General features: G+C 71.0%; 83 protein-coding genes, 5 pseudogenes and 1 riboswitch (1 of these 89 running past the window's edge). Of the genes and pseudogenes, 31 read left to right on the plus strand and 57 right to left on the minus strand.

The annotated features are described in order from the left end of the window. Positions 1 to 326: 326 nt before the first annotated feature. Positions 327 to 1820 carry an alpha/beta hydrolase gene (locus tag ACFVT1_RS07705; protein ID WP_389793461.1) on the minus strand — a complete coding sequence of 498 codons (1494 nt, stop codon included), beginning with the start codon at positions 1818 to 1820 and terminating at the stop codon, positions 327 to 329. Positions 1821 to 2172: 352 nt separating this feature from the next. Here ACFVT1_RS07705 and ACFVT1_RS07710 point away from each other — a divergent pair, with 352 nt between their 5' ends. The 4 genes from ACFVT1_RS07710 to ACFVT1_RS07725 all read left to right on the plus strand — a co-directional run bounded on the left by ACFVT1_RS07710 (position 2173) and on the right by ACFVT1_RS07725 (position 5942). After that, on the plus strand, positions 2173 to 3438 hold the full coding sequence (locus ACFVT1_RS07710; RefSeq protein ID WP_389793463.1) for a cytochrome P450: 1266 nt from the start codon (positions 2173 to 2175) through the stop codon (positions 3436 to 3438). 396 nt (positions 3439 to 3834) lie between these two features. Then, a complete protein-coding gene (locus ACFVT1_RS07715; RefSeq protein WP_389793464.1) occupies positions 3835 to 4647 on the plus strand; it encodes a hypothetical protein in 813 nt (270 codons plus the stop codon). 32 nt (positions 4648 to 4679) lie between these two features. Beyond that, on the plus strand, positions 4680 to 4982 hold the full coding sequence (locus ACFVT1_RS07720) for a hypothetical protein (RefSeq protein WP_389793465.1): 303 nt from the start codon (positions 4680 to 4682) through the stop codon (positions 4980 to 4982). A gap of 51 nt (positions 4983 to 5033) precedes the next feature. Then, positions 5034 to 5942 carry a S8 family serine peptidase gene (locus ACFVT1_RS07725; protein ID WP_389793466.1) on the plus strand — a complete coding sequence of 303 codons (909 nt, stop codon included), beginning with the start codon at positions 5034 to 5036 and terminating at the stop codon, positions 5940 to 5942. A 167-nt stretch (positions 5943 to 6109) separates the two neighbouring features. On the opposite strand, the gene ACFVT1_RS07730 is transcribed toward ACFVT1_RS07725, so the two are convergent. The 5 genes from ACFVT1_RS07730 to ACFVT1_RS07750 all read right to left on the minus strand — a co-directional run bounded on the left by ACFVT1_RS07730 (position 6110) and on the right by ACFVT1_RS07750 (position 16874). Further along, positions 6110 to 10054 (minus strand): hypothetical protein, encoded by a 3945-nt coding sequence (locus ACFVT1_RS07730; protein WP_389793467.1) that lies wholly within the window; start codon positions 10052 to 10054, stop codon positions 6110 to 6112. 5 nt (positions 10055 to 10059) lie between these two features. Next, positions 10060 to 12816 (minus strand): hypothetical protein, encoded by a 2757-nt coding sequence (locus ACFVT1_RS07735; RefSeq protein ID WP_389793468.1) that lies wholly within the window; start codon positions 12814 to 12816, stop codon positions 10060 to 10062. 397 nt (positions 12817 to 13213) lie between these two features. Further along, a complete protein-coding gene (locus tag ACFVT1_RS07740) occupies positions 13214 to 14230 on the minus strand; it encodes a TolB family protein (RefSeq protein ID WP_389793469.1) in 1017 nt (338 codons plus the stop codon). Then, positions 14227 to 15528 carry an MFS transporter gene (locus ACFVT1_RS07745; RefSeq protein ID WP_389793470.1) on the minus strand — a complete coding sequence of 434 codons (1302 nt, stop codon included), beginning with the start codon at positions 15526 to 15528 and terminating at the stop codon, positions 14227 to 14229. The genes ACFVT1_RS07740 and ACFVT1_RS07745 overlap by 4 nt, the downstream gene beginning before the upstream one ends. Beyond that, entirely contained in the window at positions 15528 to 16874 is a 1347-nt protein-coding gene (locus ACFVT1_RS07750) for a discoidin domain-containing protein (RefSeq protein WP_389793471.1), read from the minus strand. The genes ACFVT1_RS07745 and ACFVT1_RS07750 overlap by 1 nt, the downstream gene beginning before the upstream one ends. A 508-nt stretch (positions 16875 to 17382) precedes the next feature. Here ACFVT1_RS07750 and ACFVT1_RS07755 point away from each other — a divergent pair. Further along, positions 17383 to 19812 carry a glycoside hydrolase family 2 protein gene (locus ACFVT1_RS07755; protein WP_389793472.1) on the plus strand — a complete coding sequence of 810 codons (2430 nt, stop codon included), beginning with the start codon at positions 17383 to 17385 and terminating at the stop codon, positions 19810 to 19812. A 236-nt stretch (positions 19813 to 20048) separates the two neighbouring features. On the opposite strand, the gene ACFVT1_RS07760 is transcribed toward ACFVT1_RS07755, so the two are convergent. Then, on the minus strand, positions 20049 to 20717 hold the full coding sequence (locus tag ACFVT1_RS07760; protein WP_389793473.1) for a transglycosylase SLT domain-containing protein: 669 nt from the start codon (positions 20715 to 20717) through the stop codon (positions 20049 to 20051). A gap of 369 nt (positions 20718 to 21086) precedes the next feature. Here ACFVT1_RS07760 and ACFVT1_RS07765 point away from each other — a divergent pair, with 369 nt between their 5' ends. Both ACFVT1_RS07765 and ACFVT1_RS07770 read left to right on the plus strand, forming a co-directional pair. Continuing rightward, on the plus strand, positions 21087 to 22328 hold the full coding sequence (locus ACFVT1_RS07765; protein ID WP_389793474.1) for a PP2C family protein-serine/threonine phosphatase: 1242 nt from the start codon (positions 21087 to 21089) through the stop codon (positions 22326 to 22328). A gap of 122 nt (positions 22329 to 22450) precedes the next feature. Then, positions 22451 to 23581: a PP2C family protein-serine/threonine phosphatase gene (locus ACFVT1_RS07770; protein ID WP_389793475.1), complete on the plus strand. Its 1131-nt coding sequence runs from the start codon at positions 22451 to 22453 to the stop codon at positions 23579 to 23581. A gap of 87 nt (positions 23582 to 23668) precedes the next feature. Here the strand turns inward: ACFVT1_RS07770 and ACFVT1_RS07775 are convergent, their stop codons facing one another. After that, on the minus strand, positions 23669 to 26374 hold the full coding sequence (locus ACFVT1_RS07775; RefSeq protein WP_389793476.1) for a SpoIIE family protein phosphatase: 2706 nt from the start codon (positions 26372 to 26374) through the stop codon (positions 23669 to 23671). Between the two features lie 689 nt (positions 26375 to 27063). Between ACFVT1_RS07775 and ACFVT1_RS07780 the strand changes: the two genes are divergently transcribed. The 4 genes and pseudogenes from ACFVT1_RS07780 to ACFVT1_RS07795 all read left to right on the plus strand — a co-directional run. Beyond that, positions 27064 to 27507: a hypothetical protein gene (locus ACFVT1_RS07780; RefSeq protein WP_389793477.1), complete on the plus strand. Its 444-nt coding sequence runs from the start codon at positions 27064 to 27066 to the stop codon at positions 27505 to 27507. After that, positions 27507 to 28688, plus strand: a complete 1182-nt coding sequence (locus ACFVT1_RS07785) for an MFS transporter (RefSeq protein ID WP_389793478.1) — start codon at positions 27507 to 27509, stop codon at positions 28686 to 28688. Before ACFVT1_RS07780 ends, ACFVT1_RS07785 begins: the two co-directional genes overlap by 1 nt. Before the next feature lie 167 nt (positions 28689 to 28855). After that, the gene (locus tag ACFVT1_RS07790; protein ID WP_389793479.1) at positions 28856 to 29008 is read left to right on the plus strand and encodes a hypothetical protein; all 153 of its coding nucleotides are present in this window, start codon (positions 28856 to 28858) and stop codon (positions 29006 to 29008) included. A 101-nt stretch (positions 29009 to 29109) separates the two neighbouring features. After that, positions 29110 to 30045: pseudogene (locus tag ACFVT1_RS07795) on the plus strand (ferredoxin-NADP reductase); the annotation flags it as partial. 180 nt (positions 30046 to 30225) lie between these two features. Here the strand turns inward: ACFVT1_RS07795 and ACFVT1_RS07800 are convergent. Further along, on the minus strand, positions 30226 to 30354 hold the full coding sequence (locus tag ACFVT1_RS07800; protein ID WP_389793480.1) for a hypothetical protein: 129 nt from the start codon (positions 30352 to 30354) through the stop codon (positions 30226 to 30228). Positions 30355 to 30721: 367 nt separating this feature from the next. Here ACFVT1_RS07800 and ACFVT1_RS07805 point away from each other — a divergent pair, with 367 nt between their 5' ends. Next, positions 30722 to 32011 (plus strand): cytochrome P450, encoded by a 1290-nt coding sequence (locus tag ACFVT1_RS07805; protein ID WP_389793481.1) that lies wholly within the window; start codon positions 30722 to 30724, stop codon positions 32009 to 32011. A gap of 166 nt (positions 32012 to 32177) precedes the next feature. Here the strand turns inward: ACFVT1_RS07805 and ACFVT1_RS07810 are convergent, their stop codons facing one another. The 10 genes from ACFVT1_RS07810 to bla form a co-directional block, all read right to left on the minus strand. After that, on the minus strand, positions 32178 to 33296 hold the full coding sequence (locus tag ACFVT1_RS07810; protein ID WP_389793482.1) for a WD40 repeat domain-containing protein: 1119 nt from the start codon (positions 33294 to 33296) through the stop codon (positions 32178 to 32180). 119 nt (positions 33297 to 33415) lie between these two features. Next, positions 33416 to 34591, minus strand: a complete 1176-nt coding sequence (locus ACFVT1_RS07815) for a cytochrome P450 (RefSeq protein WP_389794052.1) — start codon at positions 34589 to 34591, stop codon at positions 33416 to 33418. An 83-nt stretch (positions 34592 to 34674) separates the two neighbouring features. Then, positions 34675 to 35730 (minus strand): MDR family NADP-dependent oxidoreductase, encoded by a 1056-nt coding sequence (locus ACFVT1_RS07820; RefSeq protein ID WP_389793483.1) that lies wholly within the window; start codon positions 35728 to 35730, stop codon positions 34675 to 34677. Continuing rightward, positions 35727 to 37451, minus strand: coding sequence for a phytoene desaturase family protein (locus ACFVT1_RS07825; RefSeq protein ID WP_389793484.1), 1725 nt, complete (start codon positions 37449 to 37451; stop codon positions 35727 to 35729). Before ACFVT1_RS07825 ends, ACFVT1_RS07820 begins: the two co-directional genes overlap by 4 nt. 20 nt (positions 37452 to 37471) lie before the next feature. Next, complete coding sequence (locus ACFVT1_RS07830) at positions 37472 to 39154, minus strand: phytoene desaturase family protein (protein WP_389793485.1); 1683 nt, start codon at positions 39152 to 39154, stop codon at positions 37472 to 37474. Further along, entirely contained in the window at positions 39144 to 48584 is a 9441-nt protein-coding gene (locus ACFVT1_RS07835; RefSeq protein ID WP_389793487.1) for an amino acid adenylation domain-containing protein, read from the minus strand. Before ACFVT1_RS07835 ends, ACFVT1_RS07830 begins: the two co-directional genes overlap by 11 nt. Positions 48585 to 48664: 80 nt before the next feature. Then, positions 48665 to 49606: a sterol desaturase family protein gene (locus tag ACFVT1_RS07840; RefSeq protein WP_389793488.1), complete on the minus strand. Its 942-nt coding sequence runs from the start codon at positions 49604 to 49606 to the stop codon at positions 48665 to 48667. A gap of 724 nt (positions 49607 to 50330) precedes the next feature. After that, a complete protein-coding gene (locus ACFVT1_RS07845; RefSeq protein ID WP_389793490.1) occupies positions 50331 to 50474 on the minus strand; it encodes a hypothetical protein in 144 nt (47 codons plus the stop codon). 40 nt (positions 50475 to 50514) lie between these two features. Next, a complete protein-coding gene (locus tag ACFVT1_RS07850; RefSeq protein ID WP_389793491.1) occupies positions 50515 to 51384 on the minus strand; it encodes a Gfo/Idh/MocA family protein in 870 nt (289 codons plus the stop codon). A 125-nt stretch (positions 51385 to 51509) separates the two neighbouring features. Then, the gene (gene bla / locus ACFVT1_RS07855; protein ID WP_389794054.1) at positions 51510 to 52454 is read right to left on the minus strand and encodes a class A beta-lactamase; all 945 of its coding nucleotides are present in this window, start codon (positions 52452 to 52454) and stop codon (positions 51510 to 51512) included. Between the two features lie 220 nt (positions 52455 to 52674). Between bla and aroQ the strand changes: the two genes are divergently transcribed. Further along, positions 52675 to 53307, plus strand: coding sequence for a gamma subclass chorismate mutase AroQ (aroQ, locus tag ACFVT1_RS07860; protein WP_389793492.1), 633 nt, complete (start codon positions 52675 to 52677; stop codon positions 53305 to 53307). Positions 53308 to 53417: 110 nt separating this feature from the next. On the opposite strand, the gene ACFVT1_RS07865 is transcribed toward aroQ, so the two are convergent. After that, positions 53418 to 54617, minus strand: a complete 1200-nt coding sequence (locus tag ACFVT1_RS07865) for a serpin family protein (RefSeq protein WP_389793493.1) — start codon at positions 54615 to 54617, stop codon at positions 53418 to 53420. Between the two features lie 188 nt (positions 54618 to 54805). Between ACFVT1_RS07865 and ACFVT1_RS07870 the strand changes: the two genes are divergently transcribed. From ACFVT1_RS07870 to ACFVT1_RS07885, 4 genes are all read left to right on the plus strand, one after another. Next, on the plus strand, positions 54806 to 55393 hold the full coding sequence (locus tag ACFVT1_RS07870; RefSeq protein WP_362202414.1) for a lytic polysaccharide monooxygenase auxiliary activity family 9 protein: 588 nt from the start codon (positions 54806 to 54808) through the stop codon (positions 55391 to 55393). A gap of 546 nt (positions 55394 to 55939) precedes the next feature. Further along, positions 55940 to 56347 carry a hypothetical protein gene (locus ACFVT1_RS07875; RefSeq protein WP_389793494.1) on the plus strand — a complete coding sequence of 136 codons (408 nt, stop codon included), beginning with the start codon at positions 55940 to 55942 and terminating at the stop codon, positions 56345 to 56347. Positions 56348 to 56349: 2 nt separating this feature from the next. Beyond that, positions 56350 to 57312, plus strand: coding sequence for a hypothetical protein (locus tag ACFVT1_RS07880; protein WP_389793495.1), 963 nt, complete (start codon positions 56350 to 56352; stop codon positions 57310 to 57312). A 21-nt stretch (positions 57313 to 57333) separates the two neighbouring features. Further along, positions 57334 to 57909 (plus strand): DUF4240 domain-containing protein, encoded by a 576-nt coding sequence (locus tag ACFVT1_RS07885; RefSeq protein WP_389793496.1) that lies wholly within the window; start codon positions 57334 to 57336, stop codon positions 57907 to 57909. A 134-nt stretch (positions 57910 to 58043) separates the two neighbouring features. On the opposite strand, the gene ACFVT1_RS07890 is transcribed toward ACFVT1_RS07885, so the two are convergent. The 4 genes from ACFVT1_RS07890 to ACFVT1_RS07905 all read right to left on the minus strand — a co-directional run bounded on the left by ACFVT1_RS07890 (position 58044) and on the right by ACFVT1_RS07905 (position 62638). Then, positions 58044 to 58916 carry an EamA family transporter gene (locus tag ACFVT1_RS07890; RefSeq protein WP_389793497.1) on the minus strand — a complete coding sequence of 291 codons (873 nt, stop codon included), beginning with the start codon at positions 58914 to 58916 and terminating at the stop codon, positions 58044 to 58046. A 249-nt stretch (positions 58917 to 59165) separates the two neighbouring features. Further along, positions 59166 to 59819 carry an HD domain-containing protein gene (locus tag ACFVT1_RS07895; protein ID WP_389793498.1) on the minus strand — a complete coding sequence of 218 codons (654 nt, stop codon included), beginning with the start codon at positions 59817 to 59819 and terminating at the stop codon, positions 59166 to 59168. 71 nt (positions 59820 to 59890) lie between these two features. Further along, positions 59891 to 60970: an NAD(+)/NADH kinase gene (locus ACFVT1_RS07900; protein WP_389793499.1), complete on the minus strand. Its 1080-nt coding sequence runs from the start codon at positions 60968 to 60970 to the stop codon at positions 59891 to 59893. Between the two features lie 270 nt (positions 60971 to 61240). Continuing rightward, positions 61241 to 62638, minus strand: coding sequence for an APC family permease (locus tag ACFVT1_RS07905; protein WP_389793500.1), 1398 nt, complete (start codon positions 62636 to 62638; stop codon positions 61241 to 61243). A 370-nt stretch (positions 62639 to 63008) separates the two neighbouring features. Here ACFVT1_RS07905 and ACFVT1_RS07910 point away from each other — a divergent pair, with 370 nt between their 5' ends. Both ACFVT1_RS07910 and ACFVT1_RS07915 read left to right on the plus strand, forming a co-directional pair. Next, positions 63009 to 63293, plus strand: a complete 285-nt coding sequence (locus tag ACFVT1_RS07910) for a hypothetical protein (RefSeq protein WP_362202450.1) — start codon at positions 63009 to 63011, stop codon at positions 63291 to 63293. 93 nt (positions 63294 to 63386) lie between these two features. After that, positions 63387 to 64034 (plus strand): DUF2461 family protein, encoded by a 648-nt coding sequence (locus ACFVT1_RS07915; protein WP_389793501.1) that lies wholly within the window; start codon positions 63387 to 63389, stop codon positions 64032 to 64034. Between the two features lie 238 nt (positions 64035 to 64272). Here ACFVT1_RS07915 and ACFVT1_RS07920 read toward each other — a convergent pair whose 3' ends face one another. Beyond that, a complete protein-coding gene (locus ACFVT1_RS07920) occupies positions 64273 to 65058 on the minus strand; it encodes a transglycosylase SLT domain-containing protein (protein WP_389793502.1) in 786 nt (261 codons plus the stop codon). Positions 65059 to 65062: 4 nt separating this feature from the next. Next, positions 65063 to 65249: riboswitch (cyclic di-AMP (ydaO/yuaA leader) on the minus strand. A gap of 697 nt (positions 65250 to 65946) precedes the next feature. Between ACFVT1_RS07920 and ACFVT1_RS07925 the strand changes: the two are divergent. Then, positions 65947 to 66561 (plus strand): annotated as a pseudogene (locus ACFVT1_RS07925) (ATP-binding cassette domain-containing protein); the annotation flags it as partial. Positions 66562 to 66681: 120 nt separating this feature from the next. After that, a pseudogene (locus ACFVT1_RS07930) lies at positions 66682 to 67423 on the plus strand (ATP-binding cassette domain-containing protein); the annotation flags it as partial. 265 nt (positions 67424 to 67688) lie between these two features. Here the strand turns inward: ACFVT1_RS07930 and ACFVT1_RS07935 are convergent. The 3 genes from ACFVT1_RS07935 to ACFVT1_RS07945 all read right to left on the minus strand — a co-directional run bounded on the left by ACFVT1_RS07935 (position 67689) and on the right by ACFVT1_RS07945 (position 71284). Further along, positions 67689 to 68381 carry a DUF305 domain-containing protein gene (locus ACFVT1_RS07935; protein ID WP_389793503.1) on the minus strand — a complete coding sequence of 231 codons (693 nt, stop codon included), beginning with the start codon at positions 68379 to 68381 and terminating at the stop codon, positions 67689 to 67691. A 101-nt stretch (positions 68382 to 68482) separates the two neighbouring features. Further along, entirely contained in the window at positions 68483 to 68902 is a 420-nt protein-coding gene (locus ACFVT1_RS07940; protein WP_389793504.1) for a hypothetical protein, read from the minus strand. Positions 68903 to 69310: 408 nt separating this feature from the next. After that, positions 69311 to 71284 (minus strand): heavy metal translocating P-type ATPase, encoded by a 1974-nt coding sequence (locus ACFVT1_RS07945; protein WP_389793505.1) that lies wholly within the window; start codon positions 71282 to 71284, stop codon positions 69311 to 69313. Between the two features lie 102 nt (positions 71285 to 71386). On the opposite strand from ACFVT1_RS07945, the gene ACFVT1_RS07950 reads away from it, so the two are divergent. The 3 genes and pseudogenes from ACFVT1_RS07950 to ACFVT1_RS07960 all read left to right on the plus strand — a co-directional run. Beyond that, positions 71387 to 71842, plus strand: a complete 456-nt coding sequence (locus ACFVT1_RS07950) for an ArsR/SmtB family transcription factor (RefSeq protein WP_389793506.1) — start codon at positions 71387 to 71389, stop codon at positions 71840 to 71842. A 256-nt stretch (positions 71843 to 72098) separates the two neighbouring features. After that, positions 72099 to 72944: an MIP/aquaporin family protein gene (locus ACFVT1_RS07955; protein ID WP_389793508.1), complete on the plus strand. Its 846-nt coding sequence runs from the start codon at positions 72099 to 72101 to the stop codon at positions 72942 to 72944. A gap of 23 nt (positions 72945 to 72967) precedes the next feature. Beyond that, positions 72968 to 73742 (plus strand): annotated as a pseudogene (locus ACFVT1_RS07960) (FGGY-family carbohydrate kinase); the annotation flags it as partial. A gap of 58 nt (positions 73743 to 73800) precedes the next feature. Here ACFVT1_RS07960 and ACFVT1_RS07965 read toward each other — a convergent pair. The 22 genes from ACFVT1_RS07965 to ACFVT1_RS08070 all read right to left on the minus strand — a co-directional run bounded on the left by ACFVT1_RS07965 (position 73801) and on the right by ACFVT1_RS08070 (position 101329). Beyond that, positions 73801 to 76074 carry a M20/M25/M40 family metallo-hydrolase gene (locus tag ACFVT1_RS07965; protein ID WP_389793509.1) on the minus strand — a complete coding sequence of 758 codons (2274 nt, stop codon included), beginning with the start codon at positions 76072 to 76074 and terminating at the stop codon, positions 73801 to 73803. Beyond that, positions 76071 to 77825: an AMP-binding protein gene (locus ACFVT1_RS07970; RefSeq protein WP_389793510.1), complete on the minus strand. Its 1755-nt coding sequence runs from the start codon at positions 77823 to 77825 to the stop codon at positions 76071 to 76073. The genes ACFVT1_RS07965 and ACFVT1_RS07970 overlap by 4 nt, the downstream gene beginning before the upstream one ends. After that, the gene (locus tag ACFVT1_RS07975; protein ID WP_389793511.1) at positions 77822 to 81115 is read right to left on the minus strand and encodes an amino acid adenylation domain-containing protein; all 3294 of its coding nucleotides are present in this window, start codon (positions 81113 to 81115) and stop codon (positions 77822 to 77824) included. Before ACFVT1_RS07975 ends, ACFVT1_RS07970 begins: the two co-directional genes overlap by 4 nt. Then, positions 81112 to 81927 carry a class I SAM-dependent methyltransferase gene (locus ACFVT1_RS07980; RefSeq protein ID WP_389793512.1) on the minus strand — a complete coding sequence of 272 codons (816 nt, stop codon included), beginning with the start codon at positions 81925 to 81927 and terminating at the stop codon, positions 81112 to 81114. Before ACFVT1_RS07980 ends, ACFVT1_RS07975 begins: the two co-directional genes overlap by 4 nt. Positions 81928 to 81939: 12 nt before the next feature. Continuing rightward, positions 81940 to 83013, minus strand: a complete 1074-nt coding sequence (locus tag ACFVT1_RS07985) for an ornithine cyclodeaminase family protein (RefSeq protein WP_389793513.1) — start codon at positions 83011 to 83013, stop codon at positions 81940 to 81942. A 60-nt stretch (positions 83014 to 83073) separates the two neighbouring features. After that, positions 83074 to 84300: an MFS transporter gene (locus tag ACFVT1_RS07990; RefSeq protein WP_389793514.1), complete on the minus strand. Its 1227-nt coding sequence runs from the start codon at positions 84298 to 84300 to the stop codon at positions 83074 to 83076. Positions 84301 to 84302: 2 nt separating this feature from the next. Continuing rightward, complete coding sequence (locus ACFVT1_RS07995; RefSeq protein WP_389793515.1) at positions 84303 to 85337, minus strand: pyridoxal-phosphate dependent enzyme; 1035 nt, start codon at positions 85335 to 85337, stop codon at positions 84303 to 84305. Between the two features lie 627 nt (positions 85338 to 85964). Further along, positions 85965 to 86954, minus strand: coding sequence for a hydrogenase expression/formation protein HypE (hypE, locus tag ACFVT1_RS08000; protein ID WP_389794056.1), 990 nt, complete (start codon positions 86952 to 86954; stop codon positions 85965 to 85967). A gap of 139 nt (positions 86955 to 87093) precedes the next feature. After that, entirely contained in the window at positions 87094 to 88221 is a 1128-nt protein-coding gene (gene hypD / locus ACFVT1_RS08005; protein WP_389793516.1) for a hydrogenase formation protein HypD, read from the minus strand. Continuing rightward, positions 88218 to 88538 carry a HypC/HybG/HupF family hydrogenase formation chaperone gene (locus tag ACFVT1_RS08010; RefSeq protein WP_362202501.1) on the minus strand — a complete coding sequence of 107 codons (321 nt, stop codon included), beginning with the start codon at positions 88536 to 88538 and terminating at the stop codon, positions 88218 to 88220. Before ACFVT1_RS08010 ends, hypD begins: the two co-directional genes overlap by 4 nt. A gap of 53 nt (positions 88539 to 88591) precedes the next feature. Continuing rightward, positions 88592 to 91015 (minus strand): carbamoyltransferase HypF, encoded by a 2424-nt coding sequence (gene hypF / locus ACFVT1_RS08015; protein WP_389793517.1) that lies wholly within the window; start codon positions 91013 to 91015, stop codon positions 88592 to 88594. Further along, a complete protein-coding gene (gene hypB / locus ACFVT1_RS08020) occupies positions 91012 to 91845 on the minus strand; it encodes a hydrogenase nickel incorporation protein HypB (protein WP_389793518.1) in 834 nt (277 codons plus the stop codon). Before hypB ends, hypF begins: the two co-directional genes overlap by 4 nt. Before the next feature lie 3 nt (positions 91846 to 91848). After that, positions 91849 to 92241, minus strand: a complete 393-nt coding sequence (hypA, locus tag ACFVT1_RS08025; RefSeq protein ID WP_389793519.1) for a hydrogenase maturation nickel metallochaperone HypA — start codon at positions 92239 to 92241, stop codon at positions 91849 to 91851. A gap of 123 nt (positions 92242 to 92364) precedes the next feature. Continuing rightward, complete coding sequence (locus ACFVT1_RS08030; RefSeq protein ID WP_389793520.1) at positions 92365 to 92469, minus strand: DUF6893 family small protein; 105 nt, start codon at positions 92467 to 92469, stop codon at positions 92365 to 92367. 16 nt (positions 92470 to 92485) lie between these two features. Further along, positions 92486 to 93034, minus strand: coding sequence for a hydrogenase maturation protease (locus ACFVT1_RS08035; RefSeq protein WP_389793521.1), 549 nt, complete (start codon positions 93032 to 93034; stop codon positions 92486 to 92488). Beyond that, positions 93031 to 94479, minus strand: coding sequence for a hypothetical protein (locus ACFVT1_RS08040; protein WP_389793522.1), 1449 nt, complete (start codon positions 94477 to 94479; stop codon positions 93031 to 93033). The genes ACFVT1_RS08035 and ACFVT1_RS08040 overlap by 4 nt, the downstream gene beginning before the upstream one ends. Next, entirely contained in the window at positions 94476 to 95177 is a 702-nt protein-coding gene (locus ACFVT1_RS08045) for a DUF6084 family protein (protein WP_389793523.1), read from the minus strand. The genes ACFVT1_RS08040 and ACFVT1_RS08045 overlap by 4 nt, the downstream gene beginning before the upstream one ends. After that, positions 95174 to 95842 carry a DUF5947 family protein gene (locus tag ACFVT1_RS08050; protein ID WP_389793524.1) on the minus strand — a complete coding sequence of 223 codons (669 nt, stop codon included), beginning with the start codon at positions 95840 to 95842 and terminating at the stop codon, positions 95174 to 95176. Before ACFVT1_RS08050 ends, ACFVT1_RS08045 begins: the two co-directional genes overlap by 4 nt. Continuing rightward, the gene (locus tag ACFVT1_RS08055) at positions 95839 to 96417 is read right to left on the minus strand and encodes a hypothetical protein (RefSeq protein ID WP_389793525.1); all 579 of its coding nucleotides are present in this window, start codon (positions 96415 to 96417) and stop codon (positions 95839 to 95841) included. Before ACFVT1_RS08055 ends, ACFVT1_RS08050 begins: the two co-directional genes overlap by 4 nt. Next, on the minus strand, positions 96414 to 98198 hold the full coding sequence (locus ACFVT1_RS08060; RefSeq protein ID WP_362202529.1) for a nickel-dependent hydrogenase large subunit: 1785 nt from the start codon (positions 98196 to 98198) through the stop codon (positions 96414 to 96416). The genes ACFVT1_RS08055 and ACFVT1_RS08060 overlap by 4 nt, the downstream gene beginning before the upstream one ends. Positions 98199 to 98281: 83 nt before the next feature. Beyond that, complete coding sequence (locus tag ACFVT1_RS08065; RefSeq protein ID WP_389793526.1) at positions 98282 to 99361, minus strand: hydrogenase expression protein HypE; 1080 nt, start codon at positions 99359 to 99361, stop codon at positions 98282 to 98284. A gap of 48 nt (positions 99362 to 99409) precedes the next feature. Continuing rightward, on the minus strand, positions 99410 to 101329 hold the full coding sequence (locus tag ACFVT1_RS08070; RefSeq protein ID WP_389793527.1) for an enoyl-CoA hydratase-related protein: 1920 nt from the start codon (positions 101327 to 101329) through the stop codon (positions 99410 to 99412). A gap of 411 nt (positions 101330 to 101740) precedes the next feature. Here ACFVT1_RS08070 and ACFVT1_RS08075 point away from each other — a divergent pair, with 411 nt between their 5' ends. Continuing rightward, on the plus strand, positions 101741 to 103774 hold the full coding sequence (locus tag ACFVT1_RS08075; RefSeq protein ID WP_389793528.1) for a transglycosylase domain-containing protein: 2034 nt from the start codon (positions 101741 to 101743) through the stop codon (positions 103772 to 103774). After that, positions 103771 to 105072, plus strand: a complete 1302-nt coding sequence (locus ACFVT1_RS08080; protein WP_389793529.1) for a hypothetical protein — start codon at positions 103771 to 103773, stop codon at positions 105070 to 105072. The genes ACFVT1_RS08075 and ACFVT1_RS08080 overlap by 4 nt, the downstream gene beginning before the upstream one ends. Before the next feature lie 53 nt (positions 105073 to 105125). Here ACFVT1_RS08080 and ACFVT1_RS08085 read toward each other — a convergent pair whose 3' ends face one another. The 3 genes from ACFVT1_RS08085 to ACFVT1_RS08095 are packed head-to-tail and all read right to left on the minus strand — an operon-like array spanning position 105126 to position 107885. Continuing rightward, entirely contained in the window at positions 105126 to 106163 is a 1038-nt protein-coding gene (locus ACFVT1_RS08085) for an ABC transporter substrate-binding protein (RefSeq protein ID WP_389793530.1), read from the minus strand. Between the two features lie 53 nt (positions 106164 to 106216). Continuing rightward, a complete protein-coding gene (locus ACFVT1_RS08090; RefSeq protein ID WP_389793531.1) occupies positions 106217 to 107080 on the minus strand; it encodes an ABC transporter permease in 864 nt (287 codons plus the stop codon). Next, positions 107070 to 107885, minus strand: coding sequence for an ABC transporter ATP-binding protein (locus tag ACFVT1_RS08095; RefSeq protein ID WP_389793532.1), 816 nt, complete (start codon positions 107883 to 107885; stop codon positions 107070 to 107072). The genes ACFVT1_RS08090 and ACFVT1_RS08095 overlap by 11 nt, the downstream gene beginning before the upstream one ends. Positions 107886 to 108104: 219 nt before the next feature. Between ACFVT1_RS08095 and ACFVT1_RS08100 the strand changes: the two genes are divergently transcribed. The 3 genes and pseudogenes from ACFVT1_RS08100 to ACFVT1_RS08110 all read left to right on the plus strand — a co-directional run bounded on the left by ACFVT1_RS08100 (position 108105) and on the right by ACFVT1_RS08110 (position 110909). Further along, a complete protein-coding gene (locus ACFVT1_RS08100; RefSeq protein WP_389793533.1) occupies positions 108105 to 109703 on the plus strand; it encodes an ATP-binding protein in 1599 nt (532 codons plus the stop codon). Then, positions 109700 to 110383 (plus strand): annotated as a pseudogene (locus ACFVT1_RS08105) (response regulator); the annotation flags it as partial. The gene ACFVT1_RS08100 and the pseudogene ACFVT1_RS08105, both read left to right, overlap by 4 nt. Before the next feature lie 163 nt (positions 110384 to 110546). Beyond that, on the plus strand, positions 110547 to 110909 hold the full coding sequence (locus ACFVT1_RS08110; protein ID WP_389793534.1) for a DUF779 domain-containing protein: 363 nt from the start codon (positions 110547 to 110549) through the stop codon (positions 110907 to 110909). Between the two features lie 778 nt (positions 110910 to 111687). Here ACFVT1_RS08110 and ACFVT1_RS08115 read toward each other — a convergent pair. Together ACFVT1_RS08115 and ACFVT1_RS08120 are read right to left on the minus strand one after the other, a co-directional pair. Beyond that, positions 111688 to 111882: a hypothetical protein gene (locus ACFVT1_RS08115; protein ID WP_389793535.1), complete on the minus strand. Its 195-nt coding sequence runs from the start codon at positions 111880 to 111882 to the stop codon at positions 111688 to 111690. A 109-nt stretch (positions 111883 to 111991) separates the two neighbouring features. After that, positions 111992 to 112939: a phosphatidylinositol-specific phospholipase C/glycerophosphodiester phosphodiesterase family protein gene (locus ACFVT1_RS08120; protein ID WP_389793536.1), complete on the minus strand. Its 948-nt coding sequence runs from the start codon at positions 112937 to 112939 to the stop codon at positions 111992 to 111994. Positions 112940 to 113440: 501 nt separating this feature from the next. On the opposite strand from ACFVT1_RS08120, the gene ACFVT1_RS08125 reads away from it, so the two are divergent. Continuing rightward, positions 113441 to 113875, plus strand: coding sequence for a helix-turn-helix domain-containing protein (locus tag ACFVT1_RS08125; RefSeq protein ID WP_389793537.1), 435 nt, complete (start codon positions 113441 to 113443; stop codon positions 113873 to 113875). Continuing rightward, positions 113872 to 114276, plus strand: a complete 405-nt coding sequence (locus ACFVT1_RS08130; RefSeq protein ID WP_389793538.1) for a DUF4180 domain-containing protein — start codon at positions 113872 to 113874, stop codon at positions 114274 to 114276. Before ACFVT1_RS08125 ends, ACFVT1_RS08130 begins: the two co-directional genes overlap by 4 nt. Before the next feature lie 23 nt (positions 114277 to 114299). Here the strand turns inward: ACFVT1_RS08130 and ACFVT1_RS08135 are convergent, their stop codons facing one another. Next, positions 114300 to 114551, minus strand: coding sequence for a GNAT family N-acetyltransferase (locus ACFVT1_RS08135; protein WP_389794058.1), 252 nt, complete (start codon positions 114549 to 114551; stop codon positions 114300 to 114302). 173 nt (positions 114552 to 114724) lie between these two features. Beyond that, positions 114725 to 115343: the 3' portion of an ABC transporter ATP-binding protein gene (locus ACFVT1_RS08140; protein WP_389793539.1), read on the minus strand. The gene runs 74 nt beyond the window's last position; the window shows 619 of its 693 coding nt (coding positions 75-693); the start codon falls outside the window, past its right edge; the stop codon is at positions 114725 to 114727.

Genomic DNA, 115343 nt, shown 5'->3' on the forward strand with positions numbered 1-115343 from the left:
ACCGAGGACGTCGCCGAGCGGTTCCTCCTCCGGCGCGAACTCGCGTGAGTCGGCCGGTTGGCCCGGATGGGCGTGTATACGGCCGTTCTTGTCGCCCGGAAAGATGGCACCGTAGCGTTGCCGTACGCGCCCGGGCCGACCCGGCCGCGATCCGGCGGCTTCCGGTGACGGTCTGTCGCATCCCCGGTTCCTGGGTGGGCAGACGGGCGGCGGCGACGGCGACTTGCCGGAGCTCGCCATCGCCTCCGCCGGCGACACATCGCCGGGATGATCTCCGACCGGGCGTATGGCGTGGCCGCCCCGCCCCGGGCCCCGGTCTTGTCGGCTCAGTCCTTCGGACTGGTCAGGTAGGCGTCGATCACTCGCATCGCTTCCTCCGTCCCGCCTCTGCGGTAGAGCCAGTGGCCCACGACGTCCATCGTGAACAGGGACGCCTTCGGGAAGGCGCTCGCCATACGCCGCGCGCCCGGCAGGGGGGTCGCCATGTCGTGGGTGGCGTTGGCCACGAGGACGGGCGGAAGGCCGCCCTTCACCTGGGCGGGCTGCGACTCGGGCGGCATGGTCCAGCCCTGGCAGCCGAGGACGGTGTCCAGTGCCTGGGCGCTGTAGCGGACGTGTGGGGCGGCCTTGGCGACCCGCTCGCGGATGGCCCGGTACTGGGCGTAGTCCCGGATCCGGAAGTCGTAGTCCCGGCACAGCACGAGCTGTGAGTCGCTGCCTATGCCGGTCGGAACCCAGTTGACCTCACCCTTTCCGGTGCGCAGGGAGGCCAGTTGCCGCGCCGCCTCCTCCGGGTTCCATTTGCCGAGTGCGAAGGTGAGGAAGTCGGACAGCTTGTCGGCATCGACCTTGGTTCTCGTCGGTCCCTCCGGGCCCGGCTCGCGGAGTCTGCCCGCATCGGCTCGGGCGAAGAGCTCGTCGGTGACGGCCGTCAGGTCTTGGCCGTGCAGTGCGCAGGCCGCGTCCTTCTCGCACCAGGTCGCGAGCCGCTTCAGGGCGCTGTCGATGGTGACGCTGCCGTCGGTGAGGTAGCGCTCGGCATTCGGCCGGTCCGGGTCCATGGCGCTGTCGAGGGCCAGCGCGCGGAGGTTGTCCGGGAACAGGCGCGCGTAACGCTCGCCGAGGAATGTGCCGTAGGAGTGGCCGAGGAAGCTGATCTTGTGTTCGCCGAGGGCGGCGCGGATCGCGTCCATGTCGCGCGCCACGCTCTCGCCGTCCATATGGGCGGCGAGGGGGCCTGTCTGCTTCAGACAGCTGTCCGCCAGCCGGCCGTTCAGGGTGCGCAGTTGCTCGAACTCGGCCGCGTTGCGGGGGCGGGCCGGGATGGAGCCGGTGATCGTCTCGTCGCAGTCGGCGTTCTGGCTGCGGCCGATGCCGCGCGGGTCGAAGCCGATCATGTCGAAGCGCTGGAGCATGGCCGGGGAGTAGCCCCCTATGGGGTCGTCCGCGTACAGCGCGTCGTCGGCCCCGGCCGCCCCGGGGCCGCCCGGGTTCGACATCAGGACGCCGATCCGCCGCGCGGGGTCGGTGGCCCGGTAGCGGGCGACGAAGATGCCGACCTTCGGGCCTTTCGGCCTCGCCCAGTCCAGCGGCACCTCGACCGTCGCGCACTGCGCCTTCGGGCTGGGGTCGGGGTAGGGCGGCTCGGCCTTGGGGCAGGTGCCCCAACTGATCGGTGCGGTAGGGGCAATCGCACCGACCGGCTCCTGGGCAGCCGCCGCGCCGGGGACGACCAGGGCGGAGGCCGACAGGGCGAGGAGTACGGAGACGACCCGCCGTCTCGTGTTCGGGTTCGTGTTCACACGCATGCTCGTGTTCATGACCGTCACTGTTTCGACCCCGTATGACGGCGCCTCCATGGGCGCATGGTGAGAACGTAACAAGGCGGGGAGGAGGGGCGTCCCTCGCGCGCCCGGAGCGGGCTCGACTCCCCTCTGTCTGCCGCGACTTGCCCACACCCTCGCCGGGACAAGACACCTCCCGTGGTCGTCCCCTGCGCGTCCGGGGCGGAGACGGCCGCGCCGGGCGCGGGTTCAGCGGCGGGAACTGGTGGTGGCGTCCCCGCGGAGAATGCGCTCGTCCAGGTGGATTGGCATCCGCAGAGGGACGCGCAGTGCGATCCGGGTGCCATGATGCCGCCACCGAACAGCCACCGGTTAGGGGCATCCCGACATGACCGTGGAGAAGCAGGACACCACCGATACCGACGACGGACCACTGGACCTGGCCGATCAGGAGCTGGTCCGCGATCCGTTCACCTCCTACGCGCACGTCCGCGAACGCGAGCAGATGGTGCGCGGGCACGTACAAGGCGTCGACCCCATGTGGGTGGCCACCCGCCACGACGACATCCGCACGATCATGAGCGACTCTCGCTTCACCATGGACGCGGCGACCGTCCCCGGCGCGCCGGTGGCCCACCGCACCGCGCAGACCTGGCAGGCCCGCGGCATGCACCCGGAGCACGAGAAGTACCTGCGCGCCGGAATCTTCGACGCAGAGGGCTCCGACCACCGCCGTCTGCGCGGCCTGGTCACCGCCGCGTTCTCCCCGCGCCGCGTGGCCGCGCTGCGCCCCAGGATCGACGCCATCGCCACCCAACTACTCGACCGCCTGCCGGAGCACGCCGAAGACGGCATCGTCGACCTCGTCGAACACTTCGCCCGGCCGCTGCCCATCACCGTCATCTGCGAACTCATCGCCGTCCCCGAGGCCGACCGCGACCGCTGGGGGGCCAGGAGCGCCACGCTGGCCGCCGGCGTCTGCGGTGGCGAACTCGGCGAAGCACTCGCCGGAATGGTCGACGACGCCCGCACCCTCATCGACCGCCACACCACCCATCCCGGCAGCGATCTCATCTCCGACCTGCTCGACCCCCACCACCGCGACCGGTTGAGCACCGACGAGCTTGTCTCACTCATCGCCAACCTCGTTGTCGCCGGACACATCACCACCGTCAACCTCATCGCCAACGGCACCGAAGCACTCCTCACCCACCCCGGCCAACTCGCTCTGCTGCGGGAAGACCCCACCCTCATGCCGCACGCCGTCGACGAACTCATGCGCTACTGCGGCCCCGTCGTGCGCGCGCTGCCCCGCTACGCCACCTGCGACACCACCGTGGGCAGCACCCCGGTATACGCCGGGGAAGCCGTCCTTCCGATCGTGTCCGCGGCCAACCGCGACCCGGCTGCCTTCACCGACCCCGATCGCTTCGACATCGGCCGCACCCGCCGCGGCCGGGAACCCCACCTCGGATTCGGACACGGCGCCCACCGCTGTCTGGGCGCGCACCTCGCCCAGGAGGAGACCGCCGTCGCCCTGACCGCGTTGCTCAACCGCGTCCCCGACCTGCAACTCGCCACCGACCCGGAGCAGCTGCAACGCGGCACCAACCCCGTCAACTGGCATCTGAAAGCCCTCCCCGTACGCCTGTAACCCCGGAGCGAACGCGCATCACCCGTTCGCCTTCACCACTGCACTCTGAGTGGCCGGATGGCGGCCACACCCGTACCGGCAGTGTGCGCATGCCTCGTGGTCACCGGTGTGCGGAGATTCGTGATGCAGGGTGGGCTGGAGGAGAGGAAAATGGGCGATATGGGCGAGGAGCGCCGGAAGCGATGCAAGACGGAACATCGAGTGCGTCTGCCCGGATTTGTTCGGGAGGACGAGATCGGGCTCGGGGAGCTGGTGACGCGGGCGACGAAGGCCGTGGGGGTCGCGCCGTGCGGGGGGTGCGGGCGGCGGGCGCAGAAGCTGAACCAGTGGGTCACCTTTTCCAAGCGGCACGGGTAGCGCTTGACGGGAATTCAGGAGCCATCCATGAGCTCTTCAATGAGCGAAGACGACGTACTCGTCGACGGCGGTCGGGAACCGTGCGATCACTCCCCCTTCGTGTATGCCATCGGGCAGATCGACTGCCGGTTTCCGAATCGAGGCATCGAGAAGGAGTTCGCGCAGGCGCTCGGCCGGACGGAGACCAGGGGGCTCACGGACAGTCAGGCGATGCGCGAGGCGCTGGAGCTCCCGGAAAACCGTTATCTGGCCCGGCAGTTGACCTACGTACTGTCGATACAAGGGGTGGAGGCATACGTTCTCTCCCCCAGACACTCGGAGGACTTCGACAAACTGATCGAAGCGCTGCGGCCGAATCCGAGTCCCCTCGACCTCGATGTGGTGATCGGAGTGCGTGGACCGATCTTGAAGCCGGACGAATGCAATGGCTTGCCGCTCCCCGAAGCCCGATTCGAGCAATTGTATTCCTTTGATCGCGCATCACTCGTACACGCCATAGAGAAGCCGGAAGGCATGGCGAGCGAGCAGTTCGAGGCAACGACGGAGGAAGTGCTGACGAAAATCCTTCAGATCGCCGAGAACACTGGTGCAACGCACGAGGCCCGTGCCGCGAACTATGTGGCGTGCCGATATGCCGCCATTTACATCAAGACATTTGAGTCATTTATGAATGACTTCACCCTGACGTCGATCGATGTACATCCGTCCCCGGTGGGCGAAACGCGACATGTCATGGAGTTCACGGTTTCGTACACTGATCGCCGTACCGACATGACGGACAAGTTCTCCGTTCTCGTCGACACCCAGGACATGTATCCGTTCCTGCGGAACCGTCTCGCACCCAGCCTCTGATACCGCTGAAACCTCCGGGAGAGGTGAGATCGGTGAGCATCCCCCAATTCACTGCGGAATCCAGTGTCTACGGTGTTTTCCCGGCGCAACCGTCGTATGGAGACTGCGAGCAGGAGGCGCATGTGATCTGCTATCAGCAGTGCAAGAAAACATATGATCCGAATTCTTGTCAACAGCGGTGCACACAGCGCTATATCGCCGAGTGCACCTACGTGCCCGACTGCTACACGGAATACTCATGTGATCCGGACGGAGTCAAGGTTGCTGTCGAGAAGTGCCGTCAGTACGACGGCAGCATCACCTCGTCCAAGCCGACCACCGTCGGCTACTGCTGACGGTCGGCACCGGCGATGCGTCCGCTGGACCAGGTAGGACTCCGGGCGTTGATGGCGAGTGGACCCGGGAAACCGGAGATCGTGGTCGGTCTCGTGGACGGGGGTGTGGCGCTCGATCATCCGGATCTCGTGGGGCAGCCGGTGCGACTTCTCGGACCGGCGGCGGAAATCTCAAGCAGCAGCGGGATACGACAGCACGGGAGCGGGGCATGGCAGCACGGGACATTCGTCGCCGGGATGCTGGCCGCCGGGCGTTCGGCGGCCACGCCGGGGATCTGTCCCGGCTGCACCCTTCTCGTGCGGCCGGTGGCCGGGGTCGACGCACCGCCTGCGGCACTTTCCGAACTCACCGCCGGACTGGACGAGGTCATCGACGCCGGAGCCAGGGTGGTCAATCTGAGCCTCACCCTGCGCGAACTGCATGACCCTCACCTGCATGATCCGCACAGAGCGAACGAAGGGCCGGGCGGGACGGACATCGGAAGTCCCGCCGCGCTCGTCGACGCGCTCGACCGTGCCGGGAGTCTCGGGGTGGTCGTGGTCGTGGCAGCGGGCAACGAAGGACTCGTCGGCGGCGGTTCCGTCATCGTGCGGCACCCGTACGGGATCCCGGTGGTGGCGTACGACCGCCGGGGGCGGCCCCTGCCGTCGTCGAACGTCGGGCCGGGCATCGGGCGGCGCGGCCTGGGCGCACCCGGCGAGAACATAGAGGGCCTGGGAGTGACCGGACCGGGGGCCGATGACGGCGGTACGGCAACCATGAGCGGTACCAGCGCCGCCGCGCCGTTCGTCACCGGGACGGTGGCGCTGCTGTGGTCCCTGTTCCCGCGTGCGTCGGCCGCCGAAGTGCGATACGCGGTCACGCGCCCCCTGGTACGCCGGTCCGTCGTGCCGCCCCTGCTGGATGCCGCAGCCGCCCGGCGCGCGCTGACGGCGCTCAGAACGACCGATTCCCGCTGAGCGCTCAGCGGGAATCGGTTCTGCTCGGACAAACCTCAGGCTCGGACAAACCTCAGGGCAAACCTCAGAGGGGAGTAGTCGGGAAGTAGTTCTGTCAGTCCTTCAGTCGCCCAGCTCGCCACTCCTGTCAGCCCTGTCAGCCCGTCACATGGGGATCCCCTCTGACATCAGAGGGAGATCGTGTCCAGGAACGAGATGCGGCGGCTGGTCTGGCCCGTGACCGGGCTGTCGGGCTGTACGTCGTACTCCTGGATCACCACGCGCATCGCACGGTCTCCCACCGCGGCCGGCAACTGCACGGTCTTGCGCCAGATCCCGATGACGCCGGCGACGGGGTCCCGGTCCATCGTGACGGGTGGGAACGTGTCGAGGGTGATCCACCCGATGTCGTCGGTCAGCGAGGTGCTGCGGATCTGCACGACCACGCTGAACTCCGAGGTGAGGCCGTCCCTGCCGGGCGGTGGAGCCGGGCCGACGACCGTCACCGTGACCGGGGATCCGATCACGGTGCCGCCGACGGTCACCTTGCTGCGGCGGAAGGCGGGAAGCTGTACGTATCCGGCGTCCACGGTCGAGGACGCCCGCAGATCCTCGGGCTCCAGCAGGGAGTCCGGCTGGAGCCGGATCACCTTGAGGTTCACGAAGGGCTGGTAGGTGGTCTGCCCGGCGAACTGGACGTCCGCGTACCACAGCTGCCGGTCGGCGTCGTACTCGACGGGGTACCCCATCGCGTGGCCCTGGGCCAGCGGCACGTCGATCGCCTGGACCAGGTCGGCAGGCCGGGGGAAGTCGAGGACCGGAGCGTCGCCCGGGTCGCGGACCGGGTCGCGGCCCCAGGTCGTGGCCCACTCCCCCGCCGCCGGGTCGGGCTGGGCTGCCGGGTCCAGGACGCGCACGGCGAGGAGTTCGCCCTCCCCCGAGGCGTACCAGGGCCGTCGCAGGTGGACGCGGACGGTACCGGCCTGGCGGATGCTGGTGATGACCCCACCGGTCTGGGTCTGCTGCCAGGCGAACGCGGGCACCGCCGAGTGCACCACGGGCACGGGCGGCCGGACGGTGGAGGGTACATGGAGCGTCGACGTGGTGCCGGAGCGCGTGACGGGCGGGACGGCGAAGGCGACGTCCACGGACGCGCCGTCCGGGATCGCGCCGCCGTCGACGCGTGCGACCTGGCCGGCGCCGTCGTCGACGGTGACGTCCCGTTCGAGACTGTAGGTGGTTCCGGGTGCGGCCGGTGTGCCGTCCGGGGTGAGCGGCGGGACGGCCGCGCGGACGACGACCGTGCCGGGCACAAAGGCGGCGGCGACGTCCGCGGGGGTGGTTCCGCTGAGGGTGACCGTGCTCCGCCGGGTGAAGTAGGGGACGAAGCGCGAAGTGCCGACGGGTGTGTACTGGATGACACGGTGCCGGGTGTCGCCGGGGTCGTGGCGCGCCCGGAAGGCAGTGGTGGTGAGGAGGGGTCCGCCCGGGTCCCCGAGGCCGTCCGCGTCCGGGCGCAGAACGGCTCGGGCCGGGGTGGTGGTCAGTCGGTCGCGTGACAGGTCGTCGGCGATCTCGTTCCACCATGCCTCGGCGTGCACGGAGAGGGTGGAGGCGCCGTGGACGCTCATCGCGGGGTCGTCGACGGCGTACACCGTCTCGCCGGGTTCGCGCAGGATCCGCACGCCGCCGAAGCCGGGCGGGTCGACGGGGCAGCGGACCGCGTGCACCATCGTGAGGTCGGTCGCGGGCGTGAGTTGGGCGACGCTGCCGGACAGGGCGGCGGCGCGGGCGGCCGCGATCTCGTCGGCGGGGCGGCCCGGGGACTCGGCGAACCATCGCCACAGCCCGAGGACTTCTTCGTCGCCCGCGCTCAGCAGGGTGCTGAGGGTGGCCGGGAAGGACGCTGCGGGGCTCAGGGTCACCCGCACGACCCGGGCCGCGAGATCGACGGTGGCGGTGGACTGGGTGGTTCCGGGCGGACCGGGTTCGATGACGAGCCGCATCGGGAGGCGCTGGTACCAGCTGCCGCCCGGGGGCCAGGTGGTGAGCAGTTCGGGGGTGTCGGGCACGCCGTGAAGGGCGATGCCCCGGCACAACGGGTCCGGCAGCCAGGGCAGGCTCATGGCATCGGTGTCGAGGTACGGGCTACCGCCCGCGCCCGGGTCCGGGGTGCCCGTGATCCTGCCGCCGTCGTACTGGGTCAGCAGGCTGTGGACGGCGGGGTCGGGCCGATGGGTGCCGGGTGCGTCGAGCACGCCGTGCCGCTCCAGCAGGAGCACCGCCGCCTTGGGAGCCAGCAGATGGCGTTCGCAGGTGCCTCCCGGGACGACCGCGGCGGGGTCGGCGTTGTCGGTGCGCACGACCAGGTCGGTGGGTGACTCCCCCGCGTCGACGGGGCGGCGGAGTACGGGTACGGGTGCGGGTACCGGCTCGTAGCGGGCGTACGTCAGCGGTACGGTCGCGGGCTCTCCCGAGTCCGGTGCCGGGGTGCCGGTGAAGGGCACGGCGCGTCCCGCCAGGTCGACCAGGCGGGCCCGGAACCGGTAGGAGCGCCCGTAGCGCAGGGTCGGCAGGGAGCCCGCAGGGGTCGTGACGGAGAAGGAGTAGGGCAGGTCGGGGTCCTTCTGCGGGTCGGGATCGGTCAGTTGGCCGTCGATGCCGAGGGTGCGTCCGTAGGGTTCGGTGACCAGGCTCCAGTTGTTCCAGCGGAACAGCGCCTGCGCCAGCCGCATGACGGGGTTGCCCTGGGCGTCGGTGCCCCGGGTGACGGCGTCGGTGAGCGTGCCCTCGTCGTCGATGGGCAGCGAGCCGGTGTAGCCGTCGACGTGATACGCGCCGACGCGGGCGCAGAGCGGATACCAGCGACCGGAGCCCTGGTCGAGGACGTCCACGCGGATGCCCTGCTGCACATTGCCCGCGTGCAGGGTGGTCGCGTCGCCCTCACCGCCGGCCGCGAGGTCCGCGTCGATGTTCGCGGCCTCGACGAGCAGGGCCTGGAAGGCGATCTGACGGTCGGATTCCGCGACGATGATGCCGTCGGAGCGGAGGGCGGGGGGCTGGAGTACGGGCGGCGGCTCCTCGGTGCGCGGCAGGCCGCGCAGAGTGTTCGCGTACGACTGGAGCGCCAGCCCGCCCGCGTCGACGTCGAAGTCGTACGGGGTGTAGACGGTGGTGTCGTCCAGGGGCAGGAACAGCGCGCCCGCTGTGCCGTTCTCCTGGGCGAGGGTCAGCGTCCCTGCGTGGGCGATGCAGCGCGTGCGAGGGCGGTAGTTCTCGATGAAGGCGCTCTCCTGGGGCACGGCCTGGAGGGAGACGGGGCCTTCGAGCCCCGTCGGCAGGGCGATGCCGATCCGGCGGATGAGTCCGACGGGGGCAGTGAGGCCGGGGTGGTCGGCGAGGGCCGCCTGCAGGGTGTGGAACTCGCTCTGGGGCGTTGTCCCGTGCCCGATACGCGTCTGTTCCCCGGCGGTGGGGGTCAGGGGCCGGTGGAAGTCCGCCAGCCGTGTCCATCCGGCCGGGTCTCGTTCGTCGCCGTCGCCGAGTACTCCGCTGCGCATCAGGGCCTCGTACGGGGACGGGCCGCTGCCGGATCCCTCCCGCGCGCCGACGAGACGGGTGAGCCGGTCGATGTCCGCCCACCGGTCCGGTGTCACGGGTCCGCCGCGGGGTGCGACCTGCTGTCCGCCGGCTGTGCCGGAGCGCGGAGCGGGGCCGGTGGTGAACAACTGGGCGTACTCCTCCCGCAGGGAGTGCGCCACCAGGAGGTGGGGGTACGACTGGAGGGGCTGCCCGGCCGGGTTGCTGTCGAAGACGAAGGGGCGGACGAGCATGGAGGCCGGGAACAGCGCGTACCACAGCGCGGTGTCGGGCGGGCCGCCGAGGAGGGTGGCGGGCATCGTGACGGAAGTACCGTCCGGCTTCTTCACGATGACGGAGAGGGTGAAGGCGAAGTTCGGCCAGGCGGCGATGTCCGTGTAGCGGGAGAGGGGGAGGACGGCGGTACCCGGCGGGTCTCCCTCGTCGTTGGACAGCCGGATGCTGAGGACGAGCGACAGCGGTACGGTCCCGACCGCGGTCGGTTCGGCTGCCGGGTCCGGCAGCAGCGTCCACACGATGGTCTGTTTGATCATGCCGATCACACGTCTTCCATGGCCGCGAACGCCGCGCAACGGTCCTGCCACATCGTCGCGGTGGGGAACGCGTCCGGGTACGTCGGGTCTCCGCCGCCGCCGAAGGAGCGCTCCACGGAGAGGGTGACCGACTGGGAGAAGAAGGCGACCCGCACCCGCACCGTCACGGCGGCCATGCCGTGGATCTCCTGGCGGGTGGGCCCGCCCGGCACGGCCGGGTCCTTGGGGACCTCCCTGGTCTCCAGGGCGAGATAGAACTCGACGGAGACGCTGACGATACCGAGGACGTCCAGCGCGCCCACGGCCCGGAAGAAGCCGCGCAGCTTGGACTTGCCGTCCTCGATGCTGATGTAGACACCGGCGGTGACGGCCACCGATCCGCTGGCCACACCCAGATTCAGGGCGGCCGCGGCGCCGAACTCCAACTGGGCTTCCAGGGCGACGACATGCCCGGACTCGACGGTGATGGAGAAGAACCCGCCGCCGCCGAAGAGGGAGACGGTGACGAGGAAGGGCTGGTCACGCGAGGAGACAGCGAAGGTCGCGCGGACCGGGGATCCGTCGAAGGGAAGGACGACGGTGCTCGACAGCGCCAGGTTCTGGAGCAGGAAGACGCCCGCGCCGATGGTGGGAACGGCCAGGCCGTAGCCGACTTCGACGCCGGTGGCGTCCGCTTGCACTCGTGGCCCGGTGGGTGGCGACGGCAGGTATTCGCGCAGGCGGTCCAGGAAGCGCAGGTCTCCGGAGAAGCCGACCTTGCCGACCTTGACGTCGAGGGAGGGGGACGTGCCGGGTTTGCCGGTGAAGGCCATGCGGTCGAAGCCGATGTCCAGGATCCCGGCGAACGACAGGGTGAAGGAGCGCAGTTCGCCCCGGACCTCGGCCTGCGGCGGGGTGCCGTCGAACCGTACGACGGTGGTGCCGTGCAGGTCGAGTGTGGTTGCGCTCGTCGTCTGCAGCGGTCCGAAGGTGCCCACGTTCACCTTGGGCTGCCAGGACAGTTCTGTCTGTACGGCCGTGGGCGGCTGAAGGTCGCCCGGCGGGCGGATCACCGTGGTGACCGTGCGGGGGGCATCCGTGCCGTCGCCGGCGACGACCGTGGTGGGGGGAATCAGCTCGGTCAGGTCCAGGACGCCGAGCAGGCGGGTGGGGACGAGGCTGCCGGCGGTGGGCGGAGAGAAGTAGTCGGCCGGGTTGAACTGCCCGGACTTGAACGTCTGGAGGTTCCCGCCGATCAGGCCCGCCGTGCTGGACAGGCCCGACACCGGCAGTGCCAGCGAGGCGATCCCGCCGGAGGCGGTGGGCGGCGGGGCGAAGTCGACGGGCACCGGGAGGCGGGCGTACACCTGGTGGGTGGCGGCCAGGCCCTGACTGACGTAGTCGGCGTCCAACTCCAGCCGCCGCACCGCTCCCGTGACACCCGCCGGGGCTGCCGACGCGGTGGGGCTGGGGGCGGTGAGGGCGTCCAGGACGGGGATACGGGCTTCGACGGCCAGCAGCCGGGGGTGGGCGGCCAAGCGGCCTGCCTGCTGGAGGGAGGCCGGAGACGCAGTCGACGGCTCGGCCCCGACGCGCAGGGCGGCCACGTCCACGCTGGACGACTCCGTGTTCGTGCCCTGTACCGGGGCGAGTTCGAGGTGTCCGGTGGCGGGCACCTCGATGTCCTTGGACTTGGCCTCGTACTCCACGAGCGCCTCGGCCAGCCCGCCGTAGGCGGCGTCGCCCCGGACGAAGACGAGCGGCGAGGTGAGGCCGACCTGGTGTCCGAGACGGTCGGTGGCGGTGAGGTCGAAGAGCAGCCGCTGGTCGGGCTGGTCGGCCGCGTGCACCCAGTAGCCGACCCCGGCGAGAGGTTCCTCGGTGTTGCCGATCTCCGCTTCCAGGGGGCTGTTCAGCCGCATCTTCACGAAGGGGAAGGCCCGGCTCTCGTGCGGGAGGGTCGCGACGCCGTCGTAGGTGATCTCGGGCTGCAGCACGGTCAGTCGGACCACCTGCACCAGGCCGAGGTCGAGATGCCGCTCGGTGCGGGTCGCGACCTGCACGGGGAAGCCGAAGGGGAGCAGGTAGCCGCGCTCCAGCACCTGGACGACGATGTCGCGGCCGCCGACCGAGCGGTGGCGGTAGGCGGTCACGCCGAGCGCCGGGAAGTCCGCCCAGTTGCCCACCAGGTCGACGTCGGCCCCGAGGGCGCTGAGGGCCAGTCCGTCGGCGAAGACGGGCCTGCTGGCGGTGGCCGCGGTGATCTGCTGCCGTTGGATCGCCATCAGTGAGCTGAGGAAGGGGTCTTCGGTGCGGGCAGGGCCTGCGGAGCCCAGGGACACGGGCGCGTCCGGGGAGGTGAGGCGGGTGTGCCACAGACCGGTGGCCCCGGTGGAGCCCGTCACGGGGTACGTGCCATGGGTCCAGGTCACATCGGTGGTGGGACTCAGGAAGAGACCCCACACGCATTCGAGGGACGTGTCGTTCCGGGACATCGGCAGCCCCGCCCAGGCCAGCAGCCCGGCGACGGTGAGCGGCACGGACGAACCCGCCGGCACCTGGAAGGTGACCCGGCTCTCGTCCGCGTACCGCACCTCCTTCGTCCCGGTCGAGGAGGCGGCGGGCGCCGTGGCCTCCTCGAGGACGGCCTGCGAAGGGAAATGGACGGTGAGGGAGCCCGGCAGACCGGGGGTGCTGGGGACGAGGACCACCGACCCCGCCGCGTCGGTGCGATCGAGATCGGCGAAGGTGAAGTCGAGGACCACCATGTCCTCTCGGCGCATGAGCGTGATGGTCTGACCGTCCATGGGCGTGGACGAGGCGGCGCACATGTGCACCAGCTCCCTTGGGTCTCCATGGCATTCGCCCCGCATATGATTCTTTCATCCGCTCTGTGGCCGTGCCACCGGAGCACCCGCGCCGACACCGTCCCGGCGTGATCACGGATGTCATCCGCCTCGTCACCCAGTGGCAGTCGGCCGTCACGGGTGGTCCCGCAAGACCGGCGGCATGGATGTCCCGTGGGCCGCAAGCCGGCCGCCCCGAGGGCCCGATCGCACCGGCCCACCCGGTCAACTGCCTCCGGCGGGGCTGTGAATGCTCTCGGAGCAGTCGGTGGCCGGTCCCCGGGGCGAGAGGTGTCACCCGGTCTTCGTACGGGCCGGTGGCGGACCAGGACACTCAGCCGACCACCACCGGCGACGAGCCGCCCACCACGGCCCGGCGGGGTGACCCGGTGCCGTCCGCGGGAACGGTCCAGATGTCGCTCGCCCGCCCGGCCGCACCCGGCAGCGCGTAGGCGAGCGTGCCGTCGTTCAGCCAGGCTGCCTGGTCGTCGACGCTGCGGGTCTCGGCGAGCGGTGTCTCGCGCATGGACCTCAGGTCCAGGACGTACAGCCGCCAGGGCGCGGCCGGATCGTCGGAGACCTTCTTCTTGAAGGCGATCCGGGTGTTGTCCGGCGACAGGGACGGGCACTCGGCGTTCTGCCGCAGCACCTTCGCCGACCAGTCGCGCATGTTCCCCTCGACGAGGTACGTGCGGCCCTTGGTGGAGACGGTCGCGTAGAAGCGATTGTCGTCGCGGGCGAAGGTCACTCCCCAGTAGTTGACGTCGGGGGCGTGGTAGCGGGCGCCGTCGATGGTGAGGGGGATGTCCTCGATGGATTTGATGAGGTAGCCGGTGCGCAGGTCGAGGACGGCGGTCCGTGTGGAGAAGGAGGTGGTGGCGTACGAGTCACCGGTGGCGAACACCGTCCAGGAGAGCATCCGCCCGGAGGCGGAGACGCGCGCGCGGGTGGGCACGCCCGGCACCGTGATCCGGCGTGTCTCGCGCAACCGCCGGTCGAGAACGACCGCGTACGTCTTCGGCAGCACCCCGGGTTTGGCGCGCAGGCAGAGCGCGCTGTCACCGGAGGCGTAGAACCGGTCGCAGGAGGGACCACCGCCGGTGCGGGTGCCGGGAGTTCCGGCGAGCGGCTGATGGGCGACGCGTCCCGTGGCCGTGTCCCGGAAGTACAGCGCGGGTCCGGTGAGGGTGAACGAGGCGTCGGCCGCGCCCCGTTGGTCCTCCGACCGGTGCTGCGCGTGCAGGACGTATCCGACCGAGCCTCCCGCGAGAAGCAGCACCGCGGCCACGACGACGGCGATGCGGGCCCGCGGGCCCAGCGGGGTGGCGGGTCTCGGGAACCTTGCGCTCATGCGGTCCGCCTCTCGGGGATCCTTGCTTCCGGCCCCTCGGGGGCCGGGGTGGCTGACGGGTTGCGCGGCAGCAGCGCCCAGCCGCCCACGAGCGCGGCGAGCAGGACCGCTGTCGCCGCCCACAGCGCGGGGCTCGGCCCCCACACCGTCCATGCGGCGCCGAAGCCCGCTGCGGCGAGCATCCGGGCCAGCGCCTGGCCGGTCTGGAGCAGGGCGAGCCCGCCCGCTCTGCCGTCGGCGGGCAGCACGGGTCCGGCGAGGGCCATCAGCACCCCGTCGGTGGTGGCGTAGAAGATGCCGAGCAGCACGAGGACGGGCACCAGAAGAAACAAGGCCGGGCCGCCGGCCGGGGCGAGGAGCGTGGCGTACACGCCGAGCAGCGCGACATGTCCGTACAGGAACGGCAGCCGTCGGCCGACCCGGTCCGCGACGCGCCCCGCCGGGACCGCCAGCAGCAGGTAGCACGCCGCCGCGCCGAGCGGGAGCAGCGGGAACCAGCCGACGGGGAGGTCGAGGCGGCGCTGGAGCAGGAGGTAGACGAAGGCGTCACCGACGGTGGCGGCTCCGAGCAGGGCGGCGGCTCCGAGAATCCGCCGGAAGGCGGGGTCGCGGAGTGCTCCGAGTACCTTGCGCTCGGGAGGCGTTGTCTTCTCGGCCGGTGCCGGTCGGTGCTGTCCGGGAACGTACATGACGAGGAGCAGTACCCCGAGCAGGCCGACGCAGAAGCTGACGACGAACACCGCGTCGTAGGCATCGGCGGTCGCCCAGAGCAGGGCGAACGCGGCGAGCGGGCCGAGCAGGGCGCCCGTGGTGTCCATCGCCCGGTGCACGCCGAAGGACCGGCCGAGCGCCTCGGGCGGGCTGCTCAGGGTGATCAGCGCGTCACGGGGCGCCGTGCGGATGCCCTTTCCGATCCGGTCGGTGGCGAGGGCGGCCGCGATCCCGGCGGTGGCGCCGCCCGCGAGCAGCAGGCCGAGCCGGGAGAGGGCGGACAGGCCGTAACCGATCCCGGCGACCCGTTTGTGCCCGCGGCCGCGGTCCGCGGCGTGCCCGCCGAGCAGTCGCACGACGGCGGCGGCGCCGTTGAACAGGCCGTCCAGGAATCCGAATTGGAGAGGTGAGAGACCGAGTCCGAGGACGAGGTAGAGCGGCAGCACCGCGGTGACCATCTCGGAGGAGATGTCGGTGACGAGGCTGACCGTGCCGAGTGCCAGGACGGTGCCGGGGACGCGCCGACCCGCCCCGCCGGTGCGGGGCGGGGCCGGCGCGTCCCGGCGGCCTGTGGTCGCCAGGTACATCAGTGGCAGGCGTACTTCGGGCCGGCGTCCTTGGTCTTGCCGTCGGTTCCGACGTAGCTCCAGGTGTAGTCGGAGTCGGTGAAGTCCAGCTTCAGGACGCCGTATTCACCGCTGATCCGCTTCTGGCTGTTGGGCTGGACGTTCTCGATGGGGTACGGTTCGGCGCCGCCCATGCCGCCGATGATCTCGGTGATACCGTCCGCGGTGGCCTTCCCGTCGGGGTTCTGCGGGGCGAACCGCTCGTAGTGGTGGTCGTGCCCGTTGAGCACAAGGTCCGCCTTGGCCCCGTACAGGATCTTCCAGACCGGCCTGCTGACCGGGTCGTTGCCGTGCCCGCCCGAGGAGTACAGCGGGTGGTGGAAGAAGGCTGCGATGCACGCCTTGCTGTTCTTGGCGAGGTCGGCCTTGAGCCAGTCGATCTGCGCGCTCTGGTCGAAGGAGTTGGAGTCGAGGGCGATGAAGTGCCAATTGCCCTCGTCGAAGCTGTAGTAGCTCTTGCCCTGGGGATACGCGATCGCCCCGTAGTACGCCTTGTAGCCGGCCAGCGACCCGGCCGGGTCGTACGTCTCGTGGTTTCCGGGTACCGGGTGCGTCTTGTCCTTGAACACGCCCCAGGTCTTGTCGTAGTAGGCGCGGTAGTCGGCGATCCGGGCGTCGTCGTACTGGTTGTCGCCCATCGTCAAGTAGAACTTCGGATTGAGCTTCTGGGCCAGTGCGGCGGTCTTGGGGTGGGCGCAGTCGCTGTCGGAGGCGGTGCACTGGGCGGCGATGTCACCGGCGGCGACCACCGTGAAGGCGCCGGTCTGCGGGGGTGCGCCGTCGAAGGTGCCGTACACCTCGACCTCGTACAGCGAGTAGCCGTAGGCGGTACCGCGCGCGGTACCGTACACGCGCAGGTACCGGCCCTTGCCGGAGAGGCCGGACCAGTCGTCGGTACCGCCGTTGCCGGCGGACTCGTCGGCGAGCCGGGTCCAGGTGGTGCCGTCCGCGGAGATCTCGATCCGGTACGCCTTGGCGTAGGCGTCCTCCCAGCTCAGCTGCACCCGCGAGACGTCGGCGGTCGCACCGAGATCGACGCGCAGCCACTGCGGGTCCTTGCCCTCGGCGCTCGCCCAGCGGGTGGCGGGGTCGCCGTCGAAGGCCTTCTGCGGGCCGAGGCCGGAACCTTCGTCGGAGGAGGCGGTGGCGGTCTTGCCACGCGAGATGAGGGGATCGGCGGCGGCGCCGGCCCGCTCGGGGTAGACGAGCAACAGGCTGCCGATGAGGAGGAGTACGGCGGCGATGACCACGCCCACCGTACGGCGCCGCGTGGGCGTGAGGAGCGAAGTTGAGCCGTTCGGGTGCATCCCTGGACTCCTGGCCTTGGGGGGTGGCGAGAGCTGGGCATCGGTGCGTGACCTCCCGCCCCGACCCGTGCACGGGCAGAGGGCGGCATCGTGGCGGCCGGGCCAGAGCTCTCACTGAGCGCGTCATGCCCACGGGGACGGGGCACCGCGCCAAGCCGCCGCCCGGAATGCTAGCGAACAGTAAACTTTCCTACCAGTCCCCCAACTCCCTTTGATCCGGACTACGTTCGACACCCGACGCATCCGACCGCCTGGCCTCCGCCGGCGTCGGCGCAGGGCGCAGACTGCGCCAGTGACGGCGGCACGTGAACCGCAGAGCTTCCCTCTCCCCGTGATGCACCGTCGCCACCTGCTGCCACGCCCGGCACGGGACAAGCCCCTCGGCCATCTGTGTACTTCCGTCGGCGCTTGATCAAAGATGCCCGGGAGACCGATTTGACGATCCGGGACACGTCGGCCCGCTTCGTACACGATCCGGGCATCCGTGCCTGCCGATTGGAGCCGCACCATGAAGGACGTCACCCCGCTGACCGAAGGCTGGACCCTCAGCCACGAGGGGGCGTCGCTCGATGCCGCCGTCCCCGGCTGCGTCCACACCGATCTGCTCGCCGCGGGCATCATTCCCGACCCGTACATCGGTCTGAACGAGCACGAAGTCGCGTGGGTGGGGCGCCGCGCATGGACGTACACCCGCGAACTCCACCCCGCCGAGACGGCCCAACAGGTCTACGAGCGCACCGACTTGGTCTTTGACGGGCTGGACACCTCGACACACGTCCATGTCGCCGGGGAGACGCTGGGGCGCACCCGCAACATGCACCGCTCCTACCGGTTCGACGTCACCGGCCGCACCGGAGAGCTGCGCGCCGAGTTCGCCTCCGCCTACGACGAGGCCACCGCGGTGCGGGAGTCGACCGGCGCGCGGCCGAACGCCTATCCCGAACCCTTCCAGTACATCCGCAAGATGGCATGCAGCTTCGGCTGGGACTGGGGACCGACCGTGGTGACCGCCGGGATGTGGCGGCCGGTCCGCCTGGAGCACTGGTCGACCGCGCGCATCGCCCGCGTCCGCCCTCTGGTGACGGTCGAGGGCACGACGGGGCGGGTGGAACTGCACGTCGAGGTCGAGCGCACCCGGCAGGGCGCCGACCGCCCCCTGGTGGCGCACGCGTCGGTGGCCGGTGCGGCCGCTCGGGCGACCCTCGACGGGGACCGTGGCGTGCTGGTGCTGGACGTCCCGAACGTGGCCCTGTGGTGGCCGCGCGGGTACGGCGAACAGCCGCTGTACGACCTGGTGTTGACCGTCTTCGACGCGTCCGTCCCCGACCGTGCTCTGGACGCCTGGGAGCGACGGGTCGGCTTCCGCACCGTCGAGCTGGACCGCGGCGCCGACGCACACGGCACCGGCTTCACCTTCGTGGTCAACGGCATGCGCGTCTTCGTCCGCGGTGTCAACTGGATCCCCGACGACGTGCTGCCCTCCCGCATCTCCCCCGAGCGCTACCGCACCCGGCTGCGGCAGGCCGCCGAGGCCAACATCGATCTCGTGCGCGTGTGGGGCGGCGGCCTCTACGAGGACGACGCCTTCTACGACGCCTGCGACGAGCTGGGCCTGATGGTCTGGCAGGACTTCCTCTTCGCCTGCTCCGCCTACCCGGAGGAGCAGCCACTGCGCGGCGAGGTGGAGGCGGAGGCCCGCGAGAACGTCGTGCGCCTCATGCCGCACCCCAGCCTGGTCCTGTGGAACGGCAACAACGAGAATTTGTGGGGCTTTCGCGACTGGGATTGGGAGCCCGGACTCGCCGGCGACTCCTGGGGCGAGGGCTACTACCTCGGACTCCTGCCGCGCGTGGTCGCCGAACTCGACCCCACCCGCCCCTATACCGCGGGCAGCCCCTGGTCCGGATCGTGGGACCACCACCCCAACGATCCGGACCACGGCACCCACCACTCCTGGGAGGTGTGGAACCGGCAGGACTACACCGAGTACCGCGCGAACGTACCGCGGTTCGTCGCCGAGTTCGGCTGGCAGGCGCCTCCGGCGATGGCCACGTTGCGCTGTGCCCTGCCCGGTGAGACCCTCGCCCCCGACTCCCCCGGCATGCTGCACCACCAGAAGGCCGGGGACGGCAACGGCAAGCTGAACCGCGGTGTCGCCCGCCACTTCGGCCTTCCCGAGGGCGACTTCGACCGCTGGCACTACCTCACCCAGGTCGTCCAGGCCCGCGCCGTGGCCACCGGCATCGAGCACTGGCGCGCGCACTGGCCGCGCTGCGCGGGCACCGTCGTCTGGCAGCTCAACGACTGCTGGCCCGTCAGCTCCTGGTCCGCCGTCGACGGCGACGGCCGCCTCAAACCGCTCCACCACGAGCTGCGCCGTGTCTACGCGGACCGCCTCCTCACCCTTCAGCCGGACGGTGAGGAGGACTCCGGCCCCGTACTCGCCCTGGTCAACCAGTCCGCCGAGCCGTGGACCACCGCTGTCGCACTCCGCCTGATGCGGGCCGACGGCTCACTCGCCGCCCGGACCCGCCTGGAGCTGACGGCGGCGCCGCGCACGGTGCTGCGCGTTCCGGTTCCGCAGGACGTCGTCCCGGCCACGGGCTCGGCCGAGGAGTACCTGACGGCGGACGCCGACGGCCTGCGCGCCCTCCACTTCGCCGTGCGGGACCGGGAGTTCGCGTACCCGGAGCCACGGTTCGGGATCTCCGTGGAAACCGTGACCGGCGACCGGGACACGGTCGACGTCGTGGTGACGGCACAGACCCTGGTGCGTGATCTGCTGCTCCAGGCCGACCGCATCGCGCCGGACGCCCGTGCGGACCGCGGTCTGGTGACCCTGCTGCCCGGCGAGCGGACCCGCATCCGGGTGTACGGGGCAGCCGGTGCGGAGGCCGACACGGTCCGGGCGGCGCTCTTCTGCGTGCGTCCCGCGTGAGCAGCCCCGCCGCACGCGTCACCACCGAGGAGGTCGCGGCCCGCGCCGGATTCTCCAAGGGTGACGTGCACGGTTTCGGCGCCGAATAGGCGCAGGTGAACGCGGTTGGGCATGCCCTGCGCGCCGGCTCCGCGGCAAGGCCGCGTTCCGGGCAGAACGCCGGAGGACCGGCATGGTCGGCGGTTGCTGCCGACCATGCCGGTCCTGACCCGCGGGGCGGGAGCGGTGCCTACGGCTCAGTAGGCGGAGTTGACGTTGTCGATCGACCCGTAGCGGTGCGCGGCGTAGTTGGCGGCCGCGGTGATGTTGGCGACGGGGTCGGTGACGTTGTGCGCGGTGCCACCGACGTGGTACGCGCTGAAGGTCGGCTGGATGACCTGGAGCAGACCCTTGGACGGTATGCCCTTCTGGGCGTTGACGTCCCAGTTGTTCTGCGCGTTCGGGTTGCCGCTCGACTCGCGCATGATGTTGCGGTGCAGCCCCTCGTAGCTGCCGGGGATGCCCTTGGCCTTCATGATGGCCAGCGACTCCTTGATCCAGCCGTCGAGGTTGTTGGCGTAGCCCTTGGCACCCTTGCTGCTGTCCGCCGAAGCCTTGACCACGGAGGCGCCCACCGATGTCGCCTCGGCGGCCTGCGCGGATGTCGACGTCAGCGTGAGGGCTGCTGCCGCGGCACCCACGGTGGCGATGCCTGCGACGGACAGCGTACGGAAGCGGGCGATGCGGCTGGTGCGGGTCTGCGTGTACGTGGTCATACGGAAGGAACTCTCCAATGGGGATGTCGTGTGTTGCCGGCCGGTCTCGGTTGCGGCGGCCTGCGGAGGTGAACCCCGCTGCTGCTGGTCGAGCGAACTGATCCGGCGAATCCGCCCGACCCGGTCACTGCTCCCTGCGATGACAGCCATGGTTAGCGGTGGGCCGAAGGGAAAGCAATTATGTGACGTACTACCCGACTACGGAGAAATGTCCGAAATGAGAGTTTGAATGGCTTTTAATCGCCTCTGGGGCGTCCTCGGTCCTACTACCGTCGTTAGAATGTGATGCAGCTCCTATGGGTGGCATCACATCTTCGGGCCCCTGTCGGGGGTTTCGACGGGGCTCCGGGGACGCGCCGAACAGGGCATCGCAGCGGCCCCCGCCCCGCCGGCATACGCATGCGGCCACCGCGGTCCGCTGCGTGGTGGCAGCGGATGGCGGATCAGGGCGGGCGGGGGCGCCGGGCGCTTCGTAGATTGGCGAGGACACCTCGACCACCGGAAGGCTGGCGCGGACCCGTGACACCGCATATCGATTACAAGGGGGTGTTCACGGCCACGCCCAGCCCGTACCTGGTACTCGACCCGGGCCTGGTGATCGTCGACGTCAACGAGGCGTATCTGCGGGCGACCGGCACCGGCAGGCAGGATCTGGTCGGGCGGTACCTCTTCGACGCCTTCCCCGACAACCCGGCGACCCCGGACGCCCACGGGGTACGGAATCTGCACGCCTCGCTGCGCCGGGTCCTCGGTTCGAAAGAGCCCGACACGATGGCGGTGCTGAGGTACGACATCCCTGTCGCCGACCGGTCGGGGGAGTTCGAGGAGCGGTGGTGGTCCCCGATCAACACCCCCGTGCTCGCGTCGGACGGACAGGTGGCATGGATCATCCACCGGGTGGAGGACGTGACCTCGTTCGTCCTGTCCCATACCGGCCGTCCGGTCGCGGGCGGTGGTGCGCTCAGCCAGCGGCAGGCCATGGAGGCCGAGCTGTACGCCCGTGCGCAGCAGCTCCAGCAGCTCAACGAGAAACTGCGCCAGGCCCACGCCCGGGAACGCCAGGTCGCCGTCACCCTGCAGGAGGCGATGCTCCATTCACCGGACCTGGACGGGCACCGGAACGTCGCGGTGCGCTATCTGCCCGCCACCGGGACGCTGAACGTGTGCGGCGACTGGTACGACCTGGTCGACCTGCCCCACGACGTCTTCGCGGTCGCGGTCGGTGACGTCGTCGGCCACGGCCTGGCGGCCGCCGCGGTCATGGGCATGCTCCGCAGCGCGCTGAGCGCCGCCGTCAGAGCCGTCGACGGGCCCGAAAGAGCCCTGGACGTCCTGGACCTCTATGCCCGGTCCGTGGAGGGCGCGCTGGCCACCACCACGGTCCAGACCGTCATCGACCCCGTCGGCCGCGAGATCTCCTACAGCGACGCCGGTCACCCGCCGCCGGTCCTGGTGCGCCCCGACGGCAGCTGCGATCTGCTGGACCGGGCCACGGACCCGCCCCTGGCCGCCCGCCCCCGTCACGCCTCCCGCCCCCGGGCCGCCGTGTCCTACGCGCCGGGCGACACCCTGGTCCTGTACACCGATGGGCTCATCGAACGCCGCGGCGAGGACATCGACACCGGTCTGGGCCGGCTGGCCGAAGCCCTGTCCCACTACCGGCGCCTCAGCCCGGAACGCCTCGCCGACGCCCTGCTGGCCCGTCTGGGCGTCAGCGGCGGCGCCCGTGACGACATCGCCCTGGTCGTCGTCCGCCTCTGAACCCGCCGCCCGCCGCCTGCCTCCCGCGGGCGGCGGGCGGCGGGAACAGGCCGCACCCGGACGCCCGGACACTCCGCCGTACGCAACGGAGACAGCACGAAAAATGCGCATAAGGTTCCCCTATGTCACATGCCGGTGATGGCGACGCGGGAAGGATCAAGGGCCTGCTGCGGTGGCGGCCTCGGACCGGCGGCGACAGGACGTGGGTCTGGTGGCTTCCTCTGCTGCTGACGGCCGTGGACGTGGTCGCCGACCTCGCGGCCCGCAGCCGCGAACCGCTGAGCTTCCTGCTGGTCGGGGTTCCGCCCGTCGCGGCGGTCACACGGACCCCCCGACGTACCGCCGGGATCACCGTCGTATGTCTGGGGCTGGAGGTGTGGCTGGCCTCCCGGCGCCCCGGGCACACCGCGGAGAACCACCACGTGGCCCTCTACACCGCCACCGCGCTGATCGGCGTCGCCAGCGTCGCGCTGTCGCGGCAGCGGATCCGTGCCGAGGCAAGCCTCGTCCGCGCCCGTTCGGTCGCCGAGGCCATGCAGCTGACGCTGCTCCGCCCGTTCCCGCGACGGATCGGTCCGGTGCGGGCAGCCGGCTTCTACGAAGCGGGTGAGGGCGGCACGCTCGTCGGTGGCGACCTCTACGATCTGTGCGAAACCCCGTTCGGCGTACGGGTCGTCCTCGGAGACGTACGCGGAAAGGGCCTGGAAGCGGTTCAGACGGTCGCGGCCGTCCTGGGGAGCTTCCGGGTGTCCGCCCACGAGTTGACGGACCTGAGCCGTCTGGCGGATCACCTCGAACTCAGCATCGCCCGCAATTCCGGATGCCCGGCCGAGGACGAGGAACTGTTCGTCACCGCTCTCATTCTGGAATTTCCCCCCGGCGGCGGTTCGGTGAGGGTCGTCGATCGCGGACATCCGGCACCGCTTCTGCTCACCCCGCACGGCACGCAACGGCTCCGCACCTCCCCCGCGCTGCCTCTGGGCCTGGGCGAACTGGGCGCCGGCGGCGCCGAGGTCACCACTCATCCGCTGCGCGCCGGGGAGGTGGTCGTCCTGTACACGGACGGGGTGAGCGAGGCGCGGAACGCGGAAGGCGAGTTCTATCCCGTACGGGCCCGGCTGACGGACCATTTCGCCGACGGAGGCCGGACTCCGGATCCCGAGGCCCTCGTGTCCTTCCTCAGGGCGGACAGGGACGAGTGGTCGGCCGGAGCGGACGACGACCGGGCCGTGATCGCCCTCACGCTGTCGTGAACGCCCCAGGCCCCGGGCGCGGCACCCGAAGAACACGCGGCACCCGATACAGCGGCCGGGATCGGCACCTGGTCCGACCGGGCCGGCTCACGGAGCCGAGGGGCTGTTCCGCCGCAGGTCGGCCGGGAGTGCCTGTTCCGTCCAGATGACCTTGCCGTGGTCCGTGTAGCGGGTCCCCCATCGGTCGGCGAACTGGGCGACGAGGAACAGCCCGCGGCCCCCCTCGTCCGTGCCGGCCGCCTGCCGCAGATGGGGCGAGGTGCTGCTGTGGTCGGAGACCTCGCAGATCAGGGAGCGGTCGCGGAGCAGCCGTACGCCGATGGGACCCGAGGCGTGGCGAATGGCGTTGGTGACCAGTTCGCTGAGGATCAGCTCCGTGGTGAAAGCCTCCTCCGCCAGCCCCCATTCGGCCAGTTTGCGGGAGACCTCGGCCCGTACCCGGGACACCGATGACGGGTCGCAGGGCACGTCCATCTGGACGATGTCCGCGGCATCCACCCTCCGGGTACGGGCGACGAGCAGCGCGATGTCGTCGCGGGCGCGTTCGGGTACGAGGGTGCGCAGGACCGCCTCGCAGGTCTCCTCGGGTGTCCGGTCGGCGTTCTCGGCGAGTGTCCGGCCGAGGAGTGACAGCCCCTCGTCGATGTCCCGGTGCCGGTCTTCGACGAGTCCGTCCGTGTAGAGCACCAGCCGGCTGTTCTCGGGCAACTGCGCTTCGAGCGTCTCGAAGGGCAGGCCGCCGAGTCCCAGCGGCGGGCCGCCGGGCACGTCGGCGAACTCCGAGGTGCCGTCCGGGTGGACGACCACGGGCTGGAGGTGGCCGGCTCGCGCCATGGTGCAGCGCCCGGACACCGGATCGTAGATCGCGTAGAGGCAGGTGGCGCCGGTGACCTCCGCGTCGGCGCTGTCGACCGCCTCGTCCTGGTCGATCTGGGCGACCAGCTCGTCGAGGTGCCACAGGAGTTCGTCGGGCGGCAGGTCCAGGGTGGAGAAGTTGTGGACCGCCGTGCGCAGGCGCCCCATGGTCGCGGCCGCGTGCACGCCGTGGCCGACGACATCGCCCACGACGAGGGCGACGCGGGCCCCGGGCAGCGGGATGACGTCGAACCAGTCTCCGCCGACGCCGCCGAGTCCGCCGAGCCCGGCCTGCGCGGGCAGGTACCGGTAGGCGACGTCGATGGCGGTCTGGTCGGGTACGCCGCGCGGCAGCAGACTGCGCTGCAGGGTCACCGCCATGGCGTGCTCGCGTGTGTAGCGGCGGGCGTTGTCGATGTTCACCGCGGCTCGGGCGACCAGTTCCTCGGCGAGGGACCGGTCCTCGTCCTCGAACCGCCCGGACTCCCCCGCGCGCCAGAACAGGACCCCGCCCAGGATGGCACCGCGGGCGCGCAGCGGAACCGCGATCATCGAGTGGAATCCGTCCACGACGAGCCGCCGGGCTCCTGCGGGGTCCTGCTGCTGCCATCCGTCGAAGGCCGCCAGATTCGCGTCGAGAACCGTCTCCCCCCGGAGCAGGACGGCCCCCACGGGCGTGTCGGGCAGGAAGCGGATCACGGAGCCGACGGGGTAGAGCACCGTGACGTCCCGGATGCCGCTGGAGGCGGTGCGACGCCATTCGGTGCCCAGGTCCGCGCGCGTGGGCTCCTCGCCGCGCAGCACGGCCTCCACCATGTCGACGGTCGCGAAGTCGGCGAAGTCGGCGGTCGCGAACGCCGCCAGTTCCTCGCAGGTGCGCACCACGTCGAGGGTGGTGCCGATCTCGGTGCCGGCCCGGTACAGCAGGCTCAGCCGTCCGCGCGCCGTGTCGGCCCTCCCGCTGAGCGCCCGGAGCTCGGTGGTGTCGCGCAGTGTCGTCACGCTGCCGGCCGGTCCGCCGTCCCGGTCGGTCGGCCGCTGGTTGACCGCGAGCAGGCGCTCGCCGACAAGAAGCACCTCGTCGGTCACGGTCCGCCCCGAGACCAGCAGCTCCGTGGTGTCCGGATCGAGCGCCAGCTCGCTCATCACGCGCCCCTCCACGTCCGGCGGCAGGCCCAGCAGCCGACGGGCCTCGTCATTGGCCAGCAGCAGCCGGCCGCCGCCGCTGACGATGAGGACGCCCTCCCGCACCGCGTGCAGGACGGCGTCGTGGTGCTCGTACATCCGGGTCATCCCGGCGGGGCCGAGACCGTGGGTCTGACGGCGCAGGCGTCTGCTCACCAGTGCCGTCCCGGCCGTGGTGATGGTCAGGACCGCCGCGGCGGCGCCGAACAGGAGAGGAAACTGCTCCTCGATGACGCCGCTCACGCGTTTGACGGTGATTCCGGCGGAGACCAGGCCGACCACGGTGCTGTCGTGTCCGACGACGGGTACCAGCGCCTGGACGAGGGGGCCGATGCTCCCGGTGACTTCCTCGACGACGACCCCGCCGTTCAGGGCGGGTCTCAGATTGCCGACGTACTTCTTCCCGATCCGGTCGGGCACGGGGTGGGTGTAGCGGATTCCGGCCCGGTTCAGCACGGTGATGAAGTCGACCCCGGTAAGTTTCCGGGCCCGCTCGGTCAGCGGCTGGAGCACCGCGGTCGGGTCGGGGCCCTTCAGTGCCGTCTCGATCCCCGGTGAGGCGGCAAAGGCCTGGGCGACGGCGACCGACCGGTTGCGGGCCTCTCGTTCACCGTCGGCCCGGGATTGGAGTACGAGCGCGGCCACGGCGGCGGCCACCAGCAACACGACGATCGCCAACTGCAGGAGGAAGACCTGACCTGCGAGAGTTCGCAATTTGAGAACCGAGCGTCGGCGGCCGTCCCGTCCGGGCATGCCCTCTTTGTACACCCTTCGCACACACCGAGCGACCTGCATGGCACACGGTGCGACGGCCGGACGGGCAGGGGGAGGTCCTGCGGTACGGCACGCGCCGCGGGCCTGTAACCGCGCGGACCCAGCGGTGGGCGAGGCGATCGGTGCCGACCCCGGGATGGTGCGCCGGAACGGCGACGGCCCGGCCCGAAGCCGCGGTCGGACACGGTCCCGGCCCCATTCGGCGCGATGGCCCGCTCGGCGACCGAATGCGCGGCACACCTGGCGGACGGGTACGTCACCGTCGCCCCGGACCGGGCCGAATCACGCACGCAGAGCGGCTGGAGCTCGCCGACACGGTCCTCGCGCACGGGGCGCTGCCGGTCGGAACGGCGCTGCTGAAGGTTTCACCCGGTACGTACATGCACACTGGACCCGACCGTCTGGCGCAACGCGGCAGGCGACGTGGTGGCGGCCGAGCCCGCCACCACGTCGCCGGTGCCGGCTTCCTGCCTCTCCTCCTGCTCCGCACGGCCATCACCGGTACGGGTGGTGCGTACCGGAGCACGGTCGTACTGTCGACTGAGGAACGACCGCCGGAGGAAGGGCGCCGCCACCGGCACCTCTTCCGACGCGCCGGTCCCGGCCCCGCGGGGGCGGTCCGGCGCGGTCTGGACGTCGTATGAGCAAAGAGGCAGCTGGGAGCCGACATGCAACGAGACAAGCTCAGAGCGGCGGTCATGATGTGTGCTGCCGCGACGCTCGCGGCGGCGGCGGCGGTACCGACGTCCGCTTCCGCAAGGCCGTCCTCGCCCGCTCGCACTGTGGCCGTCGACTGCTTCTCGGGTTCACAAGTACGTCCCGGCGACTTCCTGCTCGCCTGCGGGGACGGCAACAACCGCCTGATCTCCCTCCGTTGGACCCAATGGGGACCGGCGTCCGCCGTGGGCAGCGGACTCGACGCGGTGAACGACTGTCAACCCTATTGCGCCGCGGGCACGTTCCACTCCTACCCCGTCAAGGTCAGGCTGGACCGTCCACGGAGCTGGGAGAACCATCCCGAGCTGCAGCATTTCACCCGGTTGCAACTCACCTACACGCACAGCACGCCGGCTGATACGCACCGGGTCGTGACGTACAAGCTCTGGGACTGATGAATCCGGGCAGTGGCCGGCGGCCGGGCTATCGGTCAGCGGCGGCGGTGTTCGCCGTCGGAATGGCCGGGACCACCCTGCCCACCCCGTTGTACGGGCTCTACCAGGAGCAGATCGGGTTCTCCGAGCTGATGGTGACGGTGGTCTTCGCCGTATACGCCATCGCGGTCATCACCGTGCTGCTGGTGGTGGGCAACTACTCCGACGAAGCCGGCCGTAGGCCCGTGCTCGTGTGCGCCATGGCGCTGTCGGCCGCCAGCGCGGGATGCTTCCTCCTGGAGAGCGGTCTGCCGCAGCTCCTGGTGGGGCGGCTGCTGTCCGGCTGCGCGGCCGGTCTGCTCAGCGGCGCGGCGACGGCGGCCGTCATCGAACTGGCGGGACCGGGGCAGCGGCCGCAGGCCGGTTTCGCCGCCACTGCGGCGAACATGGGCGGCCTGGGCTGCGGACCGCTCCTCTCCGGTCTCCTCGCGCAGTACACGCCCTGGCCGCTGACGCTGCCGTTCTGGGTGCACCTGGGGCTCGTGACCGCGGCCGCCGGAATCACCTGGATCCTGCCGGAGACCGTGGCCGAGCCGAAGAAGTGGCCGCGTCCCAGGCCACAGGGAATCACCGTGCCGCCCGAGGTCAAGGGCGTGTTCAGGCCCGCCTCACTGGCGGCGTTCGCGGGCTTCGCGCTTCTCGGGCTCTTCACGGCGGTGGCGCCGAGCTTCGCCTCGCGGACACTGGGTGTGCACAACCTGGCGGTCTCCGGCGCGGTGGTGTTCTCCGTATTTCTCGCTTCGACCGTCGGGCAGTCCCTGACGCAACGGATCGGGGCGCGCCGCGCGCTTCCCGCGGGGTGCGGCATCCTCGTCGTGGGCCTGCTGCTGGTGGCGGCATCGCTGATCGCCAAGTCCCTGGTCCTGCTCGTCCTGGGTGCGCTGTGCGGCGGCAGCGGCCAGGGGCTCGCCTTCCGCGCGGCACTCACTCTGATCGGTGGAGCCGCCCCGGCACGCCATCGTGGCGGCACCATTTCGGCGTTCTTCGTCGTCGCCTACGCCGGGATCTCGGTCCCGGTGGTCGGGGTCGGCGCGCTGGCCACCTGGCTCGGGCTGCGCCCGGCCGGGCTGATCTTCACGGGCTGCGTGATGCTGCTGGCGGCAGGTGCGGGAACGTACGCCGCACGCAGGCCGCCGCAGTGAACCACGCCTGGAACATCGCAGGGTCGTCGACGTCGTGCGCGGACACCGCACGGGGGTCGACGGAGGTCCGCCCGCCGAATGCCGGCTGACACGGCAGCAGCCCCCTGCTCTCGCAGGAGGCTGCCACTGATGGTGAATCCGATCTCTCTCTGAGAGGAGCCGTCCTCGTGGACCATGCTACGGCGATCGACGAGGAGTGCCCACTCCAGCCGGACTCGATCCGAGCGGTGCGGGGCCGTCAGGCACTGCTTTCCGGGAGCATCGCACTGCGTGTTCAGGCGCGCCGGGTGCCCTGGTGCTTCTGCGAGCGGTGGCGGTGACCGCGGTATCCGCAAGGGCGCCGCCCGAGGCTGTCACGCCCGGTCAACAGCATGGTGACGGTCCGGTCGGAGACCGTGCCCGCAGGATCCCGCCGGGCTGTGCCCACCCCGAGGTCGCGCCGGACGTCATCGACCTGTCGGCCGAGCGCGTCGTGGTGACCGGCAACGGCAATGTCGCCCTCGATGTCGCCCGCATCCTCGTCACGGACCCCTCGAAGCTCGCCGAATCGGACATCGCCGACCACGCACTCGCCGCCCTGCGTACCTCGAAGGTCCGCGAAGTGGTCCTGCTCGGTCGCCGCGGCCCGGAGCACGCGGCGTACAGCGGGTCCGAGCTGCTCGCCCTCCACCACCTGCCGGGCGTGGAACTGGTCGTCGACGACCACGATCCGCGCATCGGTGCGACGATCGACAGCGCGGCGCCGAACGAGAAGGCCGCGCTGCTGCGGGGCGCAACCCGCGAAACGGTGGACTGGTCGCGCACGCCCGTGTCACGGCGGCGCATCGTCTTCCGTTTTCACTCCGCACCGGTGGCGGTGCTCGGCGACGGCACCGTCCGGGCGACGCGGGTGACGGGAGGTCCGGGCGAGCTGGACATACCGGCCGGCGTACTCCTGCGCGCGGTCGGCTACCGCGGTCTGCCCGTGGCGGGGCTGCCCTTCGACGAAGCGAGCGGCACCGTGCCGCACGAGGCCGGTCGCGTGACGGGGCGGACCGGGACGTACGTGGCCGGCTGGATCAAGCGGGGTCCCTCGGGCGGCATCGGGGCCAACCGCGTGTGCGCCGCCGAGACGGTCGGCACGCTCCTGGCCGATGCGGTCGGCGGCGCGCTGCCTTCACCCGCGGGTTCGTCCAAGGCGTTCCGCCGCCTCGTTCGGAGCCGCAGCCGCCACGTCGTCGATGCCCGGGGGCTGGCGGCCATCGACAGGGCAGAGCTGGCACGCGGTCGCGCGGACGGCCGCCCACGGGTCACATTCGGTACGGTGCCCGAGCTGGTCGCGGCGGCGAAGGGCGGCCGCCCGCGACTGCCGAGCTGAACGCCCCGACGCGGTCCGGTCCTTGGCGGCAGAAGTCCGGCCCGTGCGGGCGGGGGCGTCCACGGTGTGCGACGCCCCCGCCCGCACGGTGGCTTCGCGGCCCGCCACCGCGCCGAGGAGGTCTTCGCCCCCGGCCGGCAGCGCTCCGTTTCCCGGAGGCCGGGCCCCGGTCCGTCGTCACTACTCAAGTGCGCCGCGCCGGCCGGACCGGTGGGGCGGTTTGATCCGCGGGTCGGCGTGGAGGTCGACGAACGCATCGACGTCGGAAGGACGAACGGGCCGAAGCGGCAGTCGCTCGGTCTCGATCACGCCCCCGAGCATAGTTCCCGGCGCCCCGTCGGCGGGGCGCGATCCGGTCCGCTCACGCAGCATGCCGACAACAGGCACGTCCCCCGCCCCCGCACCGTTCGCCGGGCGGTCCCGCGTCCGGTCGACGCGACCGGTGATCCTGAACCGGCAGCCGCCGATGCGGCAGTCGGCCGGTCCGGGCATCGATGACGGCCGAATGACCGTCCCGCTCGCTCGCGCTACCGTGTGCTACCAGCGCTCTTCCGGCTCCTGCCCCGAGATACCACGTCTCTCGGGGCGAGCCGTGCCGGCGCCTGCCCCTGTCCACTTCCGAGCCTGCTGCACATCTCTCATCTCCGCACCGTGTGTGCGGACCGCGCGACGACCCATGGAGAACACGTTGAGGACGAAGTTCCGTTCTCGTTTCACCGCCCGGCTTGGGCGCACGTACCTGTCCAGGATCCAGAAGTACGGAATCGGCTCCTCCACGATCCGGCTGCTGCCCGAAGACCTGCTGATGCTCCTGCGCAGGGATGGCCTGGACCCGGTGGACAGGCTGGCAGGGCTCCAGGCGAAGGCGCCGGTGTCCAAGGTGTCGCTGCCGTTCGGTATGGATGTCTGGGTGGTCACCGGCCATGAGGAGTCGAAGGCGGTACTCGGATCGGCCGACGGATTCAGTACCGACTTCGCCCACCTCGCGACGAACGCCGGAGTGGCGGCGGAACAGAGCCCCGGCGGGCTCGGGTTCAGCGACCCTCCCGTGCACACGCGGCTGCGGCGCATCCTGACCCCGGAGTTCACGATGCGCCGGCTGCGCCGGCTCACTCCCAGGATCGATGCCATCGTGGAGGAGCGCCTCGACGCGATGGAAGCCCACCAGGGTCCGGTCGACCTGGTGAAGGACTTCGCGCTGCCGATCCCCTCCCTCACCATCTGCGAGCTGCTCGGCGTGCCCTACGACGACCGCCACGACTTCCAGCAACTGGCCATGGACCGCTTCGACCTCTTCGGTGGCACGACCGCGCCCTTCGGGGCCATGTCGGAGTCGCTGGCGTATTTCAGGAACGTGGTCAGAATGCAGCGTGAGGATCCGGGCGACGGCCTGCTCGGCATGATCGTGAAGGAGCACGGCGACAGCGTCGACGACGAGGAACTCGCGGGCCTCGCCGACGGCGTGCTGACCGGCGGCTTCGAGACGACCGCCAGCACGATCGCCCTGGGCTCCCTTGTACTGCTGCGGAACCCCGAGGTCTTCGAGCGGATACGGACGGACGACGCGGCCGCCGCGCCGTTCGTCGAAGAGGTGCTGCGTTACCTCTCCGCGGTGCAGCTCGCCTTTCCCCGGTTCGCCCGTCGGGACATCGAGATAGCGGGCGTGGTCATTCCCCAGGGCGACATGGTGCTCTGCTCGCTCAGCAGCGCCAACCGTGACGCGTCGTACGTCATGGACGACGGACGCTTCGATCCGCACCGCAACCCCTCGGGGCATCTCGCCTTCGGGTACGGAATCCACCGCTGCATAGGCGCCGAGCTGGCGCGCATGGAACTGCGTTCCGCCTATCCCGCCCTGGCCCGGCGGTTTCCCCGGATGCGTCTCGCCGTCCCGCCCCAGGAACTGGCCTTCCGCAAGCTGTCGATCGTGTACGGCGTCGAATCGCTGCCGGTGCACGTGCGCTGAGCAGGCGCGCGGTCCCGGTCTCGACGGGATCTGCTCGTGCCCGTACCGGCGCCGCGCGGATTCACCGCCTCGACGGGGGTGCGGCCGAGGTGGCGCAGGTTCGCCTCGGCCCGGCCGCGCGGCTCACGCGAGGACGGTGCGGGCGCCCCGGCACACGGCCGCCCCTTCACGGACTCTGCTCCGTGAGGCGCCAGGTCTCCACCCGCTTGTCGTACCCGCCTGTGGCGATCCGTACTTCGTCGTCGACCTGGATCTGACACAGCGCGCGCACCCACCCGCAGCCGTACGGCCCCAGGAGGAACGGGGCGCCCCCGACGGTGCCCGTCCTCTCTCCGGTGGCCGGGTCCCAGAGTTTCACCCCCGGCCCGTCGCCACCGGAGGCCAGCAGCTTCCGCTCGCCCACCTCGACCTGGCACAGGGCGTGCAGCCAGCCGAAGTCGTCCTCCATGACGTGGAGTTGTTCTCCGGTTTCCGGGTTCCACACCCGTACCGTCTCGTCGGTGCCGGCCGAGGCGAGCAGGGTCCCGTCCGCGCTCTCCATCTGGCACAGGGCGGTCGGCCAGCCCTCATGGCCGCTCAGTTCCCGTATCTGCTCGCCCGTGCCCGGCTCCCACAGCCGAACGCTCCGGTCCACGTGGGACGAGGCAAGGAGGTCCCGGCCCTCGGACCGCACCGCGCACACCGCCAGGACCTCGCCGGCTCCGGGCGCCAGGACACGGACCTGCTCGCCCGAGCCCGGCTCCCACAGATGGAGCGACCCGTCCTCCGCCCCGGCGGCCAGCAGTGCGCCACCGCCCACCCGCACCTGGCACACGCTGCTCACCGTGGCACGCGCGCCCGTGAGAACGGAGACCTGCTCACCCGTACCCGGGTCCCACAGCCGTACCGTCCGGTCCTTGCCGCCGGAGGCCAGCAAGGAGCGCCGGCCGACCTCCACCTCGCACAGGGCACTCACCCAGCCCCGGTGCCCCGCCAGGGTGGTGACCGCGTCCCCGGTGGCCGGGTCGCCGATCGTGATCATTCGCCGCGACCCCGCGAACGCGAGCAAGGTCCGTCCTCCCGACCGGACTTGGCACACGGCGCTGAACCTGGGGGCGAGCATCTTCTGGAGGGCCGTCCGGAGGGCGACCAGCACCACCACGACCGCCGTCGCGGTGAGGAGTGCCTGAAGCACGGACAGCACCTGGAACAGAGCCAGCACGAGCACTGTGCCCAGCAGCAGGCGCACCCGGAGGATCCGGAACATCAATATGTGCAGTCCGCGCAGGAGGTTGTTGGGCGCCACCGCGGTTGTCCCCTCAGCAGATATGAAGTGACGCCAAGTATGGTGCCTCTCGCGTCACTCGGGCGACCCCAACTCCCCACTCTTCCAAGGGATATCGGTCGCACGGGGCACCGTCGCTCCTACCAGGTGACGGTGATCCGCTGCGGACTGCGGGACGTGGTGCCGCGCCGCCATTCGGTCTCGTCTGCGGGTCGCGACAGACGGAGGCCGGGGAAGCGGGCCGCGAGCCGGTGCAGGGACAGTTGGAGTTCGAGCCGGGCCAGCCAGGCGCCCAGGCAGTAGTGCGGCCCGGCCCCGAGCGACAGCGTGGGGGCTTTCAACGGGGCGAACAGGTCGTCGAGCTGCTGGGGCGGGAACACATCGGGATCACGGTTGGCCATGCCGCAGTCGGCGAGCACCACCGAACCCGCCGGGACGACCACGCCACCGACCTCCGTATCGACGGCGGCGTGGCGCGCGGACCCCCGGTCGTCGCCGAGCGGGATCAGGTGGAGCAACCGCTCCGCCACCGCCCCGGCGGCCTGTTCGTCCTCCCCGAGACGGTGCCAGCACTCCGGGCGCTCGCCGAGCAGATAGAGCAGGGAGTTGCCCAGCATCGTCATGGTGCTGTCGTGCCCACCCACCACCAGCCCGCACACCAGGTCGACCAGTTGCCCCTCCGGGATGCCGCCCTCGTCATCGGCCGCCCGGACGAGCATGCTGGTCAGGTCGCTGCCGGGTGCGCTCCGCCGCTCGGCCAGCAGGGCGGCTCCGAAGGCGGCGAACTCCGTCAGGGCGGTCTCCATCTCCTCCTCGGGGTGGGAGCCGTCGGAGAAGGCGTACTCGCTCCAGTGACGCAGCCGTTCCCGGGACAGGGCATCGAGCCCCATCAGCCGGCTGATCACGTCGACCGGCAGTGGAAGGGTGAAGCCGGCCACCAGATCCACCGGAGGTTCCCTGTCGGCGAGTTGGTCCAGGCGCTGTTCCACGATCGACGCGACCCAGGGCCGCCAGCGCGCGACGGCCCTCGGCGTGAAGGCGCGCCGCAGGGTGCGGCGGAGGCGCAGATGGTCCTCGCCGTCCTGGTTGAACATCAGGCCCAGGCTGCTCACCAGGCCCGACTCTCCCGTCAGGGGCGGGGCGTCCGGTGCGTGGAGCCCAGCGCGTCCGAACCGGGGGTCGGTCAGGACCTTGCGTACGTCGGCGTATCGGCTCACCAGCCAGGCCCGGCCCCCGTCCGGCAGGACGACGGGGGTGGGCGGTCCGGGCGGGTCGAAGCTCAGACGGTGCAGCGGGAGCATGGGCGGGCCGGTCATCGCGTCGTTGTCGTCGGAGCGGGGCAACGGACCTCCAGGCTTGGGAAGAGAGCAGTCGGGGGACTGCGGGGGGCGGCTCGCGGTCAGAGTTCGACCAGCACCTTTCCCCGGCTGGCTCCCGTGTCGTGGTAGAGACTCCGATAGGCGTCCGGGATGTTCGCGAAGCCGTGGTGGAGGGTGTGACCGCAGCGGATCTCGCCCTTCCGGACCCTGCCGCCCAGCTCGTCGTGGAGCGCGTGCCAGTTCTCCTCGGTGAACCACTCCAGCGAGAAGATGCCGCGTACGGATGCGCGCGGGAACATGATGTGGGGCAGCAGGCGCGGCCCGCAGGTGTCCCGGCCGACCTGGGTGGCCCACTGCCAGCACACGGCCACCTGACTGCCGACGTTGAGCATGGAGAACACGGCGTCGGTCACGGTGCCGCCCAGATTGTCGAAGTACTTGTCGACTCCGTCCGGTGCGACCCAGGAGAGTGCTTCTCGCACGGCTTCGCGGCTGTCTCCGTGGCGGTAGACGACCACCGCGTCGAATCCCAGCTCGTCGAGGTAGTCCGCCTTCTCCGTCGTCGACGTGGTACCGACCACCCGGGCACCTGCGAGCTTGGCCAGCTGGCCGACCAGGGAACCCACGGAGCCGGAGGCGCCGCTGATCACGACGGTGTCCCCGGGACTCACCGTCAGGACCTTCGTCAGCGTGCCCCAGGCGGTCATTCCTGGTCCGCCCATGACGCTCAGCGCGGTGGTGAGCGGGAGCGCGTCGTCGTACCAGCGGGGCTCCAGGCGGCGGAAGGCCGGGAAGACCATCGGGAACGTTCCCGTCTGCCAGGGGGTCGCCGCTCCGTTGCTGACGAGATGGGTGCGCCAGCCGCCGAACCCCTGCACCAGGTCACCGGGGCGATGAGCCGCCCGCGGTCCGGCTTCCAGCACCTCCATGATCGAGTCGGCACCCATGTGCGCCCCGAGAGGGGTGTCCAGCGCGATGCCCTGGAGGTAGGGGTCCACCGATACGTAGCGCGTCTTCAACAGCATCTCGTCCGGGGCGAGGTCGACATCGAGCTCCTCCTCGACCAGCCCGTAGATCCTCTCGACGTCGGGGACCCCCTCGATGTGCTCACGGACCACCCATTTCATGGCCTTCATCCTGTTCCCTCTCTCTCGGCGAAGGACGAACCGCCCTTGACGACGGGCCGCGTGTCCGGCCGGGGCCCCACCGGGATGACGAGGTGGGTCGGGAGCGGCCCACTCTCGTCGACGGACGCGGTGAACGTCCGGCCGTCGTCCCCGCAGATGAACTGCATGACGTGCCGGCCCGCCGCCGCCGCGCGGATCAGGCCGCCCGTCGTCGCCCATACGCCGGACTGGTAGAAGTTCCGCAGTCCCGGCAGGCCGGGGCCGTGCTTCTTGATGAGCGCCTCCAGCGTCTCCCCGCTCTCCACGAACGGCTGCCAGCCGAGGACGGTGCCGTCGTAGTTGCCGGTGTAGCGGACCTGTGTGAGCGGGCTCGACACATCGCGGACGGCGATCGCGTCCGTGATGCCGGGGTGACGCCGTTCCAGGAACGCGACGAGTGCGTCGCGGGCCCGCCGTTTGGCCGTGTAGTACCCGCGGCCGTGGCGTACCGGCAAGGTGTGGAGCTCCTGCCCGCCGCGGGTCCGGGTCACCTGCTCCGGCCCTTCGTCCAGGGCCCGCCAGGGGGCGATGTCGCAGAAGTAGGTGACGTACGCGATGCTCGTGCCCAGCGGGGAGAGTTCCGGGTAGTGCCTGCTGCGGAACTGGACGTTGATGCTGGGGTGGCGGATGCCGGTGAGTTCGGCCGCTTCCGATGCGTCGAGCAGATAGGTCGTGCAGGGGTCGGCGTCGGGGAAGTCGCGCCGCAGGCCGAGGAAGAGCGTGAAGTATCCGGGGAAGACCATGCCGGGTTCACTGATGGTCTTCGTGTACAGGCGGCGGTACGCCTCGTTGAGGTAGCGGCCACCGAGCAGATCCATCATGGTGGTGCGGCCGTCGCAGGCGGAGACGACGATGTCGGCACGCAGTTCGCGCCCGTCGCTCAGCCGGACCCCGACCGCCCGGTCGTCCTTGACGAGTACCTCTTCGACCTTGGCGTTGTAGGTCACCTCGCCGCCGAGTCTGCGATAGCGCCGCTCGATCGACTCGGCCAGTCCGAGCGATCCGCCCTCGGGGACGCCCGCGGAGAGGTTGGCGTGCGAGGCGAGCTGGAAGTGGAACGGCAGTACCGGGAACGCCGGGTGCTTCTCGTACAGGATGAAGTTGAACGCCTCGCGCAGCAGGGGGTCCTTGAACCTCGCCGAGTAGTCCGTCATCAGTACGCTGATGGTTTTGCGCACGGTATTGAAGTACGGGACGAAGGACGCCAGCATCCGCCAGCGTTCGAACGTGGACATCAGCCCGACCGGTTTGAGGAACGGGTAGACGGCGAGGCACTTGCGGAACGTCCGCAGCTGCTTGCAGAAGTCCCGGATCAGGGCGGAGTCGACGGGTGAGAGGTCGGTCAGATGTGCCTGGAGCCGGTCGGGGTCGGAGTAGAAGTACACGGCCCGGCCGCACCGCCCGCGCACGACGTTGAACACATCGAAATGCCGTACCTCCTTGCCCTGCAACGCGCCCAGCTCCAGCCAGATCTGGTGCATCTCGTTGCCGGGTCCGCTGCCGAGGAGCCAGCTGACGCAGGGATCCAGGGTGAAGTCACCGCGGTCCCAGGCCGTGCAGCAGCCGCCCGGCAGTTCATGCATCTCCAGGATGTGGGTGCGGTAGCCGTTCATCCGGGCGTAGCAGCCCGTGGACAGACCGCCGAGTCCCGCGCCGATGATGATCATCGACTCCCGTTCGGAACGCGACATGAACCTGCTCTCCTCGGTGTTCATGTGCGGGTGTCCCCGCGCGCGGACCATCTGTCGAGCTGAGGCAGCCGGCCCAGCTTTCCGGGGTGCCAGGGTTCGCCGCCCGGGCTCTCGGAAGCCGTGAACCCGCGTCCCAGCTCGTCGCAGAGGTACTGGACGACGAAGCGGCCGGTGGACGCGGCGCGGATCAGGCCGCCCATGCCGACCCACTGCCCGGCCATGGAGAATCCCCGCAGGCCGGGCAGGCGCATGCGGTCCTTGCCGACGAGCTTGGCCGCGATGTCGTCGGCCTCGGAGAATGCCTTCCAGGCCAGGATGGAGCCGTCGTGGTTGCCCGTGTAGCGCCGGGTGGTCGCCGGTGAGGCGACATCGACGAGTTCGATGCGTTCGGCCGTGCCCGGCAGCCGGCGCTCCAGGAAGTCTCTTACGAATTCGGCGACCCGGTGCTTCTGCGCCCGGTACTCCTTGCGGTCGGCGGCACGCAGTGCTTTCCAGTAGGCGAAGTCGCTGAAGTAGGTGCAGTGGACCACCGATCTTCCGGGCGGGGCGAATCCGTCGGAGTAGTGGGAACGCAGCTGGACCACCAGACTGCTCTGGAGCGCGCCGGGCAGCCGGGCGGCGTCCTCGGGCGGGAGGAGGTACGTGGTGCTGTGTGCCCGGTCGGGGCCCAGGTCGCCCCGGACCCCGGCGAAGGCCGAGACCACCGCGGGGAAGAGGGCGCCCGGTCGGTGCAGCAGGTCGTCGTACAGCTTGTCGATCCGCGGCCCGGTGTACCGGCCCTGCAGGAGACCGTGGATCGTCGTGTGGCCGTCGCAGGCCGAGACGACATGGTCGGCGTGGTACCGCCTGCCGTTGCGCAGTTCGATGCCGACGGCGCGTCCGTCCTCGACGAGGATGCGTTCGACCCGTGCGCGGTAGTCGATCTCACCGCCCAGCGTCGTGTACCGCTCCTCGACCGAACGCGCCAGGCCCAGTGAACCTCCTTGCGGGAAACCGGCGTTGTGGTGGTGGGCGCTGGCCATGTTGAACAGGTACGGGAGCAGCGGGAAGCCCTCCGGGTCCTGGAAGAAGATGTTGCGGAACGCCCGGCGCAGCAACGGGTCCTGGAACCGGTCGGCGAACTCGTGCATCGGCGTCGAAGCCGTACGCCAGAACAGGCGGAACGCGGGCAGGACGGTGCGCAGCGTCGCGGCCCTCTCGCGCACGGTCCGCAGGGCCGGGGCGGTCAGGAACGGATACAGGTCGATGGCGATGAATCGCCTCAGGTCCTGGCAGAACGAGCGGATCAGCCGGGCGTCGGCGGGCGAGAGGTCGAGCAGGTGGCGCTCCAGCCGGTCCGGGTCGTTGTAGAAGACCACTGACCGGCCGGTCTCGTCGACGACTCGGTTGAACATCTCGAAGTTGGTGATGGTCTTGCCGTCGAGCGCCCCCAGTTCGCGCCACACCTGGTGGGCGTCGTTGCCGTCGGCGGTGCCGATCAGCCACTCGATGCAGTAGTCGAAGATGTAGCCGTCGCGTGACCAGGCCGTGCAGCAGCCCCCGGGCAGCACGTGCTTCTCGAAGATGCGGGACCGCATTCCGTTCATCTGCGCGTAGCAGCCGGTGGACATTCCGGCGATGCCCGCGCCGATCACGATGACCCGGGGTCTGCCGTCCGCGTCCCGTCCGCCGGCGCTCCACGGATCGTCCGTGTCACCGGCCATCGGCGCCGCCCTCCTGGAAGATGCCGCGCACCAGCTCGGCGTTGCGGGCCACATGCTTGGGATCGAGCATGTCGGCGTGGATCCCGGAGCCGCGCAGCAGGGCCGTGGCCGTGGTGGAGCTGCCGTGCCAGGTGCCTTGCGCGCCCGCGGTGTAGAGCGCGGTCTTCTCCTCGTCCGTGACCACGCTGACGGTGGCGGAGACTGTGCCGAGGTTCGGTGTGCGGCCGCAGAATGCCAGGTATTCCGCTGCGTGGTCCAGGGTTTCGCGGGCGACAATCTCCGATCCGGTGTGCTTTCGGAGGTGTTCGGCCAATTCCGCCTCGAAGAACTCGAAGTGTTCGGGGCCGGGGACGTAGGGCTCCAGGATGCGGTGGGAATCCAGCACGATCACGTGGCCGACCTCGCGTCCCCGGTCTTCGAGCTCCTTGGCCACCTCGAACGCGAGGTTGCCGCCGAGGGAGTAGCCGAGCAGCAGGCATCGGCCCACGGGGCGCAGGGACTCGACGAGGTCGGCGTAGCGGGCCACCTTGTCCTCGCCCGGGACGTAGTTGAAGGCGATCAGCCGGTACCGGGGCAGCTCGGCGGCGAAGGCCCGGTAGACGAGTCCGTGGCCGCCCGCCGGGGGGAAGCAGAACACCGTCGGGTCCCGGTCGCTGTTGAAGCTCAGGTAGGGCAGATCGTCCGAGATCCCGCCGGTGGCGAGGCGCTCCACCGTGGCGGCCATCCCGTGCAGGGTCGTGACCCGGTACAGCAGGCTGACGGGAATGCCGACGCCGAATTCCTGGCGCAACCGGTGGATCAGCTCGATCAGCTTGATGGAGCTGCCTCCGGCCTCGAAGAACTCGTGTGTCAGGCCGACCCGCTCCAGGCCCAGCAGTTCCTTCCAGTGCCGGGCCATGCTCATTTCGAACGGTGTGCCGAACACCTCGTCCGGCTCGTCGTCCGCGTCGAAGCGGGGCGTCGGGAGGGCGGCGACGTCGACCTTCCCGTTGGCGGTCAGCGGCAGTTCCGGCAGTGCGACGAAGTGCGAGGGAACCATGTAGGCGGGCAGCAGTTCCGCGAGGTGGCGTCGCAGCGCGCGCCGGTCGAGCACCGTCCCCTCCTCCGGCACGCAGTAGGCGCAGAGCGCGTCCTCCCCCCGGGCGTCGGGGCGCACGGTGACGACCGTCCGGGCCAGCCGGGGCCACTGGGCGAGGTGGGCCTCGATCTCGCCGATCTCGATCCGGTGGCCGCGGAGCTTGACCTGGTCGTCGGCCCGTCCGAGCAGATGGACCCGGCCGTCCGCGTCCCAGCACGCCGCGTCGCCGCTCCGGTAGAGGCGTACGGGTCCGGCGCCCGGCTCCCGGCTCATCGTCCGGGTCACGAAGCGCCGGGCCGTCTGCGCGGGGTCGCCGGCGTAGCCGAGTGCGACGCCGTCGCCGCCGATCCACAGCTCGCCCGGTACGCCGGGGGGCACCGGCTCGCCGTGCTGGTCGAGCACATGGAGTGTGCTGTTGCTCAAGGGGCGCCCGATCGGCACCGTGCGGCCGGGTTCCAGGTCGTCGACGGGTCCTTCGAAGCAGGCGCTGTCGATGGTGGCCTCGGTGACCCCGTAGGAGTTGATCAGGCGGGTGTGCGGCCCGCACAGGTCGCGCAGCCGCCGGTACTCCCCGGTCTTCCACGCGTCGGACCCGACGACCAGCAGCCGCATGAAGTCCAGCCGCAGCCCCTCCCGTTCGCAGTGGTCCATGAGTCCGCGTACGACAGCGGGGACGAACTCCGCGCAGTCGACCCGCTCCTCGCGCATGGTCCTGTAGAGGCGTTCGGTGTCGAAGAGGAGGTCACGGTCGACGAGCACCAGGTTGCCGCCGGAGCACAGCGCGCGCACCAGGTCACCGGTGAAGACGTCGAACGACGGGGCCGCCATCTGGAGGTGCACCCGCACGTCGCGGTCGAGCCGGTACTCCTGCAGCCAGGCCCCGTACGCCGAGGCGAGGTTGCGGTGGCTGACCTGCACGGCCTTGGGGTGCCCGGTCGAGCCGGAGGTGTGGATGACGTACGCGGGCGAGTCCAGGTCCGCCGGACGGTCCGGTCCGGCCGCGGGCACCCGCCGGCCCTCCGTCCCGGGCCCCGCCTCGTACAGTTCCCGCAGGGTCAGCGTCTCGGCGGGGATCCCTGCCATCCGGTCCCGGGAGGGCTCGTCCGCGACGACGAGGAGGCCGGCGCCCGCGGTCCGCACGGCGTGGGCGACGCGGTCGGCCGGGTGGTCGGGCGGGAGGGGGAGGTAGGCGCCACCGGCCTTGAGTACCGCGAGAAGCGCGACGACGAGGTCGGGCGACTTGTCCAGGCAGAGCGCCACCACCGAACCGGCACCGGTCCCCAGTCCGCGCAGCCGCCGCGCCAGCTCCCCGGCGCGACGGTCCAGTTCCGCGTACGTCAGCCGGCGGGCCGCCCCGCGGTACGACGGGACCGTGACGGCGACCGCCTCCGGGCAGCGGGCGGCGGCCTCGCCGATCAGCTGATGCACGGGGCGGGCACGGTCCGCCTCGCGCTCCCCCGTTCCGGACGGCAAAGCGGTGCGCGCTGCGCCGCTCCACTCGCCGACCAGCCGCTCGCGCTCCTGGGCGCCCAGCATCTCCAGCCGGGTGGTGGGGTGGTCGGCCGGCGCCCGGGTCATGCTGTCGAGCAGGGTGGTGTAGTGCGCTGCCATCCGCCGCATGGTTTCCGGCAGGAACAGGTCGGTGTTGTATTTGAGGACGCAGTGGAACCGGCGCTCCGCCTCGTCCTCGTAGACGGACAGGGTGACATCGAACTGCCCTTCCTCTTCGGGGAGTTCGATGTATTCGAGCCGGTAGCCGTACTTCTCGGTCGCGACTTTGTGGGTCAGCAGGATGAACATGGCCTGGAACACCGCGGAACGGGTGGGGTCGTGCTGGAGTCCCAGTTCGTCCACCAGCAGGACGAACGGGTACTCCTGGTTGTCGAGGCCTCCCAGCACGGTCGTGCGGACCTGTTGCAGCAGTTGGGCGACCGACGGCTCCCCGGAGAGGTCCGCGTGCAGCGGGAGCGGGTTGACGAAGTAGCCGTAGACGGAGGCGAACTCCTGCTGCGTCCGGCCGGTCACCGGGCTGCCCACGATGACGTGGTCCTGGCCGGAGTAGCGCTGGAGCAGCACATAGTAGGCGCTGAGCAGCACCATGAACGGGGTCACGTCGTGCTCGCGGGCCAGGGCGTGCACGCGGTTGGTGAGAGCCGTGTCCAGCACGAAGAACTCCGAGGCCCCGTTGTGGGTCTGCACGGAGGGCCGGGGTTTGTCGACGGGCAGTTCCAGGACCGGCACCTCGTCCGGCAGATGCGAGCGCCAGTATTCGAGCATGCGCTGCGCCGCGGGACCGGACAGGAAGCGGTTCTGCGCGTTGAGGAAGTCCAGGTAGCGCGCGGTGACGGGCGGCAGCGAGGGCGCACGGCCCTGGCGCAGCCCCTCGTAGACCGCGAGGAGTTCCTCGATGAAGGTGAACGTCGAGATCGCGTCGGAGACGATGTGATGCACCGCCTTCATGATCACCCAGCGGTCGTGGCCGCGTTTGAAGAGGCGGAAGCGGAACAGCGGGTCGCGTTCGAGGTCGTACGGCCTGCGGTACTCGGCCACGATCGTCCGGTGGACCTCCTCCCACTCCTGGTCCTGCACGTCGAACAGCGCGAGGTCCGGGCTCCGGTCCGGCGACACCTGCTGCAGCGGCAGGCCGTCCACCGTGAGGAAGTTGGTTCGCAGCGCCGGGTGACGTGCGACCAGGCAGCGGACGGCTTCGAACATCAGGTCGGGGTCGAGGGCGACGCGGACCTCGACCGCGCCGCCGATGTTGTACGCGTAGCCTTCGGGGTTGAGCTGCCTGAGGAACCACAGGGCCTTCTGGTTCTGCGTCAGCGGGTGGCGGAGCTCGTCCTCGAAGATCTCCACCGCCGCCTTGTCGTCACCGCCGGACTCGAACGCCACCGCCTCGGCCAGACCGTCGTGGAGCTGTGTGACCAGTTCGACGACCGGGGTGCCGCTCAGCAGGGCCACCACGGGCGGGGCGACGCCGAGTTCGGAGCCGAGCCGGGCACGCAGCTCCATCGCCAGGAGCGAGTCGAGCCCCAGTGCGTTGAGGCCCGCGTGCGGATCGATCTGCTCGGGGCTCGTCCGCAGCACCGAGGCGGCCACCGCGGTGAACCGCCGTGCCACCAGGGACAGCCGCTCCGCCGCGCCCGCCGTGCGGAACGTGTCGAGAACGCCGTCGCCCGTGCCCGGGTCGACCGTACCGGGAGTGGCCGCCGCCGCCAGTTCGGCCACCAGCAGGGGCGGGGAGGCGTACCAGGACTGGAACACCGGCCAGTCGACGACCGTGGCGACGAGCAACTGGGCCCGGTCCTGGCCGATGACGCGTTCCAGCACCGCCATGCCGACGTCCGGTGCGAGCGAGCTCATCCCACGGCTGTGGAAATAGTGGTCGACGAGTCCGAGCTCTTCGATCATGCCGGTGGCCCACGGCCCCCAGTCGATGCTGAGGCCCGGCAGTCCGAGCGCGCGACGGTGCTGGGCCAGCGCGTCCAGGAAGGCGTTCCCGGCAGCGTAGTTGGTCTGGCCCGCCGTGGTCAGCAGCGAGGCGATCGAGGCGAACAGCACGAAGTGGTCGAGTGGTTCGTCCCGCAGGTGCCGGTGCAGCAGATACGCGCCGACGGCCTTGGGGTCGTGGGCCTCGGCGAACGTGTGGTGGTCCATGTCCGTGACGAGTGTGTCGCGGACCCGGCCGGCCAGATGGAACACTCCGCGGACCGGCAGCGGGTCGGTGAGCTGGTGGGCGTCGAGCCAGGTCGTGAAAGCGGTCTCATCGGTGATGTCGAGCGGTGCCAGGACGATCCGGGCGCCGAGCGCCTCCAGTTCCCTGACGAAGGCGGCGGCACGACCCTGGGCCGTGGCGGGGTCGAGTCCGCGCCAGGCGGAACGCTCCGGCAGTGCGGTGCGTCCGATCAGGATCAGGCTGCGCGCCCCGCGCCGTACGAGTGTCCGGCAGAGAAGCCTGCCGAGCGCTCCGAAGGCCCCGGTGACCAGGTAGTTGGCGTCGGCGCGCAGACGCAGCGGGAGGGGGCGCGTCAGCCCCTCGGCCCGCCGCGCCCGGCTGGTGAGGCGGCCGGCGCCGCGCAGTGCGATCTCTTCCTCGTCGTCGGTGAGCGCCTCACGCAGCAGCGCCTGTGCGTCGGCCCGGGGTCCCTCGTCTCCCTGCCGGCCGGGATCCAGGTCGATCAGTTTTCCCCCGTGGGAGAGCAGCTCCTGGTGCCTGAGCACCCGGCCGACTCCCCAAGCAGGCGCTCCCAGAGGCTCGACGGTCTCGCCGGGCTCGACGCACTGCGCCCCGCGGGTCACGATGTGCAGCCGGCCACCGGCCCCGCGCCGAAGCAGTGTGCGGGCGAGCGCGATCAGCGAATACGCCCCGGTTTCGCTGTGCTCTGCGACGTCCTGCCCTGCGACCTCGGTGAGGCGCGGCAGGTCGAGGTTCCACAGATGCACGACGGTGCCGAGGGACGCCCTGCCGTCCTCACCGCCCTCGTCCAGGTCGGCGAAGAGCCGCTCCAGGTCCTGGCCGGACCCCGGCACGACGGTGAACTCCCCTCCGTCACCCGCCGGTTGGTACGCCTTGCCAGGACGCACGAGGTGGCAGCGCACGCCGCGCGCGGCGAGCAGGCCACTCAGCGCGTCGCCGACACCGCGGCTGTCGGCGAACACCAGCCAGTCGGTACCGGTGGCGGACCCACCCGGTGCGGTGACCGTGGCCTTGTCCGTGACTGCGGACTTGTCGAAGGGCCTGTCGATCCAGACGGTTTCGGCGAGCCAGGAGTCGATCGTGCCCAGACCGACCGCCGTGGGCGCCTTCTCCACGTCGGCCGCGCGGAATCCGCTGATCCCGCCCAGAGGTTCACCGCTGTCCGTGTGAACGGCGATGTCTCCGACGAGCTCGTCCGCGTCGCTGCGGGTCACCGTGGCGTGCACCCAGATCGGCCGGTCTCCGACCGGAGCGAGACGCACCTCCTCGATCGACAGAGGCAGACGGATGCCGGAGGCCGGCCGGTCCGCGTCCCCGTCGAGGAGCTGTGTGGTCAGCAACGACTGGAAGCAGGCGTCGAGCAGCACGGGATGGATGTGGTGCCGGGCCGCGTCGTCACCGATCGCCGCGGGCGGGCTGAGCCGGGCGAGGACCTCGCCGGAACCGATCCACACTTCCTCGATGGCGCGGAAGGCAGGACCGTAGTGGTAGCCCAGGGCGGCCAGCTCCGCGTAGCACTCCTCACCGTCGAGCCGGCGTCGGCTGCCGGCCCGGAGGGTCGCGATGTCGACGGCGGGGCCGGCCGGGCGCGGCTGCCCGGAGCGCACGACGCCGCTCGCGTGCACCGCCCGGTCCCCCTCCGTCTCCCCTGCCGAGGCGATCGTGAACACCGCGTTCTGCGGCGAGAGCGTCAGGCGTACGGCGCGGTCCTCGCCCTCGGGCAGGAAGAGGGCTTTGCGGAATTCGATGTCCGTCAGCACGGCGTGCGTGCCGCCGGTCAGGGAACGGACCGCCTGCGTGGCCATCTCCAGGTACCCGGCCGCCGGAAAGACCACGGTGGACTGGATGCGGTGGTCGTCGAGGTAGGGCAACCGCTCGGTGTCGAGTGTCGTGTGCCAGGACGGTTCGGTGTGCGTCGTGCGGCGGCCCAGCAGGGGGTGGTCGGCGTGGCCGAGGCGGACCTGCGCGACGGGGCCGGGCTCCGTCCAGTACCGGTCGCGCTTCCACGGATAGCGGGGAAGTACGACCGGGCTGCCCACCGGGTGCAGGGTGTCCCACGCAACCGGTACCCCGGCGTTGTGCAGTTCCGCCAGCGAGGCGGCGAAGCGCTCCGGTTCGTTCTCCTGGCGGCGGATCGAGGCGACGGTGTGTACGGCCGCGCTCCGGCTGTCGAGGCACTCGCGGATGGAGTGGCCGAGCACCGGATGCGGGCCGATCTCCAGGAACAGCCCGTATCCGTCGTCGGCGAGCCGGTCCACGGCCGAGCGGAAACGGACGCGGTGGCGGACGTTCTTCCACCAGTAGGCCGCGTCCAGCTCACTGCCGTGTGCCGTGCCCTCCTGGCCCGTCAGATACAGCGGAACCGTTGCTGCCCGTGGGTCGAGCCCGTCCAGCGAGGCCAGCAGTTCGTCCTTGATCGCTTCCATGCCTGCGCTGTGGTAGGGGACCTGGACCGACAGGAACTTGGCGAAGACCTGCTCGGAGCGCAGCCCGTCGGCCAGTTCGGCCAGCGCGTCCCGGTCCCCGGCCAGGGTGACCGCCGAGGGGCTGTTGACCGCGGCGACGGACACCCGGTCCCCGTACGCGGCCGCCCGGAACTGCGCCTCCTCCTCGGGGAGACTCACGGCCAGCATGGTGCCCGTCCCGGTGAGCCGCTGCTGGAGCCGGCTGCGGTGCACCACGATCCTTGCCGCGTCCTCCAGGGTGTAGACCCCCGCCTCGTAGAAGGCGGCGATCTCGCCCGTGCTGTGACCGACCACGGCGTCGGGCCGCACGCCGTACTGGCGCCACATGGCCGCGAGTCCCACCTGGACGGCGAAGTTGGCCGGCTGCGCGAGCCATGTCTCGCCCATGCGCGAAGCGGCCTCGTCGGCCGTCATCTCCTCGATCAGGGACCATCCCGCCAGCTTGCGGACGGCCAGGTCGCAGCGGGTGACCGCCTCCCGGAACACCTCGTCGCCCTCGAACAGTTGGCGGCCCATGCCCCACCACTGCGGCCCCATGCCGGTGAAGACCCAGACGAGGCCGCGCTGCTCGGTGTCGAGTTGCCTGCCGCGGACCACTCGGGGGTGCGGTTCACCCCGCAGGAAGGCGGCGAGCCCTTCATCCAGATCCTCGCGTGACGCATACACGACGGAGAGCCGCGACTCGAGGTGCTGGCGACGTCGCGCAAGCGTGTACCCGAGGTCGGACAGCGGCACATCAGGGCCGTGGCCCCCTGCCAGCTCGCGTCGGATGCCCGCCGCCATCTCCGGCAGGGCCTCCGGGGTCCGGGCGGTCAGCGGCAGGATGTTCCAGGCCCGTTCGCGGGGCGCGGTGGGCCGGTCCTCCCGCTCGGGTGCCGCCTCCAGCACGATATGCGCGTTGGTGCCGCCGAAGCCGAACGAATTCACCCCGGCCCGCGCGGGCCCCTCGTGCTCGGGCCAGTCGGTCGGCTCGGTCGGGATCAGGTACGGGGAGGACTCCCGGTCGATGGCGGTGTTGATCCGCTCCAGGTTGATGTGGGGCGGGATACGGCGGTGCTTGAGGCAGAGCACGGTCTTGATCAGCCCGGCGATGCCCGCTGCCGCTTCGGTGTGCCCGATGTTCGTCTTGACGGACCCGACGTAGCACTTGGCACCGGGTCTGCGACCCACGGCCAGCGCCCGGCTCAGCGCGTTCGCCTCGATCGGGTCGCCGACCGCCGTCGACGTGCCGTGTGCCTCCACGTACTGCAGGGAGCCGGGTGTGATGCCGGCTCCGTCGCAGACACGCTGGATGAGAGCGGCCTGGGCGTCCGCGCTGGGCACGGTGATGCCATTGGTGCGGCCGTCCTGGTTGACCCCCGTGCCGAGGATCACCGCGTGGATCGGGTCGCCGTCGCGTACGGCGTCGTCGAGCCGCTTCAGCGCGACCATGCCCACGCCCTCGGCCCGTACGTAGCCGTTGGCCGAGGCGTCGAACGTACGTGAGCGGCCGTCGGGCGACAGGAAGCCGCCCTTCGTCTCGGCGATGGTGTACTGCGGTGCCATGTGCAGCAGGACGCCACCGGCGAGTGCGAGGTCGGTCTCCCGGTTGTTGAGGCTCTGGCAGGCGAGGTGCACCGCCACCAGGGAGGAGCTGCACGCCGTGTCGATCGACAGGCTGGGGCCGCGGAAGTCGAAGCAGTAGGAGAGACGGTTCGAGACCATCGTCATCATCGTGCCGGTGGCGGTGTGCGCGGCCAGTGAGGAGAAGCCCAGATCGGAGAACTGGAGGATCTTATAGTCCAGCGTGAACGCGCCGACGAACACGGCGGTATTGCTTCCGGCGAGCTCCGAGGGCCGCTGGCCGCCGTCCTCCAGCGCCTCCCAGGCCACCTCCAGCAGCTTGCGCTGCTGAGGGTCCATGTGGTCGGCCTCGCGCGGACTGATTCCGAAGAATCCGGGGTCGAACTCGTCGAAACCGTCGATGTATCCGCCCCGGCCACCGATCAGGCGTCCCGGTTTCTCCTTGTGCCTGCTGCCGAGCGTCGTGACGTCGTAGCGGTCCGCCGGTGTCGGTGTGATGCAGTCCTTGCCCTCCATGAGGTTCCGCCAGTAGGTGCGGTGGTCCGACGCACCGCCTGGCAGTCGGCAGCCCATGCCGATGATCGCTACTTCGTCGCTCACAGATGCACTGTTCACGTCGGGCAAGGTCGTACTCCTCAAGTCGAGGCGCCGGGACACGGCATGGATGCGAGGGGCAGTGCGGATTTCCGGAGAAGAGGGTCCGGTCAGGCGGAGCCGGGCCCGGCCCTCCTCGCACGGCGCCAGGGATGGAGAAGGGTGGTGGCGATCTCGCCGGTCGGGGGGAACAACGCGGGGTCACCGAGGCCGACCGCGACCGGCTCACGGCCGGGCCGCCATGTGTAGCTGTCGAAGAGGTGGTCCCAGATCGACAGATCCGAGCCGTAGTGGCCCGCTTCGGACAGATCAGTGCTGTGGTGCAGGCGGTGTTGCTCAGGACTGGCGAGCACATGGTTGAGCCGACCGATGCGCACGTCGATATTCGCGTGGATGAAATAGCCCTGTGCGGCCACGAAGAGACCCACGACGAGTACGGATTCCTGGGAGAACCCGATCAGCGCAAGGGCCAGTTGAACAACCCCCTGCGCAAGCACGATGTCGAGAACGTGATTGACGCCATTATTGGCGACGTTCACTTTTTGCGGCACGTGGTGCACTCCGTGCAGTCGCCACAATATCCGATTGGCATGGCCCAGTCGGTGCACGAGATAACTGGCCAGCGAACCGGTCAGAAGAGCTGCGGGAATTTCGGTCCAGAGGTGGAGAGCCGGCTCTTCCGGAGTCACCACGGAGACAGCTGCGGTGACGAGATATTGGGCCAGGGCGCTGGCCGCCATCGTCAGCAGGAAGTAGATGCCGTACCAGCGCCATTCACTGGGGCTCGGATGCCAGGAGCGCTGGTACGGAATCAGACGTTCGAGCGCGGCGAGGTAGACGAGGGTGCCGAGCAGGAAAAGCGGGCTCACACGACCCGGATCCCAGTCGAGGCACAGAGCTGCCGTAGCCACCGAAACCGTGGCCACCAGCAGGAAGGGATACGCCGACACGCGGAGAACAGTGCGCGCCGCACGCACGGCGGATCCCTCCCACGATGCCGGACCGGTATCCGGCTGCCGACCACCACCGGGCAGTGGTTCGCAATTTTCCATCCGCAGCACCTTTATAGAGGAACCAGTACAGAAGAATGCGCAGACCTCGAAGGAGGAACTGACTGATGATTTCTTTCGGGCACGCGAGACCGACGCTCCTTACGTCAGTCGTCACGCATGGAAGAACGTGCGTCCGGATGTTGCTGTGAACTGCTTCGCGGACTCGGCGGACCCGGGGCGGGACCGTCGGGGCGAGCCCGCTCTGGTTCCTTTTCCCTGCCCGACCCTCCCAACCGTCTGATTCAAGCCGCGTCCTGATGTGCCGGACAGAGAGGGCGGGATTTTGCCATCGCGTCCGATTCTCAATGAAACAGGCGGACCAGCCGGGCCGAATGCGAATAATTCGATTTACGGCCAGGTGGGTTACTCGTAATACTAATAATTTGTTGGGACTTTCCGTTCCGTCTTTCCGGACACGTGTCCTCGGACCTGCCGCCGTGGGACGGGGAGACCGCGAAAAGGCCGCACGGGCCGGAAGGACGCTCTTCTGCCGCCCCGGCAGACCACTCGCTCCGGCCCCGGCGGCGGTGCGGCTTCGGTCCCGGTCCCGGCGGAGCACAAACGGGCCTGCCGTGGCTCATTAACGCCGGATCCGGAGCGGGGATCGCGTGGCTCACACGGACGGGCAGCCGAGGTCCGGAGGTGTAGACCTGCTCTGTGACATCCCGTCACCCGGGTGCGCTGCCCTCCTGACCATCGAGGCCGGGCCCGCGGGGGTCGGGAGTCACCGGCGTGCCGCGCCCGGGGCCTTCGCACCGACGGAGCCGTCGACGCGTACGACCGCGAAGCGCCGCTCGTCCCCGGTGACCGCCGCACGGACTCCGTCAGCGCCGACGAGACGGGGCATGTCGGCGTAGCCGCAGGGCACACGGCCGGACCGTGTACAGCGGCGGAGACCTCCTGGCCGACTACGAGGGGGCGCCCTCAGGGGCCGACCGCGGACGCAGGGCGGCGGCGACGGATTCCAGAACCTCGATGGGGCGCAGCAAGTCCCCGTAACCGATGGGCGGCCTGCCCGTACGGACCATCCCCAGGAACGCTTCGAGGCCCGGAACGCAGTACTGCGCGTCCAGCGTGAGGGTCTGCTGGACCATGGTGTTCCGGGTGAACGTCATTCCGTGGAACGGGATCTGGTCCGTTTCGTCCGGCTTGACGAAGTTCACGACGACCCGGGTGGCGCCCGCGGTGAACGACGCGGTGACGGTGGTGTCGGTGCGGTCGGTGCGTACGTCGCGGATCTCACCGGGGGCCAGCCTCAGGGCAAGGTCCACCGGGTGGATGCCGTAGAAGAAGATCCCGCCGTACTCGCTGCCGGGATCGGCGGGCCCGGACACGACCACCGCCTGCGGCTGCCCGTCCCGCGCGGACCGGGCCACCAGGACGTCGGCGTCGGGGATCCAGCGGAGCGCCGAGGACGACGTGAGCGGCGCGTCATGGGCGAGCGCGGTGTCGATCATGATCCGGGCGTCCGCGACGGTGCAGGCCAGCGGTTTGTCCACGAACACCGGAAGTCCCTCGGTCAGGAAGGGGACGGCCTTTTCGCGGTGGTGCGCGCCGTGCCGGTCCGCGATGACGACGGCGTCCACCAGCCCGAGCAGGTCGGCGGGCTCGTCGACTATCCTCTCCACCCCTCCGGCGGACGCCAGCATGGCGTTGCGCCGGCTGTGCCCGCCGCTGAGAGCCACCACGCGGGCGTCGCCGCCCGCGTCGTGGACGTTGAGATGACCGACGATGTGGTCGACATGGGTGTTCTCGGTGCCAACGATCCCGATGCGCATCGGGAGAGGCTACCTTCACCCTTGCTCGCCCGCTGACAGCACTCCCCCAGGTCACCGGGCAGGCCGCGGACCCGGCCCGTCGTCGCCACGGCCTGCCACGCGTGTCGGCGGGGGCAGCGCGGGCGTCAGGTGAGGGCCGGGACCAGGACGGCGGCCGCCTCGGCGATCAGGAGGTCGTCCGCCTGGGCGTCTTCCGCGTGCTGGGTGGACAGGACAGCCATCACGATCGGCCCCCGACGGGACGGCCAGGCGATACCCACGTCGTTCGTGGTCCCGTAGCGGCCGGTGCCGGTCTTGTCGCCGACGGTCCAGTCCTCGGGAAGGCCGGCGCGCAGGCGTTTGCCGCCGGTCGTGTTGGCCAGCAGCCACCCGGTCAGTCGCTTGCGGTCCCCCGCTTCCAGGGCGTGCCCGAGGGCGAGCCGCGCGTAGGACCGGCCGATGGCCCGGGGGCTGGTGGTGTCGGTCAGGCGCTCCGGTTCCGCCGAGTTCAGCTCCGGCTCCCAGCGGTCGAGCCGGGTCACCGAGTCCCCGATGGACCGGCAGAAACGGGTGACGGACGTCGGCCCGCCGAGCTCTTCCAGCAGGAGGTTCGCCGCGGTGTTGTCGCTCTGCGAGATGGCCGCGCCGCACAGGGCCTCCACCGTCATCCCCTGCGCGAGGTTCTCGCACAGACCGGTCACGGGCGCCCCGCCCGCCCTCTCGATGTCCTGCTCCGTGTAGTGGATGACCTTCGAGAGGAACGTCCCGTCGTGGTCGAGGTCCCTCAGGACGGCTCCGACGGCCAGCGTCTTGAACGCCGAGCACATCGGGAAGCGTTCATCCCCCCGGTGGAGGACGACCTTGCCCGTCGCCGTGTTCCACCCGAATACCCCCAGCCGGGCGGCGTGATCCCGTTCCAGGTCCCGCAACTTTCGCGCCGACTCGCTCTCCGGGGCGGAGGCGTGCGCGGCCGATGGCACGGAAGCCGTGGCCAGCGCCGCTCCCAGGCCGCCCGCGAGCACCGCACGGCGTGACGCGCCACTGCTTGACTTCACAGTCTTCCTGCCTTTCTTCGTGTCCGGTTTCTTCATGTCCGGCCTGCCCTCTCGCATGCCCGCACTTCTTGCACACGACGTTTCTCGTGGCCCACCGGTTGCATACGAGGGGGGCGCGTCCGCTGGTCCGTTACCTCTGCGCGCGCCCAGGAGTTCTCCCTGTCCATGGTCGGTGCGTGAAGCGCTCCATGGGCTCCTCACGCGATCGAACGATTCACAGGGAACTCTCGTGCAGCAGAATTCACGGTCGAGCCGTTTGTCGACCGCAGCCGCGGCCGCGGTCGTGGCCGCCACGGCGCTGTTCACCGGGATGGCCGCTGCCGCCCCGCCGTCCACGGCCACGCCGAACTCCCCCGGCGCGACCAACTCCCCCACGGCCGACGGCAACGGGGCCGGTCCGCACAGACCGCTGTTGTCCCTCACGGGCCTCTCTGCCCGGCGTGTCACCACCGCCGACCTGGTCGCCGCGGCCAAGTGGGGCACCGGCAGCCCGATCGACGACCCCGCCAGGGAGCAGCAGGTGCTGGACTCAGCGGCCGAACGGGCGAGGAGGCTGGGTGGGGATCCCGAGACGACCCGGCGGATCTTCCGGGACCAGATCGAGGCGAACAAGGTGGTGCAGCGCGGGCTGTACCGCCGGTGGCGGGACGATCCGTCCGCGTCGCCCACCGAACGCCCCGAGCTGAGTGAGGTGCGCACGGAGGTCAACCGCGTCGACGAGGCGCTCGTCCGGGCCGTCGTCGCCTCGGCGCGGTGGCGCTCAGCGCCTCTGTGCGATGTCGCGCTGGCCGTCTCGACGGTCCACGTACGCCGTGCGAGGCACCTCGACCGACTCCACTCGGCGGCGCTGGACCTCTCCGTCGGCTCCGTTTGCGGCAGCGTCGTCTGACATCAGCCGCGCCTCGGCCCCCGGAGCCGTCGCCCCCGACCCGCCCCGTCCCTCCCGTCCCGCCCGCAGAGCGTGCGCACCAAAACCGCCGGACGCCCAAGGGGCGGCACTCACGTGTCCCCCTCGTCGACGGGGTACGGGGTGGGTTCGGCGACCCAGCCCGCGGCAAGGGCGAGCCGAGACGTGCGGTGGACCACGAGGAAGCCGAACGGCCGGTCGAACGAGACCTCGACGCGCCTGGTCAGGTACCGCGGTGCCGGTGGCATCCCGGCCGCGGCCATTCCGACGGCACAGAGAGAGGCCGCCTCGAAGCCTGCCGCGTCGAAGACGGCCACGGCCGCCTGCCGTGCCGACCGGACCGCCAGCGGCGCCCCGCTGATGCCGGGGAAGTGTCCGTGGCTCATGTCCGTGGCGGCCGAGAGCCCGAACAGCGCCGGCCGCCGCAGCAGATCGTGGTCCCCGCCGAGGGAGTACGGACTGGTCCGGACAGCCAGTGTCGGTTCGGGCACGAGGCTGCGCTCGGTGCCTGTCTCCAGGCCCGGACCCGGATCACCCGCGGGCAGGAGATGACCGGGAACGGTCCGGTACCGGCCGGCCAGCGTCCCGGCCCCCGCGCTCAGCACCTGACCGGGCGGCATGTCCGGATCGCCGAGCAGCAGATGGACGTCCACGCCTGTGTCGCCGAGGACCTTGAGCACGGTCAGCCGCCCCGCCTCCGTCTCGGCGACGCCCACCCGGTCGAGGAGCGAGGTCTCGCGCCGGAGCCCGACCAGATACCGTCCGGCCCACGGCCCCTTCTCCGGAACCATTTCGCACTCCGAGAAGGGCTGCAACCATCGGGTGCGTACGGCCTGCGCCGCGGCGAGCACCAATTCGGTTTCCCCATCGAGCGGTACCGGCATCGACCGGATCAGTCCGTCCGTGCACTGCGACGCCCAGGCGTCGAGCGCCTTCCGGTCCGCGTGCGGGTCGCCGGTCAACACCCCCAGGGTGTCCGCGGGCAGCCCCGAGGCCCAGGCCGGGTTCAGGGGAAGGGCGCGTCCGGCCCACAGGCCGACGGCCGAACGGGCTCCCCGCACATCTTTCAGCGCGGCCAGCAGGTCGCGCGCGGTCGCGGCGGCATCGTCCGCGCGCATGCCCACCGCTTCCTCCAATTCACTGCGCGCCGGCCCTTCGGCCGCGTGCGCGAGGAGTGCGAGCAGAGGCCAGACAGTCGTTGCCGAGAAAACGGTGTCGGCCGGACCGAGGCCGGTCGCCCACCGTGCGGTGAGCCGGTTCACCGCGCTCACGGATGTGGCTGTCGGCTGCATGACGGCGCCCCCTGACGGTCATGCACATGGTCGCATGGTTCTCGTTCGCCGGTACGCCTCCGCCCATGTCTGGTATGGACATGCCCAACTGCCCTGGCTAGTCTCGAACTTGGTCTAGACCTAGTGGTTCGGAGTGCGCACTCCCCACTCGTCTCGCAGCGCCCCCACACCTCCCTCAGGAGCGAAGCATGCGCAGAAAGATCACCTCGTTACTGCTCGGGCTCGGCATCGCCGGAGCCTCCGTCCTCGCCACCGGCAGCGCGCAGAGCCATGGCTACACCGACGCGCCCATCAGCCGTCAGCAGCTCTGCGGCAACGGGACCGTGCGCAATTGCGGCCAGATCCAGTGGGAGCCGCCGAGCGTCGAAGGTCCGAAGGGCTTCCCCGCCCGGGGTCCGGTCGACGGCACGATCTGCGCCGGCGGCAACGGCCGCTTCTCCGAGCTCGACGATCCGCGCGGCGGAGCCTGGCCGGCGACCGCGGTCACCGGCGGGCAGAGCTACACCTTCCGCTGGCAAATCGAGGCGCGGCACGCCACGACCGACTTCCGGTACTACATCACCAAGGACGGCTACGACCCCACGAAGCCCCTCACCCGGGCCGACCTGGAGCCGCAGCCGTTCCTGACCGTGCCCTTCGGGGGCCGGCTGCCGGGTTCCACGGTGACCCACTCCGGAGTTCTGCCGCAGAAGTCGGGCAAGCACCTGATCCTCGGCGTCTGGACGATCGCCGACACCGGTAACGCCTTCTACGCCTGCTCGGACGTCACTTTCTGAGTGCGGCGCGCAGCCGCGCCCGCGCGCGCACCGGACCGGTGGGCGGGCGGGTGCGGCGGGCCCGTCGTTCGATGCGCACGGTCGAGGTCGACCCGGTCGAGTGCCGAGACGGTCGACGGTGCGGCGGCGTGGTCGTGCACAAGCAACCGGCTCTGGCCGGTCCGGTGGTCGGCACCGTGGCAGGCGAAGTGGGCGACGGCGCACAGCGGGAGCCGGGCGAGGAACGCGGCCGTGGTCGGGGTGTCGGTGCTCGGCCGCCGTCGCGGCGAGGACCGAGGACGGGTCTCCCGTCGACGCCGTCCGGTCCGCGCGCGCCCGTACCGCGGCCGGCAACTCCTTGCGCTGCCCCACGAGCTCCCCCGTATCCGCCGAGTCCGTCAATCACCGGGGAATGGGCGCCAGTTGCCCGGCAGGGCCGGGTTCGGCCACCATGACCATGTGGACCACGACCAGATCTGTCATGGTCCGGTTCGACGAGCCGGGATCCGGTCCACGCACACCATCGCAGAAGCGCGCCGAGCGTTCGGCGGCGAACGGAGGAACGGGGTGCCCGACCAGTACGACGTCCCCGACCGGCACCATGGCGGCGGCCTCGGATCGCGTGAGGAAATCGCCTACGTCTGCGACCAGTTGGAGCACATCGGCGCGGCCTTGGAGATGTACGGCCCCGCAGGCCGGGCTCCGCTGGAGCACCTCCTGGCGGCATTGCGGGACGGGGAGGATCCTGCCGCGCCGCTCGACGCCCTCCACGAGGCCCTGCTGGCCGCAGGCGACGCAGCGGGCATCCACGGCCGGGCACGGGGCCTGAACCCGCAAGGGGTCACCCCCGCCACGCCCGACGAGTGGGTACTGCTGTGCCCGGCGCACCAGTGCTCGCGCCACATCTGGCCCGACGGCCCCGCAGCGCCCCGCTGCCGGATCAGCGGCCTGCCGCTGCGCAGAGAACGGCTGTAGCGGTGGGCGGGTTCCTGCAGGCCCTCGGGCAGAAGCTCGCCGAACGCTGGCTCACTCTGCTGGTCCTGCCCGGGACACTCTTCCTCGCCACTGCCACGGCCGCCTCCGTCCTCGGCCAGGCCCACGCCCTCGACCCCCACCGCCTCACCGACCGGATCACCCGCTGGGCCCAGGCACCCACCGCGACCGCCCTCGGCGGCCAGATCGTCCTGCTCGGAGCCGTTCTCGCCACCGCCGCGGCGGCCGGGCTGGCCGCCCAGGGGCTGGGGACCCTGGTGCAGGCCACCGCGCTGGCCGCGGGCTGGCGCACCTGGCCGCACCCGCTGCGGCGGTGGGCGCACGCCCGTGTCGCCCGTCGGCGCGCCCGCTGGTCCGCCGCCGCACACCGCTACCGGGATCAACTGGACGCCGATGCCCGTTCCTTGGCCCTCGTCGGGAGCCGGGCCGATCCCGCCCCGCGCCGGGCCGCACACCTGGCGATGCAGCGCATCGCCGCCGAGGAGCCGGACCGTCCCACCTGGAGCGGCGATCGCCTCCACGCCGTCTCCGCACGCCTGGAGCGCGACCACCACGTGGACCTGCCCCTCCTCTGGCCCCACCTGTGGCTCACGCTGCCCGAGACCACCCGCGCCGAGATCACCACCGCCGAGCAGTCCCTCACCCGCGCCGCCACCCTGGGGGGCTGGGCCCTGCTGTACGCCCCGTTGTGCGCCTGGTGGTGGCCCGCCGCCCCGCTCGCCGCCGCCCTGGCACTGACCGCCCGGTACCGCATCCGCGGCGCCACCGACAGCTACGCTCAGCTTCTGGAGGCCGGGGCCCGCCTCCACACCACCGACCTCGCGGTCCAGCTCGGCATCGACCACACCGGCCCCCTGAACACCGCCCTCGGTGACGCCCTCACCCACCAGCTCCGCGGCCGGCCCCTCCGCCCGATCCAACGACCGTCCCGCGGGGGACTGTCATAGCCCGCTGCCATAGTTCGGTCCATGGATGAGAACGCGTTCTGGGCCCTGATCGAGGGCTCCCGTCATCAAAGCCATGACCCGGACCGGCGGCTGGATTCACTGCGCGAACAGCTCATGCGGCGCCCGCTGCCGGAGATCGTGCAGTTCCAGGGGTGCCTGCACCGGGTGCGACGGCCGATCGACACGTGGGAGATGTGGGCCGCGGCTGAACAGATCTTCGGTGGAAGGTGCTCCGACGACAGTTTCTGGTACTTCCAGCTCTGGGTGGTCGGCCTCGGCCGGGAGGCGTTCGGCAGGGCCGCGGCCGACCCGGACTCGCTGGCAGCGGTCCCGGAGTTGCGCCGGCTGGCCGGGCGGCCCGAGACGACCTGGTCGGACGACGAGTGGCCCGAGTGGGAGTCCTTGGACTACGTCGCGGCGGAGGCGTTCGACACGCTGACGGGTGAAGAGGAGGGGCTGGAAGAGGCATTGGAGGCCGCGGGCCTGGACATCCCGTGCAATCCCGAACCGAGCGGCGGGCAGTGGGACGTACGGGACGTGGATGAGGCGTCCCGCCGGCTGCCGCGTCTCAGCAGGATGTTTCCGCTCACCCGCTGAGCCGGAACGCCCGGGGTTGCGGTGGATCGGCGCGCGGGCACGTTGCCGGCTGGTGATCGGCGCGGCGACGGCCGGACGTCCGTCGGACGGTTGAGCGGGGCGGGGCGCGGAGGGCCCCGGCGGCGGGTCCGCGCTCACTCGGCCGTGGCGAGCCGGCCGCGCGGCCGGAGCGTGACGAGGGCGATGCCCCCGCAGCACGCCGCGAGAAGCAGCAGCTCCATGGCCGAGGGCGCGGGCGCGGTGTGCAGTGCCCAGTCGCCGAGGCGCACCGTGAACGGAACGGCCAGCTGCACAGCCGCCGTGAAGACCGGCCCCCGGACCAGGATCAGCCGGTGCTGTACGAGGTAGGCGGGTGCGTACACGGCCGCGCCCAGCACCACTGTGCCGCCGATCGCGGCGAGTGTCGGAGGATGGGCGACGAGCGCGGGCAAGGCCATCGGGAGCAGCAGGCAGGTGGCGGCGGCGAGCAGTACGGGCAGGACGGCGAGGGGTGGCAGCCCCGACAGCCGTTCCCGGTAGAGGTACCCGTACACCGCGAAGGCCACGGTCGCTGCCGCCGCCAGCAGCAGTCCCACGCCGTCCACGTCCCCCGCGTCCGCGCCGAGGGCCGCGTATCCGGCGGCCGCCGCGCAGGCCAGCACCGCCCCCACCGCCTTGCGCGGCCCGGACCGCTCACCGAAGAACGCCGCGCCCACCACCACCGAGGCGCACGGCATCAGCGCGACGACGAGGTTGGTGAGCGAGGTGCCGATGCGCGGGATGGCGAGCAGGGTGCCGGCCGCGTATCCGGCGAAGCCGAGCAGGCCCAGCAGCCATACGGTGCCCGGACGGGCGGCGGCACGGCGCAGGTCGGCCCTGCCGCCCGCGCTGGAGGCGGCGACGGCGGTGAGTACGGCACAGCACACCGCGGTGCGGCCCACGGCGACGATCAGCGGATCGGTCCCGGTGACCAGGGCGCCGGAGAGCAGCCAGGTTCCGGCGAGCAGCAGCACGAGGACAACCGGCACAGCATGGCCTTTCCCTGGGCGTCGGGGGACGGGCGCACGGCTCAGAACCGTACGAGCTGCCCGGTCACCCGTGGACACCGCCCCGACCGGTGGCGGTCCCGTCCCTCCCCAGCCGGGGATACGGCCGCTCGCGGCCACCCTTCGCCGCGCGCCCGGACAGAGGCGCCCACCCGCTCGCCGAGCCCGCCCACCGGCTCGTCCACCCGTCCACCGGCTCGCGTGTCCTGTGCGGGGATCACTCCGCCCGGGTTACTCCGGCCAGGGAGAGTCCAGGATGGTGTCCACGAAGTTGCCCCGCTCGAATCCCGGTACGAAGCGCTCCAGGACATCGGCCTTCACATTGCCGAAGGTGGTGTCCGGCTTGCCTTCGATGCCTTCGGTGAACGCCCGGAGAATCCGCTGCTTGAAGCCGGGGCGGGGATGGAGGGAGACGATCGCCGCACGGTCCGCGTCGCTGATGTCGGTATAGCCGATGCCGAGCACGTCGTACTCCACCCCCGCGGTCACCAGCGCGACCTCGGGCTCCATGAACTGGGGGATTCCCGGCGTCGTGTGGAGCGCGATCGCCGTCCAGACACGGCGGACGCTGTCCTCGGGCACGCCGTGGCTCTGCAGGAACCGGCGTGCCTCGTCGGCGCTGTCCACCTCGAACCGGCGCCCACTGCCGCGGAATTCCCCGTTGAGACCCAGGTCGTGGAACATGGCGCCGATGTAGAGGAGCTCCGGGTCGTAACTCAGCCCCTTGTTGCGCCCCTGCAGGCCGCCGAAGAAGTAGACGCGGCGGGAGTGGTGGTAGATCAGGTCGTCTGCCGCGTCGCGGACCAGCTCGGTGGCTGCGGCGGCCAGCGCGGTGTCGGGCACCGTCACGCCGCAGGCGGCTGGGAGATCGGCGCTGCTGGGCATGTGGACTCCTTCATCGTGGACGCGTCGGCTCTTCCTACCCGATTCTTCGGGCTGCGGCCCTCCCCGCCCGGTCAGTGGCCGGCGGCCTCGTCCCGGTCCGTCGGGGAGAGGTGGAGATGGGCCAGGTCGTGCGGGACGGGGCCGTCGGGGCGGAAGAGGGGCGCGCTCTCCCCGTCGGCAGCCGTGGCCGGGGCGTCCGTGAGGCGCAGACGTGTGCGCAGCCGCCCGTAGAAGTCGTGCGGGCCGAGCCTGACGACGCGCAGACGGTGCGTGGCCGCGTACACCCCGAGCCAGTCCCCGGCGTCCAGCACGCCGCGCAGTTGCCCGTCGATGGTGACCGCGCCCTGCCCCGAATGGGGCAGGACCCGCACCGCGACCGGTTCGTCCGGCGCGGTGACCACGGTGCGGTCGAAGGTCATGTGCGGTGCGACGGGTGTGAAGACGACGGCGTCCATGCGGGGTGAGACCACCGGCCCGCCCGCGGCGAAGCTGTAGGCGGTCGACCCGGTGGGCGTGGCCATGATGACGGCGTCGGCCGAGTACGAGGCAAGGAGACGGCCGCTGATGTAGACGCCGAGACTCACCTGCCGGTCGCGTGCGAGCTTCTCGACGACGATGTCGTTGAGGGCCATGACATCCAGCGCCACTCCCCAGCCCTCCGCCCCGGCCTCGGCCTCCCGGTCGACCTGGGGAGGCGGCAGCATCGGGCGGCGTCCGTAGCCCATCAGCGCATCGATGTCCTTGGGCACTTCCAGCACCCGGGAGGCCCTCATCGTCAGCGTCATGCGCTCCTCGATCTCCGCCCGTCCGCGGTGGACGGCGTCCAGTGCCCGGACGACGTTCTCGACCGGCACCTCGGTCAGGAAGCCGACCCGGCCCAGGTCGATCCCGAGGACGGCGCCCTGGTTCTTGGCCGCGATCCGGGCGCCGCGCAGGAAGGTCCCGTCGCCTCCGAGTGTCACGATGAGGTCGGGGTTGCCCGCGACCTGGGCCTCCTCCCGTCCGCCGCGCCGGCGTGTGTCCTCGCGCCACACGTCGATGTCCGTGCACGGAATGTCGTCGCGTGCACACCAGTCATGGACGACGCGCGCCGCGGCGACGGCCTCGGGATGGCCCTGGTGGACGACGACTCCCACCCGCTCGACACTCATCTCGCTCCGACTCCCCGCGCTGCGTCCTGGTGACTGTGACGATGTCCTGTCTCCACCTTGACGCCGCACGGGTGCGGCCGCTCGGTCGCCGGGCCGCCCTGCCGTCCGCGGTCAGGCGATCGGGCCACCGGGGAACGCGGCGGGAGGCGGCCGGGGCCATGGCTCCCGCCGCCTTCTCGTCCGGCCTGCGGACCACCAGCGGCGCCACCGCCCGGCCATCCGTCTCCCGGCCCCCGACCGCGTGGCGGCCGGGCCCGCCCGGTCGTCCGGTCAGCTCTGTACGTCCTCCGGAATGCTGACCAGCCAGCGGGTGTCCTGGCGGGGCCGCAGATAGAGCGCCCAGTAGAGCGTGGCGGCAGCGGTGATCCCGCCGGTCCACAGCAGGTACTCGGTCTCCTGCTGGGTCAGGATGTACGCGAGCACGGCGATGAGCAGCAGCGGGATCGCCGGCCACAGCGGCATGCGCCAGGCAGGCGCCTCGCGGTGCGCACCGCGGCGGCAGAGCAGGGCGGCGACCGCGACCAACAGGTACATGCCGGTGACGGAGACGCCGGTGACGCCGTACAGGGTGTCGAGGTTGACGAAGCAGAGTGCCGCGCCGGGGATGCCGACGACCAGGGTCGCCACCCACGGGGAGCCGAAGCGGCCGAGCCGGGCCAGGGCGTTGTTGATCGGTTCGGGCCACGCCTTGTCCCGGGCGGAGGCGAACAGGACCCGGGAGTTCTGGATCACCATGACGATGCCCGCGTTGATGATCGCGAGGGCGACGCAGAGGCTGACGAAGGTGCCGACGGCCGAGTTGGACCAGGCAGCGACCATGGTGTTCAGGTCGCCCGAGGTCAGGGCCGCGAGGTCCGGGGCGCCCAGCGTGATGGCGATGACCGGGACCAGGATGACCGCCGTGGAGATGGCGAGGGTGGCGAGGACCGTACGGGCCACGTTGCGCCGCGGATTCTCCAGCTCCTCCGAGAGGTAGACCGCCGTGGAGAAGCCCTGGGTGATGAAGAGCGCAATCGCCAGCCCGGACACCACCATCATCGCGGTGACCGTGGAGCTCGTACCGCCCGACGAGGCGACCGAACCGTGCACCAGCGCGGAGGCTCCGCGCTCGGAGTGCGCGAAGCCGAGAACGGCCACGACGCCCGCCGCGATCACTTCCAGGACGAGGAAGATCCCGGTGATCCACGCGTTGGCACGCAGGTCCAGGAGTCCGGCGAGGGTGGCGAGCACCATCACTCCGGCGCCTGCGGCGGGGGCCGGGATGTGCACGAGGGGAGCGAGGTAGTCGGCCGTGCCCATGGCGATGACCGGGGGAACGATCATCACGACCAGCAGGGAGAGCACGAAGACGAGCCATCCGGCCAGCCGTCCCGCCATGGTCGACACCATGGCGTACTCGCCTCCCGCGCTCGGGATGAGGGTGCCCAGCTCCGAGTAGCAGAAGGCGACCGCGATGCAGAGCAGCGATCCGACGGCGATGGTGAGGGCGGTGTAGGTGCCGAGGCTGGAGAACAAGTCCGGTACGACCACGAAGAGCGTCGAAGCGGGCGTCACGCAGGAGAGCGTGAGCAGCGTTCCGCCCACGACGCCGATGGAGCGCTTGAGCTTCTGCGGAGTGGGGCCGGTCGCGGGGGCGAGCGCCTGGGGAGCGCTGAGCGTTTCGGTCATCGTGCGATTCCGATCAAAGGTGCGGTGTCTGAGCACGGGAGCGGTATCGCCTCCAGACGAGGACGTGGTGAGTGGTTTCGTCGCTCCCAGCGCGACATGCAATCCTGACGAGTTCCGCAGGTCAAGAGGTGTTCACCTACGGAATTCGTTGTTTCGGCGAGAAGATCTGACGGTTTGGCGTTAAGAATGCGTTATTCCGCTGAGGATCGGCGGGTACGGGAACCGCAGCCGGACCAGGTGGAAAGTTTCGCCCGTTCCAGATTCCGGAAGGGTGGGGGCACCCCGGAGCGCCACGGAGCATGGAGGGCCGCCGGCGCGCACCCATGTGGCTGCGGGTGCGCGTCCCTGGACTTGATGCCAGCCTGGAGGCATGGCTTGGGCGTCATGGACGACTCGTGGTGTGTTCTCCGGGCACGGTGGCGTGCTGACGGACGAGGCCGGCGTCCTGTCCGGGGATCTGACGGTTCACACGACCTGGGCCGATGACACGGCCCAGGTGACTGTGCAGTACACGGGTGCGATCGACTGGTTCACCATGTCGGGCAGTCCCGTGTCGTGCTGCTCGGAGGACGACAGCCGGCGCCTTCACGACGCGGTGGTGAAGTCCGTCCGGGAAGGAGCGGCTGCCACGGTTCCCAGGCCGCCGCCGGAGTAGCCGATGCGCGGACCGCTCCCGGCCGTGTCCCTCCCGGCCGTGTCCCTCCCGGCCGGACTGCTGCCCTACGGGACAGCCCTTAAGGTCTCCTGGATGAGCAGAGCTTTCAGCGGCTGGACAGAGCAAGCATTCGACCTGCTTCTGCAGTTGGAGGGGACCCCTTCGCAGGAGGCGCGCGAGAAACGCCGAAAGGACCGGGAGCACCTGGTCCGCCAACCCATGATCGCGTTGCTGAACGAGGTGGCCGACGCGGACGGGGCGTACGAGGACTTCTCCGTCTGGGGGTTCCGCAAGGACCCGTGGTGGTGGCAGCACCAAGTGGCGGTGATCCGGATCGCGCGCAATGTCGAGATCGGCCTGCGCTTCGACCTCGACGGGCTCCGGATCAAGGGCGGCTGGACCTACCCGGACCCGGGGCAGATCCCGTTGTTCCGCAAGGCGGTTGCCGCGCAGGAGAGCGGCCCCGGGCTGGTGCGCGCCGTCGAGGCGCTGGCAGCGCGGGGGTACGAGGTCACCGGTGACCTGATGAAGCGCGTGCCACGCGGCCATGACGCCGGGCATCCCCGCGCCGACTACCTCCGGTACCGCTCGATCTCCGCCACCCGCCCCCTCGGCGGGGACTGCGCGCAGCACACGCCGGCGCTGGCCGGTGCCGTGCTCGCGGCGGCAGAGGAACTGGAGCCCCTCCTCTCGTGGCTCGCCGGCCATGTGACCGTTCCCGGCCCCCGCCGGGCCGTGTAGCGCCACCTCCGTACGCTGCCCGCGCATGCGTGCGGGGCGGGGCCCCATGCCCAACGGCCCGTCTCGGGACGGCAGTCCGGCGACGGATGGGCGCGGGTCGGGAGTTCCGTCTTTCCACGCATGCGGGACTACGGCCGGAAGGCGGTCCCTGACCGGCGGGTGCGGTCCTTCGCGAGCGGCCTCTGTTCCGGCCTCTCGCCACCCGTCGGTCCTGAACCGCCGTCGGCGCCGTTGCGCGTCAGTAGGCCCCGAACACGTTGTCGATCGAGCCGTACTTGGCGGCCGCGTAGTTGCAGGCCGCGGTGATGTTGGCAACCGGGTCGTAGCTGTCCAGCGACGTACCGGGCACGTGGTAGGCGCGGAACGTCGGGTCGATGATCTGGAGGAGACCCTTGGACGGGGTTCCCGCGACGGCGTTCGAGTCCCAGTTGTTGACGGCCCGGGGGTTGCCGGAGGATTCACGCATGACGTTGCGGTGGATGCCGTTGTAGCTGCCGGGGATGCCGCGCTCGGCCATGACGGCCAGCGACTTCTTGATCCAGCCGTCCAGATTGTTCGTGTACGTGGCGGGCTTGGCGGCCGGTGCGGCAGTGGTGGCCGTCGCCGGCACCGCGACGCCGTTCACGGCGGATACGCCGGTGGAAACGCGAGACTCCGCCTCGGCGCCGATGGTCAGCTTCATGCCGGGACGAATCACGGCGGGGTTGCCGCCGATCACGCCTCGATTGTCCTCGTACAGCTTCTGCCAGCCACCGCTGACGGAATGCCCCCGCGCGATCTTGGAAAGGGTGTCGCCCACGGTCACGGAATAGACGGTGGGCGCGGCCTTCCGGGCGGATATTTCCTTGACGGCGGCGGACGGCGCCGCGGCCTTTTCGGCGGCGACCGCCTGGGCCGGCGCGGCCGAGGCGAAGCCCGCGCAGATCAGCGGAAGCACGAGAGCGGCCCCGCCCGTGGTCGCGGCGATGAAACCGCGGGTCAGCGAAGTGTGCTTGCGACGATAGGACTTACCCGTTGCGGGCATGGCGAATTCCTCTCCGTCGCCTACGAGGTGAGCTGTCGGGTTCAGACGGGAGATGTCTGGCCGCAGGAAACTGCGACTTCACCCCGAGCCGTTCCGGATACCGGTTCGGCGGCCTACCTGGGTCCCCCGCTCCTGCCGTACGCGATCGGGTCGGTTTCTCGGACGGCGGCAGGATTCGGCGTTCCGTCCGGATTGACGGTGACCGTAGGCGAGAAACACCGAATGGAACAAGCCCCTATTTTTTGATCACAATTCATTTGCAAGATCGAATCACGGAAAGGCAGTAATCCACCTCACACCGCATTGCTGATTTTCCTTGCGCAGAAGGGAACCGAGGCGCACGCCACGACCCCCTGAACCTTGAACGTGACTCACACCACACAATTCGCAAAAGGTGCATTTCAGGCATAGGCCAAAAGCTGCAATTCACAACAGACTCCCCTTTATCGACCAAGAGGGTGTACTAGGCGAAACCGCCCATATGGGAACATTCACCCGTTGACTCGCACGCTCTCGCTCCGGCGCACCGCCCCCGGGCCGATCGCACCCGGAAGGACCGGCCGGCGGTCCACCCGTGTCCCTCCCCCACACGGCACAAGACTTTGCCTTCCGCCCTCCGCCTCGCTATCGTTTCGGCCGTCCTGTTGTCTCCGATTGAGGTGGACGTTGCGCATCTGAGGTTCGCGATCATCGCGCCGTACGACTCCGGTCGTACGCCCGTCACGCAGTAGCAGTGTTTACCCCTGCCCGTGACCCCGCGTGGATGCGACCTCGGTGCATGAGCCGTCCCTCGATCTCTCGGACCGCCGCACCCTTCCCCTGTCGGTCGCTGCGTGGTGCTCGCATACGAAGCCCCCATTCACCGTGCTCACGACTGCGAGGATCACCATGGCGACACCCACCGCCCCCAGCGCCTCCCTCACCTGCTCCGCCCTGTCCTTCCAGTGGCCGGACGGCACGACCGTCTTCGACGGACTCTCCTTCGGTATCGGCCGTGGCCGCACCGGTCTCGTGGGCGACAACGGCGCGGGCAAGTCCACACTGCTGCGCCTGCTGGCCGGCCTGCTTCGCCCCTCCCAGGGCTCGGTGACCGTCGGCGGCAGCCTCGCCCACCTCCCTCAGAACATCACCCTCGACACCTCACTGCGGGTGGACCAGGCCCTGGGCATCGCCGAGCGGCGCGACGCACTGCGCGCCATCGAGGCCGGGGATGTGGACGAGAAGCACTTCGAGACGATCGGTGACGACTGGGACGTGGAGGAACAAGCCCTCGCGACACTCGGCTCACTGGGGCTCGGGGGCCTCGAACTGGACCGCACCGTCGGCCAGATGTCCGGCGGGGAGACCGTCCTGCTGCGCCTGGCCGCACTGCTGCTGGAGCATCCTGATGTCCTCCTGCTCGACGAACCGACCAACAACCTTGATGTGTTCGCGCGTCGCAGGCTCTACGACGCCGTCGACAACTGGCGCTCCGGAGTGCTGGTCGTGGTCAGTCACGACATCGAACTGCTGGAGCGCGTGGACCGCATCGCCGAACTGCGCGCCGGATCCGTGAGCTGGTACGGCGGTGGCTGGTCCGCCTACCAGGAAGCCCTCACCACCGAACAGGAGGCCGCCGGGCGGATGTTGCGGGCCGCCGAGGCCGACGTACGCCGCCAGAAACGCGAACTGGAGGAAACCCATGTGAAACTGGCCCGCCGCCAGCGCCAAGGCAAGAAGGCGGAGGTGGACGGGGGCCTGCCGAAGATCCTCGCCGGCCGCCGCAAGCGGTCCGCGCAGGAGTCCGGGGGCAAGCTGCGCGGCCTCCACGAGGAGCGGTTGAGCGAGGCGCGCGAGCGCCGCGAGGAGGCCGCGGACGCGGTCCGCAACGATGCCGAGATCCGCGTGAGCCTCCCCCACACCGCCGTTCCCACCGGCCGCACCGTGCTGAGCCTGCACGAACTTCGCCCCCGGTTCGGCCGACTGCTCCAGGGCAGCCTCCATGTGCACGGGCCCGAACGGATCGCACTCGTCGGCCGCAACGGCGCCGGCAAGACCACGCTCCTGCGCACCCTCACCGGCGAGCTGGCTCCACTGTCCGGCGAGGCCAGGACGTTCGTACCGCTGCGCTTCCTTCCCCAGCGGCTGGATGTGCTGGACGACGGGCTGAGCGTCGCGGCGAACGTGGCCCGCATGGCCCCCGGGGCCACCGACAACCACATCCGCTCCCAGCTCGCACGCTTCCTGTTCCAGGGGAAACGCGCGGAGCAGCCGGCGGGCACCCTCTCGGGCGGAGAACGCTTCCGTGCCGCGCTCGCGGCGACGATGCTCGCCGCACCGGCCCCGCAGTTGCTGATGCTGGACGAGCCGACCAACAACCTGGACATCGCCGGCGTGCGACAGCTGACCAGTGCGCTCCAGTCGTACGAGGGTGCGCTGCTGATCGCGGGCCACGACCTGCCGTTCCTGGAATCGGTCGGCATCACCCGCTGGCTGCTCGTCGGGGAGGAACTCCAGGACACCACGGCGGAGGAGGTGCGCGAACTGCTCTCGACACCGGAAGCGGACTGAGCAGCCGCCGGGGCCCGCACCGGCGGGAGCGCGGCAGGATGCGGGCCCCGGCGAAAGGAAGGCCCGCACCCTGCCCGGGATCAGAGCCTGGCGATGATCTTGTTCATCTGCTCGATCTCGGCGGTCTGGGCGGTGACGACGGCGCCGGCGAGCTTCTTCGCGCCGGCGTTGCCGCCGTTCTTCCGCTCGGCCTCGGCCATGGTGACCGCGCCCTCGTGGTGGGCGATCATGAGCTGGGCGAACTTCTTGTCGAAGTCCTTGCCCTCGGCCGCTTCGAGGTCACTCATGTCCTTGTCCGACATCATCCCGGGCATCCCCGAACCGCCGTCCGAGCCGTGGTCCATGCCGGGCATGTCACCCATCGAGGACGAGGACTCGGGCAGCGGCTTCCCCCAGGACGTCAGCCAGCCCTTCATGGTGTTGATCTCGGGATCCTGCGCCTTCTCGATCGCGGCGGCCAGTTCCTCGACCTCGGGGTCGGCGGCGCGGCCCTCGGCCAGCTTCGCCATTTCGACGGCCTGCTGGTGGTGCGGGATCATCTGCTGCGCGAACTTCACGTCCGCGTCGTTGAACGCGCCGCCGGGGGCGGCCGACGCGGAAGCGCTGCCGGAGCCGTGGTCCGTTCCGGGCGCGGACGAACCGTCGGAGCCGGAGCCTTTGGAGGAGCCGCAGGCCACGAGTGCGAGCGCGAGTGCGGCGACGGCAGCGCCGGCCGCGAGGCCTCGGCGGCGGGCGGCGGAAGGCAGGGAGGAAGAAGACAGGGAAGCGGACATCACATGTTCTTTCCAGGTGAGCGCGCCGCATCGGCGGCGCGCGAAACGGGCAGGAACCTCCGGCCGGTCCGGCCGGAGGGCCGGGAACCGGCGGACGCCTGTCACGTCCGCGCTACGCACACCTGGAGCAGTAGCTGTCTACCGGCGGACGGCGGCCCCCGCCGGTCCGGCCCCCGCACCGCCGTGCGTGGCCTGCCGAGGACCCGCACGGCCAGGATCACGAGGCCCAGTGCCATGAGCAGCGGCAGCAGCCGGTCGCGGGCATGGGTGGATACGCACGACTCGCCGTTCCTGCCGGGCGCGGCGGCGTCCGCCCTGGCCGTGCCGTACTCGTCCGGCATCGCCGTCTGTCCGGCAGTGGCCGCCGCGGTCATGGGCGGATGCGAGGTCGCCGCCATGGCGCCGTGGCAACCCTCGGCAGCGCTCGCCGGGGCCCCGTGCATGAGGAACAGTCCGCACAGGACGGCACACAGCACGAGCAGCCGGGACGTTCCCGGTGTGCGCGTCCGCCTGCGATCCACGGCTGCCTCGGATTCCCGCTCGTACGAGTCCTGCGGTACGGGCCCGACGATACCCCCGCAGGGTTTCCCCGTCCTGTCGCACCCCGCCCCTTCGCACGCCGCACTGCCCCGACACCGCGCTCCGCCACCGAGCCCCGGAACTCTGCGCGGGTACGGACCGCGGTGGAACCCGCTCGGGCGGGGGCCCTGGTGGGAGAGAGCGATGAGGCCGGACGGCCGGCCATCGGCGCGGACGCCCCTTCCGGCAGGGGCGTCGGGCCGCCGGTCCGCCGTCGGCATCGGTCGTCTCCGGCTCCGCGGAACTCGCTGCCGGTGCCGAGGCCCACGCCACACCCAGGGCCGGGGGCCGCACACGCGGTCGGCGCCGGCCGGAGGGCCGCCTGCCCACACCTCCGGGACCGGGGTGGCTCACCGGCCGCTGCGGGCGCGGGTCCATGCGGCGTCGCGCAGCAGGCGCAGGCCGTTGAGTCCGACGACGACGGTGGAGCCCTCGTGTCCGGCGACACCGAGCGGCAGCGGCAGCGTGCCGACGAGGTCCCAGACGACGAGCCCGGTGATGAAGACGGCCGCGACCACCAGGTTCTGCACCACGAGGCGGCGGCACCGGCGTGAGAGCGCCACGGCGGTGGGGACGGCGGCGAGTTCGTCGCGGACGACGACGGCGTCGGCGGTCTCCAGCGCGAGGTCGGAACCGGCCCTGCCCATGGCGATGCCGGTGTGGGCGGCGGCCAGTGCCGGGGCGTCGTTGACGCCGTCCCCGACCACGAGGACCTTCTGCCCGGCGCTCTCCATCTCCTTGACCGCACGCACCTTGTCCTGCGGCATCAGACCGGCCCGGACGTCGCCGATCCCGACCTCGGCGCCCAGGCGTGCGGCGGCACGGGGGTTGTCGCCGGTGACGAGGACCGGAGTGCTGCCGGTGAGAAGGGTGAGGCGGGTGACGGTGTCCTGGGCGTCGGCGCGCGGCCGGTCGGCGATGCCCAGCGCGCCGGCGGGCGTGCCGTCGAGGACGACCAGCACGGCGGTACGGCCGTCCTCCTCCAGCTCTGCGGCGAGTTCGGCTGCCGCTTCGTCCCGGCGGCCGCTCAGCAGACGGGCGGGGCTGCCGACGGCGACGGTGCGGCCGTCCACCGTCGCGGTGACGCCGGTGCCGGGGGCGGAGGTGAAGTCCTTCGCGGCGGGCAGGGTCAGACCGCGTGTCCGGGCGGCATCGGTGACGGCCCGCGCGAGGGGGTGCTCGCTGGGGTGCTCGGCAGCCGCCGCGAAGGTGAGCAGGGCGTCCGGTGTCAGGCCGGAGGCCGTCAGCGGGCGGATGTCGGTGACGCGTGGGGTGCCTTCGGTCAGGGTGCCGGTCTTGTCAAGGGCCACGGCGTCGATCTGTCCGAGGCGCTCCATCACGACGGCGGACTTGATCAGCACGCCGTGCCGTCCGGCATTGGCGATCGCGGAGAGCAGCGGCGGCATGGTGGCCAGGACCACGGCGCACGGCGATGCCACGATCATGAAGGTCATCGCCCGCAGCAGCGTCGGCTGCAGGTCCGCGCCGAGGACGAGCGGCACGGTGAACAGGGCGAGGGTGGCCGCCACCATGCCGATCGAGTACCGCTGTTCGACCTTCTCGATGAACAACTGGGTGGGTGCCTTAGTCCCGGAGGCTTCCTCGACCATGGCGACGATCCGGGCGATCACCGAATCGGACGGGTCACGCTCCACCACGACGCGCAGTGCACCGGTGCCGTTGAGCGTCCCGGCGAAGACTTCGTCGCCCCGCTCCTTGGTCACGGGCAGCGGCTCGCCGGTGATGGTCGCCTGGTCGACCTCGCCGGTCCCGTCGAGGATCCGGCCGTCGGCGCCGACGCGCTCGCCGGGGCGCACCAGGATCACGTCCCCGACGCTCAACTGCCCGGTGGGCACCGGCTCTTCGGCTCCGCCCTCGCCGACGCGGGTCGCCGTGGTGGGCGCGAGGTCGAGCAGGCCGCGCACCGAATCGGCGGTCCGTGCGGTGGCGAACGCCTCCAGGGCGCCCGAGGTGGCGAAGATGACGATCAGCAGGGCGCCGTCCAGCACCTGCCCGATCGCCGCCGCTCCGAGGGCGGCGACCACCATCAGCAGATCCACGTCCAGCGTCTTGTCCTTGAGGGCCTTCAGCCCCTCCCACCCGGGCTCCCAGCCACCCGCGACGTACGTCAGCGTGTACAGCGGGCCCCACGCCCACCACGGCGCGCCGAGCAGGTGCGGGGGCAGTGCCGACAGGAACAGCCCCAGGGCGGCCGCGGCCCAGCGGGCTTCCGGGAGAGCCAGGATCCGGGTGCGCCGTCCGGCTGCGTCCGCGTCCTGCACCGGTTCGGCGGGCGAGGCCGGGCGGGTGAGGGTGAAAGACATGAGCGGTGATCCTTCACACGAGAAGGCGGAGTGCTTCGACCCCCGTACCATACAGGATCACATGAACACGCATTCATGTGTTCATCTCCGTAGGATGAGGTCATGGGCCACGGAGCTGACGCGAACACTGCTGCCACCGCGCGCGAGCGCCTCGACGCCGTGGGGGCCGCCGATGTGGCGGCCACCCTGCAGGCTCTCGCCACCCCGTCCCGGCTCCGCATCCTCGCCCGGCTCCAGGAGGGTCCGTGCCCGGCGACGGAGCTCGCCGATGCGGTCGGCATGGAGCAGTCCGCCTGCTCCCACCAACTGCGGCTGCTGCGCAATCTCGGCCTGGTGACCGGAGAACGCCGGGGGCGCTCGGTGATCTACGCGCTGTACGACAACCACGTCGCCGAACTCCTCGACCAGGCCCTCTTCCACGTCGAGCACCTGCGCCTCGGCCTGCACGACACTCCCGCGGCAGAAGCGGCCGGAGCCGGCGGGACCGCGGCCTCCGGCAGGGCGGTGGCGAGCGGTGCGGCAGTGACGGCCGGTGAGGTGGTGGCCGCCACCCGCTGAAGCCGGGCAAGGGGCCGTCCGGGGCGCCCGGCCGACGGAACCCGCCGGCCGGGCTCACCCGTCCACCCGGCCGGCGTTGGACGATCCGCCGCATCCCCCGGGCGTCTGCCAGGCGCCTTTCATGCCCGTTCACCAGGCGCGCCGGGCGTCCTCGCGGGTGCCCGTGCCACCGAGTGCGGAACCATTTCCCTGCGTCTACGCTCATACGTGGATCTATGCCGCCATTGCTCGTGACTCGACAGGAAGCGAGATCCCCATGGAGCGGCTCAAGGCGTCGGGATTCGTCGAGGAACTCTCGGCGGAATTCCTCGGCACGATGATTCTCATCCTCTTCGGCTGCGGCGTGGTCGCCCAGGTCGTGGCCGGCGGAGCACTCACCGATCCGCCGGGGGGTCTCGGGAATCACGACAGCATCGCCTGGGCATGGGGCCTCGGAGTCACCCTGGGTATCTATGTGGCGGGCAGGCTGAGCGGAGCCCACCTCAATCCCGCCGTGACTCTTTCACTCGCCGCCTTCAAGGATTTCCCCTGGAAGAAAGTGGCTCCCTACGCGCTGGCACAGCTCGCAGGGGCTTTCGTCGGGGCATTGGTGGTGCGTTGGAATTACACCGAGGCCCTGGCCAAGGCCGACCCCGGACACACCATCAAGACGCAATTCGTCTTCTCCACGCTGCCCGCCAACGGAAACCCCGCGCTCCCTGTCAGCGAATGGGGCGCGTTGCGGGACCAGGTCATCGGCACCGCCATTCTCATGCTGCTGATCTTCGCCGTCACCGATCTCCTCAATACGCCACCGGGCGCCAATCTCAGCCCGTTCGTCGTAGGTCTCATCGTGGTGGCCATCGGTATGGCGTTCGGGACCAACGCCGGGTACGCCATCAATCCCGCTCGGGACTTCGGGCCCCGGCTCGCGAGTTTCCTCACCGGCTACGGAGGGGCGTGGCGGGACCAGTACGGGAACTTCTACTACTGGGTGCCGATCGTGGGCCCGCTCGCGGGCGGCCTGGTCGGCGCGTTCCTCTACAAGACCTTCATCGGCCGCTTCCTGCCCACCGCGGAACCGGAGCCGGAGGGCACCATCCCCACACCGCAGGAGCAGTGACGCCCGGTTCCTTCATCGAGCGCGGCCCCGGGAAAGGCGGCATCCACGCCACCGACGTGACCAATGCCAGCCGGACGATGCCGATGAACCTGGAGACGCTCGACGGGGACGACGAACTGCTGGACATCTGCGGCATTCCGAGGGCCATGCTGCCGGCCGTCAACCCGTCCTCCGACGCGGAGGCGTACGGCCGCACGCGCACGTCCCGGCCCCTGCGGGCCGCGATCCCGGTCACCGGAGTACTCGGCGACCAGCAGGCGGCCACCGTGGGCCAGGTGTGCCACGAGCCCGGCGAGGCGAAGAACACGTACGGCACGGGCAGCTTCCTCCTGCTCGACACGGGTACGGAGCCGATCCGGTCGCGGCACGGCCTGCTCACCACCGTCGCCTACCGGTTCGGCAAGAGCCCGGCGGTCCATGCGCTGGAGGGCTCCATCGCGGTCACGGGTTCGGCCGTGCAGTGGCTGCGGGACCAATGGAACAGGACTCCGGGGTCCATCTCGACGTGCTCAAGGTCGACGGCGGCGTCACGGCCAACGACCTGTGCATGCAGATCCAGGCGGATGCCCTCGGGGTGCATGTCAGCCGCCCCGTCGTCGCCGAGACCACCGCGCTCTGGGCGCCGCGTACGCGGCGGGGCCCGCCACCGGCTTCTGGCGCGACCAGGGCGAGTTGCGGGAGCACTGGCAGGAGTCGAAGCGGTGGGAGCCGCAGTGGAGCGAGGACCGGCGCGCCGAGGGATACGCCGACTGGAAGAGGGCGGTCGAGCGCACCCTCGACTGGGTGCGGGTGGAATGACACCGGGGTCCGGCGGCCGCGCCGTACGGGCCTGCCCGGCCGGTACGGCGCGGCCGGGTCAGACCCCGGCGCGCAGTCCGGCCAGCAGCTGGTAGACGGTCTCGGTGCCCTGCCGGAGGGCATCCACCCCGATGTGTTCGTCGGTGCCGTGCATGCGCTTGAGCATGTCCCGGTTCACGGTGAACGGGTACATGCCGTAGACGGGTATGTTCTGCTCCCGGAACGGCACCGCGCTGGTGACCGCCTCGAACTGGCAGGCGGTGGCGCGTACTCCGGGGTGTGTCCGGCGTACGGCCGCCTGCCAGGCGCGGAAGACGTCCGTGTCGTAGCTGGAATCGGGTGTGGCCAGGTAGCCGCGCAGCCGGTCCAGGGCCTGCTGCTCGCTCTCGCCGGGATTGCCGACCACGGACAGCGCCGCCCGGTTGCCGATCAGTGAGCGCAGCTCGGCGACGATGCGGCCCGGGTCGTCGGCGCCCGGCAGGAAGGCGGCCCGGAACTCCGCGGTCGCCGTGCCCGGCACGATGCTCGGGTAGTAGCCGGACTGCGCGGAGGTGAAGGCGAGCGTGGTCCGCAGCATCGCGTTGTGCAGCTCCGGGGTCTCGCTGAGCCGTACCACCGTTTCGCCGGCCCTGTCCCGCCGCTGTTCCGTACGGGCGTCGAGCATCGCCCGGACGGCCTCGGCGAGCGGCCGGTCGGCGGTGGCCTCGGCGAGTTCGGCGAAGTACTGCCGGGACAGCGCGTTGGGGCGGATGTGGGCGCGCCAGTCCCCCAGTAGCTCCAGCACCTCGCCCAGCCTGATCACGGCCTGTCCGGTGAACGGCTTGGACGTGTGGGTGGCGTACGAGGAGGTCTCCAGCCGCAGCAGCAGGGAGCGCTTGTCGTTGCAGGTGAGCGAGGCGATCATGGGTGTCCTGCCGTCGCGCTGGTTGAGCACCCAGCCGCCCTCGGTGACGACCGTGCCCGCCTCGACCCTGCCGGGGTGTTCGGTGAGGAACCAGCGCACCCCGTAGGGCCCCTGCTCCTCGTCGCAGTCGGACCAGAACACGATGTCGCGGTCGAAGACCGCGCCCTCGCGGACATGGCGCAGCAGGGCGGCGACGAAGGCGGCGTTGACGCCCTTCATGTCGAGCGAGCCGCGGCCGTACAGCTTGCCGTCCTTGATGTCGCCGGCGAAGGGGTCCGTCGTCCATGTGTCACCGATGGCGGGGACGACATCGGAGTGGCCCAGCAGGACCAGTGGTTCCTTCCGGGCGGATCCGCGGCCGGGGACGCGGGCGAGGAAGTGGACGTTGCCCTCCTTGGGGGTGGGCACGATCTCGGTGGCGACCCCGGCCGCGCGGAAGATGCCCTGGAGCATGTGGGCGAGCGGCTCGGTGAGCGCTCCGTCGCCGGGGTTGCTGGTGTTCTGGCGGATCATGGCCACGGCGAGGCCGACGGGGTCGGTGGGATCCCCGTCGAAGGTGACGCCCTGCGCAGCGGGTGCGGGGGCGGCCGATGCCCTGGGTGCCGCCGACGCCACCGCGCCGAGGCCCAGCACCGTGCCCGCGACGGCCGTCGCTCCGGCGCCGAGCACGGAGCGGCGCGACGGCCGGGCCCCGGGAAGGCCGTCCAGGCAGGCGGCGACGACCGCGGCCGGATTCTCCTGGTGGGCGTAGTGACCGCCCTCGACGGACAGCGTCGTGCACTCGCCGCGGGTCCAGTCGGCCCAGCGGCACACCGTCACCTCGGGCACGTGCGGGTCCTCGGTGGCCCACACCGCGCGCAGCTCGACGTGCGGTACGGGGGTACGGCTGCCGTCGTAGCCCGCGGCCAGTCGCAGATCGGCGATGACGGGGGGCAGCAGCACCTCCTCGAACTCGGGGTCCGCCAGCAGCTCCGGGTCGGTCAGTCCGGTCCCGGTGACGAAGGCGCGGGCGTCCTCGACGGTCACCTCGCCGCCGTCGCCGTGGAAGTCACCGGGACACTGCCCGGCCACCGCGCACAGCCGCGCGACCGGCACCCCGGCGTCGAGCAGCCGGCAGCACGTCTCGTACGCGAGCAGCGCACCGAGGCTGACGCCGATCAGCACCAGCCGCCGCCCGCCCCGCAGCCCGCGTATCCCGGCCGCCACCGCGTCCGCGTAGGCGGCCATGTCGGTGACGGGCTCCTCGTCGATGCGGGTGCCCCGGCCGGGCGGGGTGATCAGCGCGAGTGCGGTGTCCTCGGGCAGCAGACCCCGCCAGTTCGCGAAGGTCGAACCGTGCGCCCCGGTGGGTGCGAAGCAGACGGCGAGGGTCCCGGCCGGACCGCCCTGCGGCTTCTCCTCCGGCACGCTCAGCCATGGGACGTTCATGCCTGCTCCTCCTGCTGGGTCTCGCGGCACAGTGCGGCGATCGCGCTGACGGTGGGTGCGCCGAGGATGCGGCGCAGTGGTACGCGCCGGCCCGCCGTGCCCGCCAGCCGGTTGGCGAGCCGCACGGCGAGCAGGGAGTGGCCTCCCGCGTCGAAGAAGTTCTGGTCCGCCGACGCCGGTGGGGCGCCGAGCAGTTCCTGCCAGAGGGCCGCGACGGCGGCCTCGGTGGCGTCGGACGGGGCGAATCCGGCCGTGTGCTCCTGTCCGATGCCCTCCACGAGCGTGCGCAGGGCGGCGCGGTCGAGCTTGCCGTTGGTGCTCAGCGGGAGCCGTGGGACCTGCTGGATCCGGCCGGGCAGCATGTAGTCGGGCAGCCGGTCGCGCAGATACGCGCGCAGCGCGGCGGGGCCGGTCTCCTCGTCGGCGGTGACGCAGGCGACGATGCGTGTCTCGCCGTCCTCGCTCTGCGCGTACGCCCCGGCGTCGGTGATGTCCGGCGCCTTGCGGAGCGTGGCCTCGATCTCCTCCAGTTCGACGCGGTAGCCGCGGACCTTGATCTGGTTGTCGGCGCGGCCGGTGATCTCCAGTACCGCGTCCGGCAGTTGGCGGCCCCGGTCGCCCGTGCGGTAGTGCAGGACTCCGGTGTCGTCTGTGGTGAAGCGGTCCTCGCCGTCACCGCCGAGGTAGCCGAGGGCGAGCGGTGGTCCGGAGACCCACACCTCGCCCGTCGCACCGGGGGGCAGGCGCCGGCCGAGCCGGTCGCGGACCGAGAGCGAGGCACCGGCGACGGGGCTGCCGACGGGCACGCGTTCGGCGTCCGCGGGCAGCCGGGCGGTGTCGTAGGCGGCGACGTTGGAGGCGGTCTCCGTCATGCCGTACAGGTTGAGCAGTGTGGCGTCGGGCCAGACCCGGCGGAAGCGCAGGACCGTGTCCACCGGCAGGGTGTCGGCGCCGCTGGTGACCAGGACGGGCTGGTGTCCGCCCGTTCGTTTCGCGCTCTCCTCCAGCAGCCCCGCGATCAGTTGCGGGGTCAGGAACAGGTGGGTGATCCGCTCCTGTTCGACGGCCGCGGCGAACAGCACCGGGTCGAGGAGCTCGTCGGTGCCGAGGACGACGGACGGGACGCCCTTGAGGAGTCCGCCCAGCAGCTCCCAGGGCGAGGCGACCAGGGCGAGCGACTTCTGGACGGCCAGCACCGCGTTCTCGGGGAACGGGTGGTCCTGCCACATCCATTCCAGCCGTCCGCGGACCGACCGCCGGCTGACGCGTACGCCCTTGGGGTTCCCGGTCGTGCCCGAGGTGTAGACGATGTGGAACAGCGCGTCCTCGTCCGGCTCCTGCTCGGGGGCCTGGTGCAGTGGGCCCTCGTCGAGGGGGGCGAGCGTGACGCGAGGGGCGTCCAGGGTGGGGAACTGGTCGAGTCCGGGCTCGGCCAGCACGCAGTGCGGTCCCGTCTCCTCCACCATCCGGCGCTGCCGCCGCACGGGTATCGCGGGGTCGAGCCCGAGGTAGGCGGCGCCCGTCTTCAGTACGGCGAGGACTCCGGCGACGGCCGCGGGGCCGCGCTGGGCGGCGAGTGCCACCAGTGTGCCCGGTCCGGTGCCCTTGGCGGCGAGCCGGGCGGCCAGCCGGCCACTCCATTCGTCGAGTTCACGGTAGGTGAGGCTGGTGCCGGTGTGGCGCAGGGCTACGGCCCGGGGGTGGGCCGCCACCTGCTCGGCGAAGCGTTCCAGCAGGGTCGGCGTCGTCATCGTTGATCGTCTCCGGGCAGCAGATCGAGGGAACGGATGGTGGTGTGCTCGGCACGCTCCGGGTCGGTGAGGGCCCGCAGCGCGATCAGCGTGGATTCCAGTACGTTGCGTGCGGCCGGGGCATCGAGCAGTTCCCGCTGGTAGGCGTATTGCAGCAGCAGGCGGCCGGGGCCGTGCGGCTGGACGTACAGCGCGCAGTCGTACTTGGTGTAGCCGGTGTCCAGTTCGACGAAGCGGAACCCGACGTCCGAGGCGGTGGTGGCGCGTGCCGGGTACGGCAGCATGTTGAGCATGGTCTGGAAGACCGGGGTCGCCGACGAGCTGCGCGAGGCGGCCGGCAGTCTCCGCAGCGTCCAGCCGAAGGGGTGCTCGGCCGCGGCGTACGCGTCGTACACGGTCTCCCGCACCTGTGCGGTGAACTCCGCGAGGGTCGCGGCCGGATCAAAGTGCAGCCGCAGCGGCAGCATGGCCAGGGTGAACGCCGGGACCTCGGCCGTCTCCGGCCGCTCCCGGCCCGCCATCGGCGCGCCCACGATCACCTCGTCGGCGTCGCTGTAGTAGCTCAGGGCCAGCGCGTACGCGGCCAGCAGTGGCACGAACGCGGTGGCGGAGGCGGACAGGGCGGTGTCGCGCAGCCGCTGGGACAGGTGCTCGTCGAGGACCGTCTCGGTGATCTCGCCCCGGTAGGCGGGTGTGGCGGGCCGCGGCTTCTGCGCGATCTGCAGCGCCGGGAGTTCGCCCGCGAGCCGGCGGAGCCAGTACTCCCCCGCCTCGGCCACCTCCTCGGTGGCCAGCCGCGCCTCCACGTGGTCCAGGTAGCGGTCGTACCGGGTGGCGCGCTCCGGGTCGGGGCCGGCCGGCCGCTGCTCGTACAGTTCGGCGAGCCGCTGGAACAGTACGGTGGCGCCCCAGCCGTCCAGGAGCAGTTCATGCATGGTGACCAGCAGCCGGTGCTGTCCGCCGGGCAGCCGGAACAGCTCGGTCCGCAGGGCCGGTCCGGCCAGGAGGTCGAAGGGCCTGGCGGCTTCCTCGGCGGCCACCGCGCGGAACTCCTCCGCGGTGATGTCCCGCGCCCGTGCGGGCAGCGGCACCTCCCAGTGCGGGTAGTGGTGCACCACTTCCTGCCCGCCCGGCTCGTCGGTCTCGGCGAACCGGGCGAGGAGGAGCGGATTCTCGCCGAGGAGCAGCTGCCAGGCCCGTGCCAGCCGCGCCGCGTCCAGCGGCCCGTCCAGCTCCAGGGAGCCCTGGTAGCTGTAGTAGGGGCTGAGCGGGTCGAGTCGCCAGTGGAAGTAGACACCGGCCTGCTGCGGAGTCAGGGGCCGGGTCCGCGGAGCGTCCCAGGCGTGCTCCGGACGGCTGTCGGCCGTCTGCTGTCGTTGGCCGCCGCCGAGTGCGGCGAGTGCGGCGGGGCTGCCGTCGCGCAGGACGTCGCGCAGGCCCGCGGCCGATCCCGTCGCGCGCAGGGCCGCGACCAGTCGCATGGCCAGCAGCGAGTCGCCGCCCAGCTCCAGGAACGAGTCGTTCCGGCCGACGCGTCCGGTACCGAGGAGGTCGGCGACCAGGGCCGCGATCGCGGTCTCCGGCTCGCCGCGCGGTGGCGTGTACGGGCGGCGGTCGGGACGGCTGCGGCGCGGTGGTGCGGGGAGCGCCTTGTAGTCCGTCTTGCCGTTCCGGGTGAGCGGGAGGCGGGGCAGGACGACGAAGGTGTGCGGCACCATCGGCGCGGGGAGCCGTTCGGCGAGATGGGCCCGGAGTGATTCCTCCGCCACCTCGCCGCCGGAGGCCGTGACGTACGCGACGAGCCGTGGCGGTTGCGCGGCCACCGGGGTGTGGGCGCTCTCCCGGGCCACCAGGGCGCCGGTGTCCTCGGGGGTGTGGACGGTGACGGCGCAGGCGGAGATCGCGGGATGGCCGCCGAGCACCGCTTCGATCTCGGCGAGTTCCATCCGTACGCCGCCGAGCTTCACCTGCCGGTCGACCCGGCCCAGATACTCCAGCTGGCCGTCCGGCAGTACGCGTACGGCGTCCCCGGTGCGGTAGAGGCGCCCGCCGCCGAAGGGGTCGGTGTAGAAGGCGCGTGCGGTGCGGTCCGGGTCGCCGAGGTAGCCGCGGCCCACGACGAGCCCCCCGACGAACAGCTCCCCGGTCTCCCCGTGCGCGCAGGCGTGCCACTCCCCCTCCTCGGCACGCAGCACGTACAGTTCGGCGTTTCCGACGGGCGAGCCGATCGGCAGATGGCGCACTCCGGCGGCCGGCGGGCCCAGTACGGCGTGCGTGACATCGTCCGAACACTCGGTGGGGCCATAGGCGTTGAGCAGTCCGATGCCCGGCATGGCGTCGTGCCACCGGCCGGCCAGGGCGGGCGGAAGCTCCTCGCCGGTGGCGATCATCCAGCGCAGCGCGCCGGGGCCGGTCCCGGCGCTCTCGTGGGCGTCGAGCAGGAAGCGGATCAGGGTGGGTACGGTTTCCAGCACCGTGGTGCCGTGTCCGCGCAGCCCCTCCAGCAGCAGCGCGCCGTCCTGCGCCTGTTCGTCGTCGAAGACCTGTACGCGGCCGCCGACCAGCAGCGGGGCGAGCATCTGCCAGACGGAGATGTCGAAGCCCAGGGGTGCGGTCTGGGCGAGCCGGTCGTCCGCGGTCAGCCCGAGGTCGTCGACCTTGGCCCACAGATGGTTGAGCATCCCCTGGTGCTCGACGATCGCGGCCTTGGGGCGGCCGGTCGAGCCGGAGGTGTAGAGGACGTACCGCACCTCGTCGGGGGCGGGCGGCGCCGTCCGGGTGTACGGGGGGTCCGCCGATCGGGGTGTTGCGGTGGGGACGTCGGCGGCCCGGGCCCCCTTGACCAGTTCGCCGCTGTGCTCCGGCCCGCCGGTGGTCAGCATGAGCACGGCGCCGCTGTCGGTGAGCAGGGACTCGACGCGGGCGGCGGGCCAGCCCGCGTCCACCGGGAGGTAGACGGCGCCCAGCAGCTCCAGCGCGAGGAAGGCCGTGACGACGTCGCCGCCGCGGCGGCCGCCGACCGCGACGATCTGTCCGCGCGAGACCCCGTCGGCCGCCAGCCCGGCGGCGGTGCGGCGCATACGGTCCGCCAACTCGCCGTAGCCGATGGATGTTCCGCCGTCGTCGATCGCCGTGCGGTCCGGATGCGCGGCCGCGTGCCGCTCGACGTACGCGTGGACTCCTTCGCCCAGTTCGTACGGTTCGCTGCGGGTCAGCGCCGCGGCGAGGGCCCGCTCGCGTGCCCCGTCGGCCAGCGGGAGGACCGGATAGTGCTCGGGCAGGCCGGTCACCGGTCCCCCTTCTTCTCCGCCGTGACGAGCAGATACTCGACGGGCACGCCCGTGCCGCGTGCGTCGGTGGTGTGGAAGCCCTCGGTCATCTCGACCATCTCCGCCCGCAGTTCCTTCCAGCGCGAGGGCGGCGAGATGGTGTTCCGCGCCGCGATGCAGGGGCCGAAGCAGTTCTCGAAGAAGGTGACCAGGTCCTCGGCGGTGGCGAACGGGTAGAAGAGTTCCCGGCGTTCGGACGTGATCGTGAATCCGGGGCCGAAGAGTTCGCCGAGGTAGTCCGGGGAGCCCCAGAGCATGGGCTGTCCCTGGTGTCCGTTGGGCGAGGGGAAGTAGGCGGAGAGGATCTCCTGGAAGTGGGCGGTCCAGCTGCGTGCCGTCCAGTTGCACATGCCGATCCGGCCGCCGGGCCGAAGCACCCTGGCCATCTCGCCCGAGGAGGCGCCGTGGTCGGGTGCGAACTGGATCCCGTAGGTGGAGGTGACCAGGTCGAACGAGGCGTCGTCGAAGGGGAGTTCCTGCGCGTCGCCGCGGTGCAGCTCCACCTCGACGCCGGCTTTCGCGAACCGCTCGCGCGCGTCGGGGAAGAACTCGTCGGTCAGGTCCAGCCCGGTGACCACGGAGCCGCGCAGGGCGGACAGCAGTGCGACGTTGCCGTTGCCGGTGGCGATGTCGAGGTGGCGGGTGGCCGGTTCGGGGGCGAGCCGGTCGACCAGCTCGTCGGCGCCGGGCCGCAGCAGATCGGCGACGTGCCGGTACTCCCCGTACGACCACATGGTGCGGTTGATCTCCTGGACGTTCTGGTCGATCGTCATGCGGATCCCTCTTCAGAGTGTGAGCCGGGCGCCCAGACCGGCGGTTTCGGCGCGGGCGTGGATGCGGTCGGCGACGGCGACGTCGAGGATCGACATGCCGAACGGGTTGCTGATCACGATCTCGTCCCGGTCGCGGCGGCCCGGGTGGCGGCCGGCGAGCACATCGCCGAGGGTGGCGTCGACGCGGCGGGCACCGGGCTGTGCGGTGACCCCTTCCCGCGGTTCGCCGTCGGGGCCGAGCAGGGTGCCCGCCCGGTGCATCCGGCCCAGCAGCCGGCGCGGGTCGTCACGGACCAGGCTCCAGTCGTCGACGATCACCGTGCCGGCCGCGAGGACCGCCGCCTCGGTGAGGTCGTCCAGCGAGACATGGCAGACGAGCGCGCCCGGACGCAGCCACTCCGGCTCGATGTAGCCCTGGGTCACCGTCGTCACGGGTACCACGAGTTCGGCGTCCCGTACCGCCTCCCGCGGGCCGTCGGCGAGCACCGTCTCGATGTCCGCGGCCCCGGGGAGCGAGGCGATGTACCGGGCGACGGACTTCGCACGGTCGGGCGCCACGTCGTACAGCGCTATGCGGTCGAGGGTGGGAACGGTGCGCAGCAGCAGTGCCACGTGCGCCTGTGCGAGCGCGCCGCAGCCCAGGAGCGCGAGCTGTCGTGGCTCCTCGACCGCCAGGTGGCGAACGGCGAGCGCCGTCACCGCCGCGGTGCGCATCGCGCTGATGTACGCGGCCTCCATCAGAGCGAGGGGGCGGGCGGTCTCCGGGTCGAGGAGCAGGGTGAAGCCCTGGGAGCGCGGAATGCCGCGTGCCGGGTTGCCGATCGAGGCGTTGATGGTCTTCATGCCGATGACCGGTGGCCTGCCGTCCTGGACCAGCGCGCCGGGCATGGCCAGCAGCCGGGCCGAGTCGCCCTGCGGGGTGGTCCAGCCGAGGTAGGCCTCCTCGGGGAGGACCGACTGTCCGGCGGAGTGCAGCGTGAGCGCCTCGGCCACCGCCGCCACGATGTCCACGTCGCGGGCCGCCTCGATGACGTCCGCGCGGGTCAGGTATCGGAAGTGGCTGTCGGGGTATTGCTCGAAGTCCATGGCGGGCGGGGCTCCTTGGCAAGAGGGTCGGTGATGGTGCCGGACAGGTGCGGGGGTGGTTCAGTCACCGGTGCCGCGCGCTCCGCGCAGCATCGCGAAGGGGACGAGCGCGCCGAGCAGCAGGACACAGGCGAGTGCGGCCCAGCCGGCCGTGCCGAGGGCGAGGACGACGCCGGTCATCAGCACCGGGCCCGCGACCCGGTTGGCGACGGTGCGGCTGGTGTTGAACAGCACCAGGTAGGCGCTGCGGGCCCGCTCCGGTGCCAGGTCGAAGGAGAGGGTCCACGAGGCGCCGACCTGGAGCAGTTCGGCGAACGTCAGAAGGACGACGGCGGCGCCGAGCACCAGCAGTGCTTCCCGCGCTCCGAAGCCGGGTGCGAGGGCGAAGGCGAGGGCGCCCAGGCTGAGCAGCAGGGACGCGGTCGCGTACGAGTACCACGCCCGGCGCGTCGTGCTGTAGCAGCGGTTGAGGGGGTACTGGAGGGCGATGCACAGCACGGTGTTGACGGCGTACAGGATGCCCACGTAACGCTCCGGCACGTCCGTCTCGGTGACGAGCCACAGCGGGAAGGCCACATTGAGCACCGGCATCCAGAGCGACACCAGTGCGTTGTACGCGGTGAAGCCCAGCAGCCGGCGGTCCTTGAGCAGATCCGCGACGCCGGTGCTCTCGACAGCGGTCGTGGCCCCCTCTCCCCGCGCGGTGGCGTACACCACGGCCACCGCCACATAGGCGAGTGCGCCGCCGGTCAACAGGGGCCGGAAGGCTCCGGGCGCCCCTGAGCCCAGGGCGAACCCGGCGATCAGCCCGCCCAGGCTGATGCCGAGGTTCACGACGGTGCGCTGCACGGCCATCACCTTCGCGCGCAGGCTCTCGGGGGCTCGCGCCCCGACGTACGACTGCACGAGCGGGGGCGAGGACTGCTCGGTGACGGCGATGACGGCGACCACGAGGAGGAAGCTCCACCAGCCGTCCACCCAGAGGTAGCCGACGGTGGCCAGCGCGCGCAGCAGCATCACCCCGATCAGCACGGGCTTCGGGCCGAAGCGTCCGGCCAGCCGGGCGATGGGCACGGCGGCGGCGATGGCGACGGCTCCGCCGATCGTCAGGCCGGTGCCGACGGACGAGGTGCTGAGATGGGCGACCTTGACGAAGTAGATGGTCGAGACGGCGAGGAACAGTCCCGTGCCGGTCCACTCGATCAGCGTGGCGCCCTGGACCAGCGGCAGGAACTGCCGGTGGTCGGTTCCCGCCGGCCGCCGGTCGAGGGTGGTGCTCGTGCCCATGGTCAGTGCTCCTGGTGCTTTCGGTCGAAGAAGAGGCCCTCGCGGCGCAGTTGTTCCACGACGGCGGTGATCTCCTTGACGATGCCCTGCTCGGTCGCCCAGTCGTCGGAGTAGAGGGTGTCGCGGTATTTGCCGCCGCCGTCGGCGGCCAGGCAGACGGCCAGCCGGTCGTCCGTGCGGCCGTTGTCCCCGTCGGCCAGCAGCGCGCGCACGGCACAGCCGCTGGATCCCCCGAGTACGAGCCCCGCGTCCTCGGCGAGGATCCGGCAGACGGCCATCGCCTCGATGTCGTCGACGTGCACGGCACGGTCGTAGCTGTGCGGCCCATTCAGGAAGGCCGAGGGACGGCTGGCCCCGATGCCCGGGATCAGCCGGCGTCCGGCGCTGCCCGCGACGGCCAGCGAGCCGCGTACGTCCACGGCGACCGCGGCGACGTCGGGCCGGTGCTCGCGCAGATGCGCGCTGATGCCGGCGAGGGTGCCGCCGGTGGAGACCGGTACGTACACCGTGCCGAGATCCGGTCCCGCCTGCACGGTGATCTCGGGTCCGGTGGTGCGGCGGTGGATGTCGGGCGAGGCCCAGTTCTCGTACTGGTTGGGCCAGCGGTATCCGGGGTTCCGGTCGCACAGTTCACGCACCGTGCGCAGCCGGCTCAGCAGGTAGCCGCCCTGGCCGTCGGGTTCGTCGACGACGATCACCCGGGCGCCGAGGTCGGTGAGCATGGTGCGGGTGGCGTGCGGGGTCTTGAGATCGACCACCGCGAGGAAGACGCAGCCTATGGAGGGCAGCAGCCGGGCCAGGGCCAGGCCGAGATTGCCGGAGGTGGACTCGACCACCACGGTGCCCGGTATGAGCGGCCGTTCTTCGTGCAGTGCCCGCAGCAGTCCGACGGCGCTGCGGTCCTTCACCGAGCCGGTGGGGCCGTGCTCCTCGAGCTTCAGTCCCAGACGCCGCACCCGGCCCCGGTGGGCGACGTCCAGGTGAAGTAACGGAGTCGTACGGAGGGCCCGTGCCAAGACGGGTTTGACACGCGGCACTGCTTCTCCCTGAACGATGTGTCGTTGACCTTTTCCATGGTTCGACCGCTCTGCCCCGCTGTGCGCACTCAGACCTTAGGCATCTGCCCCCCGGCGCACCACGCCCTTGCTCCGGGCATCTGCAACCGGTTGGCCAGAACAGCGCTTGACGCTTCTCGGGCGCTTCCGGTGCCCTGCCGTCCGTCCCAGCACCGCCGCAGGTACGACTCGGTGGCCGACCGGGCGCGGGGCCCGGCCGGCAACACGAAATGGCTGGTTCGGTGCAGTGGGAGCCGTACAGCGGGGTATCGCCGCGCCCTGACCGGAGTGCGGGCGGAACGGTTCCTCCGGTATGTCGGCGGACCCTGCGTGGTGGCGGGGGGCTCCGTCCGGGGCGGCCCACGGCACGGAGGGCCGGATGGAGGCCGGCCGGGCCGTTGACGGCGGGGCGAGCGCCGGCCGGGCCGGTCGTGGCGCGGGAGCGGCGTGCCACACCGGACACAGCGGTTCGTGCCGCCGTGCCCCCGCGGCCGGGCCCCAGGAGCGCGGGCAACCCTGCACGGTCGGTGAACTCCCGTTCTGCGCGGGCGAATCCGGCATGCCCGCGGGGCGGGCATGCCGTGGGATCCGGCCCGGGGCGGCGGGCCGTCAGCAGATCCGCGGCAGCTGCTCCCCGACCGGCAGGTCGACCACCCGTGTACCGCCGAGCCCGGTGCGGGCCACCACCATGCCCGGGTGGGCGTCCACCACCTCACCGATCACGGCGGCGTCCCGGCCCAGCGGGTGTGCGCGCATCGCGTCCAGGACCGCGTCGGCGTGTTCACGCGGCACGAACGCGACCATCTTCCCCTCGTTGGCGACGTACATCGGGTCGAGGCCCAGGATGGCGCAGGCATTGGCCACCGGCTCGGGGACGGGGACGTCCCGCTCCCGGATGACGACGCCGGTGCCCGACGCCGCGGCGATCTCGTTGAGGGACGCGGCGAGCCCTCCGCGGGTGGGGTCGCGCAGTACGTGCAGATCCGGGGTGACCGCGAGCGCGGCCGCCACGAGTCCGCCCAGCGCCGCGCAGTCGCTCTCGATCCCGACCCCGAACTCCAGGCCCTCGCGCACACTCATGATCGCGACGCCATGGACACCGATCGCCCCACTGACGATCACGACGTCACCCGGGACGACGCGCTGCGGACGCAGGTCGACGCCGGCCGGGATGAGGCCGATACCGGCGGTGTTGATGAAGATGCCGTCCCCGTGACCTGCTTCGACCACCTTGGTGTCCCCGGTAGCCACCTCCACGCCGGCGTTGCGCGCGGCGGCGCCGAATGCCTGGGCGACGCGGGCGACGACGGAGAGTTCGACGCCCTCCTCCAGGATGAACCCGCAGGACAGATAGGCGGCACGCGCTCCGCTCATGGCCAGGTCGTTGACGGTGCCGTTCACGGCGAGGTCGCCGATACTGCCGCCGGGGAAGAACAGCGGCCGCACCACGAAGGAGTCCGTGGAGAAGGCCAGCCGGGCGCCGCCCAGCGACACGGACGCCGAATCCCCCAGCTGTGCGAGCACCTCGCCCCCGAAGGCGGGGGCGAAGATGTGCTCGACCAGTTCGGCGGAGAGCGCGCCGCCGCCGCCGTGGCCCATCACGACACGCGGATGGTCCCGCAGGGGAGCCGGGCACGTCCATGCCGTGGGATCGAGCGGCGGGGCGCCGGGGACGGACGCCGCCGAGGCGTTTCCGGGGCTCGTCGCTCCGTCGCCGCGCGTGGGGGTCTCGACGGTCTCAGCCAACGGGGCTCGCCTCCAGGGGTGAGGTGTTCTTCATGTCCAGCCGCCGGTAGAGGTAGTACGCGGCGCAGGCGCCCTCGCTGGAGACCATGGTCGCTCCGAGCGGGGTGCGAGGGGTGCAGGCCGTGCCGAACGCCTCGCATTCGTGAGGCTTGAGCAGGCCCTGCAGGACCTCTCCGCTGCGGCACTGCGCGGGTTCACGGGTATCGATGCCGGTCACCGGGAAGCGGTACTCCGCGTCGTAGTCCCGATAGCGCGGGGAGAGCCGCCAGCCGCTGCGGGGGATGACGCCGATGCCGCGCCAGGCCCGGTCGGTCACCTCGAAGACGTCCTCCAGCATGGCCAGGGCGGCAGGGTTTCCCTCGGGGCGCACCGCGCGCGGGTAGGCGTTCTCCACCGTGTGTTCACCGCGTTCCAGTTGGGCCACGGTCCGGCGCACGCCTTCCAGGATGTCCAGCGGCTCGAATCCGGTCACCACGATCGGGACGCCGAACCGTTCGGCCAGTCCGGGATACTCGCCCATCCCCATCACGCTGCACACATGCCCTGCGGCGAGGAACGCCTGCACCCGGCAGCCGGGCGACCGCATGATCGCCTCGATCGCCGGTGGCACCCGGACATGGGACACCAGCAGACTGAAGTTGCGGATGCCGAGCCTGCGGGCCTGACAGACCGTCATGGCGTTGGGAGGCGCGGTGGTTTCGAAGCCGATCCCGAAGAACACGACCTCCCGGTCCGGGTTCTGCTGGGCGATCTTCAGCGCGTCGAGGGGGGAGTACACGACCCGTACGTCACCGCCCTCGCTGCGGACCCGGAAGAGGTCCTTGCCGGTGCCGGGCACGCGGAGCATGTCACCGAACGAGCAGAAGATCACCTCGGGGCGGGAGGCGATCGCGAGCGCCTTGTCGATGACTTCCAGAGGAGTGACGCACACCGGGCAGCCCGGTCCGTGGATCAGTTCCACCTGGTCCGGCAGCAGTTGATCGATGCCGTGCCGGATGATGGTGTGGGTCTGCCCGCCGCAGACCTCCATCAGCGCCCACGGCCTGGTCACGGTGGAGTGGATCTCGTCGAGCAGCCGCCGGGCCAGTCCGGGGTCCTGGAATTCGTCGATGTACTTCACTGCCGCGCCTCCCGCGATGCGTCGTCGGCGCCGGGCAGCGGCAGTCCGCCCGCCTCTGCCGCCATTTCCCAAGGGTCGCCGAACTCCTCCTGAAGCATGCCGAGCTGGGCGAACAACTCCAGTGTCTGCCGGGCCGATTCCTCGTCCAGCTTCTGCAGGGCGAACCCCACGTGGACGATGGCGTACTCGCCGACCCGAAGGTCCGGCAGATACTCCAGGCATGCTTCCTTGACCACTCCGCCGAAGTCGACGGTGGCCATGCGGGTGCCGTCCCGTTCCTCGATTTCCAGTACTCTGCCGGGCACCGCCAGGCACATGGCTCCTCCTTGCTGTGGTTGATCGCCTGCCCGGCCCCTGCCGGGACACGCCGTCATTGGGTGGCTGTGCTCCCCCGCGCCGCGTCGGTGCCGCCCGTGCGTGTCCGGGCGGCCACCATCACCTGCCCCAGGGCCAGTCCTCCGTCGTTCGGGGGTACCCGGTGGTGCCGCAGGACGGTGAAGCCGCGACGCCGGAGCGTCCGGGCACAGGCCGAGGAGAGCCGCGTATTGGCGAACACCCCGCCGGTCAGGGCCACGGTGTTCAGGCCGTACTGCTCACGCGCCAGCACGCAGGTGTTGCGGACGAGAGCGGCGACCGCCTCGTGGAAGCGTGCCGCGACGACCCCCGGCGCGGTATGCGCGCGCACGTCGTCGACCACCGCCGACAGTACGGGCGCGGGGTCGGCGATCAGCGCGCCCCCGGTGTCCGGTGCGGGAGCGCGCAGCGCGAAGCCGTATCCGGCGCAGTCGTCCCCGGCCGTCCCCAGCGCGGCGTTCTCGAGTTCGACGGCGGCCTGGGCCTCGTATCCGGCCCGGTGGCAGATGCCGGTCAGGGAGGAGACGGCATCGAACAGCCGGCCCATGCTGGAGGTGGGGACGCAGTTGACATTCCGTTCCAACTGCCGTGCCAGTACGCCCTGTTCTCCCGGTTCACAGGCGGCCGTACACGGCAGGTCCCGCGCCCAGCCGATGCCGGCCGCGTGCAGATGTGCCAGGGCCATGCGGTACGGGCGGTGTACGGCGGCGTCGCCGCCCGGCAGAGGGACGTACGCGAGATGCCCGAACCGGTGGTACCCGTCGTAGTCCGCCAGCAGGAACTCTCCGCCCCACACGGCCCCGTCGTCGCCGTAGCCGGTGCCGTCGAACGCGACGCCGATCACCCGTCCGCTGCCGTCCAGGCCGTGCTCGGCCATGGCCGAGGCGATGTGCGCGTGGTGGTGCTGTACGCGTACGACGTGCCGTTCGCCGGCCAGACGGCGGGTCAGCTTCCCCGAGCGGTATCCGGGATGCCGGTCGACGGCCAGGATCTCGGCCCGCACTCCGGTGATGGTCGCCAGCTGCTGTCCGGCGTGCTCGAAGGCCCGTTGTGTGGCCAGGTCGTCCATGTCGCCGATGTGGGCGGACAGCCAGGCTCTGCGCCCTTCCGCCAGGCACAGGGTGTTCTTCAGATCGCCCCCCGCGGCAAGGACCGCCGGTACCGGGATGGGCAGTTCGACGGGCCGGGGGGCGTATCCGCGCGAACGGCGTACGGTGAGCCGCTCCCCGTCGCAGACGCGTACGACCGAGTCGTCGCACGGCACCTGGATCGGGCGGTCGTGGATCAGCCAGGCGTCGGCCAGCCGGGCGAGCCGGGTGAGCGCCTCGGCGTCGTCGGTGACGATGGGCTCCCCGGCCACGTTGCCGCTGGTCATGACGAGCAGACGCGGCCCGGCGGGATCGCCGGGCAGACCGAGGAGCAGGTGGTGCAGGGGGGTGTAGGCAAGCATGACGCCGAGGTCGGGACTGCCCGGGGCGACGTTGTCCGACGGTTCGGGAGCACCTGGCGGGCGGACGGCACGGCTGCGGCGTCTCAGCAGGACGATCGGCCGGACGGCGCCGGTGAGCAGGGCCCGCTCCTCGGCGCCGATACGGACGAGGTGTGCGATGTCGCCGATGTCGTGGGCCATCAGGGCGAACGGCTTGTCGCCGCGGGCCTTGCGGCGGCGGAGTCCGGCCACCGCCCGGGAGTCGGTCGCGTCGCACGCGAGGTGGTAGCCGCCGATCCCCTTGACGGCCAGGATCGCCCCGTCGGCCAGGAGCCTGCGGGCCTCGGCGACCGGGTCCGCAGCGGTCGCCCGTCGCGGGGCCCTGTCCGGGTCCGGGTGCGCCACCAGCAGATCGAGGCGGGGGCCGCAGCGGTGGCAGGCGACGGGCTGGGCGTGGAAGCGGCGGTCCGCGGGGTCGGCGTATTCGCGGGCGCAGTCGGGGCACATGGGGAAGCGGGCCATGGTGGTGTGCGCGCGGTCGTACGGCAGATCCGTGACGATGGTGAAGCGCGGCCCGCAGTTGGTGCAGGTGATGAACGGGTGCCGGTGGCGCCGGTCCGCGGGGTCGGCCAGCTCGGCCAGGCAGTCGGCGCAGGTGGCCGCGTCCGGGGGGACCAGGGTGCGTGAGGGGCCGCCGCTCCGGGAGGCGACGATGGTGAACCCGGCGCCGCCCGCGGCGGGAACCTCGCGGTGCTCGACAGAATCGAGAACGGCCAGGGGCGGTGCGTCCGCGGCGATCCCTTCGCAGAACACGGCCACGACGGCCGGTGGGCCCTCGACTTCCGCGACGACGCCCTCGGGGGTGTTGGTGACGTGCCCCGCCAGGCCCATCGCGAGGGCGCGTGTGTACAAGTAGGGCCGGAACCCGACGCCTTGGACCACACCCCGGACGACGACCCGGCGGCGCTGCGCCGGCTCACCCGTGGCCGGGCCGGACCGTTGCGCCGTCACGCGCGGTTCTGCGCCATGGCGCCGGGCGCCTGCGGCACATCGCCCGGTCCGCCCGGGTCGGCATGCGTGTGGGGCCCGCCGTGAGGCGCCCCGCCCTGCTCCGCGTGTGCGTGGGCGTGTGCGTGGGCGTACGCGGAGTGGTGCTGGCGGGCCATGACGGGCCGGTGGACGGGGGCTCCGTTCGCGGCGCCCAGCGCCCGGTCGAGGAGTGCCCCGACGCCGTCACCGCGCCGGGCCGAGGTGAGGAGCACCTCCACACCGGGGTTGACCTGCTCGACGTGGGCGCGGAAGGCGCCCTCGTCGAACTCCACGGCCTCGGCGATGTCCGTCTTGGTGACGAGCACCAGATGGGCCAGCCCGAAGGCGGTGGGGTACTTCAGCGGCTTGTCCTCGCCCTCGGTGACCGAGGCGAGGACGACCCTCAGCGTTTCGCCGAGGTCGTACGAGGCCGGGCACACGAGGTTGCCCACGTTCTCCACGAAGAGGAGCCGCGTGTCCTCGGGCAGCCACCCGTCGAGGTGCCCGCCCAGCATCCGGGCCTCCAGGTGGCAGAGTCCGTCGGTGAGCACCTGTTTGACCGGGGCGCCGGAACGGGCCAGTCGCACGGCGTCGTTCTCGGTGGCCAGGTCGGCGGTCAGCGCCGCGACGGGGACGCCCGTCTCACGGGCCAGGACCAGTTCGCGTTCGAGCAGTGCCGTCTTCCCGCTGCCCGGACTGGAAAGCAGGTTGACGACCGCGGTGCCGCGGGCGGCGAGTTCGGTGCGCAGGCGGTGCGCGGTCGTGTCGTTCTTCGCGAGTACTGCCTGCTGCAGATCGACCACACGGCACATGGTTCAGCGCTCCTCGTAGATCGGTTCACGGATATGTCTCTGCGCAGGCCCCTCGTCCCAGTGGACGTCGGCGATCTGCAGTTCGCGGCCCGAGAGCAGTTCCGCGGTGGCCTCGCCGCACAGCGGGCAGCAGAGCTGCGGTGGCATTCCGACCGCCCATTCGTCCGCGCAGGGCACGCAGCGTGCTCTCGCCCGTACGGAGTCCACCACGAGCTCCGCGCCCTCCAGCACGGTTCCGGCACAGGCCAGTTCGAAGCAGAAGGACAGGGCGTCGGGGACCACTCCGGCCAGCTCGCCGACCTGGAGCCGGACGGATGTGACGGCAACGGCGCCGCCTGTCCGGGCTGCTTCTTCCACCTGGCCGACGACGGCCATGGCGATGGACATCTCGTGCATGGGTCTCCGTCCTGCCCGCGTCATTACACCGGGGAGTCGCGGCCCCGGCCGGCCCGGCTCGCCGACGCCGCACGGTACGTACGTCGTTCGGGGCAGCCCGGGTTCCGGCGGATCCGGATGCCGTCACATGCACCGCATCCGCACGTAGCGCTTGATGTCGGGCAGTACCTGGGCCACGAGTGCGGCTACGGCGGCGGCGAGCGCGCCACCGATGATGATCTTCTTCATGACGATGTTCGTCTCCTCAGTTGATGGCCGGGCCGGCCGTCGGCTGTGCGGTGGGGGCGGTCCGTTCCTCGTCCCGCACAAGGCGCAGGACCATGTTCACGGCCTCCGGGACGGCAGCGGCCACGGGATCGCTGAGGCCGATGCCTTCTTCGACGCGGGCGGGTTCGCATCCGACGACCAGCGTGCGTCCCGGGGGGCTGCAGCCCGTCCCGGCACACAGGGTTTCCAGCAGGGTCAGTACCGCGTCGGGGGACATGCGGTGGCCGTCGAGCAGAGCTTCCTGCGGCTCGACGCGGCCGGGCCGGTCGGCCTCGATCAGGTACAGCGTTCCGGGATCGCCGCCGCGTTCGGTGGCGTCGATCAGGACCAGCGTGTCGTATCCGTCGAGGAGCCGGTACGCGAGATGGACTCCGCGCACCCCGATGTCCACCGCTTCGACATGGCCGGGCAGGGGGGCGGACGCCAGTCGCCGTACGGTCTCGACACCGAAGCCGTCGTCGCCGAGGAAGATGTTCCCCACGCCCGCGACCAGGGTCGTCGCTCTCCGCTCCGGGGGCGGCGTCATGCGTCCTCCAGAGGTGAGACCTCATCGGGCTGGAAATACAGGAACCGGCCCTGTTCGCGCCGGATGTCGGCCCCCGGGTCGCCCTCCACGGTGACCGCGAGGTGCACTCCCCCGTCCACGTCGTGCAGCACTGCCTCGACCAGTGCGCTGCGGCCCTGCAGAAAGAGGTCCTGGGCGTCGGTGCGGCGCAGGCCGGGCCGCAGCAGTACGCGGCTGCCCGCGCCCACCGACCGGCCGTCCACCAGGATCCGGTCGCGCGCCGGATCGGCGCCGGCGTCGGAGGCCGGATCCCACCACGGCCGGTCCGGCCGGATCAGGTCGTACCCGCCGGCCCCTTCCGGCACGTGCCGGAGCTCGTCGGGCGGTTCCGCCGCGGGCGCACCCGGTTCGGTGACTTCCCGCAGCGCCCGCACCGCACCGTGGAGCCGTTCCAGGACCTCGGGGGGCATCGAGTCGGCCAGGTCGATGACCGCGGCCGCCCGGTCGTCCGTCCCCCGGGCCTCGCGCTTCTCCTGGTCCGTGAGGGCGGCCGTCCGCAGGGCGAGGATCTCGTCGATCTCCGTGGAGTCGTACAGCGCCCCGGGGCTCTCCGGGGCGATGGCCGGGTGGTCCTCAAGGATGATCGGGGAGGAGAGCACCAGGTCCGCGCGGCCGGGCTCCCCGGCCAGTACGGGCCAGGTGTGCGTGTTCCGGCAGCCCGCGACCGCGCCCTTGGCCCATTCCGGAGGGTCCGTCATCGACAGGAACGAGCCCGCGCCGAGGCCCAGGAGCAGGTGCGCGGCCACCAGCGACCGGGGCAGAGCGGCGTCGCGGTCGGCGCCGCGGGTGTCCGGCGTCCAGGTGCTGGTGTTCTCCACGACGGCGGTGAGCCGCATCGCCCGGTAGGGGCCGTCGATTTCGGCGGCGGACAGCCGTACCGCGCCGCTGATCTCCTCGCAGCGGCGCACCAGGCGACCGACGGTCCGGCCGTCCTCGTCCCGGACGGTTTCGTGCTCCTCCCGTGCCGGGCGCGCGAAGGGGACGACGAGGCCGCCGCCGGTGAGCTCGGCCAGGGTGGCGAGCACTTCGACGCGTTCCTCCGCACCTTCGTCCCAGGGCACCAGGACCCGGTCGGTGAGGTGGAGTTCGGGGACGGTCTCGAAGGTGCCGTCCTCGCGGAGCCGCTGCACGGTGCGCCGCTGGGCGTGCAGGAACCGCACCTCGGCCGCCAGAACCGCGTCGGCCTTCGGTTCCATGAGGCACTCGGTGTGCTGGAAGTCGTGCTCTTCGGTGGCTGCCGCCCAGGCCGGTGGGACGAGCACGCCGAACTGCCAGCGGAGCCGGTTCTTGGCCGCCGACGCGCGGTACGGATACAGGACGTAGCCCTCGAAGAGGACGGCGTCGGCCACCCCGCGGGCGGCGGCGAAACGGGATTCCAGCGCGGGGGTGAAGGCGGTCGCGGTCATTGCGCCGTCCTCTCGGCGAGCCCGGCGAGCCCGGCGCCGGCACGTCCTCGGTCCGGCGGCCGGAGGGCCGTGGTTCCGGCCGCGTCGAGAAGCGTCCGGACGGTCGCCTCCCAGGAGGGCAGTGCGTGCCGGGAGCGGAATTCGAGCAGCGCGTTCATGGTGTCGCGGGGAAGGCGGAGCCAGCCGCATCCGGGGAAGTGCTGGTCGACCATCTCCTTCCACACCGCCACCGGCATCCGGAAGGGCGCCTCCCGGTCCCAGGGCACCGGCTCGACCAGGAAGCCGCCGGAACCGGTGAAGGCGGTGCCGGAGAAGAGCATGAGGAGCGGCACCTCACCGTCCGTCAGCGCGTCCGCATACCGTGTCGCGGCGATCTCCAGGTCATAGGTGCAGGGCACGACGACGTCCGTCTCGGTCTCCCCGGTGAACGCCGGGACCATGACCGGGACCTGGGCGAACTGCACGGGCTGGAGGGTGCTGCCCCAGCGTGAGCGCTCTCCGAAGAGATCCGTCAGGCCTTTGGCCTCGGCCGTTTCGTAGCCGCGCCGGGCGGGCTCGATGCGGATCTGGCAGCGCAGCGCGAGCGCGTGCACCCGCGCTTCCCCGGACGCGGTGATGCGCAGCCGGAAGACGAGGGTGGGGCCGGCGGCGTACGGGTCGGCGCGCACGCCGGTGCAGGTGAAGGCGAAGTCCGTCATGGCCGTCGCTCCCCCGCGGCTGCCCCGGCCCGGCGTTCGATGTGTTCGAAGAACGCCTGGAGGTCGGCACGGGCCTCCGCTCCGCCGTCGAAGCCCTGCCACAGCAGGCGCATGCGACCCACCAGCTCGTAGCAGATGTCGATGGGTACCAGATAGCACTCGGCCCGGCCTTCGGAGCGGCGCAACAGCAGTGCCTCCACGTCGGGTTCGAGCAGCCGGGAGAGACGGCTGCCGCCGAGGACGGTCTGCCAGGCCGATGGATCGAGTTCGCTCTCGGTGGCCCCGGCGGGGCTCGGGTAGAGCGCCACGAGCCGGTCCAGTGCGGCGTTGCGGAAGAAGAAGGCGACGCCGACCGGGATCTGCAGGAGCTCCCACGCGTTGTCGTCGAGACGGTGGTCGTGGTCGGCCAGGTAGCGGTCCGGGACGTTCCGGAACCGGCCGCGGGCGGCGCCGGGCCGGTCGAACAGCAGGGCGCACGGGGTGCAGGCGCACGCGAGTGAACGCTGCTCGGTGTCCACCACATGCCGGTGGTCGCCCTCGGCCACCGGGATCCCGCAGAGTTCGCAGCGCTCCTGGCGGGGTTCGCGCGGTGCCGCGAAGCGCCGCAGCCTGTGCACCCCCGAGGCGGGGGCGGGGCGTACGGCCCACGTCCCAGGCGCGCTCATGATGTCCTGGCCGGGGCCGGCCGGGCGGTTGCCACGGCCTGCGGCGGGCGGGTCTGGATCTGCAGGAGCGCAGGCTCCCGGCCGGCGGAGTCCGGTTCCCTCTCGACCGCGGTCACCTCCGGTGCGAAGCAGGCCAGGAGGTTCTCGACGGACTGCGGTGCCGCCGGTGCCCCGGTGCAGCCGCAGCCGCCCGCGGCGGCGGCGGCCCGCAGGCGCAGGATGCCCGTGCTCTCGTCGAAGGCCACCACCTCGACGGGGTCGCGGACGGCCGCGAGGGCCCGGCCGATGCGCGTGCCGGTGTCCTCGGGGTGCAGGTCGTGCAGGACCAGCAGGCTCGACACCAGGTCGTCGCCCAGGAGTTCGTCCAGGGTGTCGCCCGTCTCGCGGCCCGGTGCCGCCCGGAGCCGGTCGAGGATGCGGGCCAGACCGGCGCCGTAGAAGTCCATCAGGACCCGTACCAGTTCCTCGGCCGCCTCGGACGTGCTCCGGTCACCGGCTGCCGTCAGTTGCTCAAGCACCTCGTCGATGCGCTGCCCGGCCCGCTCCGCGTCACAGGCGCCCGTGGCCGCGCTCATCCGCCCAGTCCGCTCAGCCCGGTGGGCACATGCATCTTCTGCACGGTCTTCCCCCCGCCGACGTACATGTGGACGCCGCACGGGAGACAGGGGTCGAAGCTGCGCACGGCGCGCATGATGTCGATGCCCTTGAAGTTCTCCGGCGGGTTCTCCTCGAAGATGGGCGTGTTCTGCACGGCGTCCTCGTAGGGACCGGGAGTCCCGTAGGTGTCCCTGGTGCTGGCGTTCCACGGCGTCGGAGGATAGGGGTGGTAGTTGGCGATCTTGCCGTCCCTGATCACCATGTGGTGCGAGAGCACGCCGCGTACGGCCTCGGTGAAGCCGACACCGATGCTCTCGTCGGGGACGTCGAACTTCTCCCAGGTCTGCGTACGTCCGGCGCGGACCTCGGCCAGCCCCTTCTCGGCGCAGTGCAGCGCGATCGCGGCCGCGTACGCCTGGAAGTAGGTGCGGGCGCGGTTGCGCTCCAGCGCGTTGCTCCACTTCGGGATCTTCCACTCGAAGGTGGTCTCGGGCTTGGTCATCGTGCGCGGCAGGTTGATGACGACGCTGTGGCCGGTGGCCTTGACGTAGCCGACGTCGACGAGCCCGGAGAGCGCGGTGGACCAGAGCCGGGCGATGGGGCCGCCGCCGGTGTCCAGGGCCAGATGGTCCTTGCCGTCGAACCAGCGCGGCGACATCACCCAGCTGTACTTGTCGTCGAAGTCCCGCTTCTGCGGCGCGGGGATCGTGTGCTGGTTCCACGGGTGGCGGGGGTCGACCGGGTTGCCGAGCGGGTCGTGGGTGACGAACTGCTCCCTGCCCTGCCAGTCGTCGTAGTACGAACTGCCCAGCAGGATCCGGATGCCGAGGTTGATCTCGGTCAGGTCGTTGGTGACCAGCTTGCCGTCCACGATCACACCGGGGGTGACGAACATCTTCCGTCCCCAGTCGCTCATGTTGGCGTACGTGAAGTCGCAGTGCTCGGGGTCGTTGAGCGCTCCCCAGCAGCCGAGCAGCACGCGCCGTCGGCCGACCTCTTCGTACCCGGGCAGGGCCTCGTAGAAGAAGTCGAACAGGTCGTCGTGCAGAGGCACGACCCGCTTCATGAACTCCACGTAGCGCATGAGGCGGCTGAGGTAGTCCGTGAAGAGCTGGACGGAGGCGACCGTGCCCACACCGCCCGGGTAGAGCGTGGAGGGGTGCACATGGCGCCCCTCCATCAGGCAGAACATCTCCCGCGTGTAGCGGCTCACCTGGAGGGCCTCGCGGTAGAACTCGCCCTCGATGGGGTTGAGCGACCGCATGATGTCCGCGATCGTGCGGTATCCGTGCTCCCCAGCGTGCGGCGCCTCGGTGCGCTCGGCGAGTTCCAGGACGCCGGGATTCGTCTCGCGGACCATCTTCTCGCAGTAGTCGACCCCGACCAGGTTCTCCTGGAAGATGTTGTGGTCGAACATGTACTCCGCGGACTCGCCGAGGTTGATGATCCACTCACCGAGGTGCGGCGGTTTCACTCCGTACGCCATGTTCTGCGCGTACACCGAGCACGTGGCGTGGTTGTCGCCGCAGATCCCGCAGATGCGGCTGGTGATGAAGTGCGCGTCCCGCGGGTCCTTGCCCCGCATGAAGACGCTGTAGCCGCGGAACACCGACGAGGTGCTGTAGCACTCCGCGACCCGCTTCTGCTTGAAATCGATCTTCGTGTGGATTCCGAGACTGCCCACGATCCGGGTGATCGGATCCCAGGCCATCTCCACCAGGCCACTGCCGTCGCCGGCCGCCTTCGTCGTCGGTGCCATCGTGTCTGCCGTAGCCCTTCTGAGAAGCGTGAGGTGGGGTCGTCACCGGAGGGTGTGGAGTGCGATCGGTGTCCTGGGCGTGTTCACCACGGGGGCCGGTAGCCGGTGGTCAGCCGGCCCCTCTTGTGCCGCCACTTCGGTTCCTTGTCCACGGTCTTCGCCGTGATCGCCCGGAGCCTGCGGACGACCGTCCCGTACGCACCGCTGGCGGTGCTGGAGAGCTTGGCACCCGGCGGTTCGTCCATGAACGGCATGAATTTGTCGGGAAAGCCCGGCATGGTGCAGGCGATACAGATACCGCCGACGTTCGGACAGCCTCCGATGCCGTTCATCCAGCCGCGCTTGGGTACGTTGCACTTGACGACGGGGCCCCAGCAGCCGAGCTTGACCAGGCACTTGGGCGAGTCGTAGGTCAGGGCGAACTCACCCTGTTCGTAGTAGCCGGCCCGGTCGCACCCCTCGTGCACGGTGGCGCCGAACAGCCAGGTCGGACGGAGCTTGTCGTCCAGCGGAATCATCGGAGCGGATCCCGCCGCCTGGTACAGCAGATAGGTCAGGGTCTCCGAGAAGTTGTCCGGCTGGATCGGGCAGCCCGGCACGCACACGATCGGGATCCCGGCCTTCGACTTCCAGTCCCAGCCGAGATAGTCGGGCAGGCCCATCGCACCGGTCGGGTTCCCGGCCATCGCGTGGATGCCGCCGTACGTGGCGCAGGTCCCGATGGCGACGACGGCCAGGGCCTTGGGCGCCAGCCGGTCGATCCATTCGCTGGTGGTGATCGGCTGGCCGGTCTCCGGATTGTCACCGAACCCGCACCAGTACCCCTCCGGCTTGATCGTCTCGTTCGGGACGGAACCCTCGACCACCAGGACGAAGGGATCGATCTCGCCGCGCTCGCCCTTGAAGAACCACTCGATGAACGTGTCCGCACCGCCCACGGGGCCGCTTTCGAAATCGATCAGCGGCCAGTGGACCTCGATCCTGGGCAGACCGGGCAGCGCACCGGTCACGATCTCTTCGATGCTCGGCTGCATCGCGGCGGTCAGAGCCACCGAGTCACCGTCACAGCTCAGCCCCGCGTTGATCCAGAGGATATGGATCGGGGACTCTTCTCCGGTGGCCGCAGCGGGTGCGTCCACGGCGTTCGACGTTGCTGCATCCATGAGGATGCCTCCCTGGGAAGAGACACACGAAGGCCGACACATCGACCTTCACTGTTCTTGGTAGCAAGCGTTCGGTGCGGAGACCTCGCGGTGCGCCGCCAGTGCGGTGACGCCGGGCCCCCGTGCGGGCCGGTTCCCCGGGGAACCGCCGGCCGGGACCGGGAGGGCGTGCGCCGGGCGGCCCGGCGCAGGTTCCTTGCGCACGAACGCGCGTCGCAGCGCGTGGTAGGACGACCGCGGATCGAAGAAGATCCGCCGCATCGCGGCCAGCTCCTGCTCCCGGTGGTCGGCCAGGGGCCGGTGGGCCTCGTCCCGGTCCCGCACCGCCTTCTTCGCGGCGATCCGCGACAGCGCCGCGGGCGACGCGGCGAGCCGGGCCGCCAGCCGGGTGACCTCGCCCGCGAACGACGGCGCGTCACAGGCGATCGTCCGGTCGGCCAGGCCGAGCCGCACAGCGGCCTCGGCGCTCACCGGCAGCGCCGTGTCGGTGAGGCGTTCCGCCGCGGCGGCCCCCACCCTGCGCGGCAGCGTGTAGGTCCAGTACTCGGAGCCGTACAGCCCCATCAGGCGGTAGTGCGGGTTCAGCACCGCGCCCGATCTGCACCAGACCTCGTCCGCGGCCAGGGCGAGCATCACCCCGCCCGCGGCCGCGTTGCCGCCCAAGGCCGAGACCACCAGGCGGTCGGTGGTGGTCAGCACGGCCTCCACGAGATCGTCCATGGCGTTGATGTTGGCCCAGGACTCCTCGCCGGGATCGGCGGCGGCCTCGATGACATTGAGGTGGATGCCGTTGGAGAAGAAGTCCCGGCGCCCTCCCAGGACCAGCACCGAGGTGGGCCGCCGGCAGACCAGCCGGTAGGCGTCGAGCAGGCGTCGGCACTGCACCGTGCTCATCGCACCGCCGGGGAAGGAGAACGAGAGGAACCCGGCCTGCCCCTCCTCCCGGTAGCTGATGTCGCTCCAGCCGGGCCCGCACCCTTCCTCGAACAGCGGCGCGGGGCACTCGGGCAGCGCGGGCAGGCGCCCGGCGAGCGCCGTCACGGCGGGCAGCTTGAACGTGGCGGGCCCGCCCGGCCTGCGACGGGGGCGGAGCTCGGGAATCCACACCGCGCCGTCGGTCGTCGCCCGGCAGACGGCCCCGGCCCGCACAGCCACCAGCTCGCCCGGTCCGCCCCGCAGTTCGTACTCCGGGTGCCCCCCGTGCAGAAACCATTCACCGCCGAGCAGTTCGTCACGTACGCCCGGGTACGAGTCGGCGGCTCGCAGCTTGCGCAGGACCGCTTCCGTGGAGTCCGACCCCCAGTCGATGCGGCGGTGCTCCTGCCGGAGGTAGGGCCGCGTACGGATGTGCAGCTCCTCGTCCCCGCCGGTCTGCGCGCGAGGAACGTACGTGCCGGACGAGAAGCGCTCGACCGCGAGGTGCACCGCCCGCAGCGCGGCGTCGGAGATCTCGTTGCGGTAGAGGTCGCTCTTGCCCACCGGTGGCACCGGAAAGGTGGCCGATGCCCAGATGGCCCCGGCATCCATTTCCTCGTCGGCCTGCAGGACGGTCACGCCCCAGGTGTCCGCGCCCTCGTCGATCGCCCAGTCGAGGGCGGAGGGACCTCGGTCGCCCGGCGGGCCCGGATGGACGACGAGGCAGGTGTGCGCCGCCCACACCTCCCGGGGGATGGCGGTCTTCAGCAACGGGGCCACCACCAGGTCGGGCGCGAACTCGCGCACGGCCCGCCGCAGCGACGCGTCGCGTGCGGACTCCTCCGGCAGAGCGAGTTCCACCGCCACGACGTGGCCACGGTCCCCCAGTTCGGCATGAACACGCTGAGTGAGGCTGTTGAACGCGCTCGCCACGAGCAGGATGTGCACGGCAGTCTCCCAACGCCGGGCGGATTCGGCTGCTTGCGATGGTGGGGCGCCGCGGGCACCGCTCCACCGGCAACAGGCCGTCAAGTCACCCGAAAGCGAACGCATCTGCGACCACTCAGTGGAACCCGGGCACCGCGCGCTCGGCCAGCGCCCGCGGACCGGCCGGCGGCAGGGTCGGAGCCGAGCCGGCATTCCGGGCCCAACTACGGCCCTCCGGCGCCCGATCGGGGCCGGGCGGCACGCACTCCCCGGCGGCCTGTTATCTTTGCGTGACTTCGCGACGCAACTCTCGGTCATGCTTTGGCCTTTGCTGCGACGGAGTCGGCGAGGGGGAGTGTGTGGTCACCCTCTGGGCGCTTCCGTCCGATCAGCGGCCCAGGTCCTGAACCGGACCCGGGATGCGTATGCCTTGCACCGGCCGAGCCGAAGGCGTGGCAGCGGACGAGCAATGACCACTACATGTGTACGGGCACGGTCGTAGTCCGCGGCCGGCCCGGCCTGTCACGGCTGGACGGAATGACACAGCACAACGCATTCAGCAGAACGGCGCGCTCCGCCCGGACCGCGCGGGCCCGGGGCGCGGGGCGCCGAAAACATTCGAAGCGGCCACGCCCACGCCTGCTGCGCGGCCCGGACTACCCACGCGCGGGCCGGCGCGGCTGGCGGAGATGGGTGCCCTCGTGGCGGTTGGCCCTCGGTTCGTTCCTGGTGGTCACCGCAACGCTCGCGACCGTGGTGGGCATCGCCTACGCGCGTACGGACATCCCCAAGGACCTCAACGCGTTCGCCACGCAGCAGGACACCGTCTACTACTGGGCCGACGGCACGCCCATGGCCCGTACCGGCTGGGTGAGCCGCCAGGAGATGCCCCTGTCGAAGATTCCCGACGACGTCCGATGGGCCGTACTGGCGGCCGAGAACTCCGACTTCTACTCGGACCACGGCATATCGACGCAGGGCATCACCCGCGCGCTGTGGCGCACGGTCGGCGAGGGCGACACCCAGGGCGGCTCGACGATCACCCAGCAGTACGTCAAGAACGTCTACCTCTCGCAGGACCAGTCCTTCTCCCGCAAGTTCACCGAGATGCTGCTCGCGGTCAAACTCGACCGCCATGTGAGCAAGGACAAGATCCTTCAGGAGTACCTGAACACCAGCTGGTTCGGCCGTGGCACCTACGGTCTCCAGCGCGCGGCCCAGGCCTACTACGGCAAGGAGGTCACCCAACTCGACGCCAGCGAGGGAGCGTTCCTCGCGTCCTTGCTCAAGGGCGCCTCGCTCTACGACCCCGCCGTCAACCCGCACAACCGCAAGCGCGCCGTCGCCCGGTGGAAGTGGACGCTGGACCGCATGGTGGAGATCGGCAGGCTGAGCCCTGCCGAGCGGGCCCGGTACACGGTCTTTCCCGAGCCGAAGCCCCTGCACAAGCCGAACAGCACGGCCGGGCAGGACGGTTACCTCGTCCAGCTCGCCGAGTCGTACGCCAAGCGTGCCGGGCACATCTCCGACGCGCGCTTCGACCTCGGCGGCTACCAGATCTACACGACGTTCGAGAAGCCGCGGATGACCGCCCTCAGCGGGGCCGTGAAGGACGCGCGCGACACGCTCGATCCCAAGCAGCGCAAGAACGACCGCCACGTCCGGTTCGGTGCCGCGTCCGTTGCCCCGGACGGCCGGATCCTCGCCGTGTACGGCGGCCCTGACTTCGAACGGCAGGCCTTCAACGAGTCCAACGCCGGTACGGTCCCCGCCGGTTCGGCCTTCACCCCGTTCGTCTACGCCGCCGGCCTGGAGCACGGCATCGCACCCCGGCGCAACGGCCCCCGGACCACCGTCACACCCTCGACCGTGTACGACGGTGACGACGGCATCCCGGTCATGACACCCGAGGGCCCCTACTGGGACCGCAGCGGCAAGATGGTCAAGGGCCGCAACGACGGCGACCACTCCTACGGCCGCATCAGCCTGCACGACGCCATGGCGAAGGGCGTGAACTCCCCGTTCCTCCAACTCGGCATGGACGCGGGGCTGAAGCAGGTCCGCAGTACGGCCGAGGCATCCGGGCTGCTCCCGTCCAGCTTCGGGCCACCCGTTCCCGCGTTCTCGATGGGGAACTCCACGCCGAGCGCCATCCGCATGGCCGACGCGTACGGCATGTTCGCGGCCCACGGCATGCACACCGATCCGTACTCGGTACGGAAGGTCACCCGCAACGGCGAGCCGGTCCGGCTGAACCTGCCGCGGACGAAGCGCGCCGTGCGGTCCGCCGTCGCGGACGAGGTCACCGCGTCGCTCGCACGGCCCGACGGGAAGACCGGTGCCGGCTCGGCCCCGCCGGTCGCCGCCAAGACCGGAACCACCGAGGACGACACCGCGCGCTGGTACGTCGGATACGACCGGACCGCGTCCACGGCCGTCGTCGTGTACCGCATGGACCTGGCGAAGAGTCTGGCGCCGCTGCCGCTCAAGGGACTGGGCGGCAGCTCGGCGGCCGGCCGGAAGCTCCCGTCCCGGATCTGGAACACATACACGGAAGCCATGACGAAGTGACAAAGACCAGAAAAAAATCCGCTGTCGACCGGATTCGGGCCCGCGCGACGCCCCGTGTCGTGCTCGGGCTCGCGGCATGCCTTGTCGTGTCGGGTTCCGCGGCGCTGATCCCGCTGGCGTCCGACGATGCGTCGGACAGCCGGACCCCGCGGGGCACGAGCACCGTCGCCGCGCCGACGCCCACCGCCCGGGAGCGCAGTGAGGGCGGCGGGAAGAGGACGGAGGAGGAGACGTGGGACGGGAAGGTCAGGATTCTGGGAGACGGCTCCACGTCCTACACGGGACCCCAGCCGGGCCGGTCGAAGGCCGAGCGGCTCAAGCCGGGTGAGAAGCCGCCGCAGTTCGTGGTGTTCTCGTGGGACGGCGCACTCGAGGGCGACGATCGCATGTTCTCGCGGTTCCGCCGTGCGGCCGAGGAGAGCAACGCGCACATGACGTTCTTCCTCACCGGGATCTACCTGCTCCCGAAGGAGAAGAGGAACCTCTACGAGCCGCCGCAGCACAAGCCCGGAGCGGCCGCGATCTCGTACCCGACGCGTGAACACATCCGCATGACGCTGGAACAGCTCGGCGGCGCCTGGCGGGAAGGCAATGAGATCGGTTCCCATTTCAACGGTCACTTCTGCGACAAGAAGGGCGGTGGGGACTGGAGTACGAACGAGTGGATCAGCGAGATCAACCAGTTCTACTCCTTCGTGCAGAACTGGAAGACCAACACGGGCTTCACCGACCTCGATCCGCTGCCGTTCGACCCCACCCGCGAGGTCGTCGGCGGACGGGCCCCCTGTCTCGAAGGCCAGAAGACCCTCCTGCCGGCGACCAAGCCCTTCGGATGGCGCTACGACGCGAGCTCCCCGGGGGACTTCCAGATCTGGCCCTCCAAGAAGAACGGTGTCTGGGACTTCCCTTTGCAGATGCTGCCGTTCCCCGGCAAGGACTTCCAGGTGCTGTCCATGGACTTCAACTTCCTCTACAACCAGTCGGAGGGCAACACCGAGGGCGACCCCGCGGAATACGGAAAATGGCGCAAGGAGGCAAAGGACTCGTACGTCGCCGGGTTCAACCGGGTGTTCCACGGCAGCCGGGCGCCGCTGTTCATCGGGAATCACTTCGAGGACTGGAACGGCGGGATCTACATGGATGCCGCCGAGGAGACGATGCGGGAGGTCTGCCCGCGGAAGGAGGTGCGCTGTGTCTCCTTCCGTGAACTGACCGACTGGCTCGACGCGCAGGACCCCAAGGTCCTCGCCCAGTGGCGAACGCTCGACCCCGCCCAGCCTCCGAACTGGAAGCAGTAGGCGGGGCATCGAGCCGGACGGGTTCGGCGCGCGGGCGTCCTCGACGCCCGCGGTCAGCCCGCCTTCTTGACGAATTCCGTGGTGTACGTCTTGGCGAGGTCCACCTTCGCGTTCTTCAGGTTCGGGTTGAAGGCCTTCAGGACCCGCTCGACGGTGGCGGGGCCGTCCGCGGGCATGACGCCGTCCGTGGTGAACATGGGCAGGGTGCTCTTGATGGCCTTCGCGTAGAGAGCCTTTCCGCCGCCCTGGGCGTAGTCGGCGGGCATCTTCGCGGCGATCTCGTCGGCACTGTGCGTGGACATCCACTTCAGCGTCCTGACGAAGGCGTTGGCCAGTTTCTGGACGGTGTCCTTGTGGCTGTCGACCCAAGCGGTCTGCATGTAGAGGCTGGAGGACGGGTAGAGCCCGCCGAGCGCCTGCTTGGAGCCCTCCGGGGTCCGCATGTCGATGAGGATCTTGCCGAGCTTCTTGTCCAGGACGGTGGCGACCGTCGGATCGGTGGTCATACCGCCCTGGATGGAACCCTGCTGAAGGGCGGAGATGAACGTCTGCCCCGCGCCGACGGCCACGGGCGTGAATTCGCTCGTCTTCACCCCGTTGCTCACCGCGAGGTACTTCGTGAGGAAGTCGGTCGAGGAGCCGAGCCCCGTCACACCGAGCTTCTTGCCCTTGAAGTCCTTCGCGGACCTGACGTCTCCCGCCGCCCGGTCGGAGACGATCTCGACCTCGCCGGGGGCCTGGGAGAACTGGACGACCGACTCGACCTGCTTGCCCTTCACCTGGAGGTCGAGGGTGTGGTCGTAGAAGCCCACCGTGCCCTGGACGTCGCCGGAGACCAGCGCCGTCTCGGCCTGGACGCCCGCGGGCTCGGTGAGGAGCTGGACCGACACCCCCTCGTCCTTGAAATAGCCGAGCCGTTCGGTGAGCATCGCGGGCAGGTAGATGACCTTGTCCAGGCCCCCGACCATGATCTTGACCTTGTCGTTCTTGCCACCGGAGGCCGAGGTGGAGTCGCCGCCGCAGGCGGTCAGGCTGGTCAGGGCGAGTGCCCCGGCGACGGCGGCGGCCGAGATCCTGGTGGATGTGCGCATCTGATTCACGTCCTTGTGGAGAAGCATTCGGGGTGTGCGGATGGCGGCGGGGGTCAGCGGGCGGTGTCGGCCTCGGCCGGCTTCCAGCGGAAGAGCCGCTTCTCGAGGAAGGTCAGCAGGCCTTCGGCCAGCAGCGCGACGAGCGCGAGGATGACCATCGCGGCGTAGACACCGGCGGCGTTGAACGTGCCCTGGGAGGCGGCGACCAGCAGTCCGAGCCCCTTGGTGGCACCGATGTACTCACCGACGATGGCGCCGATGAGGGCGAAGCCGAAGCTCACATGCAGGCTGGTGAAGATCCACGACGTGGCCGAGGGGACGACCACCTGAAGGGTGACCTGCCGGTTGCTCGCGCCCAGGATGCGGGAGTTGGCGACGAGGTTGCGGTCGACCTCCCTGGCCCCCTGGAAGGCGTTGAAGAAGACGGGGAAGAAGACCAGGACGACCGCGGAGGCGACCTTCGAGGCCGGGCCGAGGCCGAACCAGATGAGGAAGATCGGGGCGAGCACGATGCGCGGCAGGGCGTTGAGCACCTTGATGTACGGGCCGAGGACGTCGGCGGCGAACCGGACACGGCCCAGCGCGATTCCCAGCAGCACACCGGCGATCACACCGATGACCCAGCCGAGCAGCGCTTCGTGGAGCGTGTACCAGATCTGCTCCCACAGGGGCCCCTGGGCGGTGCCGTCGACGACCCAGGTGTGGATCTGGTCCCAGATCTTCGACGGCATGGAGAAGTTGAACGGGTCGATGACCGCGGTACGGGCCAGCCACTCCCACAGCCCGATGACCGCGAGGAGCACCGCGACCCGGCTCCCGAGCACCAGGTACGTGCGGTTCCGGGCGGCCCGCGCCCTGGCCCGGGTGCGCTCGGTCTTGGTGACGGCGGCGTTCGCCGTGAGGGTTTCAGGCGGCATCGAGGGCACCCCTCTCGCGGGTGATGCGGACCTCTTCGCCGAGCGAGGACCAGATCTCCCGGTAGATCTCGACGAACCGGGGCTCCAGACGCACCTGCTCGACCTTGCGGGGACGGGGCAGGTCGATCTCGAAGACCTCCTTGACCGTGGCCGGGCCCGCGGTCATGACCACGACCTTGTCGGCCAGCGCGATGGACTCTTCCAGGTCATGGGTGACGAAGACGACGGAGGAGCCGGTGCCGGCCCACAGCTCCAGCAGTTCGTCCGACATCAGGGCCCTGGTCTGCACATCGAGTGCGGAGAAGGGTTCGTCCATGAGCAGGATCTCGGGGTCGTTGACGAAGGTGGCCGCGAGCGCGACCCGCTTGCGCTGACCGCCGGACAGCTGGTGGGGATACCGGTCCTCGAAGGCGGACAGCCCGACCCGGGCGAGCCACTCCCGGGCCCGTTCCTTCGCCTCGGATTTCGGCACGCCCCGGAAGCGAGGACCCGCCATCACATTGGAGAGCACGGTCCGCCAGGGGAAGACCGCGTCCTGCTGGAAGACGAAGCCGACCTTGTCGCCGATGCCGCGCACCGGCTCGCCGCCCACCAGCACCTCCCCCTCGGTGGGCTCCTCCAGACCGCTCACCAGGGTCAGAGTGGTCGACTTGCCGCATCCGGTGGGACCGACGACGGCGACGAACTCACCGCGCCCGATGGTGAGGTCCAGATCCCTTACGGCGGTGTGGAGTGCCCCCGACGGAGTCCGGAACGCTTTGCTCGCCCCCCGCAGCTCGATGGCGGGGCTCGTATCGCTGTTCATGGAGCGGGACGCTAGGTGCGGAGCTCGGACGTGGGCACCCTTGCGCTCACAACTCCTGCTTCTGCTCATAACCCGCGGTTCTGCCCGTTCTGCTCACGCTGCGGCAACGAATGGGCCACGAGGGCTGTTCATCGACGACGGCGGCGTTTACGTTGCGTTCACACAAGGACGAAACGGAGCATCAGGTTCCTGGCCGGCGGAAGGCAGAGGTCGAAGCACATGCGGATTCACTGGCCCCGCCGTGTCTTCGCCCAGGTCCTGCTCACCCAGGTGGCCATCACCACCGGCGTGATCATGCTCGTCACCGGGCTCTTCCTCGCGCCGCTGAGCCACCAGCTCGACGACCAGGCGATGCGCCAGGCGTTGTCCATCGCCCAGACCACCGCCGCCGAACCCGGCCTGGTACGCAACTTGGCCGGCACCGACCCCAGCCCCACCGGACCGGTACAGGCCGAGGCGGAGCGGATCCGGCGGGCCACCGGGGCGCTCTACGTCGTGGTCATGGACACCCGCGGGGTTCGCTGGTCGCACACCGACACGGCACAGATCAGCAGACACGTCTCGACCGATCCCAGCACGGCTCTGCGCGGCAGGGAGGTCATGCAGATCGACGACGGGACCCTGGGCCGCTCGGCACGCGCGAAGGTCCCCCTGCGCGACGGGGACGGGACCATCGTGGGTGCCGTCTCGGTCGGCATCGCCTACGACAGCGTCCATGAACGGCTGCTCGGGGCCATTCCCGGTCTGCTGCTCTACTCCGGGGCGGCGCTCGCCGTGGGCGTGCTGGCCGCCCTGGCCGTGTCGCGGCGGCTGCAGCGCGGCACCCACGGGCTGGCGTTCGCCGACATCTCCGCGCTGCTGGACGAGCGGGAGGCCATGCTGCACAGCATTCGCGAGGCCGTTCTCGCCCTCGACGCCCGGGGCCGGATCCGGTTGCTCAACGACGAGGCGCGGCGCCTGCTGGAGCTGGGCCAGGACGCCGTCGGGCGGCCGCTGGGCGAGGTGCTGCCGCCGGGCCGTACGACGGAGGTGCTGGCGGGACGGGTCGGGGGCGCCGACCTGATCACCGTCTGCAAGGGGCGCGTGCTGATCGCCAACCGCATGCCCACCGGTGACGGCGGAGCCGTCGTCACCCTGCGCGACCGCACCGAGCTGGAGCTGCTCGGCCGTGAGCTGGACTCCACGCACGGCCTGCTGGACGCGTTGCGCGCCCAGGACCACGAGCACGCGAACCGGCTGCACACCGTGCTCGGGCTGCTGGAACTCGGGAGGCACGAAGCCGCGGTGGAGTTCGTCGCGGAGGTGACCGAGGGTCACCGGGCATCGGCGGAGCAGGTCGCCGAGCGTGTCAACGACCCGCTGCTGTCGGCGCTGCTGGTGGGCAAGTCGGCCATCGCGGCGGAGCGTGGCGCGTCCCTGCGCGTCTCGCCGAACACCCGGCTCCCGGACGTGGTGGTGGACCCGCGCGATCTGGTGACGGTCCTCGGCAACCTCATCGACAACGCGCTGGACGTCGCTTCGCTCGTCGAGGTCGAACTGCTCGCCGAGGGGACCACCGCGGTCCTGCGGGTCAGCGACAACGGTCCCGGGATACCTCCGGGCCTGCGCGAGCACATCTTCACCGAGGGCTGGTCGACCAAGGAGTCCCCCGCGCATCGTGGCCGCGGTCTGGGTCTGGCGCTGGTGCGCCGGCTGGCCGAGCGCTACGGTGGCGCGGCTCGCGTCACCGCCAGGGCCGGCGGCGGCGCGGTCTTCACCGTCGTTCTGCCCGAGGCACTCGGCGTCCGGACGCCGACCGGAGTGGGAGAGTTGCGATGATCGATGTCCTGGTGGTGGACGACGACTTCCGTGTTGCCGAGATCAACGCCGAGTACGTGGCCAGGGTCCCCGGCTTCCGCGTGGTCTCACGTGCGCACACCGCCGCGCAGGCGCTGGCCTTCCTGGAGCGCCACCACGTCGATCTCGTCCTTCTCGATCACTACCTTCCGGACGAGACGGGGCTGACCCTGGTGCGACGCATGCGCCAGCTCGGCCACCCGGCCGATGTGATCATGGTGACCGCGGCCCGTGATGTGTCGACCGTCCGGACGGCCATGCGGTACGGCGCCCTGCAGTACCTGGTCAAGCCGTTCAGCTTCACGGGTCTGCGGTCCAAGCTGGAGGGTTACACAGCCCTGCGCCGGGCCCTCGACGGCGTGGGCGGCGGCCGGGGCGAGGCGGGACAGGAGCAGGTCGACCGGATATTCGGTGCCCTTCGCACCGCGGAGCCGGGCCCTGCGGCGGCTCTGCCCAAGGGCCACTCGGCGCCCACGGCCGACGTGATCCGCCATGTCCTGACGGCCGCCGACGAGCCGTTGTCCGCCCACGAGGTGGCCACCCGGGCCGGGTTGAGCCGCTCCACCGCCCAGCGGTATCTCAAGTACCTGGAGGGCGCGGGCCGTATCAGCCTCAGCCTCAAGTACGGCGACACCGGCCGGCCGGAACACCGTTACGCATGGGCGAAGGAGGCAGAGGGGCGTACGGTGCCGTGGACGCCCGGCCGCGGCGCCGGCACACCGTCTCCCGCCCAGGTCGAAGGGACTGATGCATGAACCGATTCGGTACGAGGCCCCCGGCGCCGGTCCGCCGCGCTGCGGGTAACTCCGGCTCCGGGCCGCGGCGATGAGCCCGTCCGGCGCGGCGGCCGTCGAGCTCACCGCCGCGGCCGCCGACCTGGTGCGCCGACTGCGTGCGGTCCACGGCCCGTTGATGTTCCACCAGTCGGGCGGCTGCTGCGACGGCAGCGCGCCCATGTGCTACCCGGCCGGTGAGTTCCGTACCGGCGGCTCGGACGTGCTGCTGGCCTCGCTGGACGTCGACGGGGTGGCGGAGGGGGTCCCGTTCTGGATGTCGAGGAGCCAGTACGAGGTGTGGGCGCACACCCGGCTGATCGTCGACGTGGTGGAGGGGCGGGGCAGCGGATTCTCTCTGGAGGCTCCGGAGGGGGTGCGTTTCCTGATCCGGTCCCGGCTCGTCGGCTCATGAGACGGCTCCGGCACAGCGGCGTTGTGCCGGCGTCGCAGGAACGATGCTCCGGGGCGAGGGCAGCCTCTTCTTCGTCCCGCCGAGCGGCACGGCACCGCGACCGGTTCGCCTCCGGCGCCCGCCTCTCTCGGCCGAGGCCGAAGGTGGTGGTGGCACACTCCTCCGCCCAGGCCGTGGCAGGCCGTGTCAGGAGCGCGGTGCCGCAGGGGGCGAGCGCAGGGCCGGTGCGCGGGCACGCGCTCTGCGGGACGACGGAAACGTCGGGCTCCTCGGTCGGGTACGGGGTCGCGCCGCCGCCCGACGCCGGAGCGACCACCCGAGGTGTCCGTGCGACTGCATCGGGTTTCACGCCTGCTTCACACCGGCGCAACACGGCGCGTCACGTGCGGCTGTCCCGGAATGGGGCATCGCGAGGCAGGCGGGCGGGCGGCCGGGGTCAGCCGGGCAACGGACCGGACCGCGGGCCGGGGCCTCGCGTACGGTCGTGGCGGTCGAGCATCGCACGCCGGATCCCGGCGGCCGCGGCCCGTGCGCGGTCCGGTGCGGCGGCCCGGCCGGCGACCGAGGGAACGAAGCGATGCCCGAGCCGCCGGCAGTGCGTGCACGCGGTGCGGTCCGGTCGTCCCCGGATGATGGTTTCGTGCCGCCGACTGTTCAGAGCGATCACTTTCTGCTCCTGAGACCGGTCCGTATCAGCCCTGTTCCGGAGCGCTGGCGATCGTGTGCGATCGATACCCACGGGCGCGGAGTCCCGCGCATGCGCCGACGAGGGCCGGCGTCAGGGCTTGAGGCTGCTGACGACGTCGGCCGTGGCCGTCAGGCCGTTCTGGATGGTCGGCGCCATGCTCGTGCCCGCGAGGAAGAACCCGAGCATGGCGCAGACCAGCGCGTGCGAAAGCTTCAGCCCCCCGTTGCGGAAGAAAACCACCGCGAGGATCAGCAGAAGCAGCACCAGTGAGATCGAAATGGCCATGGCCAACCTCCTCCGCCGCGCCGGAATGCGGCATTCGGCCGCCAGTGTGGCGTAGCGCGGAGGCCATCCGGCGGACTGGCATGTCCGCCATCCGGGTGTTGACTGGCTGTCACGCTCCGGAGGGTGCGCCTGCTGCCGGCCGGCCGCCGAGCGGAGCCGTCTCGGCCCCGGCGCCCCTGTCATGGGTACGCAGGAAGTGTTCGAGCCCGGCCAGATCATCGGTGTTGAGGTGATCGACCCCGGCGGCCAGCAGCTCCGTCCATACGGCTTCCCGCTCCGGTCCCGCGACGTCCGGGGTGGCCCAGAAACGGACGCGTTGGCCGCTCCGATGGGCCGTCGCGACGAGCGAGCGCAGTTCCTTCCGCTCGGCCACCGGGAAGGGTCCCGCGCCCAGCCAGCTGAAGTTGTCGCTCCAGCTGTCGCTGATGAGCGGGATGAACGCGGCGGTGGCCGCGGTCCCGAGGTCGTCCGGCCGGCCGTCGTAGAAGGCGTATCGCGTGCGTTGCGCCTCCATCGGGGCGCGGGCGGCGCGGTCGCCGGAGATGACGGGTGTGACCGCGCCGGGCCGCACCCGGCCGTGGTGGTACGCCGTCAGCATCTGCCGGTACCGCTGGAGCTGCCGGTCCAGTTCGAGGTAGGCGGCCGCTCCGTCGGTCTTGATGTCTATCAGTAGCTGGACGGGTTCGCGGTAGCCGGGGTGGACCGCACCGCGGTTGGCCCGGACCCTGGCCAGCAGCGGGTCCAGGTAGAGCGAGGCGAGGGTTCGGGCGGGGTCGAGGTCGGTGGCCTCATGGGCGACCAGCAGTTCCCCGTCCACGAGGAAGATGTCCGCCTCGACGCTGGTGAAGCCGTGGGCGAGCGCGTCGTGGAGGGGGCGCGGGTGCAGGTAGTCGTTGTGCGCGTGGGCCCGGCGCAGCGGGCGCGGACGGTGGCGGCCCGCGGCGGGGGGTGCGGCGGGGGCCTCGGACGCGACGGCCGTCTGCGGGGACAGGACCGCGCCTGCGGCGACGGTGGCGAGCGCGGTGGTGACGACGCTTCGGCGGGTCGGGGACGCCATGTTTTCTCCTGGGAGCGAGGCGGATCGGATGGGCGGACGCGACCGAGTATGCGACGGCAGCACCCGCAACGGGCAGGCACATCACAAGAGTTGACCGGGTCGTCGTCCGCCCGTCGACTGCCGTTCCCCCGGCCGGGCCCGGGACCGTCGGGCGGTGGTGGACGCCGGACGGAGTCGTCCCTGCCGAGCGGGAGCCGTCGGCGCTGCGGCCCGCGGGCGGTACGCGCCAGTCACCGGTGGCCGGCCGACGGGCGATGGGCGTTGCGGAGGAAGGGCGGCACGTGCCTGCGCCCGGCTCTGCCGCCTCCTCCGGGCGCTTCCGTGCCCACGTCCCGCCCCGCCGGGAGCCGGCGGCACCGACCCGACCCACGCGACCGACGACCCGTCCGTCCGCTCACCACTCTCCTCGGATACCTTAAACTTCCCTCACCTTCCCTTTCTCATGTACGTTAAAGGAAATGGAATGCCTGCGGGGCGGGCGGAAGCGCAGGTGAGGGTGACATGGTGCGGCAGCTCTACTACTCGGTGGACCAAGTGGCCGGCCTGCTGGGACTCCATGTCAGGACCGTGCGGGGCTATGTGCGGGACGGGCGGCTGAAAGCGACCCGGGTCGGCAGGCAGTACCGCGTCACCCGCGAGGATCTGGAGGCGTTCACCGGCATCCCCGCGCCGCCTCCCGCTCGCCGTACGCGCCATGCCGAGGTGTCCGGCATCGTGCAGATCGACGCGATCAGCCCCGAGGCGACCATCCGTCTGACCAACCTGGTCATGGCCGCCGCGCAGGGCCGGCACCACGAGCCGGGCCATGACCGACTGCGTGTGGAGGCCGTCTACGACGAGGAACGAGCCACCCTCAAGATCATCGTCCTGGGCGGCCTGGGCACCACAGCGGACCTGCTGAAGATCATCGACACTCTGATCGAGGAGCCGGAATGAGCAGCCCCTACACCTCCGAGGAACACAGCCCCGTGCCTGACACGCTCCAGCACCTCGCAGGCACACCCGTCCTCGTCTGCGCGCGGGACGGCGCTCCGCTGCGCAACGAGCAGGACGCCCTCGACCTGATCGGCGAGGGGCTTGGGCACGACGCCGCCTGGGTCGCCGTTCCGGTCGGCCGGCTGACGGACGACTTCTTCCGGTTGCGGACCCGCGTCGCGGGCGACATCGTGCAGAAGTTCGCCAACTACCGCCTGAAACTGGCCGTCGTCGGGGACATCTCCCGGCACACCGAGGCCGGTGGCGCCCTGCCGGACTTCGTCCGCGAGAGCAACCGGGGCACCCAGCTCTGGTTCCTGCCCGACATCGATGCCCTGCGCACACGGTTGGCAGAGGTCTGACGGGGGCGCAGAAGCCTCCCGGGTCAGCGATCGGAGCCGTCGGCGTCGATGAAGCCCATCGTCCGGTTCATCGCGATGGCGCTGGCGTTCGCCGGATGGTGGAAGGTGCGGACCTTGCGCGCTCCATGTGTTCGGGCGAAGGCCATGCCGTACGCCTTCATGGCGACGGAGACGCCGCGCCCCCGGTACGCGGCCCTCACCCCGGTCATCTCGCCGACGACGAGATCCCCGTGGACGGAGGTCGCCGCCAGGCCGGTCCAGGCTTCGCCGTCCAGGGCGGTTACGGCACCTGGTCACGTACCCCTCGAACCGCTCCGCGTCGAACGCGCCGACATCGAGTCCAAGCTCCACCGACCGGCCATGCTGCCCCTCCCCTTGAATCCGCTGAATCCGCCGGACGCGGGATCGCTCCGGTGCCTCCGTGGTCGGCTGCGGGGAGGGCATGCCCTCATCCGGCCGGGCTCAGTGCCTCTTCCGGTGTGCCGTGCCCGGAGACTTCCTGCCAGCCGACGGTACGGTCGCACCAGCGTTCCAGCAGCACCCGGTCGTGGCCGACTGCGAGCAGTCCTGCCCCGGACTCGCGTCGGTAGGACTCGACGACCGCGACCAGCGCGGCTGTCGTCGACGCGTCGAGCATGGCCGTCATCTCGTCGCAGATCAGCCAACGCGGCCGCAGGACCAACGCCCTGGCCAGGCAGGCGCGCTGGAGCTGGCCGTCGCTCACCTCGTGCGGACGCCGGTGCAGCAGTTCGGCGGTGAGGCCGACGTCCGGAGCCAGCTCGGCGACCCGGTCCGTCACCTCCGAGCGCCGGCCGGTCGCACGCAGCGGCTGGGCGATGAGTTCACGCAGGCTGAGCCGGGGATCGGCCGAGAGCCGGGGCTGCTGGAAGACGACACCGACGGCGGTGCGCTGGGCCCGCGGGGCGCGGTGCCGCCAGCCCCGTACCGGTCGGCCGTCGAGAGTGACCGTTCCCGCGTCCGGGCGGTGCAGCAGGGCCGCAACCCTGGCCAGGGTCGATTTGCCGCAACCGCTCGGGCCCAGCAGTCCGACGGCTTCCCCCGGTCCG

This window comes from Streptomyces sp. NPDC057963 (assembly GCF_042887155.1).
Classification (GTDB): Bacteria; Actinomycetota; Actinomycetes; order Streptomycetales; family Streptomycetaceae; genus Streptomyces.

Excerpts from the sequence above, each read along its gene's own strand:
- ACFVT1_RS08045 (WP_389793523.1), bottom strand. The coding sequence starts at position 95,177 with ATGACGGACTTCGCCTTCACCTGCACCGGCGTGCGCGCCGACCCGTAC.
- ACFVT1_RS07950 (WP_389793506.1), top strand. The coding sequence starts at position 71,387 with ATGGGCCACGGAGCTGACGCGAACACTGCTGCCACCGCGCGCGAGCGC.
- ACFVT1_RS07775 (WP_389793476.1), bottom strand. The coding sequence starts at position 26,374 with ATGCCCGGACGGGACGGCCGCCGACGCTCGGTTCTCAAATTGCGAACT.
- ACFVT1_RS07985 (WP_389793513.1), bottom strand. The coding sequence starts at position 83,013 with ATGGACTTCGAGCAATACCCCGACAGCCACTTCCGATACCTGACCCGC.
- ACFVT1_RS07780 (WP_389793477.1), top strand. The coding sequence starts at position 27,064 with ATGCAACGAGACAAGCTCAGAGCGGCGGTCATGATGTGTGCTGCCGCG.
- ACFVT1_RS08130 (WP_389793538.1), top strand. The coding sequence starts at position 113,872 with ATGAGCAGCCCCTACACCTCCGAGGAACACAGCCCCGTGCCTGACACG.
- ACFVT1_RS08010 (WP_362202501.1), bottom strand. The coding sequence starts at position 88,538 with ATGTGCCTGGCGGTGCCCGGCAGAGTACTGGAAATCGAGGAACGGGAC.
- ACFVT1_RS07710 (WP_389793463.1), top strand. The coding sequence starts at position 2,173 with ATGACCGTGGAGAAGCAGGACACCACCGATACCGACGACGGACCACTG.
- ACFVT1_RS07915 (WP_389793501.1), top strand. The coding sequence starts at position 63,387 with ATGAGCAGAGCTTTCAGCGGCTGGACAGAGCAAGCATTCGACCTGCTT.
- ACFVT1_RS07705 (WP_389793461.1), bottom strand. The coding sequence starts at position 1,820 with ATGAACACGAGCATGCGTGTGAACACGAACCCGAACACGAGACGGCGG.
- ACFVT1_RS07955 (WP_389793508.1), top strand. The coding sequence starts at position 72,099 with ATGGAGCGGCTCAAGGCGTCGGGATTCGTCGAGGAACTCTCGGCGGAA.
- ACFVT1_RS07830 (WP_389793485.1), bottom strand. The coding sequence starts at position 39,154 with ATGGCCGGTGACACGGACGATCCGTGGAGCGCCGGCGGACGGGACGCG.
- ACFVT1_RS08090 (WP_389793531.1), bottom strand. The coding sequence starts at position 107,080 with ATGCCGCCTGAAACCCTCACGGCGAACGCCGCCGTCACCAAGACCGAG.
- ACFVT1_RS07825 (WP_389793484.1), bottom strand. The coding sequence starts at position 37,451 with ATGTCGCGTTCCGAACGGGAGTCGATGATCATCATCGGCGCGGGACTC.
- ACFVT1_RS08060 (WP_362202529.1), bottom strand. The coding sequence starts at position 98,198 with ATGGCACCGACGACGAAGGCGGCCGGCGACGGCAGTGGCCTGGTGGAG.
- ACFVT1_RS07885 (WP_389793496.1), top strand. The coding sequence starts at position 57,334 with ATGGATGAGAACGCGTTCTGGGCCCTGATCGAGGGCTCCCGTCATCAA.
- ACFVT1_RS07715 (WP_389793464.1), top strand. The coding sequence starts at position 3,835 with ATGAGCGAAGACGACGTACTCGTCGACGGCGGTCGGGAACCGTGCGAT.
- ACFVT1_RS07865 (WP_389793493.1), bottom strand. The coding sequence starts at position 54,617 with ATGCAGCCGACAGCCACATCCGTGAGCGCGGTGAACCGGCTCACCGCA.
- ACFVT1_RS07805 (WP_389793481.1), top strand. The coding sequence starts at position 30,722 with ATGGAGAACACGTTGAGGACGAAGTTCCGTTCTCGTTTCACCGCCCGG.
- ACFVT1_RS07740 (WP_389793469.1), bottom strand. The coding sequence starts at position 14,230 with ATGAGCGCAAGGTTCCCGAGACCCGCCACCCCGCTGGGCCCGCGGGCC.
- ACFVT1_RS08070 (WP_389793527.1), bottom strand. The coding sequence starts at position 101,329 with ATGCGTTCGCTTTCGGGTGACTTGACGGCCTGTTGCCGGTGGAGCGGT.
- ACFVT1_RS07725 (WP_389793466.1), top strand. The coding sequence starts at position 5,034 with ATGGCGAGTGGACCCGGGAAACCGGAGATCGTGGTCGGTCTCGTGGAC.
- ACFVT1_RS08075 (WP_389793528.1), top strand. The coding sequence starts at position 101,741 with ATGACACAGCACAACGCATTCAGCAGAACGGCGCGCTCCGCCCGGACC.
- ACFVT1_RS07990 (WP_389793514.1), bottom strand. The coding sequence starts at position 84,300 with ATGGGCACGAGCACCACCCTCGACCGGCGGCCGGCGGGAACCGACCAC.
- ACFVT1_RS07750 (WP_389793471.1), bottom strand. The coding sequence starts at position 16,874 with ATGCACCCGAACGGCTCAACTTCGCTCCTCACGCCCACGCGGCGCCGT.
- ACFVT1_RS07970 (WP_389793510.1), bottom strand. The coding sequence starts at position 77,825 with ATGACGACGCCGACCCTGCTGGAACGCTTCGCCGAGCAGGTGGCGGCC.
- ACFVT1_RS08035 (WP_389793521.1), bottom strand. The coding sequence starts at position 93,034 with ATGACGCCGCCCCCGGAGCGGAGAGCGACGACCCTGGTCGCGGGCGTG.
- ACFVT1_RS08120 (WP_389793536.1), bottom strand. The coding sequence starts at position 112,939 with ATGGCGTCCCCGACCCGCCGAAGCGTCGTCACCACCGCGCTCGCCACC.
- ACFVT1_RS07730 (WP_389793467.1), bottom strand. The coding sequence starts at position 10,054 with ATGATCAAACAGACCATCGTGTGGACGCTGCTGCCGGACCCGGCAGCC.
- ACFVT1_RS07935 (WP_389793503.1), bottom strand. The coding sequence starts at position 68,381 with ATGTCCGCTTCCCTGTCTTCTTCCTCCCTGCCTTCCGCCGCCCGCCGC.
- ACFVT1_RS07905 (WP_389793500.1), bottom strand. The coding sequence starts at position 62,638 with ATGACCGAAACGCTCAGCGCTCCCCAGGCGCTCGCCCCCGCGACCGGC.
- ACFVT1_RS08125 (WP_389793537.1), top strand. The coding sequence starts at position 113,441 with ATGGTGCGGCAGCTCTACTACTCGGTGGACCAAGTGGCCGGCCTGCTG.
- ACFVT1_RS08065 (WP_389793526.1), bottom strand. The coding sequence starts at position 99,361 with ATGGATGCAGCAACGTCGAACGCCGTGGACGCACCCGCTGCGGCCACC.
- ACFVT1_RS07815 (WP_389794052.1), bottom strand. The coding sequence starts at position 34,591 with ATGACCGGCCCGCCCATGCTCCCGCTGCACCGTCTGAGCTTCGACCCG.
- ACFVT1_RS08055 (WP_389793525.1), bottom strand. The coding sequence starts at position 96,417 with ATGAGCGCGGCCACGGGCGCCTGTGACGCGGAGCGGGCCGGGCAGCGC.
- ACFVT1_RS07895 (WP_389793498.1), bottom strand. The coding sequence starts at position 59,819 with ATGCCCAGCAGCGCCGATCTCCCAGCCGCCTGCGGCGTGACGGTGCCC.
- ACFVT1_RS08040 (WP_389793522.1), bottom strand. The coding sequence starts at position 94,479 with ATGACCGCGACCGCCTTCACCCCCGCGCTGGAATCCCGTTTCGCCGCC.
- ACFVT1_RS08050 (WP_389793524.1), bottom strand. The coding sequence starts at position 95,842 with ATGAGCGCGCCTGGGACGTGGGCCGTACGCCCCGCCCCCGCCTCGGGG.
- ACFVT1_RS07910 (WP_362202450.1), top strand. The coding sequence starts at position 63,009 with ATGGCTTGGGCGTCATGGACGACTCGTGGTGTGTTCTCCGGGCACGGT.
- ACFVT1_RS07785 (WP_389793478.1), top strand. The coding sequence starts at position 27,507 with ATGAATCCGGGCAGTGGCCGGCGGCCGGGCTATCGGTCAGCGGCGGCG.
- ACFVT1_RS07980 (WP_389793512.1), bottom strand. The coding sequence starts at position 81,927 with ATGACGATCGACCAGAACGTCCAGGAGATCAACCGCACCATGTGGTCG.
- ACFVT1_RS07735 (WP_389793468.1), bottom strand. The coding sequence starts at position 12,816 with ATGCGCCGAGAGGACATGGTGGTCCTCGACTTCACCTTCGCCGATCTC.
- ACFVT1_RS07840 (WP_389793488.1), bottom strand. The coding sequence starts at position 49,606 with ATGGAAAATTGCGAACCACTGCCCGGTGGTGGTCGGCAGCCGGATACC.
- ACFVT1_RS08110 (WP_389793534.1), top strand. The coding sequence starts at position 110,547 with ATGAGCCCGTCCGGCGCGGCGGCCGTCGAGCTCACCGCCGCGGCCGCC.
- hypE (WP_389794056.1), bottom strand. The coding sequence starts at position 86,954 with ATGGGCCACGGCGGCGGCGGCGCGCTCTCCGCCGAACTGGTCGAGCAC.
- ACFVT1_RS08100 (WP_389793533.1), top strand. The coding sequence starts at position 108,105 with ATGCGGATTCACTGGCCCCGCCGTGTCTTCGCCCAGGTCCTGCTCACC.
- ACFVT1_RS07870 (WP_362202414.1), top strand. The coding sequence starts at position 54,806 with ATGCGCAGAAAGATCACCTCGTTACTGCTCGGGCTCGGCATCGCCGGA.
- bla (WP_389794054.1), bottom strand. The coding sequence starts at position 52,454 with ATGAAGAAACCGGACACGAAGAAAGGCAGGAAGACTGTGAAGTCAAGC.
- ACFVT1_RS08115 (WP_389793535.1), bottom strand. The coding sequence starts at position 111,882 with ATGGCCATTTCGATCTCACTGGTGCTGCTTCTGCTGATCCTCGCGGTG.
- ACFVT1_RS07755 (WP_389793472.1), top strand. The coding sequence starts at position 17,383 with ATGAAGGACGTCACCCCGCTGACCGAAGGCTGGACCCTCAGCCACGAG.
- ACFVT1_RS07920 (WP_389793502.1), bottom strand. The coding sequence starts at position 65,058 with ATGCCCGCAACGGGTAAGTCCTATCGTCGCAAGCACACTTCGCTGACC.
- ACFVT1_RS07770 (WP_389793475.1), top strand. The coding sequence starts at position 22,451 with ATGTCACATGCCGGTGATGGCGACGCGGGAAGGATCAAGGGCCTGCTG.
- ACFVT1_RS07820 (WP_389793483.1), bottom strand. The coding sequence starts at position 35,730 with ATGAAGGCCATGAAATGGGTGGTCCGTGAGCACATCGAGGGGGTCCCC.
- ACFVT1_RS07965 (WP_389793509.1), bottom strand. The coding sequence starts at position 76,074 with ATGAACGTCCCATGGCTGAGCGTGCCGGAGGAGAAGCCGCAGGGCGGT.
- ACFVT1_RS07900 (WP_389793499.1), bottom strand. The coding sequence starts at position 60,970 with ATGAGTGTCGAGCGGGTGGGAGTCGTCGTCCACCAGGGCCATCCCGAG.
- ACFVT1_RS08030 (WP_389793520.1), bottom strand. The coding sequence starts at position 92,469 with ATGAAGAAGATCATCATCGGTGGCGCGCTCGCCGCCGCCGTAGCCGCA.
- ACFVT1_RS07760 (WP_389793473.1), bottom strand. The coding sequence starts at position 20,717 with ATGGCTGTCATCGCAGGGAGCAGTGACCGGGTCGGGCGGATTCGCCGG.
- ACFVT1_RS07945 (WP_389793505.1), bottom strand. The coding sequence starts at position 71,284 with ATGTCTTTCACCCTCACCCGCCCGGCCTCGCCCGCCGAACCGGTGCAG.
- ACFVT1_RS08085 (WP_389793530.1), bottom strand. The coding sequence starts at position 106,163 with ATGCGCACATCCACCAGGATCTCGGCCGCCGCCGTCGCCGGGGCACTC.
- ACFVT1_RS08095 (WP_389793532.1), bottom strand. The coding sequence starts at position 107,885 with ATGAACAGCGATACGAGCCCCGCCATCGAGCTGCGGGGGGCGAGCAAA.
- ACFVT1_RS07850 (WP_389793491.1), bottom strand. The coding sequence starts at position 51,384 with ATGCGCATCGGGATCGTTGGCACCGAGAACACCCATGTCGACCACATC.
- hypA (WP_389793519.1), bottom strand. The coding sequence starts at position 92,241 with ATGCACGAGATGTCCATCGCCATGGCCGTCGTCGGCCAGGTGGAAGAA.
- ACFVT1_RS07745 (WP_389793470.1), bottom strand. The coding sequence starts at position 15,528 with ATGTACCTGGCGACCACAGGCCGCCGGGACGCGCCGGCCCCGCCCCGC.
- hypB (WP_389793518.1), bottom strand. The coding sequence starts at position 91,845 with ATGTGCCGTGTGGTCGATCTGCAGCAGGCAGTACTCGCGAAGAACGAC.